This window comes from Serratia sp. GW822-FHT06D09 (assembly GCF_058799515.1).
Window position 1 is genome coordinate 281,059 of sequence record NZ_JBXALO010000002.1, and the last position, 115,343, is coordinate 396,401.

Annotated in this window: 99 protein-coding genes, 1 pseudogene and 1 other annotated feature (2 of these 101 only partly in view); of the genes and pseudogenes, 63 read left to right on the top strand and 37 right to left on the bottom strand. The window is 51.4% G+C overall.

Annotated elements, in window-relative coordinates; genetic code table 11:
- Positions 1–233 carry the final stretch of a choline dehydrogenase gene (betA, locus tag AC1RKG_RS05145; protein ID WP_197820385.1) on the top strand. The gene continues 1,435 nt to the left of window position 1, outside the view, so 233 of the gene's 1,668 nt are visible here — the last part of the coding sequence; its start codon lies beyond the left edge, outside the window; the stop codon is at positions 231–233.
- A 130-nt stretch (positions 234–363) separates the two neighbouring features.
- On the opposite strand, the gene AC1RKG_RS05150 is transcribed toward betA, so the two are convergent.
- The 3 genes from AC1RKG_RS05150 to AC1RKG_RS05160 form a co-directional block, all read right to left on the bottom strand.
- Positions 364–1,986, bottom strand: coding sequence for an FMN-binding glutamate synthase family protein (locus tag AC1RKG_RS05150; protein ID WP_493182279.1), 1,623 nt, complete (start codon positions 1,984–1,986; stop codon positions 364–366).
- Positions 1,987–2,168: 182 nt separating this feature from the next.
- Positions 2,169–2,759: a LuxR family transcriptional regulator gene (locus AC1RKG_RS05155; RefSeq protein WP_020825955.1), complete on the bottom strand. Its 591-nt coding sequence runs from the start codon at positions 2,757–2,759 to the stop codon at positions 2,169–2,171.
- Between the two features lie 22 nt (positions 2,760–2,781).
- Positions 2,782–3,498, bottom strand: coding sequence for an EAL domain-containing protein (locus AC1RKG_RS05160; protein ID WP_122077852.1), 717 nt, complete (start codon positions 3,496–3,498; stop codon positions 2,782–2,784).
- A gap of 516 nt (positions 3,499–4,014) precedes the next feature.
- On the opposite strand from AC1RKG_RS05160, the gene AC1RKG_RS05165 reads away from it, so the two are divergent.
- The 4 genes from AC1RKG_RS05165 (at position 4,015) to AC1RKG_RS05180 (ending at position 8,996) form a co-directional block, all read left to right on the top strand.
- Positions 4,015–4,542 carry a fimbrial protein gene (locus AC1RKG_RS05165; protein WP_012005952.1) on the top strand — a complete coding sequence of 176 codons (528 nt, stop codon included), beginning with the start codon at positions 4,015–4,017 and terminating at the stop codon, positions 4,540–4,542.
- A 71-nt stretch (positions 4,543–4,613) separates the two neighbouring features.
- Positions 4,614–5,297: a fimbrial biogenesis chaperone gene (locus AC1RKG_RS05170; protein WP_020825958.1), complete on the top strand. Its 684-nt coding sequence runs from the start codon at positions 4,614–4,616 to the stop codon at positions 5,295–5,297.
- 28 nt (positions 5,298–5,325) lie between these two features.
- Positions 5,326–7,941, top strand: a complete 2,616-nt coding sequence (locus AC1RKG_RS05175; protein WP_493182281.1) for a fimbria/pilus outer membrane usher protein — start codon at positions 5,326–5,328, stop codon at positions 7,939–7,941.
- An 11-nt stretch (positions 7,942–7,952) separates the two neighbouring features.
- Entirely contained in the window at positions 7,953–8,996 is a 1,044-nt protein-coding gene (locus AC1RKG_RS05180) for a fimbrial protein (RefSeq protein WP_493182282.1), read from the top strand.
- 61 nt (positions 8,997–9,057) lie between these two features.
- Here AC1RKG_RS05180 and AC1RKG_RS05185 read toward each other — a convergent pair whose 3' ends face one another.
- From AC1RKG_RS05185 to AC1RKG_RS05210, 6 genes are all read right to left on the bottom strand, one after another.
- Entirely contained in the window at positions 9,058–9,516 is a 459-nt protein-coding gene (locus AC1RKG_RS05185) for a helix-turn-helix domain-containing protein (protein WP_128864019.1), read from the bottom strand.
- A gap of 205 nt (positions 9,517–9,721) precedes the next feature.
- Positions 9,722–11,299 carry a malate:quinone oxidoreductase gene (locus tag AC1RKG_RS05190; protein WP_020825962.1) on the bottom strand — a complete coding sequence of 526 codons (1,578 nt, stop codon included), beginning with the start codon at positions 11,297–11,299 and terminating at the stop codon, positions 9,722–9,724.
- Positions 11,300–11,746: 447 nt separating this feature from the next.
- A complete protein-coding gene (locus AC1RKG_RS05195; RefSeq protein ID WP_493182284.1) occupies positions 11,747–12,319 on the bottom strand; it encodes a GNAT family N-acetyltransferase in 573 nt (190 codons plus the stop codon).
- A 188-nt stretch (positions 12,320–12,507) separates the two neighbouring features.
- Positions 12,508–13,935, bottom strand: a complete 1,428-nt coding sequence (gene phoA / locus AC1RKG_RS05200) for an alkaline phosphatase (RefSeq protein WP_493182285.1) — start codon at positions 13,933–13,935, stop codon at positions 12,508–12,510.
- A 267-nt stretch (positions 13,936–14,202) separates the two neighbouring features.
- Positions 14,203–14,910, bottom strand: coding sequence for a glutathione S-transferase N-terminal domain-containing protein (locus AC1RKG_RS05205; RefSeq protein ID WP_493182286.1), 708 nt, complete (start codon positions 14,908–14,910; stop codon positions 14,203–14,205).
- 63 nt (positions 14,911–14,973) lie between these two features.
- Positions 14,974–15,657, bottom strand: coding sequence for an ArsR/SmtB family transcription factor (locus tag AC1RKG_RS05210; RefSeq protein WP_020825967.1), 684 nt, complete (start codon positions 15,655–15,657; stop codon positions 14,974–14,976).
- A 97-nt stretch (positions 15,658–15,754) separates the two neighbouring features.
- On the opposite strand from AC1RKG_RS05210, the gene AC1RKG_RS05215 reads away from it, so the two are divergent.
- Positions 15,755–16,102, top strand: coding sequence for an antibiotic biosynthesis monooxygenase family protein (locus AC1RKG_RS05215; RefSeq protein WP_128864023.1), 348 nt, complete (start codon positions 15,755–15,757; stop codon positions 16,100–16,102).
- Between the two features lie 224 nt (positions 16,103–16,326).
- Positions 16,327–16,821, top strand: coding sequence for a P-loop nucleotide/nucleoside kinase family protein (locus AC1RKG_RS05220; protein WP_493182288.1), 495 nt, complete (start codon positions 16,327–16,329; stop codon positions 16,819–16,821).
- 71 nt (positions 16,822–16,892) lie between these two features.
- Here AC1RKG_RS05220 and cynS read toward each other — a convergent pair whose 3' ends face one another.
- The gene (cynS, locus tag AC1RKG_RS05225) at positions 16,893–17,363 is read right to left on the bottom strand and encodes a cyanase (RefSeq protein WP_046374089.1); all 471 of its coding nucleotides are present in this window, start codon (positions 17,361–17,363) and stop codon (positions 16,893–16,895) included.
- 18 nt (positions 17,364–17,381) lie between these two features.
- Complete coding sequence (locus tag AC1RKG_RS05230; protein ID WP_046374088.1) at positions 17,382–18,035, bottom strand: carbonic anhydrase; 654 nt, start codon at positions 18,033–18,035, stop codon at positions 17,382–17,384.
- A gap of 114 nt (positions 18,036–18,149) precedes the next feature.
- Between AC1RKG_RS05230 and cynR the strand changes: the two genes are divergently transcribed.
- The 3 genes from cynR to AC1RKG_RS05245 all read left to right on the top strand — a co-directional run bounded on the left by cynR (position 18,150) and on the right by AC1RKG_RS05245 (position 21,303).
- Positions 18,150–19,052 carry a transcriptional regulator CynR gene (gene cynR / locus AC1RKG_RS05235; protein ID WP_187962550.1) on the top strand — a complete coding sequence of 301 codons (903 nt, stop codon included), beginning with the start codon at positions 18,150–18,152 and terminating at the stop codon, positions 19,050–19,052.
- 82 nt (positions 19,053–19,134) lie between these two features.
- The gene (gene mchS3 / locus AC1RKG_RS05240; protein ID WP_493182289.1) at positions 19,135–19,551 is read left to right on the top strand and encodes an MchS3 family protein; all 417 of its coding nucleotides are present in this window, start codon (positions 19,135–19,137) and stop codon (positions 19,549–19,551) included.
- Between the two features lie 159 nt (positions 19,552–19,710).
- Positions 19,711–21,303, top strand: coding sequence for an ABC-F family ATPase (locus tag AC1RKG_RS05245; RefSeq protein ID WP_071827008.1), 1,593 nt, complete (start codon positions 19,711–19,713; stop codon positions 21,301–21,303).
- A 261-nt stretch (positions 21,304–21,564) separates the two neighbouring features.
- Here the strand turns inward: AC1RKG_RS05245 and moeB are convergent, their stop codons facing one another.
- Both moeB and moeA read right to left on the bottom strand, forming a co-directional pair.
- The gene (gene moeB / locus AC1RKG_RS05250; RefSeq protein WP_493182290.1) at positions 21,565–22,320 is read right to left on the bottom strand and encodes a molybdopterin-synthase adenylyltransferase MoeB; all 756 of its coding nucleotides are present in this window, start codon (positions 22,318–22,320) and stop codon (positions 21,565–21,567) included.
- Between the two features lie 2 nt (positions 22,321–22,322).
- Complete coding sequence (gene moeA, locus AC1RKG_RS05255; protein ID WP_493182291.1) at positions 22,323–23,561, bottom strand: molybdopterin molybdotransferase MoeA; 1,239 nt, start codon at positions 23,559–23,561, stop codon at positions 22,323–22,325.
- A gap of 92 nt (positions 23,562–23,653) precedes the next feature.
- Between moeA and AC1RKG_RS05260 the strand changes: the two genes are divergently transcribed.
- The 8 genes from AC1RKG_RS05260 (at position 23,654) to AC1RKG_RS05295 (ending at position 31,732) form a co-directional block, all read left to right on the top strand.
- Positions 23,654–24,190, top strand: a complete 537-nt coding sequence (locus AC1RKG_RS05260; RefSeq protein WP_020825977.1) for a DUF924 family protein — start codon at positions 23,654–23,656, stop codon at positions 24,188–24,190.
- Between the two features lie 409 nt (positions 24,191–24,599).
- Positions 24,600–25,556: an isoaspartyl peptidase/L-asparaginase family protein gene (locus tag AC1RKG_RS05265; RefSeq protein WP_020825978.1), complete on the top strand. Its 957-nt coding sequence runs from the start codon at positions 24,600–24,602 to the stop codon at positions 25,554–25,556.
- Positions 25,557–25,575: 19 nt separating this feature from the next.
- Positions 25,576–27,453 carry a dipeptide ABC transporter ATP-binding protein gene (locus tag AC1RKG_RS05270; RefSeq protein ID WP_493182292.1) on the top strand — a complete coding sequence of 626 codons (1,878 nt, stop codon included), beginning with the start codon at positions 25,576–25,578 and terminating at the stop codon, positions 27,451–27,453.
- A gap of 23 nt (positions 27,454–27,476) precedes the next feature.
- Complete coding sequence (gsiB, locus tag AC1RKG_RS05275) at positions 27,477–29,015, top strand: glutathione ABC transporter substrate-binding protein GsiB (RefSeq protein ID WP_020825980.1); 1,539 nt, start codon at positions 27,477–27,479, stop codon at positions 29,013–29,015.
- Between the two features lie 50 nt (positions 29,016–29,065).
- A complete protein-coding gene (gene gsiC, locus AC1RKG_RS05280) occupies positions 29,066–29,986 on the top strand; it encodes a glutathione ABC transporter permease GsiC (RefSeq protein ID WP_046374081.1) in 921 nt (306 codons plus the stop codon).
- 9 nt (positions 29,987–29,995) lie between these two features.
- Positions 29,996–30,904, top strand: a complete 909-nt coding sequence (gene gsiD / locus AC1RKG_RS05285; RefSeq protein ID WP_020825982.1) for a glutathione ABC transporter permease GsiD — start codon at positions 29,996–29,998, stop codon at positions 30,902–30,904.
- 27 nt (positions 30,905–30,931) lie between these two features.
- The gene (locus tag AC1RKG_RS05290) at positions 30,932–31,159 is read left to right on the top strand and encodes a hypothetical protein (protein WP_187962557.1); all 228 of its coding nucleotides are present in this window, start codon (positions 30,932–30,934) and stop codon (positions 31,157–31,159) included.
- Positions 31,160–31,540: 381 nt separating this feature from the next.
- A complete protein-coding gene (locus AC1RKG_RS05295) occupies positions 31,541–31,732 on the top strand; it encodes a hypothetical protein (RefSeq protein WP_048761662.1) in 192 nt (63 codons plus the stop codon).
- A 61-nt stretch (positions 31,733–31,793) separates the two neighbouring features.
- Here AC1RKG_RS05295 and fghA read toward each other — a convergent pair whose 3' ends face one another.
- The 3 genes from fghA to ptrR are packed head-to-tail and all read right to left on the bottom strand — an operon-like array spanning position 31,794 to position 34,724.
- The gene (gene fghA / locus AC1RKG_RS05300) at positions 31,794–32,636 is read right to left on the bottom strand and encodes an S-formylglutathione hydrolase (protein ID WP_020825985.1); all 843 of its coding nucleotides are present in this window, start codon (positions 32,634–32,636) and stop codon (positions 31,794–31,796) included.
- 14 nt (positions 32,637–32,650) lie between these two features.
- Complete coding sequence (locus AC1RKG_RS05305; protein ID WP_020825986.1) at positions 32,651–33,778, bottom strand: S-(hydroxymethyl)glutathione dehydrogenase/class III alcohol dehydrogenase; 1,128 nt, start codon at positions 33,776–33,778, stop codon at positions 32,651–32,653.
- Between the two features lie 28 nt (positions 33,779–33,806).
- Entirely contained in the window at positions 33,807–34,724 is a 918-nt protein-coding gene (gene ptrR, locus AC1RKG_RS05310) for a putrescine utilization regulator PtrR (RefSeq protein ID WP_046374078.1), read from the bottom strand.
- A 107-nt stretch (positions 34,725–34,831) separates the two neighbouring features.
- Here ptrR and AC1RKG_RS05315 point away from each other — a divergent pair, with 107 nt between their 5' ends.
- The 7 genes from AC1RKG_RS05315 (at position 34,832) to mglC (ending at position 43,264) form a co-directional block, all read left to right on the top strand.
- The gene (locus tag AC1RKG_RS05315) at positions 34,832–35,989 is read left to right on the top strand and encodes a YbfB/YjiJ family MFS transporter (RefSeq protein ID WP_493182293.1); all 1,158 of its coding nucleotides are present in this window, start codon (positions 34,832–34,834) and stop codon (positions 35,987–35,989) included.
- Positions 35,990–36,236: 247 nt separating this feature from the next.
- Positions 36,237–36,905, top strand: coding sequence for a GTP cyclohydrolase I FolE (gene folE, locus AC1RKG_RS05320; RefSeq protein ID WP_041414357.1), 669 nt, complete (start codon positions 36,237–36,239; stop codon positions 36,903–36,905).
- Between the two features lie 68 nt (positions 36,906–36,973).
- The gene (gene yeiB / locus AC1RKG_RS05325) at positions 36,974–38,155 is read left to right on the top strand and encodes a DUF418 domain-containing protein YeiB (protein ID WP_493182295.1); all 1,182 of its coding nucleotides are present in this window, start codon (positions 36,974–36,976) and stop codon (positions 38,153–38,155) included.
- Between the two features lie 129 nt (positions 38,156–38,284).
- On the top strand, positions 38,285–39,322 hold the full coding sequence (galS, locus tag AC1RKG_RS05330; protein WP_020825991.1) for an HTH-type transcriptional regulator GalS: 1,038 nt from the start codon (positions 38,285–38,287) through the stop codon (positions 39,320–39,322).
- 254 nt (positions 39,323–39,576) lie between these two features.
- Positions 39,577–40,569 carry a galactose/glucose ABC transporter substrate-binding protein MglB gene (gene mglB, locus AC1RKG_RS05335; RefSeq protein WP_020825992.1) on the top strand — a complete coding sequence of 331 codons (993 nt, stop codon included), beginning with the start codon at positions 39,577–39,579 and terminating at the stop codon, positions 40,567–40,569.
- Between the two features lie 164 nt (positions 40,570–40,733).
- On the top strand, positions 40,734–42,242 hold the full coding sequence (mglA, locus tag AC1RKG_RS05340; RefSeq protein WP_020825993.1) for a galactose/methyl galactoside ABC transporter ATP-binding protein MglA: 1,509 nt from the start codon (positions 40,734–40,736) through the stop codon (positions 42,240–42,242).
- A gap of 11 nt (positions 42,243–42,253) precedes the next feature.
- Positions 42,254–43,264, top strand: a complete 1,011-nt coding sequence (gene mglC, locus AC1RKG_RS05345) for a galactose/methyl galactoside ABC transporter permease MglC (protein ID WP_012005998.1) — start codon at positions 42,254–42,256, stop codon at positions 43,262–43,264.
- Between the two features lie 66 nt (positions 43,265–43,330).
- Here mglC and sanA read toward each other — a convergent pair whose 3' ends face one another.
- The 7 genes from sanA to metG form a co-directional block, all read right to left on the bottom strand.
- Positions 43,331–44,068 (bottom strand): outer membrane permeability protein SanA, encoded by a 738-nt coding sequence (sanA, locus tag AC1RKG_RS05350; RefSeq protein WP_020825994.1) that lies wholly within the window; start codon positions 44,066–44,068, stop codon positions 43,331–43,333.
- A 167-nt stretch (positions 44,069–44,235) separates the two neighbouring features.
- Positions 44,236–45,933 (bottom strand): NAD-dependent malic enzyme, encoded by a 1,698-nt coding sequence (locus tag AC1RKG_RS05355; protein ID WP_128864032.1) that lies wholly within the window; start codon positions 45,931–45,933, stop codon positions 44,236–44,238.
- A gap of 222 nt (positions 45,934–46,155) precedes the next feature.
- Positions 46,156–47,040 carry a cytidine deaminase gene (cdd, locus tag AC1RKG_RS05360; RefSeq protein WP_493182298.1) on the bottom strand — a complete coding sequence of 295 codons (885 nt, stop codon included), beginning with the start codon at positions 47,038–47,040 and terminating at the stop codon, positions 46,156–46,158.
- A 135-nt stretch (positions 47,041–47,175) separates the two neighbouring features.
- Positions 47,176–47,871 carry a CidB/LrgB family autolysis modulator gene (locus AC1RKG_RS05365; protein ID WP_020825997.1) on the bottom strand — a complete coding sequence of 232 codons (696 nt, stop codon included), beginning with the start codon at positions 47,869–47,871 and terminating at the stop codon, positions 47,176–47,178.
- Positions 47,868–48,275 (bottom strand): CidA/LrgA family protein, encoded by a 408-nt coding sequence (locus tag AC1RKG_RS05370; RefSeq protein WP_493182300.1) that lies wholly within the window; start codon positions 48,273–48,275, stop codon positions 47,868–47,870. Before AC1RKG_RS05370 ends, AC1RKG_RS05365 begins: the two co-directional genes overlap by 4 nt.
- Positions 48,276–48,411: 136 nt before the next feature.
- Positions 48,412–49,635, bottom strand: a complete 1,224-nt coding sequence (locus AC1RKG_RS05375) for an MFS transporter (RefSeq protein WP_122077894.1) — start codon at positions 49,633–49,635, stop codon at positions 48,412–48,414.
- 219 nt (positions 49,636–49,854) lie between these two features.
- A complete protein-coding gene (gene metG, locus AC1RKG_RS05380) occupies positions 49,855–51,882 on the bottom strand; it encodes a methionine--tRNA ligase (protein WP_020826000.1) in 2,028 nt (675 codons plus the stop codon).
- 160 nt (positions 51,883–52,042) lie between these two features.
- Between metG and apbC the strand changes: the two genes are divergently transcribed.
- Positions 52,043–53,155 (top strand): iron-sulfur cluster carrier protein ApbC, encoded by a 1,113-nt coding sequence (gene apbC / locus AC1RKG_RS05385; protein WP_046374069.1) that lies wholly within the window; start codon positions 52,043–52,045, stop codon positions 53,153–53,155.
- A 48-nt stretch (positions 53,156–53,203) separates the two neighbouring features.
- Here the strand turns inward: apbC and AC1RKG_RS05390 are convergent, their stop codons facing one another.
- A complete protein-coding gene (locus tag AC1RKG_RS05390; protein WP_217330983.1) occupies positions 53,204–53,833 on the bottom strand; it encodes a phosphatase PAP2 family protein in 630 nt (209 codons plus the stop codon).
- A 243-nt stretch (positions 53,834–54,076) separates the two neighbouring features.
- On the opposite strand from AC1RKG_RS05390, the gene udk reads away from it, so the two are divergent.
- From udk to dcuC, 4 genes are all read left to right on the top strand, one after another.
- Positions 54,077–54,718: a uridine kinase gene (gene udk / locus AC1RKG_RS05395; protein ID WP_020826003.1), complete on the top strand. Its 642-nt coding sequence runs from the start codon at positions 54,077–54,079 to the stop codon at positions 54,716–54,718.
- A 125-nt stretch (positions 54,719–54,843) separates the two neighbouring features.
- Complete coding sequence (gene dcd / locus AC1RKG_RS05400; RefSeq protein WP_012006010.1) at positions 54,844–55,425, top strand: dCTP deaminase; 582 nt, start codon at positions 54,844–54,846, stop codon at positions 55,423–55,425.
- Between the two features lie 44 nt (positions 55,426–55,469).
- Positions 55,470–57,305, top strand: a complete 1,836-nt coding sequence (asmA, locus tag AC1RKG_RS05405) for an outer membrane assembly protein AsmA (protein WP_128864035.1) — start codon at positions 55,470–55,472, stop codon at positions 57,303–57,305.
- Between the two features lie 193 nt (positions 57,306–57,498).
- Complete coding sequence (dcuC, locus tag AC1RKG_RS05410; RefSeq protein WP_122077902.1) at positions 57,499–58,857, top strand: anaerobic C4-dicarboxylate transporter DcuC; 1,359 nt, start codon at positions 57,499–57,501, stop codon at positions 58,855–58,857.
- 28 nt (positions 58,858–58,885) lie between these two features.
- On the opposite strand, the gene AC1RKG_RS05415 is transcribed toward dcuC, so the two are convergent.
- The gene (locus AC1RKG_RS05415; protein ID WP_128864037.1) at positions 58,886–60,472 is read right to left on the bottom strand and encodes a TerC family protein; all 1,587 of its coding nucleotides are present in this window, start codon (positions 60,470–60,472) and stop codon (positions 58,886–58,888) included.
- Between the two features lie 681 nt (positions 60,473–61,153).
- On the opposite strand from AC1RKG_RS05415, the gene galU (AC1RKG_RS05420) reads away from it, so the two are divergent.
- The 18 genes from galU (AC1RKG_RS05420) to AC1RKG_RS05505 all read left to right on the top strand — a co-directional run bounded on the left by galU (AC1RKG_RS05420) (position 61,154) and on the right by AC1RKG_RS05505 (position 83,566).
- Positions 61,154–62,053, top strand: a complete 900-nt coding sequence (gene galU / locus AC1RKG_RS05420) for a UTP--glucose-1-phosphate uridylyltransferase GalU (protein ID WP_493182303.1) — start codon at positions 61,154–61,156, stop codon at positions 62,051–62,053.
- Between the two features lie 44 nt (positions 62,054–62,097).
- Positions 62,098–62,985: a sugar phosphate nucleotidyltransferase gene (locus AC1RKG_RS05425; RefSeq protein WP_187962562.1), complete on the top strand. Its 888-nt coding sequence runs from the start codon at positions 62,098–62,100 to the stop codon at positions 62,983–62,985.
- Between the two features lie 450 nt (positions 62,986–63,435).
- The gene (locus tag AC1RKG_RS05430; protein ID WP_187962563.1) at positions 63,436–64,572 is read left to right on the top strand and encodes a polysaccharide export protein; all 1,137 of its coding nucleotides are present in this window, start codon (positions 63,436–63,438) and stop codon (positions 64,570–64,572) included.
- A 14-nt stretch (positions 64,573–64,586) separates the two neighbouring features.
- Positions 64,587–65,021: an arsenate reductase/protein-tyrosine-phosphatase family protein gene (locus AC1RKG_RS05435; protein ID WP_182821038.1), complete on the top strand. Its 435-nt coding sequence runs from the start codon at positions 64,587–64,589 to the stop codon at positions 65,019–65,021.
- A gap of 12 nt (positions 65,022–65,033) precedes the next feature.
- Entirely contained in the window at positions 65,034–67,181 is a 2,148-nt protein-coding gene (gene wzc / locus AC1RKG_RS05440) for a tyrosine-protein kinase Wzc (protein WP_187962564.1), read from the top strand.
- A 91-nt stretch (positions 67,182–67,272) separates the two neighbouring features.
- Positions 67,273–67,962, top strand: a complete 690-nt coding sequence (locus AC1RKG_RS05445; RefSeq protein WP_182821034.1) for an acylneuraminate cytidylyltransferase family protein — start codon at positions 67,273–67,275, stop codon at positions 67,960–67,962.
- Positions 67,963–67,965: 3 nt separating this feature from the next.
- Entirely contained in the window at positions 67,966–70,206 is a 2,241-nt protein-coding gene (locus tag AC1RKG_RS05450; RefSeq protein ID WP_187962565.1) for an N-acetylneuraminate synthase family protein, read from the top strand.
- Positions 70,207–71,445 (top strand): lipopolysaccharide biosynthesis protein, encoded by a 1,239-nt coding sequence (locus AC1RKG_RS05455; RefSeq protein WP_493182307.1) that lies wholly within the window; start codon positions 70,207–70,209, stop codon positions 71,443–71,445.
- Positions 71,442–71,948, top strand: coding sequence for an acyltransferase (locus AC1RKG_RS05460; protein ID WP_187962567.1), 507 nt, complete (start codon positions 71,442–71,444; stop codon positions 71,946–71,948). Before AC1RKG_RS05455 ends, AC1RKG_RS05460 begins: the two co-directional genes overlap by 4 nt.
- A gap of 48 nt (positions 71,949–71,996) precedes the next feature.
- Positions 71,997–73,013, top strand: a complete 1,017-nt coding sequence (locus tag AC1RKG_RS05465; RefSeq protein ID WP_493182309.1) for a hypothetical protein — start codon at positions 71,997–71,999, stop codon at positions 73,011–73,013.
- 30 nt (positions 73,014–73,043) lie between these two features.
- Positions 73,044–74,180, top strand: a complete 1,137-nt coding sequence (locus AC1RKG_RS05470) for a glycosyltransferase (RefSeq protein ID WP_493182310.1) — start codon at positions 73,044–73,046, stop codon at positions 74,178–74,180.
- A 2-nt stretch (positions 74,181–74,182) separates the two neighbouring features.
- The gene (locus AC1RKG_RS05475) at positions 74,183–75,517 is read left to right on the top strand and encodes a hypothetical protein (protein ID WP_187962570.1); all 1,335 of its coding nucleotides are present in this window, start codon (positions 74,183–74,185) and stop codon (positions 75,515–75,517) included.
- Positions 75,518–75,549: 32 nt separating this feature from the next.
- On the top strand, positions 75,550–76,608 hold the full coding sequence (locus tag AC1RKG_RS05480; RefSeq protein WP_493182312.1) for a glycosyltransferase family 4 protein: 1,059 nt from the start codon (positions 75,550–75,552) through the stop codon (positions 76,606–76,608).
- Positions 76,605–77,669, top strand: coding sequence for a glycosyltransferase (locus tag AC1RKG_RS05485; RefSeq protein WP_187962572.1), 1,065 nt, complete (start codon positions 76,605–76,607; stop codon positions 77,667–77,669). Before AC1RKG_RS05480 ends, AC1RKG_RS05485 begins: the two co-directional genes overlap by 4 nt.
- A gap of 89 nt (positions 77,670–77,758) precedes the next feature.
- Entirely contained in the window at positions 77,759–79,174 is a 1,416-nt protein-coding gene (locus AC1RKG_RS05490) for a mannose-1-phosphate guanylyltransferase/mannose-6-phosphate isomerase (protein ID WP_262504770.1), read from the top strand.
- Positions 79,175–79,236: 62 nt separating this feature from the next.
- Positions 79,237–80,610, top strand: a complete 1,374-nt coding sequence (cpsG, locus tag AC1RKG_RS05495) for a phosphomannomutase CpsG (RefSeq protein ID WP_187962574.1) — start codon at positions 79,237–79,239, stop codon at positions 80,608–80,610.
- Positions 80,611–80,736: 126 nt separating this feature from the next.
- Positions 80,737–82,131 (top strand): undecaprenyl-phosphate glucose phosphotransferase, encoded by a 1,395-nt coding sequence (gene wcaJ, locus AC1RKG_RS05500; protein ID WP_187962575.1) that lies wholly within the window; start codon positions 80,737–80,739, stop codon positions 82,129–82,131.
- A gap of 100 nt (positions 82,132–82,231) precedes the next feature.
- Complete coding sequence (locus tag AC1RKG_RS05505) at positions 82,232–83,566, top strand: cellulase family glycosylhydrolase (protein ID WP_493182316.1); 1,335 nt, start codon at positions 82,232–82,234, stop codon at positions 83,564–83,566.
- 265 nt (positions 83,567–83,831) lie between these two features.
- On the opposite strand, the gene AC1RKG_RS05510 is transcribed toward AC1RKG_RS05505, so the two are convergent.
- Positions 83,832–86,819, bottom strand: a complete 2,988-nt coding sequence (locus tag AC1RKG_RS05510; protein WP_493182318.1) for a beta strand repeat-containing protein — start codon at positions 86,817–86,819, stop codon at positions 83,832–83,834.
- 659 nt (positions 86,820–87,478) lie between these two features.
- Here AC1RKG_RS05510 and AC1RKG_RS05515 point away from each other — a divergent pair.
- The 3 genes from AC1RKG_RS05515 to AC1RKG_RS05525 are packed head-to-tail and all read left to right on the top strand — an operon-like array spanning position 87,479 to position 92,013.
- Positions 87,479–89,245: a type I secretion system permease/ATPase gene (locus AC1RKG_RS05515; RefSeq protein WP_115059398.1), complete on the top strand. Its 1,767-nt coding sequence runs from the start codon at positions 87,479–87,481 to the stop codon at positions 89,243–89,245.
- 54 nt (positions 89,246–89,299) lie between these two features.
- Positions 89,300–90,631: an HlyD family type I secretion periplasmic adaptor subunit gene (locus AC1RKG_RS05520; protein ID WP_493182320.1), complete on the top strand. Its 1,332-nt coding sequence runs from the start codon at positions 89,300–89,302 to the stop codon at positions 90,629–90,631.
- 2 nt (positions 90,632–90,633) lie between these two features.
- A complete protein-coding gene (locus AC1RKG_RS05525) occupies positions 90,634–92,013 on the top strand; it encodes a TolC family outer membrane protein (RefSeq protein ID WP_044549370.1) in 1,380 nt (459 codons plus the stop codon).
- A gap of 195 nt (positions 92,014–92,208) precedes the next feature.
- Here AC1RKG_RS05525 and AC1RKG_RS05530 read toward each other — a convergent pair.
- Positions 92,209–92,898, bottom strand: a pseudogene (locus AC1RKG_RS05530) (transposase); the annotation flags it as partial.
- Positions 92,899–93,165: 267 nt separating this feature from the next.
- Between AC1RKG_RS05530 and galE the strand changes: the two are divergent.
- The 10 genes from galE (at position 93,166) to gnd (ending at position 105,304) form a co-directional block, all read left to right on the top strand.
- Entirely contained in the window at positions 93,166–94,188 is a 1,023-nt protein-coding gene (galE, locus tag AC1RKG_RS05535) for a UDP-glucose 4-epimerase GalE (protein WP_122077936.1), read from the top strand.
- Positions 94,189–94,670: 482 nt separating this feature from the next.
- Positions 94,671–95,558 (top strand): UTP--glucose-1-phosphate uridylyltransferase GalU, encoded by an 888-nt coding sequence (galU, locus tag AC1RKG_RS05540; RefSeq protein WP_493182568.1) that lies wholly within the window; start codon positions 94,671–94,673, stop codon positions 95,556–95,558.
- A gap of 345 nt (positions 95,559–95,903) precedes the next feature.
- Positions 95,904–96,671 (top strand): ABC transporter permease, encoded by a 768-nt coding sequence (locus AC1RKG_RS05545; RefSeq protein ID WP_122077938.1) that lies wholly within the window; start codon positions 95,904–95,906, stop codon positions 96,669–96,671.
- On the top strand, positions 96,671–97,411 hold the full coding sequence (locus AC1RKG_RS05550; RefSeq protein ID WP_122077940.1) for an ABC transporter ATP-binding protein: 741 nt from the start codon (positions 96,671–96,673) through the stop codon (positions 97,409–97,411). The genes AC1RKG_RS05545 and AC1RKG_RS05550 overlap by 1 nt, the downstream gene beginning before the upstream one ends.
- Before the next feature lie 31 nt (positions 97,412–97,442).
- Positions 97,443–99,341: a DUF4422 domain-containing protein gene (locus AC1RKG_RS05555; protein ID WP_128864048.1), complete on the top strand. Its 1,899-nt coding sequence runs from the start codon at positions 97,443–97,445 to the stop codon at positions 99,339–99,341.
- Positions 99,342–99,348: 7 nt separating this feature from the next.
- Complete coding sequence (gene glf / locus AC1RKG_RS05560; RefSeq protein ID WP_493182569.1) at positions 99,349–100,503, top strand: UDP-galactopyranose mutase; 1,155 nt, start codon at positions 99,349–99,351, stop codon at positions 100,501–100,503.
- A complete protein-coding gene (locus tag AC1RKG_RS05565) occupies positions 100,500–101,396 on the top strand; it encodes a glycosyltransferase (RefSeq protein WP_400825323.1) in 897 nt (298 codons plus the stop codon). The genes glf and AC1RKG_RS05565 overlap by 4 nt, the downstream gene beginning before the upstream one ends.
- Positions 101,397–101,410: 14 nt before the next feature.
- Positions 101,411–102,553, top strand: a complete 1,143-nt coding sequence (locus AC1RKG_RS05570; protein WP_122077945.1) for a glycosyltransferase family 4 protein — start codon at positions 101,411–101,413, stop codon at positions 102,551–102,553.
- Positions 102,554–102,569: 16 nt separating this feature from the next.
- Positions 102,570–103,760: a polysaccharide pyruvyl transferase family protein gene (locus tag AC1RKG_RS05575; protein WP_259216717.1), complete on the top strand. Its 1,191-nt coding sequence runs from the start codon at positions 102,570–102,572 to the stop codon at positions 103,758–103,760.
- A gap of 137 nt (positions 103,761–103,897) precedes the next feature.
- Complete coding sequence (gene gnd / locus AC1RKG_RS05580) at positions 103,898–105,304, top strand: NADP-dependent phosphogluconate dehydrogenase (protein ID WP_020826040.1); 1,407 nt, start codon at positions 103,898–103,900, stop codon at positions 105,302–105,304.
- Positions 105,305–105,378: 74 nt separating this feature from the next.
- On the opposite strand, the gene hisIE is transcribed toward gnd, so the two are convergent.
- From hisIE to hisL, 9 genes are all read right to left on the bottom strand, one after another.
- Positions 105,379–105,993: a bifunctional phosphoribosyl-AMP cyclohydrolase/phosphoribosyl-ATP diphosphatase HisIE gene (hisIE, locus tag AC1RKG_RS05585; protein ID WP_048761750.1), complete on the bottom strand. Its 615-nt coding sequence runs from the start codon at positions 105,991–105,993 to the stop codon at positions 105,379–105,381.
- A complete protein-coding gene (gene hisF, locus AC1RKG_RS05590) occupies positions 105,987–106,763 on the bottom strand; it encodes an imidazole glycerol phosphate synthase subunit HisF (RefSeq protein ID WP_046374042.1) in 777 nt (258 codons plus the stop codon). Before hisF ends, hisIE begins: the two co-directional genes overlap by 7 nt.
- Positions 106,745–107,482, bottom strand: coding sequence for a 1-(5-phosphoribosyl)-5-[(5-phosphoribosylamino)methylideneamino]imidazole-4-carboxamide isomerase (gene hisA / locus AC1RKG_RS05595; RefSeq protein WP_020826043.1), 738 nt, complete (start codon positions 107,480–107,482; stop codon positions 106,745–106,747). Before hisA ends, hisF begins: the two co-directional genes overlap by 19 nt.
- A 5-nt stretch (positions 107,483–107,487) precedes the next feature.
- Positions 107,488–108,078, bottom strand: coding sequence for an imidazole glycerol phosphate synthase subunit HisH (gene hisH / locus AC1RKG_RS05600; RefSeq protein WP_046374040.1), 591 nt, complete (start codon positions 108,076–108,078; stop codon positions 107,488–107,490).
- Positions 108,078–109,145 (bottom strand): bifunctional histidinol-phosphatase/imidazoleglycerol-phosphate dehydratase HisB, encoded by a 1,068-nt coding sequence (hisB, locus tag AC1RKG_RS05605; RefSeq protein WP_129940200.1) that lies wholly within the window; start codon positions 109,143–109,145, stop codon positions 108,078–108,080. The genes hisH and hisB overlap by 1 nt, the downstream gene beginning before the upstream one ends.
- Entirely contained in the window at positions 109,142–110,230 is a 1,089-nt protein-coding gene (gene hisC, locus AC1RKG_RS05610) for a histidinol-phosphate transaminase (RefSeq protein ID WP_493182324.1), read from the bottom strand. The genes hisB and hisC overlap by 4 nt, the downstream gene beginning before the upstream one ends.
- Positions 110,227–111,534, bottom strand: coding sequence for a histidinol dehydrogenase (gene hisD, locus AC1RKG_RS05615; protein ID WP_493182326.1), 1,308 nt, complete (start codon positions 111,532–111,534; stop codon positions 110,227–110,229). Before hisD ends, hisC begins: the two co-directional genes overlap by 4 nt.
- Before the next feature lie 4 nt (positions 111,535–111,538).
- Positions 111,539–112,438, bottom strand: coding sequence for an ATP phosphoribosyltransferase (hisG, locus tag AC1RKG_RS05620; RefSeq protein WP_041414374.1), 900 nt, complete (start codon positions 112,436–112,438; stop codon positions 111,539–111,541).
- Between the two features lie 195 nt (positions 112,439–112,633).
- Positions 112,634–112,760 (bottom strand) — a sequence feature (His leader region).
- The gene (hisL, locus tag AC1RKG_RS05625; RefSeq protein WP_101495319.1) at positions 112,736–112,783 is read right to left on the bottom strand and encodes a his operon leader peptide; all 48 of its coding nucleotides are present in this window, start codon (positions 112,781–112,783) and stop codon (positions 112,736–112,738) included. It overlaps the preceding feature by 25 nt.
- 229 nt (positions 112,784–113,012) lie before the next feature.
- Here hisL and AC1RKG_RS05630 point away from each other — a divergent pair, with 229 nt between their 5' ends.
- The gene (locus tag AC1RKG_RS05630) at positions 113,013–113,837 is read left to right on the top strand and encodes an SDR family oxidoreductase (RefSeq protein ID WP_020826049.1); all 825 of its coding nucleotides are present in this window, start codon (positions 113,013–113,015) and stop codon (positions 113,835–113,837) included.
- On the opposite strand, the gene AC1RKG_RS05635 is transcribed toward AC1RKG_RS05630, so the two are convergent.
- Entirely contained in the window at positions 113,830–114,771 is a 942-nt protein-coding gene (locus tag AC1RKG_RS05635) for a LysR family transcriptional regulator (protein WP_020826050.1), read from the bottom strand. The genes AC1RKG_RS05630 and AC1RKG_RS05635 overlap by 8 nt on opposite strands.
- Before the next feature lie 246 nt (positions 114,772–115,017).
- On the opposite strand from AC1RKG_RS05635, the gene speB reads away from it, so the two are divergent.
- Positions 115,018–115,343, top strand: partial view of an agmatinase gene (gene speB / locus AC1RKG_RS05640; RefSeq protein WP_493182328.1) — the beginning only. It continues 607 nt past the right edge of the window; the window shows 326 of its 933 coding nt (coding positions 1–326); the start codon lies at positions 115,018–115,020; the stop codon falls past the right edge of the window.

The following is a 115,343-nucleotide window of genomic DNA, read 5'->3' on the forward strand; positions in this document are numbered from 1 at the left end:
AAATGGGCGAAGACGAGATGGCGGTGGTGGATGGGCAAGGGCGAGTGCACGGTATGGAAGGCTTGCGGGTGGTGGATGCGTCCATTATGCCGCTGATCATCACCGGTAACCTGAACGCCACCACCATCATGATCGCCGAGAAGATTGCCGATCGTATCCGCCAGCGCACGCCGTTGCCGCGTAGCAATGCTGACTATTACGTGGCCGGCGACGCCCCGGCGCGTAAGCCATAACCCACATGCCCTCTCGCCGCTGAGGGGGAGGGCCGCTGTAGCAAGCAACCCCCTCTCCAATGTCCTTCCCCGAGGCGAGGGGGCAATTCATTCCCGTTATCTTTTACCTCAGCAGGTACAAACGTACCCCTTAAGCCGGCAGGGCGATCGCCTGATCGAAACTGTTTGGCGTCGCCATGCGCCACATGCGCGCATAAAAATCGCTTTCGATCTCTTTTTGCAGCAGTGCACCAGGCTCCAGGTAGTAATAGATGTCGGCGTAGACCTTGATTTCGGTTGAGGTAATACGGCGCAGCATATGATGCGAAGTCAACTGCTCAGGGCGGCTGACGCCCGCTGCCGCAAGCATTTCTGCCAGCGCTTTCACCGTATTCTGGTGGAAGTGATAAACGCGTTCGGCCTTGTTTGGCACCACCAGGGCTTTCTGTCGCAGTGGATCCTGGGTGGCGACCCCGGTAGGGCAGTGATTGGTATGGCAGCTTTGCGACTGAATGCAGCCGATGGCGAACATAAAACCACGGGCTGAGTTCACCCAGTCGGCGCCCAACACCAGCACGCTGGCGATATCGAAGGCGCTGATGATTTTACCGCTGGCACCAATCTTGATTTTGTCACGCAGTCCGCAGCCCACCAGGGTGTTATGGACGAATAACAACCCTTCGCGCAGCGGCATGCCCATATAGTTGGACAGTTCGAGCGGTGCTGCGCCGGTTCCGCCTTCTTTGCCGTCCACCACGATAAAGTCCGGCAAGATCTGGGTTTGCAACATGGCTTTGGCGATGGCGACAAATTCCCACGGGTGGCCGATACAGAGTTTGAAGCCCACGGGTTTGCCACCGGACAATTCACGTAGCTGCTGGATGAAATGCATCATTTCAATTGGGGTGCTGAAGGCGCTGTGCGAAGCCGGAGAAATACAGTCGACCCCTTCAGGTACGCCGCGCGTTGCGGCGATTTCCGCATCCACTTTTTTCGCCGGTAGTATGCCGCCATGTCCGGGTTTAGCCCCCTGGCTGAGCTTGATTTCAATCATTCTCACCTGCGGTTTTTTAGCCTGCTCGGCGAAGCGTTGCGGATCAAAATGGCCGTCGGCGGTGCGGCAACCGAAGTAACCGCTGCCCAATTCCCAGACCAGGTCGCCGCCATTTTCGCGATGATAACGGCTGATACTGCCTTCGCCGGTGTCGTGGTAGAAATTGCCCTTTGCCGCGCCGAGGTTGAGGGCGCGAATGGCGTTGGCCGACAGGGCGCCGAAGCTCATGGCGGAGATGTTAAAGATCGACGCGGAGTAGGGTTGGCTGCAATCTGGACCGCCGATCGTCACGCGGAAGCTGGTGGGGTCAGATACCTCGACCGGACGCATGGAGTGCCCGATACATTCGTAGCCGGTTTGATAAACGTCCAACTGGGTACCGAACGGCTTGTCGCCCATTTCATTTTTGGCGCGTCGGTAAACCAGCGTGCGTTGGGTACGTGAAAACGGGATCTGCGCGTTATCTTCTTCCAGTAAGTACTGGCGTATTTCCGGGCGAATAAACTCGAAGAAAAAGCGCAGTCGGCCGATGATCGGATAGTTTCGGCAGATGGCGTGGCGTTGTTGGGTCAGATCATAAATGCCCAACGCGCTCAGACCACCAAAAATGATCGTCGGTAGCCAAAACCAGGGGCTATGGGACAACAGCGCCAAAGACGCCAACGTCAGCAAAAGACTCAACACAAGGCAGGTATAACGGCTGAATAATGATGACTTCATAACATCTCCTGATGTTTTTATTAGTCCAGACGACATGGCTCACAGAAAGTTTGCTGAGCGGATCCTAACCAATAGACAGGAGTGTTATGTGGCTGTTACTGCTTTATCGTTGATTGTTACATTAATTTAACATTGAATCCGCCCTTCAGGCCGCCGGTGGCAGCCTGAAGGGGAGGAGGGAGTTACTTGCTGGCAACGAAAATACTGCTCATGCTGCGCAGACGCAGCTTTTTCATCGCACTGTATTTCTGAGAGAAAATCGTTTTGGGGTGGGTGCCGCGCTTTTGGGCAATATGCAGCAGGCTGTCACCGCGCAACAGGTTGAAGATAACGTCGCTTTCCGCCGGGCTAAGCTCGCGGGTTTTCTGCATTTTTATCCCCCCGGGCTCTTTACTTTCCAGCAGGTTCTGTATTTTTTCCTGCAGCGAATAAAGTGGAATGCGTGTAGACACCAATTCAACGGAGATGCCCAGGATCGACAATAGTTTCACCACGCGTTCATCGTCATAAAACACCAACAGACGCGTTTTGGAGTTGTATTGCTGATGCAAAGACACCAGGCTTTCAATGACGTTAACGCTTTGCTCCAGATTTTGTGAGGTGAAGATCAGGGCGATGTCGTGCTTAATTATTTTCTCCGCCTTGGCGCCACCGTGCATAAAATCTGAAAACAGTCTGATATCGTACTTGCCGTAATGTTTTTTCAGTAACACCGAAAGGCCGACATAGCTGTACTTACACTCACTAATAACAAGGACATTGTTTTTAGACATAATGGCAAACACCCATAATGAGTTAAAAGTATTCAGCTGTAAGAAGCGAGTTCAAATCCTTGATGTCGGATTCCTTCCACAGCTTTCCCTGCAGTGCGTAATATGGCATTTCGTCCAGCCATTTTTTATGCTCGGGGGTTTCAACCCCTTCAATAATTACCTTGTAATGATTAAGGTAAAAAAAGCGCAATAAAGCGCGCATTAAACCGTCGCCGCCGGACTTTTTCATAAAGTCCCATAACAAAAAACGGTCGAGTTTAACGAAGCGGAACTGGCTGTTATACAGCGCGGAAAAACCCGCATAGCCAGAACCAAAATCATCGAGCCAAAATGAATAGCTCTTTAGTGAAGGATCGCCATGAACGCGATCTTTAACCAAACGGGTTGAGTTCTCACTGATTTCGAAATGTATACAGCGAGTGGCGCTAATTCTTTCTGCAAAATGGCTATTGGCCAACGAACGCAGTGAATGGTCGTCTACATTCAGCGTGGCTATAACCTGATTCTCATGAAACCAGTGATTATATTTCTCTATCAGACTGACCTGGTCTAACAGAATCTCAATTCGGGTCTCGCTATCGGCAGTACGAAAGAACTGTTCAGGAGAGAAATGCGCATATTCACTATTAAAAGTGAATCGAGATAGGCACTCAACGGCCAGCAATTGTCCGGATTTTGCGAACATTGGCTGGAAAACATAATTAATTCCGTTATTTTTCTCTCTAAAAGAACTGCGCATTCCTCAATCCCTTGATTGATATGTAACTGCCTGTTTTTTAACTAAAATTAATTCAATATCAGGCTGTTTATAGGTAAATGTCTTATTTGGTGCGACGTGATTGTGAAATGTCGCTTGCAGACCATTTAACGCGCATTTAGTCGTGAAGTCCAAAGGGCTCTAAAGGTAACAAAATGTAAATATACGGAATAATATGCTGTTAATCAGGCCTTAAATAAAAATGTCTGACTGCATGACTTTCCAAAACACAGATTATTCCTATTCGATTGAATCGTCAACATCGATCGATAGGTATTTGTTGATAGTTTATTCCTATCAAGAGGGGGGTTATGAATGTTTTAAACGATTTAACAATAAGAATGCGCTTAGTCTATATTTCGTCCGGCAATGGGTTCATCGAGGCAACACTCCTTTTAAGCAAGGAGTGCTATCGCTGAGTGTATGCTCAGTGCCGGGGAACTATATATTCGTCTGTCACTGAATCGATTATTTTATTGTTTTTCTATGGAGCTGGAAATGAAAAAAGTATTATTGCCTTTGGCCGCGCTGGTATTGTCTGCTACTGCTTATAACGCTACTGCTGCAAGCGGCAACGTTAAATTCACCGGTGAAATCGTACAGTCCACCTGTAAAGTTGTTGATAAAGACCAGAATAAAGAAGTTTACCTGGGTAAATACCCTACTACCGCATTCCCAACTTCTGGTTCTACCAGCGGTGCTAAAGCTTTCGATATTAGCCTGGAGAAATGTGAAGCGGGTAACTACACCCTGCGTTTCGACGGTAACACCCCAGCTGGCCACCCAGAGCTGTTGGCTGTAACTGGCGGCGCTAACGGCGTTGGCGTTGAAATCCTGGATAACAACGGCGCAACTCTGCCAATCTCTCAGGAAGTTGCTACCCCTGCGACCGTTTCTGTTGCTGCTGATGGCGACAACCCAGGTTCTGCGACTTTCAACCTGCGCGCTCGTTATAAATCTTACCAGGATCTGGTAACTGCGGGTCAGGCAAACTCTAACGCTACCTTCACCATCGAATACAAGTAATTTAATTCGCTGGCAGGATAGATAGAGCTATTGGCCACGGACGGCTAAATTCTGAGAGTTGAGATATTCCGATGAAAAAAGTGCTTTCTTGTATTTTATTCGCGTTTTCCGTAAATGCTTTTGCCGGAATTCAGGTTGATTCGACGCGCGTAATTTATAACAGCGGAAGTAAATCCGCATCGCTCTCAATCAGCAATGACAGCGACGACACCTATATGGTGCAAACCTGGTTGGATACTGGCGATTCAAGCCAGATGCCGAAGAATTTACCGATCGTGGTCACTCCACCTATTTTAAAACTGGCTGCCAAAAAAGACGCAATTCTGCGCTTTATTTATTCCGGCAGCGGGTTACCGCAGGACAGAGAAAGTCTGCTCTGGGTAAACGTACAGGAAATTCCGCCAACGCCTAAGCAAGACAACGTGCTGCAGGTGGCGATCCGTACCCGTATCAAACTGTTCTACCGCCCAGAAGCCTTGAAGGCCAACCTGCAACAGCAGGCAGAGGCTCTGAAATGGCAGCGTCAGGGCAGCAATCTGGTGGTGACCAACAATGGTCCACTGTTTGTGACGCTGGGTGTACTGACGCTGAAAAGCGGTGGCAAAAGCTGGAAAGTGAATGCCGACATGGTGAAACCGCAAGATAGCCTGCGGATTGCTCTGCCACAGGGCGCGCAGTCGGCCAACAGTATGTCGTTCACCTATATCAACGATTACGGCGGCCACACCGAGATTAAGAACGTTGCATTAAATTGATTTAAGCCCTTCAAGGAATGAACAAAAAATGGCACATAAAAGAATAACAACCCTCACGCCAAAACGTTTGGTCAGGCTGATTAATGGTGTAATTTATTTTTCTGCGGTGCCATTTTCATTCTCTCATATGGCCATGGCGGAGGAGCAGTTCAACACCTCCTTCATCCATGGCGATGACAACATTGCCCAGGTGGCAGCGTTGTCCAGCGGCGATGATATCCTGCCAGGTAAATATCCGTTCGATATTTACCTGAACGGACAGCGTATCGATCACCGCGACATCGAATTCAAAAAAGACGCCAAAGACACGCCGGTAACGCCTTGCCTGACTGCGCAGGATTACCAGGACTACGGTGTAAAACTGCCGGGCGATATGAAAACCGAAGGTGCCGCGCAGTGCTACGCTCTGTCACAGCAAATTTCGGGTGCCAAGCTGAGCTACGACGCAGCCATACAGCGTATGGATTTGGAAGTGCCGCAGATATTCCTGGAGCCGCGTCCACAGGGTGCTATCTCGCCGAAGGTTTACGATCGCGGGATTAACGCCGGTTTCGTTAACTATAACTTCAGCGGCAACCATAATAATTACCGTAATAACGCCAACGATAAAACATCCGACTACTACTTCCTGAGCCTGAACAACGGCATCAATGTCGGTAATTGGCGCCTGCGTAACAACTCGACGCTGAATCAGCAGTCGGGTGCCGGCACGCACTGGAATACCGTTTCAAGCTGGGCGGAAACCGACATCGTTTCCCTGCGCAGCCGTCTGGTGATTGGCCAGACCAACACCAATAACAACGTATTCGACAGCATTCAGTTCCGCGGTGTGCAGATTTCCAGCGCCAACGATATGCTGCCAGAAAGCCAGCGCGGTTACGCGCCGGTGGTCCGTGGCGTGGCGTCGACCAACGCCCGCGTTGAGATCCGCCAAAACGGCTATACCATTTACAGCACCAACGTGCCGCCGGGTCCGTTTGCGCTGACCGACATCTTCCCGAGCACCTTGAGCGGTAACCTGAACGTTACGGTCATTGAGGCCAACGGTTCAAGAACCTCTTTCGTGGTGCCGTTCTCTTCCGTGCCGAACATGCTGCGCGAAGGGATCTGGGACTACCAGATGACCGCCGGTAAATACCATGACGGCACCACCAAATACCAGCCGAAGTTTGTGCAAGGCACCTTGTCCCACGGCATGGCGTATGACATCACGCCTTATGGTGGGGTACTGGTCGCGGAAAATTACCGTTCGGCGGTAGTGGGTATGGGTAAAAACATGGGTGTCTGGGGGGCAGTTTCCTTCGATATGTCCTATTCCGACACCAACCTGGTCAACGGTGACGACAAACAGGGGGAGAGCTTCCGCTTCCTGTACTCCAAATCGCTCAACGACTGGGGCACCGAATTCCAGATCGCCGGTTACCGTTACTCGACCTCTGGTTACTATGATTTCTCTGATGCGGTTGCGGAACGCGATCGCTATGAAAACGGCGTCTACCGTAACGATTACTACGATGAGAATGACCGCAATCTGGGCGTGCCGGATTGGGCAGAATCACGGCGTCGTACCTATTACACCAGCCGTTTCAACAACAAACGCCAGCGTGTAGAGTTGTCGATCAACCAGCGTATTGCCGGTAACTCAACGCTGTACACCAATATCAGCAACCAGTCATATTGGGGCGGCTCCGGCCAGGATCGCACGGTTCAAACCGGCTTTAACAGCAGCTACAAAAATATCAGCTACGGCGTGTTCTATCAGGACAGCCGCAGCAACTACGGTTATAAAGATCGCAGCATCAACATGAGCGTCTCTATTCCGTTCAGCTTCTTCAGCCGCGATTCGTCTGATATGACGGCCAGCTTCAACGCCGGTCACAGCAAGCAGAGCGGTAATACATACAGCGCTGGCCTGAGTGGTACCGCGCTGGACGATAACCGCCTGAACTACGCGGTGCAAAGTGGTCACGATCGTTACTCCGGCCAAACCAGCTCGGCTAACGTCGGCTACCAGGGCAGCATGGGTACCGTCAATGCCGGTTACAGCTACAGCAATGATTACCAGCAGTCTACCCTGGGCGTGTCGGGCGGTATCGTAGCGCACTCCGGCGGCGTGACGCTGACCCAGCCGCTGCAAAATACCTTTGTGCTGGTTGAGGCCAAAGATGCCAAGGGCGTCCGTCTGGAAAACCAGCCGGGTGTGGCTATCGACCGCTTCGGTTACGCGGTAATGACCTCGGCCTCACCTTATCGTCACAACCGCGTGGCGTTGCGCACTGAGGATATCGGCAACGGCCTGGATATCCCGATGGCGGCCCGCGACGTGGTACCGACATATGGCGCCATTACCCGCGTGAAATTTGAAACGCATACCGGCCAAAGCCTGCTGGTACACAGTAAACTGTTGGACGGCAGCGTACCGCCAATCGGTGCCAACGTGTTTAGCGCCGACGGCAAGAACAACGGTACCGTGGGTACCAATGGGGATATTTATATCTCCGGCGCATCCGCAGGGGATCGCCTGTTGGTTAAATGGGGCAGCGATGCCGGCGACAGCTGTTCGTTGATAGTGCCGGAACTGAAATCGGCGACCGAGCAGCTGATGGGCTATCAGGAACTTTCGCTGACCTGCGGAAAACCGTAAAAGGAATGAATATGTCTTCTTTGTTGTTAAAACATAAAAACCTCGGGCTGGCGGCAGGGCTGCTGGTCACGCTGGGGACGTTCTCGCAGAGCAGCTTTGCGCTGTCTTGTAAGCAGAATGGGAATATCCGACAGGATATCGTGCTGGATAAAGCGATCAAAGTCTCTACTGCCAATACCACTGCGGGTGCACTGTTGTGGCGTTCACAGACCTTCACGTCAACTTTCCAGTGTACTGATACCGATGGTTTTCCAAATGGCGAGAACGCATTTCTGTATTGGGATCCCCAGGCTCGAATGAGTCAGATCCATAACTCGATTGAAGTGGGTGTGACCTATAACGGCGTTGACATCAAACCGGTCAAAAATGCGAAGCAGGATGTTGGTCCAGGTACCGAGTGCCGTCGTTCCGGTAGCCGTTGTCTTTCGCCAGCAAAACCGTTGTCGGTGACGGTTTCCTACGCTATTTATATCAAGGCCACCGGTAAGGCACCGCCTGCAGGCGGCAAGATCAACGACAATAATTCTTACTCGGTATTCCAGGTTGACGGTAAAGGTGGTTTGAATAGTCGCCCAAACAGTAACTTTAACGCCTATATTTCCGGGTTGGGCAACATTCAGTTTATCTCTTGTAACCCGAAAATTACCGTGGTGGCTAACAACGGTTCAACCGTAAACTTTGGCACCATTCCGCGTCAAAATGCGGTGGCCGGCAAAATCGAGAAGCAGGTTCCTTTCTCCGTTGCGGCTAACATGTCTGACCCGACAACCGGGCAGGATTGCAAAGGGGAAACCTTGCAGGCCAGTTTCAGCACCACTTATCCCTTGCAGGATAACAGTCTGATTATGCCAACCAGCAACAGCGGCTTCGGTATTTTAATTTCGCAGGCGGCGACACCAAACACGCCGATCATGATGAACTCCCCGGTTGATCTGGGCCTGGTCAACGGTACCATCGTTGAAAAGAACTTTTTGGCCAGTCTGAAGTGGTTGAATACCAATCCACAGGTTGGGCCATTCAGTGCTTCGGCGAATATTGACGTAACCTTTAAGTAATCTCTTTCAGTAAAAAAGGGGTTCAGCCTGCGCTGAACCCCTTTTTTAATGCATTTTTCTCTCAGCTCTGGCCAACCCAGTTGGTGCAGACACTGTCCAGACATTTCCCCGCATACCACAGATGAACGCCCGGTGACTCATGGCGATGCCCGTTCAGCGGTTCTATCGGCTGCGGGTGCATCTCTGCGACGTCCCAGCGAGTTGTGCGACGATAAACCGCCGGCGTTTTGCCGAACTGTTTTTTAAATGCGCGTGAAAAAGACGGCTGGGAATCAAAGTGGAACTGCAGGGCAATGTCGAGAATAGGGCGCGGGGTCGAACGCAGTGCTTGCGCGGCTTGCGACAGTCGACGCTCGCGGATGTAACTGCCTAAAGCATGCCCGGTAGTGCTGCGGAACATCCTTTGCAGGTGCCACTTGGAGTAGCCTGACTTCGCCGCTACGTTGTCTAACAGTAACGGCTGATCCAGATGGGTTTCAATCCAGTCCAGCAAATCGTGAATGATATTAACGCGATCCATTGTTTTAGTTCTCCTGCGGGTACGACATTCAGGTCACAGTAGGTAACAGTAATTATCCAAGTTGATGCTTTGATAATAGGCCGCGGAGACGGGTTACGCAAGTGTTAACCCGGGGGAAAAAGGTGGCTAAACGTGCTCTTTGGGTCGCAGGGAAATGAAAAAGGCCGCACGTGGCGGCCTTGAGCAAAGAGGGGAAAGACGGGGATCAGTTAGTTTCCGGCTTCACTTCGATATAGTCCAACTGCAAGACGCTGCTGGTGTAGCCGCGGATCTTGTTGGTCATTTCAATATCGCCGTTCAGCTTGTGGCCGTAAGACGGAATGATCTCTTTCAGTTTGCTCTGCCATTCCGGCGTAGCCACTTTATCTTTGAACACTTTTTCCATCAGGTGCAGCATGATCGGTGCGGCAGTTGATGCGCCCGGTGATGCACCCAGCAGAGCGGCAATGCTGCCATCTTCGGAGCTGACCACTTCGGTACCGAACTGCAGTACGCCACCTTTATCTGCATCTTTTTTGATGATCTGCACGCGTTGGCCGGCGGTCCACAGTTTCCAGTCTGCCTGTTTGGCTTCAGGGAAGTACTCTTTCAGCGCAGCGAAACGATCGTCGTCGTTCATCATCAACTGACCCACCAGGTATTTCACCAGGTCGAAGTTGTCCAGCCCGACGTGGGTCATTGGCATCAGGTTCGAAGTGCTCAGGGAGTGCAGCAGGTCGAACAGTGAACCATTTTTCAGGAACTTGCCGGAGAAGGTGGCGAACGGTCCGAACAGCAAGACACGCTTGCCGTCCAGCATGCGGGTATCCAGGTGCGGAACCGACATCGGCGGTGAACCTACGCTGGCCAGGCCATAAACCTTGGCCAGGTGTTGGTCAGCGATTTCCGGGTTGGTGGTGACCAGGAACTGGCCGCCGACCGGGAAGGCACCGTAGCCTTCGGCTTCGGGAATGCCGGTTTTCTGCAGCAGCGTCAGAGAAGCACCGCCTGCACCGATAAACACGAATTTGGCATTCACGGTGGTTTCTTTACCGTCACGGTTCAGATCGGCCACGGTGACGCGCCAGGTGTTGTCGGCGTTGCGCTTGATGTCGCGGACTTCATGGCTCAGGTTCAGCTTGAAGTTCGGGTTTTTGGTCAGCGTGTCCACCAGTTGGTGGGTGATCACGCCAAAGTTAACGTCGGTACCCAGCGGCATGCGGGTCGCAGCAATTTTCTGCGCCGGATCGCGGCCGTTCATCACCAGCGGAGCCCACTGTTTAATCTGGTTAGGGTCTTCTGAGTACTCCATACCACGGAACAGGGTGCTGTGTTGCAGTGCGGCATAGCGTTTGCGCAGGAAGTTGACGTTGTCGTCACCCCAGACAAAGCTCATGTGCGGCACGCTGTTAATAAAGGATTTTGGATCTTTCAGGACGTTATTTTTCACCTGATAAGACCAGAATTGACGCGAGATTTCAAAAGACTCGTTAACCACCACGGCTTTGCTGATGTCGATGGTGCCGTCTTTTTTTTCCGGGGTATAGTTCATTTCAGCGAAGGCGGAGTGACCGGTACCGGCGTTGTTCCAGCCGTTGGAGCTTTCTTCAGCCACGCCGTTCATGCGCTCATACATGTCGATGGACCAGTTTGGCTCCAGCTCATGCAGGTAGGTCCCCAGCGTGGCGCTCATGATGCCACCGCCGATCAGTACCACATCAACGGACTTATTCTCTTCCGCCGTCGCCTGTTGCGTAACGCCAAACAGGTTCAGGCAGAAGATCAGGACGAGTAATTTTCTCATTGAATCAAATCTCTTGTGTGTAAATTCTACTCATTGCAGGTGAAAGAATTTATCGGGAGTTACCCTGGAAATAAGTAAAACTAACCCGCCCGGCTAAGCCGAGTGACAGTGATAATGTCTTTTTGTTAATCGTTTTCTTAACGAAAAGTGGATTATTACAGGCTGTCTGGGGACAGGTTGTTCAACTCTGGTTACTGCGGGGATATTATTGTTTGCAATATTGTTAAAAACTACTTTTGTAACTAAAAAAAGCCCATTAAAGGCAGGAATCATTCATTTATTATTTTTATTTAAATATAACCGCTAAATTAATAAGGTCTAATTGCCGCTGATTTAAACGATATGCCAATATCACACAATATTTATGGAATAATGGCAAATAGCAGCAGGTAACAAAATGAAAATGGCCGCCGGGCATTTCAGTGCGGCCAAGATGCTGGTTGACGCTTAGCGGCGGGCCTTCATTGCTGCCGACGGCCACTCTTCTTTCAGCAGTGCATAAATCAGTTCATCACCCCATTGGCCATTGAAACGATCGTTTTGTCGCAGGTGCGCCTCTTTGCGCATCCCCAGACGTTCGACGACCCCGATAGACCCCTGATTGGCTGCATCGAGCCGGGCAAAAATGCGGTGACAGCCCACTTGGTTAAACCCCCGATCCAACACCGCTTGCACGGCTTCGCTGGCATAACCTTTACCGGCATAGGCCGGGCTGAAGATATAACCGATCTCGGCTTGTAATGCGGCGCGGTTAGCCAGTTTCAACAACACTTCACCGATCAACTCTCCGCTGTCCTTCAGGGTGACGGCGCAATAAAAAATATCGCCGTCCTGACTGAAGCGCGAAGCTATCGCCTGAGCAAGCTGATCGGCCAGTTGCGCGTTGTCCGGGGTGGGGGCATACAGATAACGATAGACCTCCGGCAAACGGTGGTAAGTCGAGTAGGCTTCGAGATCGTCGGGCGTGAAGCGGCGCAGTTGCAGGCGTTCGGTGGTGAAGGGCAGGGTAATCAAATGCAAGAGCTCATCCTTATTGTCGGGTGGGATCACATTGGTTTGTTTACGGACAGGGCAGAACATTTTTGCGAGGAATACAGGTCCCACAATATAGCAGTAGCCTGGAGGTTTCAAACGGCGAAAACCCTGTTCATCGCCGGCGTGAGCAACGATGAACAGGGTTTAATTAATCAGTGGACGGGGTCGTTAGCTTACTTGATCGCCATGACGTCACGCATGGTATAGAACAAATCTGTCTGATCGGTCAGCCCGACGACGTTGGCGGCATGCGGGCCGTAGGCGGCAACACGCAGCTGGGTGCCGGTGTGGCCCTGCGAATCCTCTTCCGAGTTGCCGTAGCTGATGGTCATTGGCGCGCCATCTTTGGTGGTCAGCATTTGCGTCAGGCCCGGCGCTTTGGCGTCGGCGGCGATAATCTGGCTGGAGTGAGCATGGTCAGCGGTGACGATCACCAGAGTGTTGCCGTCGGCACGGGCGAATTCCAATGCTTTCTGCACGGCTTCATCCAGATCGACAGTTTCCCCGAACTGGCCGCACGGGTTGGCGGCATGATCCTGTTTGTCGATCGATGCGCCTTCAACCTGCAGGAAGAAACCATTTTTGTTGGTTTTCAGCAGGTCGATGGCTTTCTCGGTCATAACCGCCAGCGTCGGGATATCCGCCGTACGTGCCGGGTTGTTCTGACAGGTCACCGCCGGTTGGTCGAGATTACCGTGATAGCTGGCCTTCGGCCCCTGCCAGCGCACCGGCATATTGCCGGCGGCAAACAGCCCCAACAGCGGCTTTTGCTGATTGGCGACGTTAACGGCGTTCAGGGCATCGAGGTTTTCCACCCACTGATAACCTAATGCAGTTGCCTGCTCTTTCAGTGATTTTCCCTGCCATTCGCCGCTTTTGGCTAACTGATTAAAGGATTTTGCTCCGCCGCCTAAGGTGACGTCGGCGCGGGCTTTGAGTAACTGTTCACTGATCGAACCGCGGCCGCCATTTTCCAGCGCGTTGGTTGCGCATTTTTCACTGGTCTCTTCCGGGCCGTAACATTTACGCGAGGTGACGTGGGAAATCTGCGCCGCAGGTGTGGCGTCTTGCAACTCTGCGGTGGAAACGTTGCCGGTGGCTTTACCCGCCGCTTTGGCAATTTCCAATAAGGTCGGTTGGTCTTTGCCATTAACGTCAACGCCCAGCGCGCCGTTATAGGTTTTGACGCCGCTGGACCAGGCAGTCGCGGAGGCGGCGGAGTCAGTGACGTAATCCGGCTTGTGGGTTTTCTTGTCCAGCGAATAATGGGTGTATTGGCCGGTTAACGGCAGGGCATCGATGCCTTTAAAATAGCCGCCTGCGCCTTCGGCATAGTTGCGTGCCGAAGTGATTTCCGAATCGCCCATGCCGTCGCCAATCAGCAAAATCACATTCTTGACCGTTTTATCAGACAACGAAGCTTTCAATGCCGCGGTTTGATCGCCACTCAGGCGACGTGCTCCGCCGGGTTCAACGATATTGCCGCGAGCCGCACGCTCGGAAAGTCCGGCAGCGTTGGCCTGCGTCTCATCGGCGAAGGCGCTTGAGCATAATAAGGCGGATAACACGGCACTGGCGATCAGGGAAACAGGCTGCAACATCGGGGAAAGCTCCTTGTCGTAATATAAAAACATAAATACCCGGTCGCCTTTCAAGCTACAGCGTGGTTACCAGCACTCGCTAACCCCAGGTTACTTACTGGAGTAAGCGCCTGGGGATGAGCGAACAGGATGCCTGACTGTGGCTTAAAAATCATAGGGGTATAACACGAACTTGTTAGGCAGGGAGGGTAATGCAGGGGTGTGACACTTTTATGACGGTAAAGAAGACGCAAAAGGGATAGCCGGGCGGCTATCCCAGGCAGGCCATTATTCGCTGCGGGCGGGAATGTTGACGCCGCGTTGCACCGCCGGTCGTGCCAGACCGCGCTCCAGCCATTGCCCTACGCGTGGGAAACTGTCGAAATCGACTATCTCGCGGGCTTCGTAGAAGCCGATCAGATTACGCACCCAGCCCAACAGTGAAATGTCGGCAATGGTGTAATCCTGGCCCATGATCCAGTCGCGGCCTTCAAGCCGGCTTTCCAGTACGCCCAGCAGGCGTTTCGACTCATTCTTATAACGCTCAAGCGGGCGCTTATCTTCGTATTCACGACCGGCGAAACGGTGGAAGAAGCCGAGCTGACCGAACATGGGGCCAACGGCCGCCATTTGGAAAAATACCCACTGAATGGTTTCATAACGCAGAGCCGGATCCTGCGGCAGGAACTTGCCACTTTTTTCCGCCAGATACAGCAGAATGGCGCCGGATTCGAACAGGGGTAATGGCCTGCCGCCAGGGCCATCGGGATCGATGATTGCCGGGATCTTGCCGTTCGGGTTCAGCGACAAAAACTCGGGCGTCCAGGTCTCGTTTTTGCCGATGTCGATCAGGTGCGCTTCATACGGCAGGCCGATCTCCTCCAGCATGATAGAAACTTTTACCCCGTTCGGCGTGGGCAGCGAATAGAGCTGCAGCCGCTCCGGATGCTGCGCCGGCCACAGTTTGGTGATTGGGAATTGGGTTTGATCGAGCATGGGGAGTCCTCGGGTTGACGGTTTGCTTATTGAGTATTGCACCAAAACTAACCTGTTGTGAGGTTAAACAGTGAGGTCAAAATGTGCTTTAAGCGCTTTTTTTCCGCTGGCGGTGAGCTGCAGTTCACGACTCTCCAACTGGCGTTTTATCCAGCCACGACGGATAAATGCGGTAAGCATCGCCGCACCTAATGCACCACCCAGATGGGCCTTGCGTTCGCTCCAGTCCAGGCAGCCGCAGGCGAAGCGCCTTCGTGAGGGCGCAGGGGAACAGTCGACGCCCAACCGAGTGAGTGCAGCGTGGCCAGCCTCGCTTAACCGATAGTCTTCCTCACCTTCTAACCAGGTTAGCTGATGCAGGCGTTGGTGCAGTTTTACCGCCACTTCACCGGCGAGATGGTCATAACAGGTACGAGCGAATTGCAATGACGTCGGAGTAGTGCTTTTCACCACGGGCTTTTCGACGCCGGCCAGTGCCATTAGCGTTTCCAGCGCGGCGGCGACTTCCGGCCCTGCCAGACGGAAATAGCGGTAACGCCCTTGCTTGACGCAGGCGATCAGTCGCTGTTCCTGCAGGCGTGCCAGATGGCCGCTGGCCGTAGAGGCGGCAACGTCCACCGCGGCGCTGAGTTCGGTGGCGGTATAAGCGCGACCATCCATCAGCAGGCACAGCATGCGCGCCCGGGTGCGGTCGGCAATGGCACCGCTCAGTGCCGCCAGACGATCTTCAATATCGATGTTATTCATACTTCGAGATTAGGCGAAGTATGGCTGTGCGTCCACCGTTAGGATGGGTTCACAAAATGCATGTATGCCTGAGTTTTACCTCTGACAGGAGCGCCTTATGATTGCCGTTATTTTTGAGCTGCAGGCCGCTGACGGCCAGCGTGAGACCTACCTTGATTTGGCCGCCGATCTGAAGCCGCTACTGGCAGAAATTGACGGTTTTATTTCCATTGAGCGTTTTCAAAGCCTGGCCGATCCACAGCGGCTGCTGTCACTGTCCTTTTGGCGTGATGAGGCGGCGGTACAGCAGTGGCGAAATGTCGAGCAGCACCGAGCCGCACAGAAACGGGGCCGCCATGGCGTGCTGGCACAGTATCGCCTGCGGGTAGCTGAGGTGGTGCGGGATTATGGTCTGGATCAGCGAGAACAGATCCCGCATGACAGCCGCGGCTATCACGCGGGGTAAAGTGCGCGGCCATTATCAGTTATGACTCTGTGAGGCACAGCGTTGTTGACAATATGTGGGGATTTGCCTTATTGATAATGTATGAGCATAAACAAGGTTTCATTCGCGCAGATTATTATCACCATTCTCGGAGTGGTGGGATAGCGCGTCTCTGTCATGCTAAAACCCGCCGGTAAGGCGGGTCATATTTTCCTCCTGCCGGTACTCACCTTCAGGAGAACGCCATGAATAATTCCTCCCACGCCGTTTTACATTTGATGTGCGGCAAAGCCGGCTCCGGCAAATCAACCCTGGCAAATCGACTTGCGCAGCAGCCCCATACGCTGCTGATCGTTGAAGATAGCTGGTTGGCAACGTTATATGACCAGCAGATGAAAACCCTACAGGACTACGTTCGTTATTCCGCCAACCTGCGGCAGGTGCTGAGCGAGCATTTGGTGCAACTGCTGCGGCATGGTCTGTCGGTGGTGCTGGATTTTCCGATGAATACGCCGGATCGGCGCTTATGGGCCAGACAACTGGCGGAGGAGGCCGGTGTAGCGCACTGCCTGCATTTTCTGGACGTCAGCAATGCGCAGTGCAAGAGCAGAATAAAACACAGAAATGAGCAAGGTGAACATCCCTTTGTGCTCAGTGAAGAGACCTTCGATCTGCTCACGCAATATTTTGTCGCCCCTACCGAGGAAGAACGTCTGAGCCTTATCAAATACGGTGAATAGATGGGGTGAAGCGCAGAGACTGCGGAGAAAAGCATCCAATGCCGGCGACGCTATCGCCGGCATCGTCAGGATCAGAAAGGCTTGGTTGGCAGGTATTTACCGTCCAGGGTGATCACCGCGCGTTCGCCACCGTCCGGATCCGGCACTTTCTTGATGTCCAGTTTGAAGTTAATCGCACTGATAATGCCGTCGCCAAACTGCTCATGCACCAGCGCTTTCAGCGTGGAGCCGTAAATTTGCACCATTTCATAAAAGCGATAAATGGTTGGGTCGGTCGGCACACCGCCAGGGATGCTGCCGCGCAGCGGAATGGTTTGCAGCAGACGGATGGCGTCTTCGTCCAGATCGAGCTTGGCGGCCACCACACGTGCCGCCTGTTCTGGCAGCGGATGCTGACCCAGCAGAGCGGCGGTGACGAAGGCCAGACTCAGCCCGGTACCCTGGTTGATCGCTTCGAAGGTCAGGTTTTTACGGATCTTGGCGGCCATAATGGTGTCGGTCAAGGTTTCGCGTGGGGATGAATAATGCAGGGACTGTGTCATGTTATCTCCTTATTGAGATTAAAAACGGGATACGGCAGGGGTAGCCGTGACATTTGGATTGGTGGCCAGTGGAATAAAGCGGCGGGTTTCGCCATCCAGCGCTTCAATACAGCCGCTGGCAATGTCATAGACCCAACCGTGCAGCTTCAACCGGCCCTGCTCAAGCGCCAGCGCCACTGAAGGATGGGTTTTAATATTGGTCAGTTGTGCGATGACGTTCTCACGCACCATCGAACTGACGCGTTCACTTTCAGAGGTATGCGGATGGGCCTGATTCACCGCCTTGGCTGAATCGGCGTAACGCAGCCAATTCGCTACGGTTGGCATATGATCCAGGCACTGACAGGTGGCGATGGCGGTCATTGCGCCGCAGTCGGAGTGTCCGCAGATCACGATATCTTCCACGCCGAGTGCGGCGACGGCATATTCCACAGAAGCTGTTACGCCACCCGGCTCCGGGCCGAACGAAGGCACGATATTGCCGGCATTGCGGATCACGAACAGGTCACCCGGCTCACGCTGGGTGATCAGTTCCGGCACCAGGCGGCTGTCGGAACATGAGATAAACAGGGTGCGTGGGTTCTGGCGCGTGGCCAACTGCCGGAACAGTTCGGAACGTTCGACAAACGCCTCGCGCTGGAACTTCAAAAAACCCTCAATAACCTCTTTCATGCTGTCTCCATCAGGATGCTGTTAAGCGATGGGGGCATGATGCGCCGCTCTGGCTATAGGGTCTAAGACCCATTTATAATGGTCTCCATAGGAATTACTAATAGTTGAGGCGTTATGCTGCTGCGACACATCCGTTATTTTCTTGCCGTTGCCGAACAGGGCAACTTCACCCGCGCCGCCGAAGCGCTACACGTCTCGCAACCGACGCTGTCGCAACAAATCAAGCAGTTGGAAGAAAACCTGGGAACGCCTCTGTTTGATCGTTCCGGCCGAACGGTGCGCCTGACCGACGCCGGTATGGCCTGGATGCGCTATGCCCGGCTGGCGCTGCAGGATCTGGAAGCCGGCACTCGGGCGATCCATGACGTGGCGACGCTGGAACGCGGTAATTTGCGGCTGGCGATGACGCCAACCTTTACCGCCTATCTGGTGGGGCCTGTTATCGATGCTTTTTATCGGCAATATCCGGGCGTTTCGGTGAGTATTCATGAAATGACGCAGGACAGGATCGAGGCGCTTCTGGCGGAAGACCGGCTGGATGTGGGGATCGCGTTCAGTCAGGCGCAATCGGTGGACATCGTGGCCGAGGAGCTGTTTACCGAATCGCTGAATATGATGGTTGGGGCTCAGCACCCGCTGGTTCAACAGCGTGAGCCTTTGAGTGCGCAGGTGTTCGAACAGCAACCGCTGGTGTTATTAAGCGAGGACTTCGCTACCCGTCAGTTTATCGACGATTATTGTCGTCGACAGGGGATCCGCCCCCGGGTAGCAATGGAGGCCAACGCGATTGGTGCCATCATTGAAATTGTGCGCCGTGGCCAACTGGCTACCCTGCTACCGGCAGCGGTTGCGCAGGAAAACCCGCAGTTGCACCCGGTGCGGCTTACCGACGTCATGCCCGCTCGCCGGGCGGTGCTGTTGCAGCGTAAAGACGCCTACCGTAGCGCGGCGTCACGGGCGTTTATCGAGGTCTTGCACCGGCAGAAATTTAGCCAGGGACATTCCGACCCGCTATAAAACCGGCTGAATACCGTGGTAGTGTGGCGCACCGAGCTGGTCCGATCGTCACTTTCATTCTTGGCTGAATAGGGAGGTTTTTGTGAAAAGGATCTTGAGCGTTATTACTTTGGTTTTTGTTTTTTTCTGTTCCCTCAACGGTTACGCCGCTGAGCAACACCGTGAAGCGACAGAAAATAATTTATCCAAGGTGACTCATTTCTCTTTGGGAATGAACGGGTTTGTTGGCATTGGCAGTGCCGGAGAAACCGATGTAATAGAAATCCTAACCTACCAGGACGCGGGGGCCGTTTTCTTGCGTATTGCCAATAACCCGCAGGCAACCCCAGAAGCGAAACTTTATGCTGCCTGTGGCTTAAAAAAGCTCAATAACAAAACCGGCGAACCTAATTTCACCCAAGTGTGGGATCAACCGGTTTCGGTATTGAAAGGGGATGTTTTAAGGAAAGAAAAATTCAGCGATGTTTATTTCAGTATTCTAAAACAGGGGTGTTGGTAAACCTCTGCATTCACCTCCCTCAGGCCGAGACGTTCTTTCCACTTGGCCTGCCGCCGCACCTTTGCTCAAATTGTCACCGAAACTTCCCGCGATCTCTGTTGCCCGTTATGGCATAATGCGCGCCAAATCACATTCCCAATGATATGAAGAGCGAGCGCTGTGTTAAGCACTAACAACATCACTATGCAGTTTGGCAGTAAGCCGCTGTTTGAAAACATCTCCGTTAAGTTTGGCGGGGGTAACCGCTATGGTTTGATCGGCGCCAACGGTTGCGGCAAATCTACCTTTATGAAAATCCTGGGCGGCGATCTGGTGCCGAGCGGCGGCAACGTGTTCCTCGACCCGAACGAGCGCCTGGGTAAACTGCGTCAGGATCAGTTCGCTTTCGAGCAATACAGCGTGCTGGACACCGTCATCATGGGCCACAACGAACTGTGGGCGGTGAAGGAAGAACGCGATCGCATTTATGCGCTGGCTGAAATGAGCGAAGAAGACGGCTATAAAGTGGCCGATCTGGAAGTGGCCTACGGCGAGATGGACGGTTATACCGCCGAAGCGCGCGCCGGCGAACTGCTGCTCGGCGTCGGCATCCCGGTTGAACAACATTATGGCCCGATGAGCGAAATCGCACCGGGCTTCAAACTGCGCGTGTTGCTGGCGCAGGCGCTGTTCTCCGATCCGGAAATTCTGTTGCTCGACGAACCGACGAACAACCTGGACATCGACACCATCCGCTGGCTGGAGCAGGTGCTGAACGAACGTAACAGCACCATGGTTATCATTTCGCACGACCGTCACTTCCTGAACATGGTTTGTACTCACATGGCGGATTTGGACTACGGTGAGCTGCGCGTGTATCCGGGTAACTACGACGAATATATGACGGCGGCCACTCAGGCGCGTGAACGTCTGGTTGCGGATAACGCCAAGAAGAAGGCGCAGATTAACGAACTGCAATCGTTCGTGAGCCGCTTCAGTGCCAACGCCTCCAAATCCAAGCAGGCAACCTCACGTGCCCGCCAGATCGACAAGATCCAGCTGGAAGAAATTAAGGCTTCAAGCCGTCAGAACCCGTTCATCCGTTTCGAACAGGACAAAAAACTGTTCCGTAACGCGCTGGAAGTGGAAGCGCTGGCCAAAGGTTTCGACAACGGTCCTCTGTTCAGCAAGTTCAACCTGATGGTTGAAGTGGGCGAGAAAGTGGCGGTGTTGGGCCCGAACGGTATCGGTAAATCTACCCTGCTGAAAACGCTGGTGGGCGATACGTTGCCGGACAGCGGTACCGTGAAATGGTCTGAAAATGCCAAGATCGGTTACTACGCTCAGGATCACGAATACGAATTCGATGACACCCTGACGGTGTTCGACTGGATGAGCCAGTGGAAGCAGGAAAAAGACGACGAGCAGGCGGTGCGCAGCGTGCTGGGCCGTTTGCTGTTCAGCCAGGACGACATCAAGAAGAAAGTGAAGGTGTTGTCCGGGGGTGAGAAGGGCCGCATGCTGTTTGGCAAGCTGATGATGCAGCGTCCTAATATCCTGGTTATGGATGAACCGACCAACCACCTGGATATGGAATCCATCGAGTCGCTGAACATGGCGCTGGAAATGTACGAAGGCACCTTGATCTTCGTTTCCCACGACCGTGAGTTCGTTAGCTCGTTGGCGACCCGCGTACTGGAAATGACGCCGACCAAAGTGATCGACTTTACCGGCAACTACGAAGATTATCTGCGCAGCCAGGGTATCGTGTAACCCAGCGGCAGAGGCGCAGCATGCTGCGCCCGAAGCTATAACCGGTGACGAATTTGTCATCAAACTCAGGCGGGAGCATTCCCGCCAGAGACTGCTGACAAACATATAATGTTTGGCGGCAGGCGCTAAAGGTTTTGAAAACAAATCAGGAAAATCAATTTATTGATTTTCGGCTGATAACACAAAGGGGGAAAAACCACGCTTTTATCCCCCTTTGTCAAAAAATCTCAGGCGGGAGCATTCCCGCCTTTTTTGTCTCTGCTATTCCCCGCCGCAAACTTCGCACTGCGGATCCTTCGGCAGCTTCATCTCGCGGAACTGCATCGTCATGGCATCAAACATCAGCAGTTTTCCAGTGAGCGGTTGGCCGTACTGCGTCAGCAGTTTGATGGCCTCCATCGCTTGCAGCGTGCCGATGGTACCGACCAGCGGTGCCATGACACCGGCCTCGACGCAGGTGAGGGCGTTGTCGCCGAATAACCGACTCAGGCAGCGGTAGCAGGGTTCTCCGGGCTGATAGGTGAAGACGCTGAGCTGCCCTTCCATGCGGATCGCCGCGCCGGACACCAGGGGTTTGCGCTGAGCATGACAGAGGCGATTTAGCAGATTGCGCGTCGCCACGTTGTCAGTGCAGTCCAGCACCAAATCGCAGGCGGCAATCTGCGTCGCCATCTGGTCGTCGTCCAGCTGTCCATCAACAGTTTCAATCTGAGCATGTGGGTTGATGGCACTGAGTTCGAGACGGGCCGATTCAACTTTCGCCATACCGATGCGCGCATCGCGGTGCAGGATTTGGCGCTGCAGGTTAGAGAGTGAAACGGTGTCGAAATCAACCAGCGTCAGGTGGCCGACGCCCGCCGCGACCAGATAGGGGGCGGCGGCACAGCCTAACCCGCCGAGGCCGACAATCAATACCCGGGCGGCCTTCAGTTTTTCCTGACCGTCGAAGTCAAAGCCACGCAGGATAATCTGGCGGTTATAGCGCAGCGCTTCGGCATCGGTTAATTCCGGCAGCATGCTCAGCTCCTCAGCAAGGCGTTGAAGGGCTCAATGTCCACTTTTTCGCCCACTGCCACGGAGCCGCGTTCGCGCTCCAGCACGATAAAGCAGTTACCCTGGCTGAAAGAACTGAACACGTGTGACCCTTGATGGCCGGTGGTGCTCACTTCCAGCTCGCCCTGAGCGTTGCTGCTAAACACGCCGCGCTGAAAATCAAGGCGTCCCGGCGCTTTCTTCAGGGGGGTCAGGGCGCGAGCCTGCAAACGCGGTGGCAAATGCCAGTCGCTGTGGCCCGCCAGCTTCGCCAACAGCGGCTGCACCAGTTGGTAGAAGGTCAGCGCTGCGGAAACCGGGTTGCCCGGCAGGCCACAGAACCAGGCCTGCTTGAGCTTGCCGAAGGCAAAGGGTTTACCGGGTTTGATCGCCAGCTTCCAGAAGCCGACTTCGCCCAGCTCGTCGAGCATCTGCTTGGTATAGTCGGCTTCACCGACCGAGACGCCACCGCTGCTGATCACCACATCGGCCTGGCGGTCTGCCTGCTCGAAGGCGGCGCGCAGCGCGTTTGGGTCATCACGGATAATGCCCAGATCCAGCGTTTCGCACCCTAACTGTTCCAGCATCAGGCGTACGGCAAAGCGGTTGGTATCATAGATTTGGCCCGCCTGCAGCGGCTGCCCGACCGGCTGTAACTCGTCGCCGGTGGAGAACACCGCCACCTTCAGCTTACGTACCACCTGCACCTCGGCGACACCGAGCGAGGCCAACAGCGGCAACTGCGCAGCGCCCAGTCTGATACCCGCAGGTAAAACCCCGGCACCCTGGCGAATATCTTCCCCCGCCAGGCGAATATTTTGCCCGGCTTGCACTTCGGCCGTGAAGCGCACGCCGGCATCGCTGATCTCGGCCTGCTCCTGCATGATCACCGCCTCGGCCCCTGCGGGGACAGGCGCGCCTGTCATGATGCGTACGCAGGTACCGGCTGGCCAGTCGCCGTCGAACGGAGCACCGGCAAAAGCTTTGCCCGCGACCGGCAGCGGCGCGTTGGCTTGCAGATCGGCGAGGCGCACGGCATAGCCGTCCATGGCCGAATTGGCGAAGGGCGGTACATCAATCGGCGAAATGACCGGCGCGGCGGTAATGCGGCCGGCGGCGGCGGTCAGGGCAATGGATTCGGTCTGCTGAAGGGGGGAGATCTGGCTGAGCATCTTCTCCAGCGCCTGCTCCAGGGAAATAAGATCGGAAGTATGGCAATGATCCATAAGGAACTCCGTAATCAGGGTGCGCGACAAATGGCAGCAAAGTGGGGGTATTATGAAGGATGCTATGCTGAAGTAAACAACGGGAGGCAGTGATGCACAGACAGGTATTAGACTTTTGGTTTGACGAGATCGAACCGGCAATGTGGTTCAAAAAGGACGATGATTTCGATCGCCTGTTGCATACGCGCTTTGGTCAGATCTGGCAGGCCGCCGCCGCCGGCGAGCTGGCGCACTGGCGAGACACCATTGAGGGGCGGTTGGCGGAGGTGATCGTGCTCGATCAGTTCAGTCGCAACCTGTTCCGCGGCACGCCGCGTTCATTTGCCAGCGACTGCATGGCGTTAGTGCTGGCACAGGAAGCGGTCCGTAGTGGGCAATGTGAACGACTTACGCCAGAGCAACGGGGCTTTCTCTATTTGCCCTTTATGCATTCAGAGTCGGCGTTGATTCATCAACAGGCTTTGGCGTTGTATACCGAGCTGGGCAATGCCAATCAGTTGGAGTTTGAAGTGCGGCACAAAGCCATTATTGACCGCTTTGGCCGTTACCCACACCGTAATGCGATATTAGGCCGAGTCTCTACCCCGGAGGAGGAAGCATTTCTTCTGTTGCCGGGGTCAGGATTCTAAATATTGATCATCTGCGTTCAGCCGGCTAAAAAACAGCAGGTTGAACGCACAACGGCCGGATATTTAGAGATATCGATTATTTTTGCCGGTAATTACTGTGTGCCCCTCACGGGTTTCTACCAAAAATCCCAATCGTTATTCAGAACGGTTTTTCCAATTTATAACCCTCTGTTTTTATTCCATTAAGCTATTTCAATGTGCGAAATAATCTAAGCGGGCTACGCTAAAAGCTGGGCGAAGACTTTATGCTTTACTTCGATTGCGCGGCTAAATATAGTCGGGAAAAGGCCGAATAATAATTATACCCGTCGCCTTGCCGGCCGCCGCGTTGTGGGCTGCCGCCGAGGTGAATCTATTTCCCCTTCAATGAGGGGCGGGATTGACAGGATTAACACAGGGTGACAGGCAAATGAGCAAACCAGTGATTGCCATTCATGGCGGCGCGGGCGCAATTACCCGTGCGGCGCTGAGTGCTGAAAAGGAACAGGAGTATATTCAGGCGTTGTCCGACATCGTCGCCGCCGGCCAGCAGATCCTGGCCCAGGGTGGCAGCGCCCTGGATGCGGTCACCGAGGCGGTGAGGCTGCTGGAAGAGTGCCCATTGTTTAATGCCGGTAAAGGCTCGGTATTCACCCATCAGGGCACCCACGAGTTGGATGCCTGTGTGATGGATGGGAGCACCTGCGATGCCGGTGCCGTGGCCTGCGTCAGCCGGATACGCAATCCGGTGCTGGCTGCGCGCGCGGTATTGGAAAACAGCCAGCACGTGCTGTTCGCTGGGGAGGGTGCGGAGAAATTTGCCGCCGCCCACGATCTGGAAATGGTCGCACCCGATTTCTTCTTTACCCAACCACGTTTTGACCAACTGCACCGTGCTCAGGCAGAGCTTGGGCGTGTGTTGCTCGATCACGATGGCGCTGCGCAAAGCGGTGAGCCGATCGACCCCGATCGTAAATTTGGTACCGTTGGCGCGGTGGCGCTGGATGCCCTGGGCAACCTGGCGGCCGCAACGTCGACGGGCGGCATGACCAACAAACAGGCCGGCCGGGTGGGGGATACGCCGATCATCGGTGCCGGTTGTTACGCCAACAATGCCACGGTGGCGGTCTCCAGCACCGGTACCGGGGAAACCTTCATGCGCGGCGTGTCGGCCTATGACGTTTCCGCGTTGATGGAGTACGCCGGGCTCAGTCTGCAGCAGGCCACTGACCGGGTGGTGATGGAAAAACTGCTGGCGATGGGTGGCAGCGGCGGCATGATTGCCATCGACAGTCACGGCAACGTGGCGCTGCCTTTCAACAGTGAAGGCATGTACCGCGGTTTCGGTTATGTCGGCGATGCGCCGTCCGTAGGGATTTACCGCTAACCGATCGCCAGGAGGGTGCATGACCGATGCCTTAATGCCGCTTGCGGCCGACGCCGGGCTATTATTGCCGCCGCAGCGCGTGCTGTCGGTGCGCGATCTGAGCGTCCAATTTCAACAACAGGGCGATACCGTAGAAGCGGTGCGCAACCTGTCATTTGATCTCGATCGCGGCGAGACGCTGGCGATCGTCGGTGAATCCGGTTCGGGTAAATCTGTCACCTCTCTGGCATTGATGCGCCTGGTCGAACAGGGCGGTGGCAACATCGTCAGCGGGACGATGCCCTTTCGTCGGCGTAACGGCGAGGTGCTCGATCTGGCCCACGCACGTCAGGGGACATTACGCACGGTGCGCGGTGCCGATATGGCGATGATCTTTCAGGAACCGATGACCTCGCTGAACCCGGTATTCCCGGTAGGGGAACAGATCGCCGAATCTCTGCGCCTGCATCAGGCGATGGATCACCGCGCCGCCAGACAAGCCGCCTTGCAGATGCTCGATTTGGTGCGCATTCCCGAAGCCAAAGACGTACTTAACCGTTACCCACATCAGCTCTCCGGCGGTATGCGCCAGCGGGTGATGATCGCCATGGCGCTGTCCTGCAAGCCGGCCTTATTGATTGCCGATGAACCTACCACAGCGCTGGACGTCACCATTCAGGCGCAAATCCTGCAGCTTATCCGCGTACTGCAGCAGGAAATGCAGATGGGGGTGATTTTTATTACCCACGATATGGGCGTAGTGGCGGAGATAGCCGATCGGGTACTGGTCATGCGTCAGGGGGAACAGGTGGAGCAGGGGCCGGTGCGCGAACTGTTTGCCGCGCCGCAACAGCCCTATACCCAAGCGCTGCTGGCGGCGGTACCCAGGCTGGGATCAATGGCGGAGTTGGACTTCCCGGCGAAATTCCCGTTGCCAAACGGCGCAGACAATGGCGGGCCACAGGATACCGTACCGCCGGGGGCGACGCCGATCCTGCGGGTAGAAAATCTGGTTACGCGCTTTGACCTACGCAGCGGTATTTTAAATCGCGTCACCCGACAAGTGCATGCGGTGGAAAACGTCAGTTTTGATCTCTACCCCGGCGAAACGCTGGGGCTGGTGGGAGAGTCCGGCTGCGGCAAATCAACTACCGGCCGCTCGTTGTTGAAGCTGGTGGACAGCCAGCGCGGCACCATTACCTTTGACGGTCGTCAAATCAATCAGTTGAAAGGCCCGGCGCTGCAGCACCTGCGGCGGGACATCCAGTTTATCTTCCAGGATCCTTACGCCTCACTCGATCCGCGTCTGACCGTCGGGTTCTCGATCATGGAACCGCTGCTGGTACATAACGTGGCGCGTGGCAAGGCGGCACAAGAGCGCGTGGCCTGGCTACTGGAACGCGTCGGGCTTAAACCAGAGCATGCACGTCGTTATCCGCATGAGTTTTCCGGCGGCCAGCGGCAGCGAATCTGCATTGCGCGCGCGTTGGCGCTTAATCCCAAGGTGGTGATCGCTGACGAATCGGTGTCGGCGCTCGACGTGTCGATTCAGGCGCAGATCGTCAATCTGCTGCTCGATCTGCAGCGTGAGTTCGGCATCGCCTTTTTGTTTATCTCGCACGATATGGCGGTAGTAGAGCGCATCAGCCACCGCGTTGCGGTGATGTATCTCGGGCAGATTGTCGAGATTGGCCCGCGTCGGGCGGTGTTTGAGAACCCGCAGCACGCTTACACCCGCAAGCTGATGGCGGCGGTGCCGGTGGCCGATCCTAACCATGCTTATAAACGCCAGCCGCTGCTGGTCGATGAAATCCCCAGCCCGATCCGCGTGCTGGGCGATGAACCCGTTACCGCACCGCTAGTGCAGGTTGGACCGGGGCATTTTGTCGCCCGCCATCCGATCGCCGGTGCCTTTTAGTGACCTCAGGAGAGACAAGCACCATGAAGCACTCATTCAAACGTAAGGCATTAGCGGGCGCCGTGCTGCTGGCGGCCGCGGTCGCCGGCCCAGCCTGGGCTGCGAAAGATGCGGTGATCGCCGTCGCGTCCAATTTCACCACGCTTGATCCGTATGACGCCAACGATACGCTGTCGCAGGCGGTGGCCAAATCCTTCTATCAGGGCCTGTTCGGTTTCGATAAAGACATGAAACTGGTGAACGTGCTGGCGGACAGCTATGAGGTGAGCAAAGACGGCCTGACTTACACCCTCAAGCTGCATCCGGGGGTGAAATTCCATGACGGCACCGAGTTTAACGCCGAAGCGGTGAAGGTGAACCTGGATCGCGCCAGCAACCCGGACAATCACCTCAAGCGCTACAACCTGTTCAAAATGATCGACAAAACCGAAGTGGTGGACGCCAATACGGTGAAGATCGTGCTGAAAGCGCCATTCTCGGCCTTTATCAACAACCTGGCGCACCCGGCGGCGGTAATCATTTCGCCGGCCGCGTTGAAGCAGTACGGCAAAGAGATTGGTTTCCACCCGGTGGGGACCGGCCCTTATCAGTTCGTGACCTGGAACCAGACCGATTTCGTCAAGGTGAAAAAGTTTGACGGTTACTGGAAACAGGGGCTGCCGAAGCTCGACAGCATCACCTGGCGCCCGGTCGTGGATAATAATACCCGCGCTGCCATGCTGCAGACCGGTGAAGCGACCTTTGCCTTCCCGATCCCGTATGAGCAGGCCAAGGTGCTGGAAGGCAATGCCAAGCTCGATTTGGTGGCCGCGCCGTCGATCCTGCAGCGTTATATCAGCCTGAACGTGACTCAAAAGCCATTCGATAACCTGAAAGTGCGTCAGGCGTTGAACTACGCCATCAATAAAGACGCGCTGATCAAGGTCGCGTTCTCCGGCTACGCCGTTCCGGCGGAAGGCCCGGTGCCGCCGGCGATCGATTTTGCCACCCGTTACCAGCCTTGGCCTTATGATCCGGCCAAGGCGCGCGAACTGCTTAAAGAGGCCGGTTATCCTAACGGTTTCACCACCACCCTGTGGTCGTCTCATAACCACAGCACCGCGCAGAAAGTGCTGCAGTTTGCCCAGCAGCAGTTGGCGCAGGTTGGCGTGAAAGTGACGGTGACGGCGATGGATGCCGGTCAGCGCGCGGCCCAGGTGGAAAGCGTTGGGGTGAAAGACACCGGCGTGCGTATGTTCTATACCGGCTGGTCAGCATCAACCGGTGAAGCGGACTGGGCCTTGTCACCGCTGTTCTCAACCCAGGCTGCGCCGCCAAAGCAGTTCAACACGGCGTTCTACAGTAATCCGCAGGTAGATCAGGATCTGACCGGCGCGCTGGCGACCACCGACCGTGCCGAGAAGCAGAAACTGTACAAGGACGCGCAGGATCGCATCTGGGCAGATGCGCCATGGATTTTCCTGGCCACCGAGCGCTTGCTGTCGGCTAACAATAAACAGCTGAGCGGCTTTTACGTGATGCCGGATACCTCGTTCAACTTTGATAATGCCGATCTTAAATAAGGCACCGATCCCCGCTCTCCTGGAGGGCGGGGTGAAGGGACGCACCCAAGATGCTTAATTATTTTCTTAAACGACTGCTGGGCCTGATCCCGACGCTGCTGATTGTCGCGGTGTTGGTGTTTTTGTTCGTCCATATGCTGCCCGGCGATCCGGCGCGGCTGGCGGCAGGACCGGAAGCCGACGAAGCGGTAGTACAGCTGGTGCGTAAGGATCTGGGGCTGGACAAGCCGCTGCCGCAACAGTTCGTGCACTTTTTTGTCAATGCGCTGCGGGGGGATTTCGGTACCTCGATGGTTTCCAAGCGCCCGGTGAGCGAAGAGATCGGCTCGCGCTTTTTACCGACCCTGTGGCTGACGCTAAGCAGCATGCTGTGGGCGGTGATTTTCGGTATGGGCATCGGCATGGTGTCTGCCGTGTGGCGCAACCGCTGGCCCGATCGTCTCGGCATGACCCTGGCGGTCTCCGGGATTTCGTTCCCCGCCTTTGCGCTGGGTATGCTGCTGATGCAGGTGTTTTCCGTCAATCTCGGTTGGTTGCCGACGGTGGGCGCTGACAGTTGGCGGCACTATATTTTGCCTTCCATCACCCTTGGAGCTGCGGTAGCGGCGGTGATGGCGCGTTTTACCCGCGCTTCGTTTGTTGAGGTGCTGCAGGAAGACTACATGCGTACCGCGCGCGCCAAAGGCGTACGGGAAACCATGGTGGTAGTGAAACACGGGCTGCGCAACGCGATGATCCCGGTCGTCACCATGATGGGATTGCAGTTTGGCTTCCTGCTCGGCGGCTCGATCGTCGTGGAGAAGGTCTTCAACTGGCCGGGGTTGGGCAGGCTGCTGGTCGATTCGGTGGAGATGCGTGATTACCCGGTGATCCAGGCCGAAGTCTTGCTGTTCTCGCTGGAGTTTATTCTGATTAACCTGTTGGTGGACCTGCTGTATGCGGCAATTAACCCGGCAATACGATACAAATGAGGGCGCTGCATGATTAAGCATTGGCGACGCGACGCCGCACTGAAGGCGATGCCGACAATCGATCCTAACGCGGTACGAACGCCGTGGCATGAATTCTGGCGGCGGTTCCGTCAGCAACGCGTGGCGCTGGTCGCTGCGCTATTGGTGTTACTGTTGGTGGTTGCTGCGCTGCTGGCACCCTATCTGGTTCCCTTTGACGCGGAAAATTATTTTGATTACGACCGCCTGAACGAAGGGCCTTCGCTGATGCATTGGCTGGGGGTGGACTCGTTGGGGCGGGACATTTTCAGTCGCATTCTGATGGGGACCCGTATTTCGCTGGCCGCCGGAGTGTTCTCGGTGCTGGTGGGCGGGCTGATCGGTACGCTGCTGGGTCTGCTGGCGGGCTATTACGAAGGCTGGTGGGATCGCATTACCATGCGTATCTGCGATGTGCTGTTCGCCTTTCCCGGCATCTTGCTGGCGATCGGCGTGGTGGCGATTATGGGCAGCGGCATGGCCAACGTGATTATCGCCGTGGCCATTTTCAGCATTCCGGCATTCGCCCGATTGGTACGGGGCAACACCCTGGTGTTGAAGCATCTGACCTACATCGAGTCGGCACGCAGCATTGGCGCGTCAGACTGGACCATTATCATGCGGCATATTCTGCCGGGGACAATTTCGTCGATTGTGGTGTATTTTACCCTGCGTATCGGTACTTCAATCATCACCGCCGCCAGCCTGTCGTTCCTCGGGCTGGGTGCCCAGCCGCCAACGCCGGAATGGGGCGCAATGCTCAACGAGGCGCGGGCGGATATGGTGATTGCGCCGCACGTGGCGATTTTCCCCAGCCTGGCGATATTTATCACCGTGCTGGCGTTTAACCTGTTGGGGGATGGCTTGCGCGATGCGTTGGATCCGAAGTTGAAGGGATAACCGTTTTTTAGTCCAAAGGAGTTGGCTATGAGCAATGTGAGTAAAAAGGGAATTAAAACAGGCATGCTGATTTACATCATCACCTATCTGGGGGGGCTCAGCCTGGTACGCAATTCGTCGCTTCTGGTAGCCTACCCCGATATCAGCTATGTCGATGTGGTTATTGGTCTACTGGTGTATTTTGGTATCTGGAAGGTCTGTAACCTGATGCAAGCTTTTTACCGCTGGTATAACGGCATCGATAATGTTTCATGATCTTTAGCGTGAGAGAAGGCTAACGTACCGGATAAGATAAATTTATCTCAAGATTAATACGCTAAGCTTTTAGTGTTTTAATTAAATGGAGTGTTTTAGTATTGTCGGTTAATAACCGAAGAATACATGATTAACCTATTGCTCTCGTCACGTTTTCACTAAATAAAATTTGTATTTTACTTTCGCAATTATATTATCACTATGGTTGCCCAGTATGTTTGTTTGTGAGGATTTAATAACTTTAATTCATGGAGTGAATAATATGGCTATTCGTGAGTTAACATCACAGGATCTTGATTTAATTTCGGGCGGAAATAATAGCCCTAATAGTGTGAATGGTCAGTGCCGTTGGTAATATTCACCGCATCAATGGAATATCAAATGAAAGATGTTATATATGTCGCTTTATGGATATGGATATCATTTGATTTAATTCAATACTCTTCACTGGCCCTTATGAAACCTCATAATAGCTATGTGGATATTGCCGTGGCGGTTTTCGCCTTTTTTGGCGTGAAGGCGGTACTGACTTCTGTTGAGAATTTTTATTATTGGTTTAATGGCCGGGAATAAGCAGTCGCCGTAATAAGTGCTTGCGATAGCGATTATCGCAAGCACTGTTACGGTTTTATGATCAGCGGAACAGATGTTCGGCGTGGAAGCGCAGATGGTCTTCGATAAAGCTGGCGATGGTAAAGTAGCTGTGATCGTAGCCCGGCTGAATGCGCAGGATCAGCGGCCAGTCACGCTGGCGTGCCAGCTCGGCCAGTTTTGCCGGCTGCAGTTGATCTGCCAGGAACTGATCGTCGTCACCTTGATCCACCAATACCGGCATTTTTTCCGCGCCGTTGGCCAGCAGGTGGCAACTGTCATACTGCAGCCACTGGCTTTCGTCGTCGCCCAAATAGGCGGCAAAGGCTTTACGTCCCCAGGGCACCTGACAAGGGTTAACGATCGGCGCAAACGCCGATACCGACCGGAAGCGCTGGGGATTGCGGAACGCCATCATCAGTGCGCCGTGGCCGCCCATCGAATGGCCGAAAATCGACTGGCGCTCGCTGACGCTGAAATGCTGGTTGATCAACGCCGGTAGCTCATCGCTGATGTAGTCGTACATGCGAAAGTGCTTGTCCCACGGCGCTTGGGTGGCATTCAGATAGAAGCCTGCGCCCTGGCCCAAATCGTAGCCTTCATCATTCGGCACATCGTCGCCGCGCGGGCTGGTGTCGGCCATCACCAATACCAGTCCCAGCTCGGCGGCGATACGCTGCGCACCGGCCTTCAGCGTGAAGTTTTCGTCATTGCAGGTCAGCCCCGACAGCCAGTACAGCACCGGCGGCGGGTTATCATCGCGCGGTGGCGGCAGATAGATGCTGAAAGTCATGTTGCAATTCAGGCTCTGCGCCGCATGGCGGTAACGCTGTTGCCAGCCGCCAAACATGCGGTGCTCTTCGAGAAGTTCTAATGACAAGGTCATCTCTGCCTCCTGGCTTATTTTTTGTCGAAGTGAATAACGGAACGAATGGATTTGCCTTCGTGCATCAAATCGAACGCCTCGTTAATCTGCTCCAGGCCCATGGTGTGGGTAATAAAGTCATTCAGCGCGAATTCGCCGTTCATATAACGCTCAACGATACCTGGCAGTTGCGAACGGCCTTTCACCCCACCAAAGGCAGAGCCGCGCCAGACGCGACCGGTCACCAGTTGGAACGGACGGGTGGAGATTTCCTGACCTGCACCGGCGACGCCGATGATTACGGATTCGCCCCAGCCTTTATGACAGCATTCCAGCGCTGAACGCATTACGTTGACGTTGCCGATACACTCGAAGGAGAAATCTACGCCGCCGTCGGTCAGTTCAACGATCACGTCCTGGATCGGCTTATCGTAGTCTTTCGGGTTGATCAGATCGGTAGCGCCCAGCTTGCGCGCCAGATCGAACTTGCTGGTGTTGATGTCGATGCCGATGATGCGACCTGCACCGGCCATCTGTGCGCCGATAATGGCCGACAGACCGATGCCGCCAAGGCCGAAGATGGCAACGGTATCGCCTTTTTGCACTTTGGCGGTGTTAATAACCGCACCCATGCCGGTGGTGACGCCGCAGCCGAGCAGGCAGACTTCTTCCAGCGGTGCTTCCTTACTGATTTTGGCCAGTGAGATTTCCGGTACCACGGTGTATTCGGAGAAGGTTGAAGTGCCCATGTAGTGGAAAATAGGCTTGCCGTCCTTAAAGAAGCGGGTAGTGCCGTCCGGCATCAGGCCCTTGCCTTGGGTGGCGCGGATCGCCTGGCACAGGTTGGTTTTGCCGGATTTACAGAATTTGCACTCGCCGCATTCCGGGGTGTACAGCGGGATCACGTGATCGCCTACCGCCACGCTGGTCACGCCTTCGCCGATGGCTTCCACCACGCCGCCGCCTTCATGGCCGAGGATTGCCGGGAACACGCCTTCGGGATCGGCACCGGACAGGGTGTAGGCGTCGGTGTGGCAGACACCGGTGGCGACGATCCGCACCAGCACTTCGCCTTTTTGCGGTGGCATCAGATCGACTTCTTCGATCTTCAGCGGCTGGTTCGGTCCCCAGGCAACGGCGGCACGGGTTTTGATCATTTCCATCATAGTCTCCAGTGGTCTATTTTTTAAATCAGGCTATGTCGATAGCATCGGGTAAGTCATGGGCAGTATTTTCAACCGCAACGGTTTCTGCCTGTTCAATAATCAGTTCTTTCAGGGCGCGAACGTTCGGGCCAAAGGCGTCGCGTCGCCACAGCAGCCAGGTGGCAGTTTGGGCAATGTCGTCCGGCAGGGTGTGTACTTTCACCCGTTCATGGCCGGGCAGCAGGCTGAGTACCGAATGCGGGATCATCGCCAGCCCGGCGCCGCTGGCGACGCAGGCCAGCATGGCGTGGTAGGACTGGATTTCCATAATCTGGCCTGGCAGTGCACCTTCGCGCTTGAACCAGGACTCCAACCGCAGACGGTAAGAACAGCTTGCGCGGAAGGCAAATAGGGTTTCGCCCTTGGCATCTTTGGCGTTATGGATCGGCAGGTGGTCGAGACAGGAGATCACCACCATATGTTCGGGGAAGGCAATACAGCCATTGAGTTCGTCATACTGTACCGGCCCGTCGACCAGCGCGGCCGCCAGCGTACCTGCGCGGACTCGCTCGGTGATCTCGCCGGAGGTGCCGGTGGTCAGCGACAGCGACACCTGCGAAAAACGCTGATGATACGCTGCCAACAGGGTGGGCAACCGGGTGGCGGCGGTGCTTTCCATCGAGCCGATGGCGAAGTTACCCGCCGGCTCACCGGCATGGGTGATGCTCATGGCTTCTTCGCTCAGTGCCAGGATACGGTTGGCATAACAGAGAAAGTTATGGCCCATCGGCGAAAGGCGCAGTCGCTGTTTTTCACGGATAAACAGATCGGTGCCCAGTTCCTGTTCGAGCTGACGCAGGCGTGTGGTCAGGTTCGAGGGGACGCGGTGCAATTGCTCTGCGGCACGGGCGACGGAGCCGGTTTCGGCGACGCTGCAAAACATGCGGAGCTGGGTCAGATCCATTATCTTCTCTTTTTGTGATGAACTTGATGAGTATTATTCAGTTTTTGTGAGTGTAATACTGCTGCATGATACTGGCAACTTTCTTTTAACAGTATGGATAACTCTACATGGCCTTAAGAATTGCCCTGAGCGGTTTTATCGCGTTGATCGTAGCCATGGGGATCGGCCGCTTCGCCTTTACCCCGCAGGTGCCGCTGATGATTGCTGAGCATCAGTTTACTCTGACCGGCGCCGGGTTGGTGGCGGCCATCAACTACCTGGGCTACCTGTGCGGCGCTTACGATGCCATGCGTGCCAGCCGACACGTGGAACGTCGGCTGTGGTTGGGCGTGTGGGGGGCGGTGATCTTGACGCTGCTTTCCGCCTGGGTGCAGGGGGAGTGGTGGCACGGTGCGGTGCGTTTCTTCATCGGGTGGGCCAGCGGTTGGTCGATGGTACTGGTGGCGGCCTGGACCAACGAACGGTTGGCGCACTACGGCCGACCGGCGCTCAGCGCGGCGGTATTTGCCGGCCCGGGAGCCGGGATTTTTATCAGCGGCATGCTGGCGGTGGGGATCCACAGCCTGGCGTTGTCCGCGTCACAGGCCTGGCTGGTCTACGGCATACTGGCGCTGGTATTGATTGGCGCGATCAGCATTAATCTGCCGAAGACCGGCGAATTGCATCGTCCTGACGTGGCGCCTGAGCCATTGTTGTTGACCCCGGCGCTGAAACGTCTGGTGTGGAGCTACAGTCTCGCAGGCTTTGGTTATATTCTGCCGGCCACTTTTTTGTCGCAAATGGCCGCGGCGCGCTTTCCCGGCAGCCTGTTCGCGCAATTTGTCTGGCCGATCTTTGGTGGGGCGGCGGTGCTGGGGATTGTCATCGGTATTCTGACCCGTCACCGGCTGACTACTCAAACCCGGCTGGCTATCACCCTGTGGGTACAGGCATTGGGGGTGTTAAGCGCGGAAATCGTACCGGGAGTTGCCGGCTTGGCACTGGGCGCGTTGCTGACCGGTGGCGGCTTCCTCAGCGTGGTGCAGCTGTCGATCCAGCATGGCCGTGAGCTGGCCCCCAACCATGCCCGTTATATGGCGGGACTGCTGACCACCGGTTATGCGATTGGCCAACTGGTTGGTCCGACGCTGTCGGCGTTGTCAACCGCATTGACCCACCGGCTGGAACCGGCACTGTACGTGGCCGTGGCGGCGCTGATTGTGGCCGGTCTGCTGGTGGTCAATACGTCGGCGCGCGAGTTGGCGCGAAAACCGATGGCGCAGTGATTAAATTCCGTACAAAAAACGTGGAATAGCCGCAGCCGGCCTGATTGTGCTAAATGCGAATATTTCACCTGCGGATGAAACACAATCACTGGATAATCCCCTCGCTCTCATCTAGAGTGGGGGCAAAATCTTGACTGGGTTCACGTTATCAACTGCGGAAACGTCTGTCGTCAGGAGAGTATGCAATTCATCCCTCTGCTCGGTAAAACAGCCGGATGGGTGAGTTCAAGTCCGTTGGAGAGAAGAAATGACATCATCATTAAGTAAAGAAGCTGCATTGGTTCACGCGGCGCTCGAAGAGCGCGGTCTGGAAACTCCGTTGCGCGGCGAAGTGCTGGATCGCGAAACGCGTAAACGTCGTATTAAAGAGCACATGACCGAAATCATGCAGCTGCTTAATCTCGATCTGTCCGACGACAGCCTGGCGGAAACCCCGCACCGCATCGCCAAAATGTATGTCGATGAGATTTTCTCCGGCCTGGACTACGCCAACTTCCCAAAAATCACCGTCATTGAAAACAAGATGAAAGTGGATGAAATGGTGACGGTCCGTGATATCACGCTGACCAGCACCTGCGAACACCATTTTGTCACCATCGATGGCAAGGCGACCGTTGCCTACATTCCCAAGGATGCGGTGATTGGGCTGTCGAAAATCAACCGTATCGTGCAGTTCTTCTCCCAGCGCCCACAGGTGCAGGAGCGCTTAACTCAGCAGATCCTGGTGGCATTGCAAACCTTGCTGGGCACCAATAATGTGGCGGTATCAATTGATGCGGTCCATTATTGTGTTAAGGCGCGCGGTATCCGTGACGCGACCAGCGCCACCACCACGACCTCTCTGGGCGGGCTGTTCAAGTCCAGCCAGAACACCCGTCAGGAATTCCTGCGCGCGGTGCGCCATCACCAGTCGTGATGGGTCGCTAGAATGGTAACAGGCGCCTGCGGGCGCCTTTTTAATGAGCGGAATACAGCGATAAAATAATGAACACTAGCCCAACGGCTCCTTTGCCGCGCATCGCCACGCTGGACTGCGTGCGCGGTATCGCCATCCTTGGCATTTTGCTGCTGAATATTAGCGCCTTTGGCCTGCCGAAGGCGGCCTATCTCAATCCGGCCTATCTGGGCTTGCCTACAACGCGCGATGCCTGGACCTGGGCGCTGCTGGACATTTTCGCGCAGGCTAAATTCCTGGCGATGTTCGCCCTGTTATTTGGCGCCGGGCTGCAGATGCTGCTGCGCCGCGGCAAAGGCTGGATACGTGCACGGCTGTCGTGGCTGGTGCTGTTTGGCCTGGGACATGCCATTTTCCTTTGGGACGGCGATATCCTGCTGGCCTATGGGCTGATCGGGCTGGTGTGCTGGCGGATGATCCGCGATGCGAAAGAAACCTATCAACTGTTGAAAACCGGCGTGGTGCTGTACCTGATTGGCGTCGGGGTGCTGTTGCTGTTGGGCTTCATTTCGCACGGTGAGCCTGGCAGTTTCTGGCAACCCGGCGTGGCAGAGCTGCAGTATGAGAAGTTTTGGAAGCTGCAGGGCGGGATGGAAGCCTGGCGCAGCCGCACCGATCTTCTCTCCTCCAGCCTGCTGGCGATTGGCGCGCAATACGGTTGGGAGTTGGCGGGGCTGATGCTGTTCGGCGCCGGTTTAATGCGCAGTGGCTGGCTACGCGGCACTTATTCACCGGGTTACTACCGCCGGCAGGCAGCATGGCTGATACCGCTTTCATTGCTGATCCAACTGCCGGCCGTGGTGCTGCAATGGCATCTTCACTGGGACTACCGTTGGAGCGGTTTTTTATTGCAGGTGCCACGTGAGCTGGGGGCGCCCCTGCAGGCGATGGGCTATCTGGCGCTGTGCTACGGTTTTTGGCCGACGCTGTCGCGTTTGCGCATTGGGCACTGGTTGACGCAGGTCGGGCGCATGGCGCTGAGCAATTACCTGCTGCAAACGCTGATCTGCACCACGCTGTTTTATCGCTTTGGCCTGTATCAACAGTTTGACCGCCTGCAACTTTTGGCTTTCGTTCCGTTGGTCTGGCTGGCTAACCTGTTGTTTTCAAACCTGTGGCTGCGCTATTTCGAGCAGGGACCGGTGGAGTGGCTGTGGCGCAAACTCACCGCCCTGGCTACCGGCAAGGTAGAGCCCATGGCGGTGAATTGAGATCTGGCGCAGGTAGGTTAAAAAAATGTATGTAAACGTTTTCTTTCCTGTGACGTAATTCACGCAGAGGAGGATGACAAACGGGGTAGGATAGCGCCACTGCCAACTACCCCGACCTCAGGATCCTTCATGACCTCTGTTCACCCAACCACCATTCGCGACGTGGCGAAGCGTGCGGGCGTGTCTGTAGCGACAGTCTCCCGCGTGCTGAATCACAGTGCCCTGACCAGCAAAGAGACGCGCGAGCAGGTATTGAAGGCGGTGGCTGAATTGGGCTATCGACCCAATGCCAATGCGCAAGCCCTGGCCACCCAGAGCAGCGATACCCTTGGGGTGGTGGTGATGGACGTCTCCGATCCCTTCTTCGGCGCACTGGTGAAAGCGGTAGACACCGTGGCGCAACAGCACCACAAATATCTGTTGATCGGTAACAGCTATCACCAGGCTGATAAAGAGCGCCACGCCATCGAGGTGCTGATTCGCCAACGCTGCAACGCCTTGATTGTTCATGCTAAAACTTTGTGTGATGCCGAGCTGATCGCCTTTCTCGATCAGGTGCCGGGTATGGTGCTGATCAACAGAATCATACCCGGCTATGAACATCGCTGCGTCGGGCTCGATAACGTCAGTGGCGCAGAGATGGCCATGCGTTTGCTGTTGTCGCAGGGCCACCAGCGTATTGGTTATCTGGGCTCGAACCATCCAATCGAAGACGGGCCGCTGCGCCAGCAAGGCTACACGCAGGCGATGGCGGCGGCCGGGCTGGCAACGCCCGACAGCTGGCGCGCCTATGGTTCGCCAGATTTGCAGGGCGGGGAAGAGGCGATGATCGAACTGCTTGGCCGCAACCTGCATCTTAGTGCAGTATTCGCCTACAACGACGCCATGGCCGCCGGGGCGATGGCGGTGCTGAAAGAAAACGCTATCACAGTACCGCAAAACTTCTCGCTGGTTGGGTTCGACGACATCCCCATCGCTCGCTACACCAGCCCCAAGCTCACCACGGTGCGTTACCCGATTGTCACCATGGCGACGCTGGCCACCGAACTGGCCTTGCTGGGCGCGGCAGGCAAGCTGGAGCCGCAGGCCCGCCATTTGTTTATGCCGACCCTGGTCCGACGCCATTCTGTGGCCCCTTGGCAAAGTGAGGCGGCGGTCACTCTCTGAACATTTAATCTTGTGTAACCGTTTTCAATCTGTGAGAAAATTCACAGATTATTAACATCACGCCGTCTATGCTCTAGGCGTTTTCCAGCGTAAAGGCACTTGCCGCTGCTGTTTTAACTCACGCTGGCGCCACATTTTTCAGGAATAACATGATTCACGGATGACAGGGAAACTGCCAGGCCCGGTCGTGCTGACACCGCCGGTTGCCCTTGGCCTAATACCGAGCAAGACCCTACATAAACCGGAGACACACAATGAATAAGAAGGTTTTCACCCTGGCCGCGACGGCCGCAGCCATGATGTTTGGCGCCGCAGCTCACGCAGATACCCGTATTGGCGTCACGATTTATAAATATGACGACAACTTTATGTCGGTGGTGCGCAAGGCAATCGAGAAAGACGCCAAGGCCTCTCCGGATGTCACCCTGCTGATGAATGACTCGCAGAACGACCAATCCAAACAAAACGACCAGATCGACGTGCTGATCGCCAAGGGCGTAAAAGCGCTGGCGATTAACCTGGTGGATCCAGCGGCTGCCCCGGTGGTGATTGATAAGGCACGCGCAAACGATATCCCTATCGTGTTCTACAACAAAGAGCCTTCCCGCAAAGCGCTGGACAGCTATGACAAAGCCTATTACGTGGGCACCGACTCTAAAGAGTCCGGCGTGATCCAGGGCCAACTGATTGAGAAACACTGGAAGGCCAACCCGAACTGGGATTTGAATAAAGACGGCCAGATCCAGTACGTGTTGCTGAAAGGTGAACCGGGCCATCCGGATGCAGAAGCGCGTACCACTTACGTGGTGAAAACGCTGAATGACGACGGTATCAAAACTCAGCAACTGCAGATGGACACCGCGATGTGGGACACCGCACAGGCAAAAGACAAGATGGATGCCTGGCTGTCCGGCCCTAACGCCAACAAAATCGAAGTGGTTATCGCCAACAACGATGCCATGGCGATGGGGGCGGTAGAAGCGCTGAAAGCGCACAACAAATCCAGCATTCCGGTATTCGGTGTCGATGCCTTGCCAGAGGCTCTGGCGATGGTGAAATCCGGCGCAATGGCGGGGACGGTGCTGAACGATGCCGACAACCAGGCCAAAGCCACCTTCGAGCTGGCGAAAAACCTGGCTGCGGGCAAACCTGCTGCCGACGGCACCCAATATAAAATCGACAATAAAGTGGTGCGCATTCCTTACGTTGGCGTAGATAAGGACAATTTGTCCAAATTTGTTAAGTAAGTTCTGAATGGCCCCGCCTGCGGTGCGCTGCCCAGCGCCAACACCAGGAAAGCCGCCGGCGGGGTAATTTTTCTTAAAATCACAGCCCAGATCCGATGAGTTTCAAGCTGCAGCTAATTAGGCGGTGGTTTGGAAGGTGTCGGATCACATAGCCAGGTGTATTTATGGCCGACAGCCCACGCGAATTTTTGCTGGAAATGACTGATATCAGTAAATCATTTCCCGGCGTCAAGGCATTGGATAATGTGAATCTGCGCGTTCGTCCGCACTCCATTCATGCATTAATGGGAGAGAACGGCGCGGGGAAGTCGACATTATTAAAATGCCTGTTCGGCATTTATAAAAAGGATGCCGGCAGTATTATTTTTCAGGGCCAGGAAATAGATTTCAAAAGCTCTAAAGAGGCGCTGGAACACGGCGTGTCCATGGTGCATCAGGAATTAAACCTGGTCTTGCAGCGCACCGTGATGGACAACATGTGGTTGGGGCGCTACCCGACCAAGGGCATGTTTGTCGATCAGGACAAGATGCTGAAAGATACCCAGGCGATATTCGACGAGCTGGATATTGATATTAACCCGCGGGATAAAGTGGGCACGCTATCGGTATCGCAAATGCAGATGATTGAAATCGCCAAGGCTTTCTCCTATGACGCCAAGATTGTCATTATGGATGAGCCCACTTCATCGCTGACGGAAAAAGAGGTGAACCACCTGTTCACCATTATCCGCAAGCTGAAGGAACGCGGCTGCGGCATCGTCTATATCTCGCATAAGATGGAAGAGATCTTCCAGCTCTGCGACGAAATCACCATTCTGCGTGATGGCCAGTGGATCGCCACCCAGCCGCTGGAAGGGCTGGATATGGACAAGATCATCTCGATGATGGTGGGGCGTTCGCTCAGCCAGCGTTTCCCCGATCGACAGAATACGCCGGGTGAGGTGATCCTGGAGGTGAAGAACCTGACCTCCTTGCGCCAGCCTTCGATTCGCGACGTCTCTTTCGATCTGCATCAGGGCGAGATCCTCGGCATCGCCGGGCTGGTGGGGGCCAAACGTACCGACATCGTCGAAACCCTGTTTGGCATCCGCGAAAAAATTGCGGGTACCATCAAGCTGCACGGCAAAACCATCAACAACCACAGCGCCAATGAGGCGATAAACCACGGTTTCGCACTGGTCACCGAAGAACGTCGTTCCACCGGAATTTATGCCTATTTGGACGTGGGGTTCAACTCGCTGATCTCCAATATTCGCAACTACAAAAATAAAATCGGCCTGTTGGATAACGCCCGCATGAAAAGCGATACCCAGTGGGTGATCGATGCCATGCGGGTCAAAACCCCGGGCCACCATACCCACATAGGTTCGCTGTCGGGCGGTAATCAGCAGAAGGTGATCATCGGCCGTTGGCTGCTGACTCAGCCGGAAATATTAATGCTGGATGAGCCGACGCGCGGCATTGACGTCGGCGCCAAATTCGAAATTTATCAGCTGATGACCGAACTGGCGAAGAAGGGCAAGGGGATCATTATTGTCTCGTCTGAAATGCCGGAGCTTTTAGGAATTACCGACAGAATACTGGTGATGAGTAATGGTCAGGTTGCGGGCATCGTCAACACCAAACAGACCTCGCAAAATGAAATTTTACGTCTCGCATCCCTGCACCTTTAAGGATCAGAATTATGAACGCGCTGAATAAAAAAACTTTGTTCACCTATTTCAAGGAAGGTGGCATTTACGTAGTGTTGCTGGTGCTGCTGGCAATTATTATTATCCAGGACCCGACCTTCCTCAGTCTAATGAACCTGAGCAATATCCTGACCCAGTCTTCGGTGCGCATCATTATTGCACTGGGCGTGGCGGGGCTGATTGTTACCCAGGGGACTGACCTGTCCGCCGGGCGCCAGGTTGGCCTGGCGGCGGTGATCGCGGCGACGTTGTTGCAGTCGATGGATAACGTGAACAAGGTATTCCCGCATATGGAAACCTGGTCGATCCCGCTGGTGATCCTGTTGGTGTGCGCCGTGGGTGCGGTGATCGGTCTGGTGAACGGTTTGATCATCGCTTACCTCAATGTGACGCCGTTTATTACCACGCTGGGCACCATGATCATCGTTTACGGCATCAACTCGCTGTATTACGACTCCGTTGGCGCCTCGCCAGTGGCGGGGTTTGATCCCAAGTTTTCCACCTTTGCCCAGGGGTTCCTGCGTTTTGGCGACTTTAAGCTGTCGTACATCACCTTCTACGCCATCATTGCGATTATTTTTGTCTGGATCCTGTGGAATAAAACCCGCTTCGGCAAAAATATTTTCGCCATCGGCGGCAACCCTGAGGCAGCCAAGGTTTCCGGCGTGAACGTGCCGCTGAACCTGATCATGATTTATGCGCTGTCCGGGGTGTTCTACGCCTTCGGCGGCTTACTGGAAGCGGGCCGTATCGGCAGCGCCACCAATAACCTGGGCTTTATGTATGAACTGGACGCCATTGCGGCGTGCGTGGTGGGCGGGGTGTCCTTTGCCGGCGGCGTCGGGACGGTGCTGGGGGTCGTGACCGGGGTCATCATCTTTACGGTTATCAACTACGGCCTGACCTACATTGGCGTTAACCCTTACTGGCAGTACATCATCAAGGGCGGCATCATTATCTTCGCCGTGGCGTTGGACTCCTTAAAATACGCCAAGAAAAAATAGTTGTGTCTCAGCTATGAAAACGGCCAGCAAATGCTGGCCGTTGCTGTTTCCAGGGCGGCATAAAGCTTATTTGGCCTTTTGTTTTTCCGCAGCCAGCTTGTGTTCCAGCTCAACCAATTGCTCTGGCGAAACTGCCGGGTAGCCTTGGGCATCTTCCGGTACGGTATGCATGGCGGAAATGGGGATCAGTGGCCCGAGGAAGCGCGGCTCGCGTTTTAGTATGTACAAATCGGTCAGCGCGCCAAGGCGGGCGAAGATCTCGCGTGCCCGTACCGTCATCATGTCTTTTGGCGAAGGGACTGCGTAGCACTGAGCCTGGATCCCCATATGCAGCGCGATAAACAGCGCGCGCTCGCAATGGAAGCGCTGGGTGATAATGATGAAGTCGTTGGTGTCGAACACTTTGCGGGTGCGGACGATAGAGTCAAGAGTACGGAAACCGGCATAATCCAGCACGATATCGCTGGGCGCCACGCCGGCGGCGATCAAATCGCGGCGCATGGTCATCGGCTCGTTGTAGCTTTGCTGGGCATTGTCGCCGCTCAGCAGCAGGTATTTCACTTTGCCGCTGTTATAGGCATTAATCGCGCCCTGAATGCGGTAGCGATAATATTGGTTGATCACGCCGGTGCGGTAATATTTGGCCGTGCCCAGTACCACGCCGACCTGGCGATGAGGCAGGCCTTGCAGTTCGTCATAGACGTAAGGCGCGGTTTTCCAGCTGATCCAACGATCGAGCGCGAGAGCCGAAAGCATCAACAGCGCAGTGATGATGAACAGGCTGATTATCAGGCGTTTCCACATGTTATTGCCTTACGCGCACAGGGGCCAAAAAAGATGGCTCAAGGCTACTTTACCTGACAGGCCGACGCAAGCTTGACGCCCTATCAAGCAAGCATTGCACCGCATTTTTAGGCGGTTTGAGCATAAAAAAAGCCCGGCGAGCCGGGCCTGATGTTTAACTGTGCAAATCAGAATGAAGTGCGCTTATAGCTGCGGTATTGCGGGCGCCAGAAGTTGTGTTCGATGCCTTTCGACAGCGCTTCTTCTGAGGTGACCACAGCAACGCCTTGCAGCTGTGCCGCTTTACCCACTTCCATGGCAATGCACTTGGACACGCCCTGAATATCGTCGATATTCGGCAGCAGTGCGCCATGCCCGTCGGTCGCCAGCGGCGAACAGTCGGCCAGCGCACGGCTGGCGGCCATCAGCATCGCGTCGGTGACGCGGGTGGCGCCGGAGGCCAGTACGCCCAATCCAATCCCCGGGAAGATATAGGAGTTGTTGCACTGGGCAATCGGGAATACCTGATCTTTGTAGCTCACCGGCGCAAACGGGCTGCCGGTTGCTACTAATGCAGCGCCTTCGGTCCAGTTAATGATGTCTTCCGGGCGGGCTTCCACGCGGGAGGTTGGGTTGGACAGCGGCATGACGATCGGGCGCGGGCAGTGCTTGTGCATTTCGCGGATCAGTTCTTCGGTAAACAGGCCTGGCTGGCCCGAAACGCCGATCAAAATGGTTGGCTTGGCATTACGCACCACGTCCAGCAGGGAAATGGCATCGCTTTCTGTCTGCCATGCGGTCAGATGCTCGCTCTTTTGCACCAGCTTGCTCTGGAAATCGAGCAGGTTAGGCAGTTTGTCGGTCAGCAGGCCGAAACGGTCGACCATAAAGACGCGCGCGCGGGCTTCGTCTTCGCTCAGGCCTTCGGATTTCATCTGCGCGATAATTTGCTCGGCAATGCCGCAACCTGCAGAGCCGGCGCCCAGGAAGGTGACGGTCTGATCGCGCAGTTGGCTGCCGGCGGCGCGGCTGGCGGCGATCAGGCTGCCCAGCGTGACGGCTGCGGTGCCCTGAATGTCGTCGTTGAAGCAGCAGATTTCGTCACGGTAGCGGTTCAGCAGCGGGGTAGCGTTATTCTGCGCAAAATCTTCGAACTGCAGCAGCACGTTCGGCCAGCGGCGCTTGACCGCCTGGATAAACTCTTCAACAAAGGCGTGGTATTCGTCGCCTGAAATACGCGGGTGACGCCAGCCCATGTACAGCGGATCGTTCAGGCGCTGCGGGTTGTTGGTGCCGACGTCCAGCACCACCGGCAGGGTATAGGCCGGGCTGATGCCGCCGCAGGCGGTGTACAGCGACAGTTTACCGATTGGAATGCCCATGCCGCCGATACCCTGGTCGCCCAGACCGAGTATGCGCTCACCGTCGGTGACGACGATCACCTTAACGTTTTGCTTGGTGGCGTTTTGCAGCATGTCGTCAATGCGGTCGCGGTTAGGGTAGGAGATAAACAGCCCACGCGCCCGGCGGTAAATATCGGAGAAGTGCTCACAGGCCTCGCCCACCGTCGGCGTGTAGATGATCGGCATCATCTCGCTCAGGTGCGCTTCCAGCAGGCGATAGAACAGGGTTTCGTTGGTGTCCTGGATATTACGCAGATAAATGTGTTTATCGCTGTCGTTTTTGAAATCCTGGTACTGGCGGTAGGCACGTTCCGCCTGCTCTTCGATGGTTTCTACCGCTTCTGGCAGCAACCCGTGCAGGTTGAAATGGCTGCGTTCATCCTCAGTGAAAGCGCTGCCTTTATTGAGCAGCGGAAATTCCAGCAGAATAGGGCCGGCATAAGGGATGTAGAGAGGGCGTTTGCTTTCGTATTCAAGTTCCATGGCTTTTGCTCTTCAACGTATCGGATAACTTTATGGGCTAGATCCTAAAAGATCGGGGAAATATGTACAGCAATTGTTATCGGATCATGAGGTAAATTGGCGTAATTATCGACGATCAAGTCCTAATTTAACTAAAGAAAGTGTTTTAGGACGTGAATGCCATTGTAATCGGCTGGCGGGGCTGGTAACAGCGGTGCCGGGCAGCACCGCCAGGGGGCAGATTTAGAAAGTGATACGACTGACATTTTGGCAACCCAGCGCGGCCAACGTGGCGCGGGTGGCATCCCATTGGGTGAGGATGGCACTGTCGGGCTCGGCCAGCACCGCTCGAACCACTTTTTGGCAGTCGCCGCCGGAGACGTTCATCAGAATCAGCGCGGCCTGCAGCGGTGGCAGGCTGGGGTTGAAGGCTGCGTTTTCCGCATAACGACCGCTATAAATCGTCCCGTCTTCGGCTTCCAGTGCGACGCCGCTGTGAGCATTGCTGTAGGGCGCGTGACTCTGATTGGCGGCAGCCAGCGCGGCCATCTCCAGTTCGTCGGTCAGCGTCAGTTGGAAACCATGATCGACGCGGTCCATCAGCAACGTGGCGATATTCAGGTCTTTCGGGCCGAAGGCATCCGGCAGATAGTCGCCCAGGGTGGCCGGTTCGCGACCGGGCAGACGAATTTTCAGCGTGGTACCACTGTTGAGTTCGTTCATAAACTGACGGCAGTGGCCACAAGGCGTGTAGTTAACGGTGATAGAGGCTAACGCTGATTCGCCGCGTAGCCAGGCATGAGTCACGGCACACTGCTCTGCATGAATGGTTTGTTGCATCGGCGCGCCGCTGAACTCCATGTTGGCGCCAAAATACAGGTTGCCGCTCTGCCCGCGAGCAATGGCGCCAACATAAAACTGCGAAATCGGCGCTAACGAGCAGGCCGCCGCCAGCGGCAGCAGAGCGAATGCCAGAGCATCATCACCCAGCCCGCAGCGCTGCTTGATAGCATCCACTTGTTCCGCCTTGAGCATGGCCGGAAAATCAGGCGCATCAAAATAAGGCAGCAGGGCGGATTGCAATGTGGCGGGCAGTTCAGCAAAAGCGGTTTGAAAACGCGGGTGCATAGAAACTCTCTCTACAGGTTAACGGGATAACATTCTAGGCAGTCCGGCGCGAATAAAGTGTGATTTAAATCTCTTTATTGATGAAATCAATGTAATGAAAACCATAAATGCGAGATATATCGCAAGTTTTAGGCCTCAGGCAAACAGGTGCAACAGCACCGGAAACAGAAATGGCGCCAGCAGCGAGGTGATGATGCCGCAGATCACCAGGGCCAGTGAACCAAATGCCCCTTCCTGATAGTCCATTTCTGCACAGCGTGCCGTGCCGAGCGCATGTGACGCGGTCCCCATTGCCAACCCGCGTGCCGAGCGGGTGGTGATTTTCAATACTTTGAACAGCGTATGCCCGAAAACCGCGCCGAGAATACCGACGAAAATCACGCAAACGGCGCTGATTGCCGGAATGCCGCCGAGCGACTCTGCGACCGCCATGGCGATGGGCGTGGTGACCGATTTTGGCATGATGGAAGCGGCAATTTCCGGCGTGGCCCCCATCCATAAAGCGATGGCGCCACCGCTGATCATCGCGGTGAGGCTGCCGATAAAGCAGACGGCGATAATGGACTTCCAGCGCGCGCGGATCTGATGCAGCTGTTCATACAGCGGATAAGCCAATGCCACTACGGCCGGTTGCAGCAAGTCATTGAGGATTTTACTGCCCTGAAAATAACGCTCATAAGGAATGCCGGTCAGCAACAGCAGGGGGATGATCACCGCCATCGACACCAGCAGTGGGTTCAGCAACGGCATGTTCAGCCATTGCGCCAGTTTGCGCGCTGCAAAATAGATGGCCAGCGTCAGCGGTAATGACCACCAGATTTCATGGATCATTTTTCGCCCTCCGCGGCATCAGGCTTGCCGATGATGGTGCGCTCCCGGTGGAAATAATGTGAGGTGTAGCCGACCACCACCAACACCATCAGGGTGCTGACGATGCAGGACACCACCAGCGGCCCCAGATGCTCGATAATTTGGTCATAGTATTTCATCACGCCCACGCCGATAGGCACGAACAACAGCACCATATAGCGGATCAGCAGGTGGCAACCGGGTTTGACCCATTTGGCCGGCAGAATTTGGGTGGAGAGCAGGGCGAACAGCAACAGCATGCCGATAATGCTGCCCGGAATGGCGATCGGCAGCAGAGCCGCGATGGCATTGCCGGCGAACAGACAAAGGTAGATAAGGACGAATGCCCCCAGGTATTTCCAGCACAGAGTGAGTAGCTTGGCCATAACTTAATCCCGTTTAACCGATGCATTCATCATACAATTAAACTGTGATCTTCGCCACAAATCACACCATGAATTCTCTCTATGGCTACCATGCCGATGGGGCTGGTTGACAACCGCGATGAAAAGGGACGCAGGTTTATTCTGCACTGGCGAAGTTGGCATTCTGTTGTTGCCTCTGCGCCAGGCGATGCCCGAGAAAAAAGAATAGCAGGCTGAGCAGCGCAGCAGCAATCAACATCAGAAACATCATTTGCGGCGCGGCGTAGCTGAGAATAAAACCGCACAGAACCGGATTAATGGCGCCGCCCAGAGCGCTCAGGTTTTGTACGCCGTAATAGCTGCCTTTCAGGTGCTGTGGCGCGATGAAGTCGATAAACATATATTCCACCGGGATCACTATGATTTCGCCCAGGGTGAATATCGCCATGGCAAGGATCCAGAGCCAGAGCGATTGCCCGGCCAGCCAAAAACCGATCAGCCCCAGAATGAAAAATAGCGTGCCCAGCGCCAGCCAGCGCAGCATATTTTCCTGACGCATGCCGCGGCTGAGCAGATACTGCAGGGCGATGACGATACAGGCATTGACGATCATCACCGCCCCAATGACCTGATAAGCGAACTCTGCATTAGAAACGGTGATCAGGTATTGCGATAAATAGCCGGAGAACTGGCCAAAAACCACCGCACCCAGCGTACTGCCAAGGGTAAAGTAAATCAGCCGGCGATCGTTACGCAGGATGGTCAGCGTCTGGCGAAAATTAAGGCGCGCGGCGGGCGTTGCATCCAGCGCGACCGGGGCCGTAGCGGACTGCCTGCGCAGGATGACGTTCAGCGTCGCCACCGTGAATAAAGCCAATCCACCGGAAAGGTAAAACGGCAACAGCGGATCCAGACCTGCCACCAGTACCCCCAACGATGATCCAACCGCCCAGCCGACGTTGACCAGCGTATAGTTTATTGAAAAGGCTTTGATGCGCTGCGCGACCGGCAGCCAGTCGGCAAAGCACGCTTTAATGGTGATGCCCAATACGGAATAGGCGGTATGTAAAATAGCCAAAACCACAACGATACCCCCCGGCCGCGGGATCCACGGGATAGCGAAAAAACTCAGGGCGAACAAAAGAATGGAAATCAGGATCAGCGTGTTTTTGTTGAATTTGTCTACCAGGTAGCCGCCATACAGGCTGGCGAAAATGCCGATCGCCAGGCTGATACCCAGAATGATGCCGACGCTTTTGGGCAGCAGATGAAAATGCCCGGTCAGATAGATAGTAATGAACGGCAGCGTTACGCCGCGGCCAATGGTCAGTACCAGCGAACTGACCAGCAAGGCGTTAATCAGCGGTGGGAATCCCTTCATATCAGACCTGTTTATGCATACAGTGATAAAACCAGTATGGATAACATAGCTCATTTTGGCCGTCTGGGAAGAGGCGATGTAAAAAAATAGGTTACCTCGGTAACCTCCTGGAGAGGGATTACTTGCCGGTTTTAGCCTGTAGCCTGGCGAACCACTGCTGGACTAAGCGCATAAAAAGGGCCGAGCAAGCTCGACCCTTTAGAGGTTGGAAAACCGGTGTTATTTCACCTGCATTCCTGGCTGTGCGCCGCTGTCCGGGCTCAGCAGGAAGATCTCTTTCCCTCCTGGGCCGGCAGCCATCACCATGCCTTCAGAAATCCCGAAGCGCATTTTACGCGGTGCCAGGTTGGCGACCATGATGGTCAGACGGCCTTCAAGCGCTTTCGGATCCGGGTAAGCGGAGCGAATGCCAGAGAAGATCTGACGTGATTCGCCGCCCAGATCCAGCTGCAGCTTCAGCAACTTGTCTGAACCTTCAACAAAGTCGGCGCTCTTGATCAGCGCAATGCGCATATCAACCTTGGCGAAATCGTCAAAGGTGATGGTTTCCTGAATAGGATCGTCCGCCAACGGCCCGCTGACCACTTTCGTTGCCGCCATGTCTTCTTTCGAGGCGCTAACCATTTCATTGACCTTATCCAGGTCGATACGGTTGAACAGCGCCTTGAATGCGTTGACCTGATGCCCCAACAGCGGTTGCTGGATGCTGTCCCAGGTAAGCTCGCAGTTGAGGAAGGCTTCGGTACGTTCGGTCAGTGACGGCAGCACCGGTTTCAGATAGGTCATCAGCACGCGGAACAGGTTGATGCCCATGGAACAGATGGCCTGCAGATCGGCATCGCGGCCTTCTTGCTTCGCCACCACCCAAGGAGCCTGTTCGTCCACATAGCGGTTAGCCAAATCGGCCAGCGCCATGATTTCGCGGATTGCACGGCCCGACTCACGGCTGGCGTAGGCGTCGGCGATGCTTTGCGCTGCGTCAACGAAGGTCTGGTACAGCGCCGGATCGGCCAGCTTGTCGGCCAGTTGGCCACCGAAACGCTTGCTGATAAAGCCGGCGTTGCGCGAAGCCAGGTTGACCACTTTATTGACGATGTCGGCGTTCACCCGCTGCACGAAATCTTCCAGATTCAGGTCGATATCGTCAATGCGTGAAGACAGCTTGGCGGCGTAGTAATAACGCAGGCAGTCGGCATCCAGGTGTTGCAGGTAGGTGCCGGCCTTGATGAAAGTGCCGCGAGATTTGGACATCTTGGCGCCGTTCACCGTCACATAGCCGTGCACGAACAGATTGGTCGGTTTGCGGAAGTTACTGCCTTCCAGCATCGCCGGCCAGAACAGGCTGTGGAAATAAACGATGTCTTTACCGATAAAGTGATACAGCTCGGTCGTGGAGTCCTTACGCCAGAACTCGTCGAAATCCAGATCGCCGCGCTTGTCGCACAGGTTTTTGAATGACCCCATGTAACCGATAGGCGCATCTAGCCAGACGTAGAAGTATTTGCCCGGCGCGTCCGGGATTTCAAAGCCAAAATACGGCGCATCGCGGGAGATATCCCACTGTTGCAGGCCGGATTCGAACCACTCCTGCATCTTGTTTGCCACCTGTTCTTGCAGCGCGCCGGAACGGGTCCAGGCCTGCAGCATTTCGCTGAACGACGGCAGATCAAAGAAGAAGTGCTCTGAATCACGCAATACCGGCGTTGCGCCGGAAACCACGGATTTCGGCTCGATCAACTCGGTCGGGCTGTAGGTCGCGCCGCAGACTTCGCAGTTGTCGCCGTATTGATCCGGTGATTTACATTTCGGGCAGGTGCCTTTGACGAAACGGTCGGGCAGGAACATGCCTTTCTCCGGATCGTACAGCTGGGAAATGGTGCGGTTCTTGATAAAGCCGTTTTCTTTCAGGCGGCCGTAAATCAGGCTCGACAGTTCACGGTTTTCATCGCTATGGGTGGAATGATAGTTATCATAGCTGATGCCAAAACCGGCGAAATCCTGTTGGTGCTCCTGGCTCATCTCCGCAATCATTTCTTCCGGCTTGATGCCCAACTGCTGAGCTTTCAGCATGATTGGCGTGCCGTGCGCGTCGTCCGCACAGATGAAATGAACCTCGTTGCCGCGCATTCGTTGGTAACGAACCCAGATATCTGCCTGGATATGCTCGAGCATGTGGCCGAGATGGATGGAACCATTTGCGTACGGTAGCGCGCACGTCACCAATAATTTTTTCGCGACTTGAGCCATAGTGAGAACTTGGTTTCTGTAATGAATAAAAAGGGTCTTCGATGTTACCCGATCGCGCCCGCTACGGCTAGGGCGGTTTCTTTGTGCGGACATGCGCCGACCGGCGCTCACTTCTGATATGCTTAGCGGGAAGCTATCCATTCAAAATCAAGGAGCCGGGATGAACGCAAAATCCCCCGAGCAGACCAACCCCGAAGTTCTGCGTGCCCTGGTGACCGGTGTACTGGCCGCCTTTGAACACCCGACGTTAAAAAACAATCTGACTGCGCTGAAGGCAATTCACCACTGCGCGCTGCTGGATAATGTGCTGCATATTGAATTGACCATGCCCTTTGCCTGGCAAAGTGGTTTTGAGGCGCTCAAAGACAGCGTCAGCGCAGAACTGCTGCGCGTGACCGGCGCCGAGGCGATTGACTGGAAACTGAAGCATGATATCACCACGCTGAAACGCGCCAACGATCAGGCCGGCATCAAGGGCGTGCGCAATATTATCGCCATCAGTTCCGGCAAGGGCGGGGTGGGCAAATCCACCACAGCGGTTAACCTGGCGTTAGCGCTGGCGGCAGAAGGCGCCAAGGTCGGTATTTTGGACGCCGACATCTATGGCCCGTCAATTCCGAACATGCTGGGGACCGAAAACGAGCGACCAACCTCGCCGGATGGTCAGCACATGGCGCCGATCGTGGCCCACGGGTTAGCGACCAACTCGATCGGTTATCTGGTGACTGATGACAACGCCATGGTTTGGCGTGGCCCAATGGCCAGCAAGGCGCTGATGCAACTGCTGCAGGACACGCTGTGGCCGGATCTGGACTATTTGGTGCTGGATATGCCGCCGGGCACCGGCGACATCCAGTTGACGCTGTCGCAAAATATTCCGGTCACTGGCGCTCTGGTTGTTACAACACCGCAGGATATTGCGCTGCTCGATGCCGCCAAGGGCATTGTGATGTTTGAAAAAGTGCATGTGCCGGTCTTGGGTATCGTGGAAAACATGAGCGTGCATATTTGCAGCAACTGCGGACATCACGAGCCGATCTTCGGTACCGGCGGGGCGGAGAAGCTGGTGAAGAAATACCACAGCCGCCTGTTGGGGCAACTGCCGCTGCACATTTCTCTGCGCGAGGATTTGGATCGCGGTGCGCCAACGGTGATAAGCCGACCGGACAGCGAGTTTGCCGAACTGTATCGCCAACTTGCCGGACGGGTTGCTGCGCAAATGTACTGGCAGGGCGAGGCGATCCCGACGGAAATCTCTTTCCGCGCGCTGTAATCGCCGCAGGCAGGAAAATAAAAACCCCGGCTATCTCCGGGGTTTTGCTTATGGTGCTGTGACGTGTTTGTGCAAATCGGCGCGGGTATAAGGGTGTTCGATGTGCGCGAGGGTTACAGCAATATGTTCCAGCAGGCCTTGCGTGGGCGCCGGTTGTCGATTGCCCATCAGCGCCAGAGGTAAGGCCAGAGCGGCGATAATTCTCGGCCATGAAAGCTGTGGCCGCACCTTACCGCGTTGCAGCAACAGAAATAAGGTACTGGCCAGATAACCAAGCACTAGCCCGCTAACCACTTCCGAAGGTGAATGCACCTGAATGGCCAACCGTGATAGCCCTATGGTGAGTGGCAGGACCAAGCCGAACACTAACGCCATGCTGCGTACGGCATGGGAAAAACGTCCGGTCAGCGTCCAGAGGAATACTGGCCAGATGCTGGCGGCCAGGGCTGAATGACCGCTAAAACCGGTAAAGTCATAACTTTCGATGCCAATCCCCCAGCCCATAAAGGCCAGCTTGGACACACATACCACAGCGCCGGCGCTGCCGAAGATCAACGCCCATTGCCAGCCGGCGGTTCTGGTGGCGCGCGGGACGACCAATGCGACAAAGAGAATTAATGCACATGGCAACAGCAACATGCTGTCGCCAAAAAATGTCAGAAAATACCAATCCAGCACGTCAGACTCCGATAAAATACAGCACCCCATGGGTAGGATGATGAGCAAGCAGGGGAGTTTATCTCGTGACGCCCAATTGCCCTAGACGCAATAATCTTAAAACGTTGCAAGCACCGTTGTGGCGAAATAACTGCAGATAGCAACCACCAGCGCCAATATAGTCTGGCGCAATGCCCGCTAACTCCCTATAATTGTCGCGTTTTAGTCCCCCCCTTCACACTACGAAATCAGGTCTTTAATTTTATGACTGACAAGCCGCATCAGTGCGTCATTATTGGTATCGCCGGCGCATCTGCCTCCGGAAAAAGCCTTATCGCCAGTACGTTGTATCGTGAGCTTCGCGATCAGGTTGGCGATGAACATATCGGCGTTATTCCTGAAGACAGTTACTACAAAGACCAGACACACCTGACCATGGAAGAACGGGTCAAAACAAACTATGACCACCCGAGCGCCATGGATCACAATCTGCTGTTCCAGCATCTGCAAATGCTGAAATCGGGCAGGGCGATAGAGTTACCTTTGTATAGCTACACCGAACACACGCGCAAAAAAGAGACTGTTCACCTGGAACCGAAAAAGGTGATTATTTTGGAAGGGATCCTGCTGTTAACGGACATCCGTTTACGTCAGGAAATGAACTTCTCGATCTTTGTCGATACGCCGCTGGATATTTGCTTGATGCGTCGTATGAAGCGCGACGTGAATGAGCGTGGTCGTTCAATGGATTCGGTAATGGCGCAATACCAGAAAACCGTTCGTCCGATGTTCCTGCAGTTTATCGAACCTTCCAAACAATATGCCGACATTATTGTCCCTCGTGGCGGCAAAAACCGCATTGCGATCGATATTCTGAAAGCCAAAATCAGCCAATTCTTTGAATAATGCCGTTCAATGGCCGGAAAACCTGTGTTTCCGGTCAGCGGGCAACTATTTGCGCTGCGGCGTAGACCTTTCGCCCGTTGTGTGGCAATTTTTGTTTTAGTGACACGCCTGATGGAGATAAAGAAATGAGACTGTGCGACCGTGATATAGAAGCCTGGCTGGATTGCGAAAAGCTGGTGATTTCACCGCGTCCGCCGATTGAGCGTATTAACGGGGCCACAGTGGATGTCCGTTTAGGCAATCAGTTCCGCGTGTTTCGCGGCCACACCGCCGCGTTTATCGATCTCAGTGGGCCGAAAGACGAAGTCAGTGCCGCATTGGATCGCGTGATGAGTGATGAAATCGTTCTGCCAGAAGGCGAAGCCTTCTTCCTGCATCCGGGCGAACTGGCGCTGGCGGTGACGCTGGAGTCGGTAACGCTGCCAAACGATCTGGTGGGGTGGCTGGACGGGCGTTCTTCTCTGGCGCGCCTGGGATTAATGGTGCACGTTACCGCACACCGTATCGACCCAGGCTGGCAGGGCCGAATTGTTCTGGAGTTCTATAATTCAGGTAAGCTGCCATTGGCATTACGCCCGGGCATGCTGATTGGCGCGCTGAGTTTTGAACCGCTTTCTGGGCCGGCGGCACGTCCTTACAACAGCCGGCAGGATGCAAAATACCGCGATCAGCAGGGTGCGGTAGCCAGTCGAATCGACAAGGACTAACAGCGCTGGAAGCACTGTCGGTGGGGCGTTGACAAGAGGATGGCATGAGAAGATTACTGACGACTTTGGTGATTTTGCTGGTGGTGCTGGTGGCGGGAATGTCTGCGCTGGTGCTGTTGGTTAATCCGAATGATTTTCGCGCCTATATGGTCACGAAGGTCGAACAAAAGAGCGGTTATCATCTGACGTTGGACGGTGAGCTGCGCTGGCACATCTGGCCACAGCTCAGTATCCTTGCAGGGCGCATGACGCTGACAGCCCCCGGAGCCACTGCGCCGGTGGTGAGCGCCGACAACATGCGGCTGGATGTCAAACTGCTGCCGTTGTTATCGCATCAGCTGTTTGTGAAACAGGTGATGTTGAAAAACGCCGTTATCCGCCTGACGCCCGACAGTGAAGAGCAGACCCAACCTGACGCACCGATCGCCCCCGCGGGCCATTCCGAAGAGTCGGCAGAGGCGCCGTGGAAATTTGATATCGATAATCTTCGCGTGGTGGACAGTCTGCTGATCTGGCAGCGTGCCAACAACGAGCAGATTAACGTTCGCGATATCAACCTCACCCTGCAGCAAAATGCCAAACGCCAGGCGCAAATGGAACTTTCCAGCCGGGTGAACCGCAATCAGCGCGATCTGAGTTTCAGTATGGCGGCGGATATCGATTTGCAGCAATTTCCACGACGCATTGCCGCCAATGTGAGCCAGTTCAGTTATCAACTGGAAGGTGCTGACATTCTGGCCGGCGGTATTAAGGGCGAAGGCAGCGCTCAGGTGGTATATCAGCAAACGCCACAGCAAGTCGCACTAAGCCAGCTTAGCGTTAGCGCAAATGACAGCACGTTCACCGGTGACGCCGACATTAAGTTCGGTGAAATCCCGGCCTACACGCTTAACCTGGCGTCCACTGTGCTTAATTTGGATACATTTACCGGTTGGCAAGCCAGCAGTTCACAAGCTCAGCCATCACAGGTTGTGACCTCAGCGCCGGTCATAGCCAGCCAAATGGACGATCCTCAGCACAATCTTGAGGTGCTGCGAGATTTTAATGCTCAACTCAATTTAAGCGTGGATCAACTGACTTATCGCGGCATGAACATTGCCCATTTGGTGCTGCAAGCGGATAACCGGCAGGGGTTGTTGACATCTCATTCGCTCTCTGGACAGTTGGCTGGCGGTGATTTTGCGTTGCCAGGGACGTTGGACGCACGGGGGAGCCGCCCGGTCATCACGGTGCAGCCGGTTGTGAAACAGGTTGAACTTGGCACCGTTTTGAAAGCGTTCGAGATGCCACAGGTGTTGACCGGCAAATTCAGCATGCAGGGGGATTTAACCGGCGATCGCTTTACCTCACAGTCATTTGAACGACGCTGGCAGGGCACGGCTCAGATGACGATGCAGGACGCGCAGTTGCATGGTCTGAATATTCAACAGTTGATTCAGCAAGCGGTGGCGCGTAACGACAGCAGCGTACGCGGGCAAGACGAATATCAACGTTATACCGAAGTGAAACAACTGTCGGCGAAAGCCAGCCTTAATCGGGGCACGGTAAAAATTACCGAGCTGGGCGCAGATTCCCCATTGTTGAACCTGAGTGGCGGCGGTACCGTGGATATGCCGGGCAAACAGTGCGATATGGCGCTTAATGTCCGGGTAACCGGCGGTTGGCAGGGACGCGACGATCTGATCCAACAACTGCAGAAAACGCCGATCCCACTGCGGGTTTATGGCCCGTGGAACCAGCTTAACTACCAATTGCAGGTCGATCAGATATTGCGTAAAACGCTGCAGGACCGGGCGAAGGACGCGTTGAACAAATGGGCAGAAAAGAACCAGGATTCACGCGAAGGGCAGGATCTGAAAAAGCTGCTCGATAAACTCTAATCTTAACGATGCGGGTCGGTTCTCGGCCCGCATTTTTGATAAACCCCGTAAAGTGTTTCTCCCCCCAATAATTTCCTCCCGTAACATTGACGAACATCATGATGCATTTGACTGAGTTTGTGCAGAGTGTGCGCAGTAAGGCGATTTATACGCTTTGGCATGGTCAATAACGATAATGATAAGTTGAGGGAATATGATAGAGCTTCTGATTGGGGCGGTCGTCGCGGCGGGCGTTGGCCGCTACATCATCAAGGGTTACTCCGCTACCGGAGTGTTGATGGTGGGGGGCTTATTGCTGTTGGCAATCAGCGCCCTGATGGGCAAAAGCCTGTTGCCTGCCAGTGCTGCCACTACCGGGTGGCGTGCGACTGACATCATCGAATACGTCAAAATCTTGCTGATGAGTCGCGGTGGCGATCTTGGCATGATGATTATGATGCTGTGTGGCTTTGCAGCTTATATGACGCACATTGGTGCTAATGATGTGGTCGTAAAGCTGGCCTCACGTCCATTGCAGATGATCAACTCTCCTTATCTTTTAATGGTGGCAGCCTACTTTGTCGCTTGCCTGATGTCACTGGCGGTATCATCTGCTACCGGCCTGGGCGTATTGCTGATGGCAACGCTATTCCCGTTGATGGTTAATGTCGGCATCAGCCGCGGTGCAGCGGCGGCTATCTGCGCTTCGCCTGCGGCGATTATCCTGGCGCCAACCTCCGGTGATGTGGTATTGGCCGCCAAGGCAGCGGAAATGCCGCTGGTCGATTTTGCTTTTAAAACCACTTTGCCCATTTCCATTGCGGCCATTGTCTGCATGGCCATCGCGCATTTCTTCTGGCAACGCTATCTGGACAAAAAGGGCAACGAACAGCATCACATTATGGATGTGAGTGAAATCACTACTCACGCACCGGGGTTCTACGCCGTGCTGCCTTTCACCCCCATCCTCGGGGTGTTGGTATTTGACGGTAAATGGGGGCCGGAACTGCATATCATCACCGTGTTGGTCGGGTGCATGTTACTGGCAGCGGTAATCGAATTCTTGCGCAGTTTTAGCGCCAAACAGGTGTTCACGGGATTGGAGGTTGCTTATCGCGGTATGGCGGATGCTTTTGCCAGCGTCGTGATGCTGTTGGTGGCAGCCGGCGTTTTCGCACAGGGGCTTAGCACCGTCGGATTTATCAGCGGGCTGATCAGTCTGGCGCAGTCGTTCGGTACCGGTGGCATTATCATGATGCTGGTACTGGTGGTGATTACCATGCTGGCAGCCATGACGACCGGTTCGGGGAACGCACCTTTCTATGCTTTCGTTGAGCTCATTCCCAAGTTGGCGGCGCAGATGGGGGTTAATCCGGCTTATCTGGTGATCCCGATGCTGCAGGCTTCAAATCTGGGGCGCACCCTGTCGCCGGTATCTGGCGTGGTGGTTGCGGTGTCCGGTATGGCTAAGATCTCGCCTTTCGAAGTGGTAAAACGCACTTCGGTGCCGGTGATTGTCGGGTTAATCGTGGTGATTGTGGCGACGGAGCTGCTGGTTCCCCAGCATTTATAAAAGGGGCCGGGTCATACCCGGCCAGGCTTTACACCTCGTAGTCCGGCTCGGGCACCGACAGCGGGGTGATTTTCACTTTCAAGATACGGTGGCTGCTGACTTCCAGCGGTTCGAACAGGTAGTCACCGATCCGCAACTGCTCGCCTTCCTGAGGAATACGCTGGCTGTGCTCCATCAACAGGCCGGCCAGCGTGTGATACTCACGCTTGTCTTCCAACGGCAACGGCAGATACAACACCAAATCTTCCAGTGGCATATAGCCGTTGGCGGTCCAACTGCCATCCTCATTTTGCTGGATATCATGCCGGGCATCCACTTCCTCACCGGCTTCCGGCAGGTTACCGGCGATGGTTTCCATCACATCGGTCAGCGTGACGATCCCTTCCACCGAGCCGAACTCATCGACCACAAAGGCAAAATGCGTCTGCGCCTGACGGAATTGTTCCAGCGCGCTCAGCAGGGTTAACTGCTCGGGGAAGATCAGCGGTTGCAGCACCAGCGCGCGTAAATCTAGCGGGGCCTGGGTAAGCTGTTGTTTCAACACGTCAATGGTGTGAATAACGCCGAGCGGTTCATCACTGGCGCTGTTTTCCACCACCACGATGCGCGTATGCTGATTTTTTTCCAGCAGTTGGGTCAGCTTTTCCTGTGGGTCATTCAGCTCAAGGTATTCCACATCATGGCGGGAAGTCATAATGCTGCTTACCGTACGCTGGGCCATGCCCAACACGCGTTCGATCATATGGCGTTCTTGCTGATTGAAAATCTCGCCGCTCTCACTGTCGCTGTCGGCCAGCAGGTTGGCTGAGTGGCTGTCGACTTCCGCTTCTTCATGTTTGCCGCTCAGCATGCGCAGCACGGCCTCTGCCGTCCGTTCGCGCAATGGTCGCACTTTGGAAAGAAAGCGGCGCCGATTGAACTGCGACAGCTGGTTCAACGCTTCGATCATCACCGAGAAGCCAATTGCAGCGTACAAATAGCCTTTTGGAATATGGTAGCCGAAGCCCTCGGCGACCAGGCTAAAGCCGATCATCAGCAAGAAGCTCAGGCACAGGATAACGATTGTCGGGTGGGCGTTGACGAAGCGTGTTAAGGGCTTGCTGGCCAGCAACATCAAGCCGATAGCGATACAAACCGCAATCATCATGACGGCGAGGTGATCAACCATACCGACGGCAGTGATCACCGAGTCGAGCGAGAATACGGCATCCAACACCACGATTTGCGCCACCACCGGCCAGAAACGGGCACCCTTGCGCGAGCCATGTTGCTCTTCATCTTTACCCTCCAGCCGTTCGTTAAGCTCCATCGTGGCTTTGAACAGCAGGAAGATCCCCCCAATCAGCATGATAAGGTCGCGACCGCTAAATGGATGTCCGGCGGCAAAAAACAGCGGTTGGGTCAGCGTAGCCAACCATGAGATGGAGGCCAACAGGGCCAAACGCATCAGCAATGCCAGTAACAGGCCTACGACGCGAGCCTTATCTCTCTGATGTTTAGGTAATTTTTCCGCCAGAATGGCGATAAAGATAAGGTTGTCTATACCCAGAACGATTTCCAGCACGACCAGAGTGGCCAGGCCGGCCCAAATTGTTGGATCCGCGATCCATTCCATACGCCCAATTTCACCTGTAAGTTCGACGGCTTATGCCGCCAGTGAATGATGGGTGTTGCACCGGGAAAATTCAACTTTAAAACCATGGCCTGGAAGGCTAAGGATGCAACATGACGGCAATCACTAAAATAATGCATAAAAAATCACCCCGTTGAAGGGCATTCGGAATGAACTGTGGCGAGAAATAGGTGGTTTTCGGAAAAGAGAGTCCCTGGCCGGAGCATGGCATCAGACGCCTGATGATAAAATCAGCGTTAGTATAAATTTTAAAAATCAATCCGTTATAGGTTTGGCTGGCTGCTACACTTTGTTCAGTCTGCTCCAGTGGGTAGTCTTATTCTGAAAAGGGCATCCAACGGGTATCTTAGGCTTGTATCGATAAGGTAATAGTATAAGAATCTTAGCCACATAAACATTTACAAGTATCATCGTTTGGTTATAAGGGCGTATTTATTTTGTTTTTTCTGTGATCTACCTATCGCTTAACAAACGAATACGGCCCCTAATTTACATCAAAGTGAGATTGGAACCCCCAATCAACCCATAGAGAACGATGACAGTGCACTGGTAGCTGAAAGCCAGGGGCGGTAGCGTGTCCAAATCATACGGCCCCGGTTTCGTAAATATCTGGAAACAGGCTTAAGTCGGCTACGTTATAGTTATTAGATTGTGGATAAAAAAATGCAAAAGAGACTGAAGGCTGTGATCCCTGTAGCTGGCCTGGGAACCCGTATGTTGCCGGCGACAAAAGCTATTCCTAAAGAAATGCTGCCGGTGGTCGATAAACCACTGATTCAGTACATTGTGAATGAGTGTGTGGCGGCCGGGATCAAAGATATTGTGTTGGTCACCCACTCCTCCAAAAATGCGATCGAAAACCACTTCGATACCTCGTTTGAGCTTGAGGCGGTTTTGGAATCGCGCGTTAAGCGCCAGTTACTGGAAGAAGTACAGACTATCTGCCCGGCAGATGTGACGGTGATGCAAGTGCGTCAGGGTCAGGCTAAAGGTTTGGGGCACGCGGTGTTGTGCGCCAAACCTATGGTAGGCGATGAGCCTTTCGTCGTTTTGCTGCCTGACGTATTGCTGGATGATTCCACGGCAGATCTGCGTAAAGAAAACCTGGCCAAGATGATCGAACGTTTTACGGAGACTGGCTTTAGCCAGATCATGGTGGAACCGGTACCGGAGCAAGACGTCTCTAAATACGGGGTTGTCGATTGCGGTGGTGCAACCTTATCTGCAGGTGAGAGTACCCCGATGACGGCGGTCGTTGAAAAGCCAGCGCTTGAAGATGCGCCTTCTAATCTGGCGGTAGTGGGACGTTATGTTCTGTCTGCCGATATCTGGCCACTGCTGGAAAAAACCTTGCCGGGCGCCGGTGATGAAATTCAGCTTACCGATGCCATTGCGGCATTGATGGGGCAGGAAACCGTTGAGGCTTTTCACATGAGCGGCAAATCACACGACTGTGGTGATAAGTTGGGTTATATGAAGGCATTCGTGCAGTATGGTCTGCGTCACAGCTCGGAAGGCGAAGGCTTTACCCAATGGTTGAAGCAGATGTTGAACAGCAAGTAAGAGTTACGGCTAAAATACGATCACAAGATCGATAGAGGATTATCATGACTAAGTTGAAAGCTGTCATTCCTGTTGCAGGTCTGGGTATGCGTATGCTGCCTGCAACCAAGGCTATTCCGAAGGAAATGTTGCCGATCGTTGATAAGCCGTTGATTCAATACATTGTCAATGAGTGCGTCGCTGCCGGGATTAAAGAGATCATCTTGGTGACGCATTCATCAAAAAATGCGATAGAAAACCATTTCGATACCTCGTTCGAATTGGAAGCGATGCTCGAAGCGCGCGTTAAGCGCCAGTTGCTGGATGAGGTGCAGTCTATTTGCCCTAAAGGGGTAACCCTGATGCATATTCGTCAGGGGCAGCCTAAAGGTTTAGGGCATGCTGTACTGTGTGCCAAACCTCTGGTAGGGGATTCACCTTTTGTGGTTCTGTTACCGGATGTCTTGCTTGACGATGCGAAAGCCGATCTGAAGAAAGACAACTTACCGCATATGATTGCTCGCTTTGAACAAACGGGCTTGAGTCAGGTGCTGGTACAGGCTGCTGATGAACATGTCCTGCATGATTACTCCGTTGTGGAATGTGAAACCAACAGTTTGCAACCCGGTGAGAGTTCGAGGATGACCTCTATTATCGAGAAACCGGGCCGTGAGGTTCAGTTGAAATCGAATTATTCTGCAGTAGGGCGCTACGTTTTGTCCGCGGATATCTGGCCACTGTTGGAGAAAACAGAGCCAGGCGCTTGGGGAAGAATTCAGCTCACAGATGCCATTGCTGAACTGTTAAAACACAAGCCGGTCGAGGCGATGGAGTTGGTGGGTGAGTCGTTTAACTGTGGCGAAAAAATGGGCTATCTGAGAGCGTTTGTCACTTACGGCTTACGCCATCCTACCCAAGGCAAAGCGTTTCGCGAATGGGCTGAAAAACTGTAACTTTAGAAAAACTAAACTATTCTAATGCTCAGCAGCGAAATCACCCTCAAACATCACATTTACTGTGTCCATTGAATCCTAAGTAATTTCGCTGTTTCATTTTTTATATTAGTATACATCCTATTACAGACTGCTTTATCGCTTGTCCTTCGGGATTTTTCTTTGTGAATCAGGTTTTAAAATGCATACAACCTTATGTTTTATAAAGATGATTATCGTAAGTGACAGTGATCAGTGTAAGCAAAGCTGAATACTTTACATCGTTAATAATAATATCTTTGTATTCATCAACAACAGATAAACGTTGTAGGTTAATTGCGATAGGTTTTACCTTCGTCTCAAGGCTACACCGTGAACCAAGGCATTTTGGTAAGGTTACAGAGTCGAAGACATGGTCGGCTAGCTTTGTAGCTTTGCGGATACATTTACTTTGAAAGTGATGATAATTTGATGGCAAAACAACAATTGAAAATGATATCACTCCTGATATCTCTCAGCGTAATCAGTGGTTGTACTGTATTTCCTGGAACCCATCTTTCTACAAGTGGAAAAGATGTAGTAAAACAAGAAGATGCAGATTTTGATATTGACAAATTAGTCAATATTTACCCAATGACACCAAAGTTACTGGACAAATTACGACCTGCCAAGATTGTGGCGCAGACTAATGGTCAGTTGGATGCCTCTTTACGGACTTATGAATACCGGATCGGTGTGGGTGATGTACTTAATGTTACAGTTTGGGATCACCCGGAACTAACCACGCCAGCAGGACAATACCGTAGTGCCAGCGATACTGGCAACTGGGTACACTCGGACGGCACCATTTTCTACCCTTACATTGGCAAGGTGAACGTGGTTGGCAAAACGGTGACTCAAATCCGCGACCAAATTGCCTCTCGCTTGGCTCAATATATCGAGAGTCCGCAGGTTGATGTCAATATTGCCGCTTTCCGTTCTCAAAAAGCGTATGTAACAGGTGAAGTGTCCAAATCAGGCCAACAGCCCATTACTAACGTACCTTTGACTGTGATGGACGCGATTAATGCCGCGGGTGGTCTGACGGAAAATGCAGATTGGCGTAATATTGTACTGACTCATAACGGCAAAGAGTCAAGTCTCTCATTGCAACAGCTGATGCAGAATGGCGATTTGACTCAGAACCGTCTGCTTTACCCGGGTGACATTCTTTATGTTCCGCGAAATGACGATTTGAAAGTATTTGTTATGGGTGAGGTCAGAACGCCAGCGACGCTTAAGATGGATCGTAGCGGCATGACTCTGACTGAAGCTCTAGGCAATACCCAAGGGATCAGCCAGGCTGCGGCCGATGCGACAGGTGTATTCGTCATTCGCCCTCTTCACGGCACTCAAGGTGAAAAGCTGGCAAACATTTATCAGCTCAACATGGCGGATGCGACTGCTTTGGTTATGGGGGCGGAATTCCACCTGCAACCTTATGACATTGTCTATGTGACAGCGGCGCCAGTAGCTCGTTGGAACCGTCTGATCGTTCAATTAGCACCAACTATTGACAGCTTCAACAATCTCACGGAAGGCGCATTGCGTGTTCGTAATTGGCCGTAGAAGGGGAGTAGGTAATGTTTGAGTCTATTCTGGTTGTCTGTGTTGGTAATATCTGCCGTTCCCCAACGGCGGAACGCTTGCTGAAACAGCATTTACCAGATAAAGAGATCGCCTCTGCCGGTATTAGTGCTTTAGTCGGTAAACCCGCCGACAAAAGTGCTATTGCCATTGCGGAAAAACACAATTTGTCGTTAGACCAGCATGAAGCGAGGCAACTGACAAAAGAAATGTGCCGGGAGTATTCGTTGATCCTGGTGATGGAAAAGGGCCATATCGATGCGGTTTGTCGACTTGTGCCGGAAGTCAGAGGGAAGACGATGCTTTTTGCTCACTGGCTGGGACAAAAAGAAGTGCCCGATCCTTACAAAAAAAGCGCAGAAGCGTTTGAATTTGTTTACCGCCTTCTTGATGATGCTGCCCAAAAATGGGCACAGGCATTAAATCGTTAACCAGAGATTCCAATGACTGATAATACGAAACCAGGCTTATCAACGGCCAATAATCATGACGAGATCGATCTAAGTCGTTTGTTAGGTACTTTACTTGACCATCGCTGGCTTATCATCGGTATTACAGCGTTATTTTCTGTTGCCGCTATCATTTATTCGCTGTTTGCCACCCCGGTCTACCAGGCCGATGCAATGGTACAGGTTGAGCAAAACGTTGGTAACTCACTGGTCAATGATTTATCCCAGATGTTACCGAACAGTCAGCCGGGTTCTTCTACTGAAATCGAACTAATCAAATCGCGCATGGTAACGGGTAAAACTGTTGACGATTTGAATCTTGACACTGTGATTCAGCAGAAATATTTCCCGCTTTTTGGTCGTGGTTGGGCGCGTTTAACTGGCGTTGAGCCAGGGCGCATTGCGTTGTCTCGTTTGAGTGTACCGCCGAATTCGGATGACATTGAGCTTGAATTGAAAGTCATCGATGATAAAAATTATGTGCTGGACAAAAATGGCACTGAAATTATCAAAGGGAAGGTCGGTGAGTCAGCCAGTGCTCATGGAATAACGTTATTGGTCAGTGAAATTTCTGCTGAGCCAGGCACCGTATTTGAAGTAGCCAAATTGCAGCGTTTGGTTGCCACCAACAATTTGCTGGACGCTTTGACCGTTGAGGATAAAGGTAAGGATACCGGTGTCCTGGCACTGAGTTTGATCGGCGACGATCCGATTCTGGTGCGCAAAATTTTGGACAGCATAAGTAAAAACTACCTATTGCAAAACGTTGAGCGCAAATCAGAGGAAGCGGCCAAAAGTTTGGACTTCCTGAAAGAGCAGTTACCAGAGGTCCGGAGCTCTCTAGATAGCGCTGAAGAAAAACTCAACCGTTTCCGCCAGGCCAATGATTCGGTCGATTTGTCTTTGGAAGCTAAATCGGTATTGGATACCATTGTTGGTGTTGAAGCTCAGTTAAATGAACTGACTTTTAAAGAAGCGGAAATCTCCAAGCTCTATACTAAAGAGCACCCTGCTTATCGTGCACTGATGGAAAAACGCGTTACCTTGCAAAAGGAAAAGGACAAACTGAATAAACGCGTCAGCGGTATGCCGAAAACCCAGCAGGAAATTTTGCGTCTAACCCGTGATGTTCAGGCTGGACAAGAAATTTACATGCAGTTGCTGAACAAACAGCAGGAACTGGGCATTACCAAGGCAAGTACCGTAGGTAATGTACGTATTGTTGACCCGGCAGTAACGCAGCCGCGACCGGTGAAACCGCAAAAAACAATTATCGTCCTGATTGTCACTCTGTTGGGTGGGTTGTTCTCCACCGGGTTCGTCCTGTTAAAAACCATGCTTCATCGCGGCATTGAAAGTCCCGAGCAGTTAGAACAGCAAGGTATTAACGTTTATGCCAGCATCCCTCTGTCCGAATGGCAACAGAAAAGTGACCGCGAAACAATGTTGTCCGGTAAGCGCAGCAGCACCAAAAGTTATACGCTGCTTGCCGTGGGTAACCCGGCAGATCTGGCTATCGAAGCAGTAAGAAGTCTGCGTACAAGTTTGCACTTCGCCTCACTGGAAGCAAAAAACAACGTTCTGATGATCTCGGGCGCCAGCCCAAGCATCGGTAAGACGTTTGTTAGTATTAACTTGGCGGCCGTTATTGCTCAGGCAGGGCAACGTATCTTGGTCGTTGATGCCGATATGCGTAAAGGCTACGCGCATTCATTGTTGAACTGTGAATTAGGTACCGGTCTATCCGATGTCCTTTCCGGGCAGGCAACGGCGCAGCAGGCGATCAAGAAAACTTCGATTGAGAACCTGAGTTTTATATCGCGCGGTAAAATCCCACCCAATCCTTCAGAGCTGCTGATGCACAACCGTCTGGCAGAGTTCTTAGAGTGGGCGGGTAAAGAATATGACATCGTATTGGTAGATACCCCGCCAATTTTGGCGGTGACAGATGCTGCAATCGTGGCACGTAATGTAGGGACCACCCTTTTGGTTGCTCGTTATGCTGTTAACTCATTGAAAGAGATCGAAGTAAGTATCCGTCGCTTTGAGCAAAATGGCATGGAAATCAAAGGTATTATCCTTAATGCCGTTGAGCATAAATCTGGTAGTGCCTACGGGTACTACGCGTACGAATATAAATAATCCCCATCCTATCGTTAAATAGAGGCTCCTTATTCTGAGGAGCCTCTTGTCCTATTCAATAAATTATAGATTCCAATTTCGGAGATATCACATGAGTAATCTTGCAATTATTCCAGCAAGGGGTGGGTCGAAAGGGATCCCTAAGAAAAACATTAAAGAAATAGCAGGGAAACCCTTAATTGCTTGGAGTATTGAACAGGCGATTAATTCATCAAATATTGATCGTGTCATTGTAACAACGGATTGCGAAGATATTGCTTCAATTGCAAGAGAGTATGGCGCTGAGGTTCCCTTTATGCGTCCAGCTCACTTGGCGGTAGATACTGCAGCCACCGAGCCTGCGTTATTACATACGCTAGAGTGGCTGGCGGAGCATGAGAATTATAAGCCTGAATTTACCGTATTATTGCAAGCAACATCGCCAGTTCGAAAAGATGATGCGATTGATGTTGCTATCAAAAAGATTATTGATAAAAAAGCCGACTCTCTACTGAGTGTCTGCGAGTTCTGGCATTTTCTTTGGGAAAATGAAGATAATCCGAAAGCTTATTATGACTATTTAAACCGTCCGCGGCGTCAAGATATAAAGCCGGAAAATATCAAGCTTAAAGAAAATGGTTCAATTTATGTAACTAAAAGCGAGATTCTTTTGAGTACCGGTAACCGTCTTGGCGGAAAAGTTGTTGCACACAAGATGTCAGAAGAAGAAAGCTTTGAAATTGATACCATGCTTGATTGGGCAGTTGTTGAAGTGATTTTGCAGAATTGGAATGGGAGATAATTAATGTTAATTCAGAAAAAAATATCCGATTTTTTGGTGTTTGAAACAGAAACAATCATCAAAGCATTGGAAAAAATCAACTCAAATAAAAAACGCATTATCTTTGTTGTTACTGAAGACGGTAAGTTATGTGGCTCCTTCTCGGATGGTGACTTCCGCCGCTGGATCACCAGTGGTGATTTCGACCTGAGTCGTGAAATGTCTGAAGTCATGAACCAGAACGTTCGCTACAAAAAAGTTGATGCGCCGCGTACTGAAATTGAAGCCTTTTTCACCAATGGCGTTGACGTTCTACCATTGGTGGATGACTATCGCCGCCTGGTAGCTGTAGCGCTGCAAAGTGAGAAGGGGCTGACCATTGGTAAGCACACTATCACAGATACATCGCCGAGCTATATCATTGCAGAAATTGGCAACAACCATAACGGCGACATCAAGCTGGCTAAGCACTTGGTCGATCTGGCCGTTGATGCTGGCGCTGATTGCGTCAAATTCCAGATGCGTGATCTTAGTTCATTGTATAAAGGTGGCAATGAGAAAGATCAATCTGCTGACCTAGGTGCGCAATATACAATTGATTTATTGAGAAAATTCCAGCTGTCCAATGAAGAGCTCATCGAGGTGTTCGATTACTGCAAAACTAAGGGGCTAACTCCATTGTGTACGCCATGGGATCTCAGAAGCCTTGAGATTTTGGAACAGTATGGCATGGAAGGTTATAAAGTCGCTTCTGCAGACTTCACTAACCATGAAATGCTAGGCGCATTGGCGGCTACAGGCAAGCCGTTGATTTGTTCAACCGGCATGTGCAGCGAAGCAGAAATCAAAAGTTCTGTTGAATTCCTGAAGTCTAAAGGTGCCGAATTTGTCATTCTGCATTGCAACTCAACTTATCCGACTCCATTTAAAGATGTGAACCTGGCTTATATTAAGCGTCTGCAGCAAGTGACCGGTTGCTTGGTTGGCTATTCTGGCCACGAGCGCGGGATCTCCGTACCCATCGCTGTAGCCGCGCTTGGCGCTCGAGTAATCGAGAAGCATTTCACTATTGATAAATCAATGGAAGGTAATGACCATAAGGTTTCATTGCTGCCACCAGAATTTAAAGAGATGGTCGTGCGCATTCGTGAAGTTGAAGAATCCATGGGTCAGGCTGGCGAACGTACCATCACTCAGGGGGAAATGATCAACCGCGAAACCTTGGCGAAGAGTTTGATCATCAACCGTGACCTGAAAAAGGGCGAGATCATCACTCGCGATATGATTGAAGTGAAAAGCCCAGGTCAGGGATTGCAGCCTCTTTATATGGAGCAATTGGTGGGTAAGAAAGCCATCCGAGATCTTGAGGCCGGTGGTTATTTTTATGAATCAGATCTGAATGATGAAGCGATTGAAGCTAAAGATTACGATTTTGATCGCCCATTTGGTATTCCTGTTCGTTATCACGACTACAGCAAATTGAAAAACAAATCCAATCTGGATTTTGTTGAGTTCCACCTGAGCTACCAGGATATGGAATTGGATTTAACCGAGTTCTTCTCGGGCGCAGAAGACATTGGTTTTGCCGTACATAGTCCTGAACTGTTCGCCAACGATCATATACTGGATCTGGCATCTGAGGACCCGGCATACCTTGCACATTCCATCAAGCAATTGCAGCGTGTCTGCGATGTTACCCGTGCGCTGAAGCAATATTTCCCGAAAACTGAATGCCCGGTTATCGTAGTTAACGCTGGTGGATTCAATACCACAGGTTTCTTGCCTAAAGAAGCACGCCAGGGAATGTATGAGCGCATTGGCTCCGCATTGAGTCAAATAAACCAGGAAGGCGTGGAAATCATTATCCAAACCATGCCGCCATTCCCATGGCACTTTGGTGGACAGAGCTACCACAACCTGTTTGTTGATCCTGATGAGATTAAGGCATTCTGCGAAAAGTATAACTACCGTATCTGCTATGACACATCTCACTCGATGATGGCATGTAATTACTACCAATGGGATCTTCATGAGTTTACTCAGAAAGTTGGTGCTTACACAGCGCATATGCACGTTGTTGATGCGTTGGGCGTTGACGGCGAGGGTGTACAGATTGGTAAAGGCGATGTGAACTTTGATGAGCTTGCCGATGACCTGCTGCGCTATGCTCCCGGCGCGATGTTTATTCCAGAAGTTTGGCAGGGCCATAAAAATCAGGGAGAGGGATTCTGGCACGCACTTAACTTCCTGGAAAAGTATCTGTAAATGAGCAAAGTCATTATGGGCGCTGCGGCCTTGTCGATAGGGGATATTCTTGGCAAGGTCATAGGCTTCATCATACTGCCTTATTTAACAGCACACCTTGGCGCGTCGGGATACGGCGCGCTAACTCTGTATCTTTCTGTTATTCAGATGTTGATCATTTTTATTTCATTTAGTGGTCAGGGTTTGTTACCGGTCAAATACATGCAGGAGGGGGAAGGGAGTTCCCTGGTGTTCCGCAGAGATAACATCACTCTGGCCATGGCGTCGAGCGTGTTATTAGTGGTGATATTTTATATTGTTACGCTAGTCGCTAATATATCTGTAAGTTTTAGTGATGGTTTTCTGGTGGTTTTGGCATCTTTAGCTCAGGCGCTTAACTTTATCAATTTGTCGCACCTGCGTATTAGCCAGACGTACAAGGTTGCAGCGATTGGGCAGTTTTTGCTGTCCGCATTTAACGTTCTGTTTACGATCGTCCTTTTCGAAATGATTGCGGCGACACCTGGACAGCGGTTGATAGCGATAGCGGCCTCGTTTTTCAGTATTCAACTTGCCTATGAGTTTTTTGTTTACAAGAAAATCAAGGGCGAGCGTATTACATGTGAACCCGTACGAAAACGCTATAAAGAAATTGTCAGTTATGGTTTGTCATTGCTGCCACATCATGGCAGTTACTGGATTAAATCATCAATAGACCGTTTTTTCATTGCTCATTACATGAGCACCGCCGTAGTAGGGGTTTATGGTTTAGCATTTCAGCTTACCTCTATCGTGATGTTGTTTTTTGGTGTAATTAACCAGGCATTTCAGCCTTTTATTTACCGCAAGTTGAAAGAAAATGATTTTAGAGGCGTTGAGCTTATTCAATATGGCTATACAGGTTTAGTGATCGTAGCCTGTGTGATTTATTTCTTTATTATGCCATTTGTTTTTCCTTATCTCTTTAAGGCTGAGTTTAATCGCGCTATATACTATTTCAATATTTTATTGCCTGGGACAGCGTTCCTCTCTATTTATTATATATTTACGCATTCCCTTTTTTATTATCGCAAAAATAAAATCATTTCAATCATTACCATGGGCTCAATGATTACACATTTAGTTGGTATATTTATTATCACGGTGACGACAATAAAGGTTGAATATTTCTGTTTCGTTTATGCTGTTTCAAGTCTTTTTGCATGTACAGCGACATTTATTTATGGTAAGCGGCAAATTAAGATTGAGAGGAAAAGATGATAGCAAGTTTTAAACGATGGTTACGTAATCTACGTAAGCAACGTTATAAGTCTAAAGTTCTCAATGCCGTGGCAAAATGCGGCCGCGATCCAAAGGTTAACTTTTTGACTCTTGTTAATAATAAAACAACTCTGGGTAATAACTTCAACTCCAACGGTTTGACGGTGGTGGGGAAGGGGAGTGTTGTCATCGGCGATAATTTCCACTGTGGTTTCGGTTGTGTAATAATCACCGAAAATCATAACCACAACGGCACTGCAATTCCGTATGACCATACTTATATCATTAAAGATACTCATATTGGAGATAACGTTTGGTTAGGTATTAATGTAATTCTTCTGCCAGGCGTCACTATAGGTGAAGGTGCGATTATCCAGGCTGGTAGCGTTGTGGTTAAGGATATTCAACCTTATGCTATCGCTGGCGGTCATCCGGCTACGCAATTCTCACAGCGCAATGTTGATCATTATTTACAGCTCAAAGCTGCAGGTAAGTTCCACTAAGTGGTACTTGGAAATTAGCATTAGTTGCCCTAACCGGATATCAGAAATATGAGTAAGCACATTGCGTATATCGAATCGCCACTGCAGGCTTTTAACCTGATCGAGTATCTGGATGCGAAGAACATCACACTCGACTTACTGATCGTCAATAAACGTTCAGCAAATTCAGCATTGAATCATGGGCAGATTGTATATCTGCTGCAGATGATCAGACACAAAACTTTGAAAACTATTGATGTCGAAGGATACCTGGGTAAAGTATTCGATATCCGGAGAGAATTAAAGGGCGTGAAATCTGAAGTCTGCGTGAAAGATCATGTCACATTGATCGCCGGCGAATACCGTGCGAGAGTGTTTTGGATGTTGGCACATAAATATCCAAAAAGAGATATTGTCTTGCTTGATGATGGGACGGCTACGCTAAGGATTAAGCGAACCAATACCGTTACGGTGAGAGATATTCTGAAGTCGATCTTTCTTAAGTCACTGGGGATAGTCAATAATGATCGAGAGAAACTGACATTTTTCTCGGTTTACAATATCGATAAAAATATTGCTCAGCGGGACAAGATAGTAAAGCATAACTATCAAAAATTTAAGGTTAAGCTGGCGAGTTTGCCACAGGGGGGTAATAAGATATTTATTATTGGTACCCCACTCTATGAGGCTGGAGTAACCTCAGTTGATGATATCGAACTGACGCTAAAAATGATCGAAGATCTGAAACAGAATCAGAAAGAGGCCGAATTGGTTTATATTCCGCACCGCCGTGAGCGAGAAGAGAAAATCGAGGCGATCAGGCAGCATGTGGAAGTTCGTCGTCTTGATTTCCCGTTTGAAGTTTATCCCATCGTGGTGGGAGAGAATGTAGCGTCAATAGCCGGTTTTTATTCATCATTGTATGACAACCTAATAAAAATTTATGATGAAAAGATCAAGATAACTGCGTATGTACTTGATGAAAAACTTCTTTCTCCTGAGTGGGTTAGCTTTGTTGATGCGATCTATAAAAATTATGAAAGTTATGAGAGTGCTGACATTACTCTGATTAAAAATAAGTTTTAATTTTATAAATTATTCTGTGGTGGCCAATAAATGAAGATTGCTTTAATAAATACACTTTATGCTCCCTACAAGATTGGTGGCGCAGAGGTCTCGGTACAAATGCTCGCTGAAAGTCTGCAGACCGTCGGACACCAGGTGCGTGTATTTTGTCTTCATGATGGTGATAAAATAAAACATGATTCAATTAATGGCGTAAGCATTGTTTATTTCCCCCTAAAGAATCTGTATTGGCCATTTCAAAAGCAGGTGGCCGGCAAACTGCAAAAAGCAGGTTGGCACCTGCTGGACTCTTATAATCCGTTCATGGCGCGTATGGTTAGATATGAGTTGGCGGCTTTTGGCCCCGAAGTGGTGCATACCAATAATTTGAGTGGTTTTTCTGTTGCTGTATGGCGCGTGGCAAAAAAACTGGGTGCCCGTGTTGTACACACCACCCGCGATTATTATTTGTTTCATCCCAACGGAACCCTGTTTAAACATGGACAAAATATGGATGTAAACAGTCTGGCTGTGACTATTACTTCATACTTCAAGAAAAAGGCCAGTCAGCACGTCGATGCTTTTGTGGGCATCAGCAAGTACATTTCAACCCTACATCAGGAAAATGGTTTTGCGCGCCACGCGTTACATACCTATATCTATAATCCAGTAGCTGCTATAGCTTTTGTTCCGTCTATAAGTGACAAAGTAAGAATAGGTTTCGTTGGCCGTTTGACTGTGGACAAAGGCTTCGATGAATTCTGTTTGTTGGCGAAACAGGGACTGCAAAATCCTCAGGTAGAATTTTATGCTGCTGGTCGCTTTAATAATGATGCAAGTGGTCAGCGGATGAAGGCACTGGCAACAGAGGTTGGCGTTAAGCTGCTCGGATTCATCAAGATTGATGAGTTTATGGCGCAGGTTGATGCGGTGGTTTTGCCAACGCGCTGGAACGAACCTTTTGGTCGAGCGGTTGCGGAATCGGCCATCTCTGGAAAGGTTGTGTATACTACTTTCAGCGGTGGAGTGACCGAAATCGCTGCTTTCTATGATAATATCTTAGAATTGAAAGACTTTTCTGTCTCAGGCGCAGTTAAGGCCGTTAGAGATAATAATAATAAGCTGCGGTCCTCTTTTTTTGAGAGTGGAAAAATAGCCAGCAGTTACGAAAGTGTGTACAGAGGATAATAATGAGAGTATCGACGAAATCGCTGGTTGTTTTCCTATTATTAATGTATATGACGCTGCTATCGTTGAATGGGATTGTGACTGTCATCGCGTACATGTCAACCAGGGCACTTTTGCTGTATAAAGATTTTTTTGCCATGGCCGTCCCCGTTTTTGTGCTTATCCTTCTTTTCGCTCGAAATCCACGGGTTTCTGCTCAGTGCCGGAGTATATTGATTTTATTTTTATCGATGGTTATATTTTCATTAGTGTTTATTCTTTTGAGTATGCTATCAGGAAGATTTGACCTTTTCCGCACTATCGTACAATTCCGGTTGGAATTATTAACTTTTGGCTCATTTTTCTTTGCCGCTGTCCTGCTCCTTTTTGAATTTGATGAACGAGTTGAAATTGTCACTAAAGTCATCAAGTACTATATTATTTTTTCCGTACTCAATGCGCTTTTCGCCGTCGCTGAATCAAGTTTAGCTGGTGTATTATACGCGGTTATTGGTTTCGACCCTGGCCCTCAGCTGACACAGTTTGGTAAAGAGTATGGTCTACTGCTACGAACTATTCAGGGGCAACTCAGAGCTTTTGGCTTGCTTACCGGCCCATTCAGCTTAAGTGAGTACTTGTTCTTTTCATTGGTATTGGCACCTTTCGTAAGTGCGAAGCATCGTAAGAAATACATCGTTCTTATTATGGTCGGGATTGCGTTTTCAACCTCTAAAACAGCTATAATTATGGCGCTGCTTTATATTATGTATTTGGTGTGTCGGCGTTTCTTCTCCGAGCGTTTTAGCTTGAATACTGTAACCATGGTGACAATGGTCTTATCATTGTTCTTTTATGTTACCACGACGAATTACAGTATTTATGAAATGATTTTTCCGAAAGAAAATGCCTATGCAGAGAACAGTATTCTGCTTAGAACGGTAAATATCGAGGCAGTACGTGCAGATAGCGGTTATTCACCCTTCACGGGGGCAGGGTATGCTGTTAATGGGAATGCCGTAATTGGTGATGACAATACGAACTCTATACCTTTAGACAGTATGTATATCTATATGCTTTCTAATTATGGTAACGTTGGGATTATCTTCTTAGTTATTGTTGCTTCAGTTATTCTTGGTATTCTTTATCAGCGCACTCGGCGAGGGCTCAATCCCAGTATATATCTGTATTGGATGATATCGTTGTCAATGAACTTTGTTTATAACAACCCATTGACCAACTATCCCGGATATATATTCCCGATAATAATATCAATATTATTGTTGTCAGTTAGAAGACCAGAGAATAGTTTGGTCAAGAGAACGGGGAAATCTCTTAGCCGTGCTCATCTGGCACATTGACACGTTGTTATTTGAATGGCATGAGGTAGATAATGATTTATGTCAATGCGCGATTTTTAACACAAGATTTAACCGGTGTTCAACGTTTTGCTCAAGAGATAAGCTTGGCGTTAAGTAATATTCGAAATGATTTGGTTTTTCTTTCCCCGAAAAATATTATTCACACTGATGTCGCTTCAAAGTTGAATGTGCAAGTTATTGGTGAACGAGGCGGGCATTTATGGGAGCAATTAGAGTTACCTGCTTTTTTACGTAAGCAAGGAAACCCTTTATTGATTAACCTATGCAATACCGCTCCGGTATTTTATAGTAATAAGTTTGTAACTCATCATGATGTTATTTATAAACGCTACCCACAAAGCTATTCTGCAAAGTTTCGTTTTGTTTATAATAATATTTTTCCTTTGATGTTGCGTTCTAGCAAGGCATTGTTGACAGTAAGCGAATTTTCAAAGAAAGAACTTTATGCAGCGTTTAATTACCCTTTAAATAATATTCATGTAATTAATAACGCCGTAGCCAGTAAGTTTAGAGCTGAACCTCAGGTGGCTAGTGACGAGAAACCTTATTTATTGGCGGTTTCATCTCCGAACTATCATAAAAATTTTCACGGACTAATTACCGCCTTTTCGCAAATGGAAGGTAATAAAGATGTAGTGTTGAAAATCATTGGAGCTGCAAATAAAAATTTTACAGGGGTGAATTTTTCTCCAGAGGCAATGCAGGCAGAGAACATACATTTTGTTGGCCGCGTGAGCGATGAGAGCCTGATTAAACTTTACTCTAATGCCAGAGCTTTTGTTTTTCCTTCTTTATACGAAGGGTTTGGAATTCCTCCATTGGAGGCGCAGGCTTGCGGTTGCGCAGTGGTAGCATCCAATAGGGCCTCCCTGCCAGAGGTACTGGCTGACAGCGTGTTGTATTTTGACCCAGAAAATATCCTTGAAATGAGGCAAACCTTGGATCGAATTATGCAAGATGATGTTTTACGTCAAACTCTGGTTGAAAGGGGTTTTGAGAACGTTAAACGTTTCGATTGGGGGCGTTCTGCTGAAGACTTGAATAAAATCATTATGGGATCTGCCCAATGAAAAAAAAAGTGTTGCACGTTGCTGAAACGGTGAAAGGTGGAGTCGCAACGGTTATCAGGCAACTTGTACAACCAAATGGTGAGTTTGATTTTTATTGCTTGCTGCCGGATAGCCAATACAGCGAGATTGGTACGTTTCCTGAGAGTAAGTTGAAAAAATTCACTCGTTCTGGGAGAAACATTTCATCATTTATTTCACTGGCCGTGAATTATATTCGCATAGTCCGTAAAGAAAAACCGGATGTTATCCATATCCACAGCACTTTTGCAGGTGTGATATGTCGGTTACTTACGCCTTTGATTAGAATGAGCTGTAAACCAAAAATAATTTATTGTCCGCATGCATTTTCTTTTTTGATGGATACTTCTGAGAAGAAAAAAAGAGTTTACACGTGGATAGAAAAGATACTGCAAAAAAAAACCGATGTGATTATTTGTACCAGCGAGTATGAGAAGAGAGTGGCTCTCGGCGTAGGGCTGGATTCAAATAATTTAACTGTGGTTTATAACGGGGTCGAACCGCCACTGCCTACGGGTGATCATGTTACGCCCTATCAATCAGATAAAATTAATATACTGTTCGTTGGGCGTTTTGATTATCAAAAAGGTTTCGATCTAGTTAAAGAAATTGCGGATAGATTAGACGATGGATTTTTAATTACCGTCGTTGGTGGCAATGTACATGCGACAGAGTCCCCCCCTCATCATGCAAGAATAAGCTATAAAGGGTGGCTGACGTCTATTGAGATAGCTCCTTACTTTTCTTACGCAGATGTTTTGTTAATGCCAAGTCGTTGGGAGTCATTCGGCCTGGTGGCGGTTGAAGCTGAGAGTTACGGGCTACCAGTGGTAGCCAGCCGTTGCAGCTCTTTGCCTGAAGTCGTCTGTGAAGGTGTTACGGGCTACCTGTTTACGACCAATAAAGCCAGTGAGGCTGTAGAAATACTGAACACACGTGGTAAAGATGATTGGGCATCAATGAAAGCTGCCTGCGTGGATTTTTATAGCGCCAATTTCACTTCTGACAGAATGGTTTCTAGTACTTATCACCTTTACAGGTAATTCTAAGTCTGGAATGTATTTTTGTTGTTAATAACATTTTCTTTGTGTTTCTTCTAATTTTCTTTTGTATTTAATCAGTGAGAGTAAAAATGAGTAACCTTTATCCTGTTATCATGGCTGGGGGGACAGGGAGTCGTCTGTGGCCACTTTCTCGTGAGTTGTTCCCAAAACAGTTTCTAGCTTTGTGCAATGAATTTTCAATGCTGCAAACTACGGTGATGCGTCTTAAAGGGTTAGACATTATTAATCCTCTTGTGATCTGTAATGAGGAACATCGTTTTATCGTTGCAGAGCAACTGCGTCAAATTACCCGTTTGTCGCATAATATCATTTTAGAGCCAGTAGGGCGCAATACAGCCCCGGCGATCGCACTTGCTGCGCTGCAGGCTGTTTCTAGTGGTGATGATCCTCTTATGTTGGTATTAGCTGCGGACCATGTTATTCAGGATGAAGCCACTTTCCGAGAAGCGGTGAATCAGGCGGTACCCTATGCTGAAGCAGGTAAGCTAGCGACATTCGGGATTGTACCGACGGGGCCTGAAACGGGTTATGGTTATATTCAAAAAGGCACTAGCGTTGATGGTTCCAGTATTTGTGGCGTGTCGCGTTTTGTTGAAAAACCTAATCTTGAAACAGCTCAACAGTATCTCGATAGCGGTGAGTATCTGTGGAATAGCGGTATGTTCCTGTTTAAAGCCAGTCGTTATTTAGATGAGTTGGAGCGTTTTCGTCCCGACATTCTTGATGCTTGTAAAAAATCCCTGGCGCACCTGTCTCCGGATATGGACTTTATCCGTGTCGATCGCGAAGCATTCATTGCGTGTCCGGATGAGTCGGTTGATTATGCCGTGATGGAACAAACAGCGGATGCCGTGGTTGTACCATTGGACGCCGGTTGGAACGATGTGGGTTCCTGGTCAGCCTTATGGGAAATCAGTGAGAAAGACGTAAAAGGTAATTCTACCTTTGGCGACGTTCTGGAACATGATTGTTCTAATAACTACATCCGTGCGGAACATAAATTGGTGGCTATGGTTGGGATAGATAACCTCGTAGTGGTAGAAACCAAAGATGCGGTACTGATTGCCAACAAAGATAAAGTTCAAGACGTTAAGGAAATCGTTAATCAACTCAAGCAGCAGAAACGTTCCGAAAGCAAACAGCATCGCGAGGTTTACCGCCCATGGGGTAAACACGATGCGATTGCACAAGGTGAACGTTTCCAGGTACGCCGTATTACTGTCAAACCCGGCGAAAAGCTGTCTCTCCAGATGCATCACCATCGATCAGAACATTGGGTAGTTGTTTCTGGGACGGCGAAAGTCAATGCCAATGGGAAAGTGCAGTTAATTAGCGAGAACGAGTCTATTTATATTCCTTTAGGTACTGAGCATTCCCTCGAAAATCCGGGAAAAATAGAGCTAGATCTGATTGAGATTCAATCAGGTGCCTATCTGGGTGAGGATGATATCGTTCGTATTGGTGATTCAGCTCAACATAACTAATAATTTAGCGCTGTGGGCATTTCACAGCGCTACCAGATTTATATTTTGGTAAGGATCTCAACATGTCACAATCATTGACCTGCTTCAAAGCGTACGACATTCGTGGACAACTGGGCGAAGAACTGAATACCGATATAGCTTATCGTATTGGTCGCGCATATGGAGAGTTTTTGAAGCCTAAGAGCGTCGTTGTTGGCGGCGATATTCGCCTGACCAGTGAGGAGCTCAAGCTTTCTCTGGCTGAAGGGTTACGTGATTCCGGTGTGGATGTATTGGACATTGGTGTGAGTGGGACGGAAGAAATATATTTTGCGACTTTCCATTTAGGAATAGATGGCGGAGTTGAAGTTACCGCTAGCCACAATCCTATGAACTATAACGGTATGAAGTTGGTGCGCAGCCAAGCCAAACCCATCAGTGGCGATACCGGCTTGCGTGATATCCAGCGTCTGGCAGAGCAAAACAACTTTGCGCCGGTGAACAAGGAAAAACGCGGCAGCTATGAAAAGATCTCCATCGAGAAAGATTATGTGGATCACCTGTTAGGTTATGTGAATACGGCTAACCTGAAGCCATTGAAATTGGTCGTCAACTCTGGCAATGGTGCCGCAGGCCATGTGATCGATGCTATTGAAGCACGATTCAAACAGCTTCAGGTACCCGTTGAATTTATTAAAGTTCATCACCAGCCGGATGGCAACTTTCCTAACGGGATCCCTAACCCATTGCTGCCGGAGTGCCGTGAGGATACTGCCCAGGCTGTGCGCCTCCATAAGGCCGATATGGGTATCGCTTTTGACGGGGATTTTGACCGTTGCTTCTTGTTTGATGAGCACGGTGGTTTTATCGAAGGGTATTACATCGTTGGTTTACTGGCTGAAGCGTTCCTCGAAAAGGAACGTGGGGCAAAAATCATCCATGATCCGCGTTTAAGCTGGAATACCATTGACGTGGTGACTCAAGCAGGCGGGGTGCCGGTGATGTCAAAGACCGGCCACGCATTTATTAAAGAACGCATGCGTTTGGAAGATGCGGTCTATGGTGGTGAAATGAGTGCACATCATTATTTCCGTGAGTTTTCATACTGCGACAGCGGCATGATCCCATGGCTACTGGTGGCTGAATTGTTGTGCATTAAGGGTAAGACGCTAGGGCAGTTGGTTGAAGATCGTATGGCGGCCTACCCTGCTTCAGGGGAAATTAACAGCAAATTGCAGGATCCGCAGGCTTCAATTGAGCGGGTTTTAAATCGTTACCAGCCAACTTCGTTGGCATTTGACACAACCGATGGTATTAGTCTGGAGTTTTCTGACTGGCGCTTCAACCTGCGCAGTTCTAATACTGAACCCGTAGTACGTTTAAATGTCGAGTCCCGTGCTAATCCCCTATTAATGCAACAAAAAACAGAAGAAATACTGGCCTTGCTGCGCAGATGATCTCTGAGTTTAACGCTATATTGTATAACTGGGCTATATAGATGGCCCAGTAAAGTTAAGAGATATAGGTACCAGAGAAAACTTACAAAAGGCATCTATACTATGATAGTTAATAGGCAGTTATCTATGAACGGTTTCCGTCGAGGAACATTGCATACCAATGCATCCCTAACCTCAATGATCCAGCGTTTTTCCGATATTTTCATTATTTTTGCCGGATTGTACTTGTCTTGCCTGATTTCTGGTGCTGACTTTATTATGCAGCACTGGGTCATGGTATTGATTTCAATTGTTATTTTCCAAATGATTGGTGGTATTACGGATTTTTATCGCTCATGGCGTGGGGTTCGCGCGGGTCTTGAGGTCCAGCTCATCTTACAAAACTGGTCGTTGAGTCTGCTTTTAACCTCGGGAACAGTAGCGTTAGTTAATTCCTTTAACAATGAATATTCCGTGTATATCCAATGGTATTTGTTGGTGTCTTGCGGGCTGGTTATTTCGCGTAGCGTGATCCGCTTGTTTCTTGGATATATGCGTAATATCGGTTTTAATACCCGAAATGTGGCGATAATGGGGGCGATGCCGGTTGGTATTCGCCTGGCTGAATCACTTCGCGATGCCCATTGGATGGGGTTTAAAGTACTTGGGATTTATGACAATGATAATTCTCAACTAAATACTACAATCGAGCGCCGGGGTGACTTATGCCAACTGGTAGAAGATGCTAAAAGTGGGCGTATCGATCGTGTGTATATAGCTATGTCGATGGAGCAGGAGAAGCTAATCAAAGACACGGTTGCCGACCTTTCCGACACCACTTGTTCAGTGATGTTGATTCCTGATATTTTCACCTTCAATATATTACAGTCACGCTCCGAAGAAATTAACGGTGTGCCGGTTGTTTCGTTGTTCGATACTCCGATGAGCGGTATTAATCAGGTTATTAAACGCATTGAAGACATTATTTTGTCAATTTTAATTTTGCTGTTTATTTCTCCTGTGTTGTTGTTGATTGCTGGCATGGTGAAATTCACATCTTCCGGACCAGTGATCTTTAAACAAAGACGTTATGGTATGGATGGTAAGGCCATCGAAGTTTGGAAGTTCCGTTCCATGAGTGTAATGGAAGATGGTGACAAAGTGGTTCAGGCAACAAAAGGGGATGCGCGGTTAACATCGGTAGGCGCTTTTTTACGTCGCACCTCTTTGGACGAACTACCACAATTTATCAACGTATTGAAAGGTGACATGTCCATCGTTGGACCAAGGCCACATGCGGTGGCGCATAATGAACAGTACAGAAAATTGATTAACGGTTATATGTTACGCCATAAAATGAAACCAGGTATAACTGGCTGGGCGCAGATCAATGGCTGGCGTGGCGAAACTGACACGCTGGAGAAAATGCAAAAACGTGTTGAGTTCGATCTGGATTATATTCGTAACTGGAGCGTCTGGTTGGACATCAAGATTGTGTTCTTAACCATATTTAAAGGCTTTATTAATAAGTCTGCTTATTAAATATAAGAATAGCGTTAATGGTAATTCACATGCCAGAGTGTGGATTGCCTGATCTCTGGGACATGAGACAGTTAATCTTTCATTCAATACTGGAGGTCAGATGCCAATTATTTCAAGCTGTTATAAATCGAAGCAAAGGGAGCGAAAAATGAATTTTTTGCGCCTTGGCGCTTTATCAATACTGGCTTTTAGCACGAGTTCGATGGCGTTTGAAGTGGGTGTTCATACGCATTTTCGCTGGTATCCTAACGATCCAGACAAGTATCTGGAGTTGGTTAAACGTTATGGTTTTACGTCATATCGTGCTGACTTCCCATGGAGTGGGCTTGAGCAACAAAAAGGTCAGTATGTAGTAACCGGGAATATGCAAAAGGCTGACCAGGCCTTCAATGATGGCCAGACAAAGTTTGGGCTTAACGGTTTGTTGGTGTTGGCATATGGCAATAAGTTGTATGATCCTTCAGGTTATCCAACCACACCTGAAGCTATCAATGCTTTTGCTAACTATGCGTATTGGACTGCCTCAAAATACAAGGGCAAGATTAAGTACTACGAAATTTGGAACGAATGGACAAACTCTACGGCGATTAAGCCTAAGCCACCTAAGCCGCCAGCACCAGAGGTTTTTGTTGCGTTGGTGAAAGCAACTGCTGCCGCTGTCAAAAAGGCTGATCCTGATGCGATTATTATGACTGGCTCAGCCAATCCGACGGGAACACGAGATCCTTCCTGGGTAGATAAAATTGTCAAACTAGGTGTTCTCAATTATGTCGATGGTTTATCTATTCATCCATACTCCTATGGTAATGACAGTTATGCTGTACGTGCCCCTGAGGGAAATCTTAGTGTAGTGGATCAATTTGAGGCTAAGCTTGCAAAGACTGCAGGTCGTTCTGTGCCCATTTACATTACCGAAATAGGAGTACCAACTTACGAAGGTAAAGGAGGGCTTTCGAAAGATTTGGCGGCGCAGTACATAGTAAAATATACGTTTCTGGCGAAGTCACGCCCATACATAAAAGGGGTGTGGTGGTATGACCTACTTGATGATGGCGATAACCCGAAGATTAATGAACACCGTTTTGGCTTGTTGACACGTGATGGTCAGCCGAAGCCATCGATGTTGGCCTTCAGTAAGGTGGCTGATATTGCTCGTTCGTATACGGTGGAGAAATATCAAACTTTGCCAGGAGGAAAAATCTCGATTGCGTTGAAGGGAAATAATCAACACGCGATGTTATTTTGGCAAGAGAAACCGATAGCTCAGCCCTCAAACGGAATTTCTTCAACTTTGCGGAGCTTTATCAGTAGCAATGCGGCTCCGCAACAGCAAAAGGCTATGCCATTGAAAGAAGTTCAGGGTAACTCAGCAACGCCTGATGGCGATGTTCCTGTGATGATGCGTTCTACGTCCCCGATTAACTCCCCTTGGTAATAATGGATATAGTAGCTAACCGAAGGAGTAGGGTTCTCTGAATGCGATTTTTAATGAAATCCGAAAACGTTTCCGTTTTCGGATTTTTTTTTGCTGCTAAAGTCAGATAAAGCTTTCTTCGTTAATTGGTTAATTCTTTTTGGCATTATTAGTACGATCTAAAAAATTAATTAAAAATGCCAGCCATAATTAACTGGCTGGCATTTGGTTTATTTAATCTTAATTGGCGATTTTAATGAACGCCATCAATCCACAAATTAATATCTTATGCGTAATGCAGAGTATCCAGCAGTTGCTGATGGTTCTGCCCAGTCAGGTAAACGACGCTGTCGTTAGCATCCAGCGTGTGGTTATTGTTGTTATCAATAATCACATAAGAGCTGGCATTATCGCCGGTACCGCCAAACACCACTGACGCCACACCCACTTTAGCCGTCAGTGTGTTGCTGCTACCAAGGCCGAGGATACCGCCCAACAGGCCAATAACGCCGTTGGTCAGACCGCCAACCAGAGTACCCAGCAGCGCATCCAGAGTATCAGAAGCACGGGTGCCGTAATCCGCCACTGCGGTGCCGCTGGTATTACCGGAGATGGTCAAAGCAGAAGCCGCATCGACAATCTTGTCTTTGGTACTGTCAAAGTCGGTAATGGTAACACCGGCCTGAGTGGTACTGGACTTCAGTTCATAGGTATTCACACCATTGCCACCGGCCAGGGTGGTGTTACCCAGAACGTTGAAGCTGTCAGCCGCACCGGTCCCTTCTACAGTCAGTTGATAACCGTTCAGGCCCAGCGTGTTCAGCAGTGGTGTCAGCAGCGCTGTAGTTACCGCACTCAACGGCAGGATGTTCAGCAGTTGAACGATAATACCGTCACCGGTACCGGCATGGTTTGAATCAAGATTCAGACCGGCGGTATTGGTGGATGCGTTAACATCACGCACATTACTGAAGCCGCTGCCCAGCGTTAAATTCAGAACATGATCGCCGGTAACGTTTATGTTTTGAACCTGCGCGTTGGTACCAGCCAATGAGACGATATTGCTAAACGCCCCCGTACCGCCAGACGCAATATTCACCGTACCTAATGCCGTCCCCAACAACGCACTGCTGCTACTGGTCAGACTGATAGCGCCAGCATTGACGTTTGAAGAACTTACCGCATCGAAATTGATATTGAAGTGGTCGGTCGCATTCTGAACAAAAGTGAAGCCCAAGGTGCTGGCAGATGTTGCATCGCCCTTCACTTCCAGTTGTGCAGCGTTACCGCCCGCAGCGTTAATGACACTGGCATTGGTTAAGCCAGAGATCACAAAACCTTGAGAGCCCAGGTTAGTTGCTGCTGCGCCTTGAGTTACCGTGCCACCTGTAGTTCCTTCAACTGTCGCCGTCCCGTTGGTTAAACCAAAATCAAAGACGTGCGTCGGTGTGGTTACGCTGGTCGTGGTCGGTGAACCGATCAATGGCGTGGTAATCAGGGTGCCAACAGATTTGCCGATAAATCCAGTCAGATCAATCTTCTCGAAATTCGAGAAGTTATTAGCATTACTGGTGACAACGCTGCTACGAATGCCCAGGGCGTTTTGGTTAGTCACAACAGACTTGGTGATAAAGTTGGCGGAGATCGAGTCAATACCTGACCCACCATCGGCTTTAATGGTGGTCGCTACCGTGTTAGCGCCGTTTGAGACCCCATTACCCGCCCACGCCAGGCTGTCGTTACCTGCACCAAGGTTAAACTGACCGGTGCCGGTGGCAATATTAGCCGTTGAAGTAACAACCACTGCGTCCGCACCTGAGCTGGCGTTCAAAATGACATTGCCGTTGTTGACGGTAATGCCTACGCCCGGGTTAACGCCATTGTCTGACAGGTTAACCGTTGCTGCACTGGTGCCGTTAATGGTCAGGTTCGCCAGGTGATCGGCGAACTTCAGGTTAACGACACTGGCCGCGTTGGCGTTTAACAACACATTTTGCAGTACGGCGGTTTCAGCATTACTGATCTGGTGTGAAGCACCGGTGTTAACCGTGCCGGTGGCATTGCCGCCAGCGGCGGTTGCAGTGAGTGAAGCTGCTGTTTTGTACAACAAGCTGGTGCCGATATCGAATTCAAACCCGTGCTGTTGAGTTACAGTGGCGGCATCGGTGGCCACAGATGTTCGCAGGTCATTAATAATGGCTTGGGTAATTAATGATTTGTCAGCCAATGCGCCGTAGGTTGCTAATTGCTGAGCCGTGGCCGCTACACCGTGCACTAGTGTAAAGACGTGCTGAACAAAGGCATCACCCGTTAACTGGCCGCCTTTTTGCTGTGATTCCGCTGAGTTTATTAGAGTGGTGATAACCTGAGCGTAGGTTTTTCCAGCGAAAAGAGTTTTACTCCAGGTGTCTAGACCACTGGAGTCAATCCCTCGGCCCGGTACTGCAAGGAATACTGCTGCTGCTTGTTCTTGGAAGCTCAAGGCAGGAAGTTCACCTGGTTGATAGACGTGGGTTGCTGCTTGGAAATGTTGCTGCGCGGTAGTGTCACCGGCGGCTACAGTGCCTTTTAATGAGTTAATAACCTGCGCGACAATATCACCACGGGTAGAGCCACCGCTTAACAGTGCAAGATAGCTGTTACTTTCGGCAGTAGTTGGTGCACGCTCATAGCTATTTTGGAAAATAGCATTCACGAAGGCACTGTCACTCAATGTTTTTAATGGACTGGAGTTTACAAACGATTGTGCGATAGCTGCCAGAGTTTTTGACCCCTGAGCCAACACGGTACCCCAATAGTTGATCCCATCCTGAGTTTGAGTCAGTCCCACTACGTGGAAAATCCCCTGAACATCACCAGCCCCTGCTGTAGCTGATGCGCTGGCTACAGGGAACAGAGATTTTTCAACTTTAGTTTCGAAAGTTGTTTGTTGTGTTAGTAAAGTGGAATCAAAGCCATTGTAGTCCAGTAAATCAGAAATAACTTTCGCAACAACTGATGCGGTCGTCGGGTTACCTGCTAGCAGATCGGTTAGAACCTGATTGGAAGGGGCACTGCCATAAACGGATGTGTAGATGGTCGTGACGATTTCAGAGGCCGTGCGACCGTTCAGGCTGGCAGTACCTGCAATGAACTTTTGGGCAACTTGTTCTAGTGAAAGGGCAGAAGTTTCGATTTTTTGCGAATAGTAATCTAAGCCCGCGGTATCAATGTTCTTTCCAGAAATGGCTAGAAATAAAGCCGCTGCTTTTTGCTGTGATACTAATGTGGCCATACGTTACCCCTTTGGATGTACCCATTTATGTAGTCAAAAGTATGTCGTGACCTTGATCTCACTACCGTTAACAGGAAGAGATTCGGTCGGAATTTTAGTGTTAACACATGCAAAAACAGCGACATGTAAAGATGACGCATAAATAGCCATTTTCTGTTTTCGCAATTTAAGCAAAGGAGTTAACAGGTATTTTGTCAAGGCGGTAGGATTTTTTTTATTTCCTTTCCATTGGATCATTCTTAAATGTTCATGAAAGTAAAGGCTTACATTCTTTGCATGCTGGTTATATATGTTTTAATTAATTATAATAATTAGTGATTGCTAGATTAAAGAGTGAAATCATTAGATATCTAATAATTGACTGGTTGAAATTTTATAGAGGTAAGTGGGTATTGGAGATGATAAACCATATAATAACTAATGGTTTTTATTTTTGTGATATCTGACGTTTTAACTCGCTGTTTTTCATTGTAAAAAAATGAGACTTTGGCCGCTTTTTTTTTTAACTCCCTGCCTTGCCGTTACGGGGATTATGTAACTATAGTTAATAAAAAATGCGACTGCAGTCTTGAGCATATTTGGGGTGATTTTTCGTGTGGTTTTATCTATGCGAATCAATGCGGATTTGGCTGACAGTGCACATGATGTAAGGGCAGAATGTGAATCAATTTATACCGCGCAATGAAATTGCGGATGTTATACGGACACGCAGTAAAGTTTTTTGGACCGTTGGCATATTCACCGCATTTATTAACTTGTTAATGCTTGTTCCTTCAATCTATATGCTCCAGGTTTATGACCGGGTGCTTCCTTCGCGCAATGAAATCACCTTACTGATGCTGACGCTGATTATGCTGGGAATGTTCGGCATGATGGCGCTGCTGGAGTATGTGCGCAGCATGGTGGTGATCCGTATCGGTAGCCAATTGGATATGCGTTTGAATACGCGGATTTATACGGCAGCGTACGAATCTAACCTTAAGAATGGTTCTTCCGATGCAGGGCAGATGCTGGGTGATTTGACTACCGTACGGCAGTTCCTGACCGGCAGCGCACTGTTTGCTTTTTTCGATGCGCCCTGGTTCCCGATTTACCTGCTGGTGATTTTCCTGTTCAACCCGTGGTTGGGTTTGTTTGCTCTGGTTGGCTCATTGCTGCTGGTTGCGTTGGCGGTGGTCAACGAAATGGTTTCCAAGCAACCCTTGGGCGAAGCGAGCAAGTTATCGATCATGTCCAGCAGCCTGGCAAGTACCAATTTGCGCAATGCTGAAGTGATCGAAGCATTGGGCATGCTGCCTAATTTAAAACGACGTTGGTTTGGATTGCATCAGAGATTTCTCAATAGCCAGCGTGTTGCCAGCGAGCGCGCGACTACCGTCAGTTCCATCACCAAATTTGTTCGTCTCTCTCTGCAGTCATTGGTCCTGGGGCTAGGGGGATGGTTGGCGATTGATGGGCATATCACCCCCGGCATGATGATCGCGGGCTCTATTTTGATGGGGCGCACTCTGGCGCCCATTGAGCAGGTGATTAACGTCTGGAAAAGCTGGAGCTCAGCCAAACTGTCCTATCAGCGGTTGGTCAAACTGCTTGATAAGCATCCTCCGCGCGGAATGGGGATGTCGCTTCCCCGTCCTGAAGGGATCATCTCGGTCGAAGGCGTCACCGCCACCCCACCGGGATCAAAAGCCGATGCGGTGTTGCACAATGTCAGCTTTGCTATTCAACCGGGCGACGTGCTGGGGATTATCGGGCCAAGCGCTTCCGGTAAGTCTACGCTGGCGCGTTTACTGGTCGGTATCTGGCCAGTCAGTGAAGGCATTGTGCGTCTTGATAATGCTGATATCTACCAGTGGAATAAAGATGAGCTGGGGCCCTACATTGGCTACCTGCCGCAGGATATCGAACTCTTTGCCGGCACCATCGCTGAAAACATCGCTCGCTTTAACGATATCGACTCCGAGAAAGTTATTGAAGCCGCCAAGTTGGCCGGGGTACATGAACTGATCCTGCGCTTCCCTAATGGTTACGACTCGATCATCGGTAACGGCGGGGCAGGGTTATCCGGCGGACAGAAGCAGCGAATTGGCCTGGCGCGTGCGCTGTATGGCGATCCATCTCTGATCGTGTTGGACGAGCCTAACTCCAATTTGGATGACGCCGGTGAGAAAGCGCTGAATCAGGCCATCTTGTTCCTCAAGCAGCGTAATAAAACGGTGATTCTGATTACTCATCGCACCAACCTGCTGTCGATGACCACCAAGCTGCTGCTGTTGGTCAACGGTAGCGTCAATGCGTTTGGCCCAACGCAGCAGGTTCTGCAAGCCCTGGCCAATGCGCAAAAAGCGCAGACTCCACAGCAAGCCGTGCGTGCGGTCAATTCCGAGCCGGACGAAGGCAATATCCCAAAAACTCAAATTAATTAAGTCGTGAACTTGCCGGGCGGGGCCACAGCGCCGCCTGCAGTCGAAGGAGTTGGTATGTCTACGCACATTGGCGAGCCGCAAGACTCGTATTCAGAAGAGATCCCACAGGACGAGCGGCGTTTTACCCGCATGGGATGGTTGGTGGTGGGGCTTGGCCTGTTTGGTTTTTTCGCCTGGGCTGCATTTGCACCTTTGGATAAAGGGGTTGCTTCGCCAGGCTCGGTGATTGTTTCCGGCAACCGCAAGACCGTGCAGGCGCCAGCCAGCGGCATCATTAAAAGCATCACCGTAAAAGAAGGCGACAGGGTTAAAGCCGGTGAAGTATTGGTGCAACTGAGTCAGGTACAGGCGCAGGCGCAGGTTGATTCTCTGCGCGATCAATACTACACCACCCTGGCCACCGAAGGCCGCCTGCTGGCTGAACGTGATGGTTTAAGCAAAGTGACTTTCTCGCCGGTCTTCGAACAACTTCAGGCTCAGCCGAGGGTTGCCGAGATCATCGCGCTGCAAACCCAGCTCTTCACCTCGCGCCGTCAGGGGCTGCAAAGCGAAGTCGACGGTTATAAACAGTCGATGGACGGTATGCGTTTCCAGTTGAAAGGCCTGCAGGATTCCAGGGTCAATAAACAGATCCAGCTTTCCAGCCTGCGTGAGCAGATGAACAGCATGAAACAACTGGCTGCCGACGGCTATTTACCGCGTAACCGTTATCTTGAAGTACAGCGCCAGTTTGCGGAAGTTAACAGCAGCATCGATGAAACCGTCGGGCGGATCGGCCAAGTACAAAAACAGCTGCAGGAATCTCAGCAGCGGATCGATCAGCGTTTTGCCGACTATCAGCGCGAGGTCAGAACCCAACTGGCGCAAACGCAGATGGACGCCAGTGAATTCCGAAACAAGCTGGAAATGGCGAATTTTGATCTCGGCAACACCGCTATCACCTCGCCGGTGGATGGCACCGTAGTCGGATTAAATATCTTTACTCAGGGGGGCGTCGTGGGAGCGGGTGACCACCTGATGGACGTTGTACCTAGCCAGGCTACGCTGGTGGTGGATTCCCGCCTGAAGGTAGAGCTGATTGACAAGGTGTACAACGGGTTGCCGGTGGATTTGATGTTTACCGCTTTCAACCAGAATAAAACCCCGAAAATTCCGGGGACGGTGACATTGGTTTCTGCCGACCGCTTGGTTGACAAGGCTAATGGCGAACCCTACTACCAAATGCAGGTTACGGTATCTCCAGAAGGCATGAAAATGCTGGGTGGGGAGGATGTTAAACCGGGTATGCCTGTTGAGGTGTTCGTGAAGACAGGGTCGCGCTCACTGCTGAGCTATTTGTTTAAACCTATTTTGGATCGCGCTCATACTTCATTAACCGAGGAATAATTTTGATTCAATTTAAACGACAGGTTGCTGGCCTTGCTATCAGTACCCTCTTGTTTGCGATATCTGCGCCGGTTCATTCGATAGGGATTCTAGACGCATATTCGCTGGCACTTGAAAAAGATCCGACCTTTCGGGCGGCTATAAAAGAAAAAGAAGCGGGGGATGAAAACGAAAATATCGGCAGGGCGGGGCTGCTGCCGAAGGTGTCGGCCAATTACCAGAATTCACCGCGTAACTGGCAGACGCAAAAGTATCCGGCGAGTGACATTTTTGGCAACAGCCTTGGTGAGGCGACCAAACGACAGCAGTATCGCAGCCATTCCAGTTCGATAACGCTGACGCAACCGTTGTTTGATTACGAAGCCTATGCGCGTTACAAGGCCGGCGTGGCGCAAACGCTGATGTCAGATGAGCGTTACCGCAGTAAGTATCTCGATCTGGCTGTGCGGGTGATCTCCGCCTATGTTGAAGTGGCTTACTCCAAAGACCAGATTGCGCTGGCCTCAGCGCAAAAGGCGGCTTACAAAGAGCAATTGGCGCTGAACGATCGCTTAATGAGCGCGGGTGAAGGCACCATTACCGACGTTTCAGAGACCCAGGCGCGCTACAGTCTGGCAGAGGCGCAGGAAATTGAGGCACGTGATGCCCTGGATGCGGCACAACGCGAGCTGGAGGTGATTATTGGCGTACCGCTCGATCAACTGGATGAGCTACAGGTACTGCGCCCCGGTAAATTCCAGGTGGCACCGTTAATCCCTTCCAAATTTGAAGAGTGGCAAAAAATTGCCCTGGAGAATAACCCGATGTTGGCTGCCTCTCGCCATGGCGTTGATGCTGCCAAGTATGAGGTAGAGAGAAACCGCGCGGGCTTCATGCCGCAGGTTCAGCTCTATGCTTCCCATTCGGAAAATGACTCCAGCAGTGATAACACGGTTAACCAAAAATACCGCACCGACAGTATCGGCGTGCAGGTGAGCGTGCCGATCTATGCCGGCGGTGGGGTATCAGCATCGACTCGCCAGGCGGCTTCACGCTATGGGCAGGCGATGTATGAAATGGATGCACAAGTCGGTACCACGCTGAACGATCTGCGTAAGCAGTTCAATCTTTGCATCAGTAGTCGTGCAAAATTAGCGGCGTATGAACTGGCGGTAAAATCGGCGACAACGCAGGTAACGGCCACCCGCCAGAGCGTGTTGGCAGGGCAGCGCGTCAACGTCGATGTGCTGAATGCCGAGCAACAACTTTACAGCGCGCAGCGAGACCTGGCTTCGGCTAAGTACACCTACATAAAGTCCTGGATCACCCTGTTGAGCGACTCTGGAACGCTTGACGAAAAGGACGTGAAACGAGTGGCGCAGTATTTCTCTATGAATCGTTGAGCCGAGTGCGGATAAATAGGTTAGATACTCGTCATGAGTATTTATCTGAAAGGGCAGCCTTGTGCTGCTCTTTTTTGTCTCAATACGTTATGTTAGCAACCGATGGTGCTCCTGCCTCGCCTTTAAAACAGTACTTTTCGCTATAAATCATTGCTGAATCAGTGCTCATTCAGAAATTCATCGCGAAAGCGTCCGCATGCTGTCCAGAATACGCGTGATCTGCCCGCCTGAAATCCCAAAGGCAACAGTGACCGTCAGGCATTCCTTCGTGAAGTCATCCACGCAGGGAAGACACTTGATCCTGCGATCGGTGGCCAATGCGTCCATGACGAAATCCCTAGACCAGGTCAGATTGGGCGCCGTCGGGCGTAACAGCGGCAGACGTTCTGTTGCCAGCCCTTTACGACGTCGTCTGCATTTTACCCCCAGCCCGCTCAGATGATAAAGGTGGTACACGCGCTTGTGATTAACATGAAGCGCCTTCACGGCGCAGTAACTGCCAGGTGCGGCGGTAGCCAAAACGCCTGTGATCCAATGCCAGCTCAGTAATGCGTCCTGATAAATGCGCATCAACAACTGAATGCTGAGCGTCATAGCGGCAGGTCGACAGGGAGAAACCTGTGAGTCTGCAGGCACAACGTTGCGACAGACCGATCGCATCACACATCAACACGACAGCTTCCCGCTTCTGATCTGTCGTTCTCTTCCTCAAACGACTTCAGGCGCTTAACCTCAGGCAACGCCATACCGCCATGCTTCTTACGCCATGTGTAAAACCTGGCATTGGAAATGGTGTGCTTACGGCAGAGTTCACGGGCGGATACCCCCGGCTTCAGCCTCGCGGAGAATACTGATGATCTGTTGGTCGGAAAAACGCTTCTTCATGGGGATGTCCTCATGTGGCTTATGAAGACATTACTAACATCGGGGTGTACTAATCAACGGGAAACAGGTCAAATAGAAACGGACTCAATCATGGGCGTTGCCATCGAGCACATATGATTTATCCTAAAGACAATGACGTCGATGGAGGTTACTGTCAGCGCTTTGCTGTCTTGTCCATTTTTAGGCTGTAACTCCCAAAGGCTATCGGATTGAGAAAGTAATAGAATTTGTGTCGTTAGCGCTTCAGGCGCGCATAAGGAGTGGTGAATGGCAATTTTAGTTACCGGTGGTGCCGGTTATATCGGTTCTCATACGGTATTAGCCTTGCTGGAACGCGGTGAAGAAGTGATTGTGCTGGATAATCTGTCGAACTCGTCAGAAGAATCACTGCATCGTGTCGAACAGTTAACGGGCAGAGCGGCTACCTTTTATCAGGGGGATATCCAAAATGGCGACTCCCTGCGTAGCATATTCGATGCGCATGATATCTCTGCCGTCATCCATTTTGCTGGATTGAAGGCGGTGGGGGAATCGACCCGTAAGCCACTGGAATACTATCAAAACAACGTTGCCGGTACGTTGGTGCTGCTAGAGGAAATGCGTCGTGCCGGTGTGGCTCAATTTATCTTCAGCTCTTCAGCTACGGTATATGGTGCGAACTCCCCGGTTCCTTATGTAGAAACCACGCCGATTGGTGGTACCACCAGTCCTTACGGCACGTCAAAGTTGATGGTTGAGCAAATTCTGCAGGATTTCGCTAAAGCGGAACCGCAATTTTCCATTATCGCATTGCGTTACTTCAATCCGGTAGGTGCGCACGAATCTGGTTTGATTGGTGAAGATCCAAATGGCATTCCAAACAACCTGTTGCCTTATATCTCTCAGGTGGCCATTGGAAAGCTGGAAAAGCTGGGTATATTCGGCGGAGATTATCCGACTAAAGATGGCACTGGCGAGCGTGATTACATCCATGTGATGGATCTGGCTGAGGGGCACCTGATGGCTATGGACCATCTTAAGAACGTTGATGGTTTTAAAGCTTACAATCTCGGGGCAGGCGTGGGTCACTCGGTATTGAGTATGGTGCAGAGCTTTGAGAGGGCGTCAGGCGTGAAGATACCTTATCAAATCTTACCGCGGCGCGACGGAGATCTGCCCGCTTTCTGGGCTGATGCCAATTTAGCGCGCAAGGAACTGGGGTGGGAAGTGCGTCGCGGTATTGACGATATGATGCGCGATACCTGGAACTGGCAGAAAAATAACCCACAGGGTTACCGCAGCAAGAGTTAGCGAAAATCTAAGTACAATTCTCAAAAGCCCATATGATATGGGCTTTTTTGTTGGTTTGGTTAGAGGCTTTCATTGATAATCAAAATAAAGAATTAATAAGCATTCTCAATAAGGATTATTATGATTACGTTAGGTATTATAATTATGCTATCTAATAAGTCTTGATGCATTGGTAGCGGTATATTATACACAATTGCTCATTTCGTTAATGTGTCAAGTGGACGTGAATTGATTTTTTATGGTTGTTTTTCAGTGTATTATCTGTTTTTCTGCCGGTTAGCGACTAACCGTTAGACAGATAACGTTTTGTCTATGTCGTGTTAATGTATTAACGCCTAACATCGGTGTATACTTCAGGCCGAAGAAAACTGATATCGTTTTGGCAGCGCGCTTAAGAACAGTTAATGACCATGAAACGCCATTATGATGATTTTTGACGTGTTGCATTAATGAACCTGAAGTTGTTGGGAGTCCCCACAGAAATGCTAAAAGCTGTAATTCCAGTTGCTGGGCTCGGTACCCGCATGTTACCGGCGACAAAGGCTATCCCGAAGGAAATGTTGCCGGTCGTTGACAAACCTCTCATCCAATACATCGTGAATGAATGTGTCGCTGCCGGTATTAAAGAGATTATTCTTGTTACACACTCATCAAAAAATGCCATTGAGAATCACTTTGATACGTCGTTTGAACTGGAAAGTATGCTGGAATCACGCGTTAAGCGCCAACTGCTGGAAGAGGTACAATCGATCTGTCCCAAAGGGGTCACGTTGATGCATGTGCGGCAGGGCCAATCCAAAGGATTAGGCCATGCGATTCTCTGTGCTCGTCCACTGATCGGCGATGAGCCTTTTGCCGTGCTGCTGCCTGATGTTTTAATGGATGATGTCGCATGCGATCTGGCAAAAGATAATTTAGCAAACATGATCACCAGATTTGGTGAGAGTGGCCGCAGCCAGGTTATGGTTGAGCCCGTGCCTGAAAAAGACGTTTCTAAATATGGCGTAGTTGATTGCTGTGGTGCTCCAGTAGCTCCGGGGCAGAGTGTGCCGATGCACGCCATTGTCGAGAAACCTTCAGTTGATGAAGCACCTTCGAACCTGGCAGTGGTTGGTCGCTATGTGCTGGCTGCGGATATTTGGCCATTGCTTGAGAAAACACCCTATGGCGCAGGGGGTGAGATTCAGTTAACAGATGCTATCGCAATGTTAATGGAACAACATCCCGTAGATGCTTTTGCCATGGTAGGGCGTTCCCATGACTGTGGCGATAAATTGGGATACATGAAGGCTTTCGTTGAATATGGACTTCGTCATTCTACGCAAGGTAAGGACTTTACTGCATGGCTGAGAGACCAACTCTTAGCTTGAATTAGAGCGATCTGATGAATCCAGCCGATTCCTAAAGTAAAATGAAACGGCTGGATGTAACGTGGATCCTCATCACTCGCCATGACAAAGACACTGTTGCTATGGTGAGTGTTAAGGTATATGCATTGCTGAATGTTATATTAAAATCAATCGGTTATGATGAGAGTGCTCTGGTTGCCGCAATGCCAGGGGCGGTAGCGTGGTTACAAATGCTCTTGAAAAATATCCTGAAGTTCACTCGGTCGATTCTGCGACTTGGAAGTGTTACTAATTATTATCGATGCCAGTTGAAATAACATTAGGTTTCAATTGCTAGGGAATTTTAATCTTAAATCGAGTTTTCATATGAAGTATAGCTTAGGTTACCTCTGGGATTTGGCTGCAGTCATCACAGAGAAAGAATTGAAAGTAAGATATAAAAGTAGTTTTTTCGGTTATTTATGGTCAATTGCCAATCCATTGCTCTTTGCCATGATCTATTACTTTATCTTTAAGTTGGTCATGCGTGTTCAGATTCCAAACTATACAATATTCATTATTACTGGTCTTTTCCCATGGCAATGGTTTGCTAGTTCAACGACAAATTCTCTATATTCTTTTATAGCAAATGCGCAAATAATAAAGAAAACAGTATTCCCACGCTCGGTTATCCCTTTCAGTAATGTGCTCATGGAGTGTTTGCATTTTTTATGCACCATTCCTGTGATCATTGTTTTCCTCTATGTGTACGACATGCGCCCTTCGGTTGACTGGATTTGGGGTGTTCCATTAATTGGTATAGCCCAAATGTTGATGACTTTTGGTATTGCTATGATGTTGTCGACATTAAATCTTTTTTTCCGTGATTTAGAAAGGTTCGTGACGCTAGGCATTATGCTTATGTTTTATTGCACGCCGATTCTTTATTCTGGTGACATGATTCCAAAAGAGTACAAATTCTTGATTGATTATAACCCGCTGGCAAATATGATACTGAGTTGGCGGGATCTCTTCATGAATGGGGTTATTGATTACCATCAAGTTGGTATGCTTTATGGATATGCTCTTTTATTCGTCATCATTGGCACTAGCATATTTAATAAATTAAAGTACAGATTTGCAGAGATACTATAATGAGCTTGGCTATAGAATTTAAAAATGTCACTAAGCGCTATCCATTATATCATCATATTGGATCTGGCATTAAAGAATTGATTTTTAATCCACGCCGTGCGTTGAGCTTGCTAAGTGGCCGAAGTTATTTAGCGATAGAAGACATCAGCTTTCAGGTACAGAAAGGAGAGTCCGTCGCACTTATTGGTCGTAACGGTGCAGGAAAAAGTACTTCACTTGGTTTGGTCGCTGGAGTAATGAAACCATCGTCGGGTACGGTTAGCGTCGTTGGGCGTGTTGCATCGATGCTGGAGTTGGGCGGGGGATTCCACCCTGAACTCACTGGGCGTGAAAATATACGGCTTAATGCCACCTTATTGGGGCTACGTCGTAAAGAATTAAAACAACGTCTGGATAAAATTATAGAGTTCTCTGAATTGGGTGAGTTTATCGATGAACCCATCCGTGTCTATTCAAGTGGTATGTTGGCGAAGTTAGGATTCTCCGTGATAACACAGGTAGATCCGGACATATTAATCATCGATGAGGTTCTAGCTGTAGGTGATATTGCTTTTCAGCGAAAATGTCTGAATACTATTAATGAATTTAAGAAAAAGGGCGTTACCATTCTTTTTGTTAGTCATAATCTTGAAGATGTTGAAAAAATTTGTGATAAAGTCATTTGGATTGAAAACCATAAAATGAGAGACATGGGGGAAGCCCATTCTGTTATCTCTCAATATAAAATAGCAATGGCCTGAAATTTATGATTATGACTATTAGGTAATTAAAATGAATTCTATTAAAATTTACACTTGCCATCATAAACCCAGTGCATTTCTTGATTCCACACTGATTCAGCCGATACATGTTGGTAAGGCAAATAATTTAAATGAGATCGGTTGTCCTGGTGACGATTCTGGCGATAATATCTCTTTCAAAAACCCATTTTACTGTGAATTGACCGCTCATTATTGGGTATGGAAGAATGCGCAACCAGCAGACTATGTTGGGTTTATGCATTATCGACGTCATTTTAACTTCTCTGAAGATCAACAAGTCCCGGAAGATAACTGGGGCGTAATTAATTATGAGAAGATTGATGCGTTATATCATGAGAAATTTGGTTTAAACGATAAGAATATATCTGATTGTCTGGCAGGTGTTGATATTATCTTGCCGAAAAAATGGGATGTTAGTGCTGCAGGTAGTAAGAACAACTATCAACATTATAAAGTTTCTAACTACCTGCATATTGAAGATTACGATGCCGCATTAGAAATTCTTTCAGATATTTATCCGGAGTATAAGTCTGCTGCAGATATGTTTAATAACTCATCAGATGGTTATTATACTAATATGTTTGTTATGCGGAAGGATATCTTCAATGATTATTCTGAGTGGCTATTCGCGATTTTGGAAAGGCTTGAGGATAAACTTCGCTTTAAAAATTATAATGCGCAAGAGAAACGCGTTGTTGGTCATATATCTGAACGCTTGTTAAATATTTATCTGGCGTACCAAATCGAGCAGCGCTCTTTTAAAGTTAAGGAGTTACAACGAACCTTTATCGAAAAAGAAACTTTCAATGCTACTCTAAAACCTGCATTTTCGACAAGAAATGTTCCTGTAGTGATTTGTTTTGATGATAATTATGCTATTAGTGGTGCAGCGTTAATTAATTCTATTCTTGCTCATGCAAATCCAGAGCTAAATTATGATCTGGTTGTTCTGGAGAATGGGGTTTATTTAAAAAACAAGCACCGCTTCTTATCGCTTGTTGCCGATTTTAAGAATGTTAGCCTTCGTTTTTTTGATGTGAATGCTTTCACTGAGATAAAAGACGTCTTTACTCGTGCTCATTTTAGTGCTGCAACCTATGCGCGTTTGTTTATCCCAAATCTATTTTCCGAGTTTGATAAAGTAATATTTATTGATGCGGACACGGTAGTTGAAAGTGACTTGGCTGAGTTAATGAGTATCCCTCTTGGGAATAATTTGATCGCTGCGGTAAAAGACATTGTTATGGAGGGCTTCGTTTTGTTCGGCGCGATGTCCCAGTCCAGTGATGGTGTAATGCCAGCCAAAGAGTATTTGGAAAGTTCATTGGGAATGGATAACCCAGATGGCTATTTCCAAGCTGGGATTTTAGTATTTAATATCGCGCAGATGAACCAAGAAAATACATTTTCCAGCCTGATGGATGCGATGAAAAGCAAAACCTATTGGTTCTTGGATCAGGATATTATGAATAAGGTATTCCATGGCCGCGTGCACTATTTGCCAATGGAGTGGAATGTTTATCATGGTAACGGTAATACGGAAGATTTCTTTCCCAATCTACCCTTCAAAACTTATATGAATTTTCTTGAGGCGCGTAGAGATCCGAAGATGATTCATTTTGCGGGTGAGAATAAACCGTGGAACACGCGTCGCGTTGACTTTTTTGATAACTATCATAAAAATATCGTGAATACGCCATGGGCGTATGAAGCTTATGAACGTCTGATTGGCACCGCAGTATCACATGTTCCTACAGTGCAACTTGTGAGTAATACGCCGGTTTTGCTGCAGACTAAATTAAAACGCGCTCTGATGCCCATGCTTAACAAATGGGCACCAATAGGCACGTCGCGACGCAATTTTATGACGAAATACTACTACAAAGTTAGACGCGCAATTCTTGGGTAACTTAATGATGAACAGTAAAAAAATACTAATTGTGGGTGCCGGATTTTCTGGTGCAGTAATCGGCCGTCAATTGGCAGAGCAGGGGCACTTGATCCAAATCATCGACAGCCGGGAGCATATTGCAGGAAACTGCTACGATGCCCGCGATGCGAAGACGGATGTTATGGTGCATACCTATGGTCCCCATATCTTCCATACTGACAACGAGCAGGTATGGAACTTTGTTAACCGTTACTCCACCATGATGCCCTACGTGAATCGGGTTAAAGCGACGGTTGGCGGTCAGGTTTTCTCGTTGCCGATAAATCTTCATACTATTAACCAATTCTTTAGACAAACCTGTTCACCAGCGGAAGCCAAAGCGCTAATTGCTGAAAAAGGTGACCGTAGCATTACTGAGCCACAATCGTTTGAAGAGCAGGCTCTGCGTTTTGTCGGTAAAGAGCTTTATGAAGCCTTCTTTAAAGGCTATACCATTAAGCAGTGGGGGATGTCTCCGGCGCAACTGCCAGCATCGATCCTTAAACGTTTGCCTATCCGCTTTAATTATGATGATAACTATTTTAATCATAAGTTTCAGGGGATGCCGAAAGATGGCTATACCAAAATGGTTGAAGGTATTTTAAACCATGCAAACATTACCGTATCGCTAGGCGTACAGTTCCAGCCGCAAGATCGCGAGCAGTATGATCATGTTTTCTACAGCGGGCCACTGGATGCTTTTTATGACTTCCAGTTTGGGCGTTTAGGTTACCGTACGTTAGACTTTGAAAAATTCTCGGTGGAGGGTGATTATCAGGGGTGTGCGGTTATGAACTATTGTGAACAATCAGTGCCTTACACTCGTATCACTGAACACAAATATTTTTCGCCTTGGGAGCAGCATGAAGGCTCGGTTTGTTACAAAGAATACAGCCGTGCATGCGAGGAAAACGACATTCCTTACTACCCAATTCGACAAGTTGGTGAAATGAGCCTTCTGGAAAAATATGTCGATTTGGCGGAAAAAGAAAACGGTATGACTTTCATCGGCCGTTTAGGGACTTACCGCTATCTGGATATGGACGTGACTATTGCCGAAGCGTTGAAAACCGCTGAGATTTATCTGAGCAGTCTGGAGCAAAAAACGACTATGCCAGTCTTTACGGTCAGCATCAGATGAAAGCCACGGCGTTAATTGTTACTTTTAATCGCCTGGAAAAATTGAAACAGTGCTGGATGGCAACTGCTGCGTTGTCATTTGAGCACATTGTTATTGTTGATAATGCTTCAACCGATGATACTCAGGCCTGGTTGGAAGGTATTGAGGATACGCGCCTGCACGTGCTCCGCGCCGGTCAAAATGATGGCGGTGCCGGTGGGTTTAAACTCGGAGCGGAATTCATTGCTGAAAAAATAGATACCGATTGGGTATTTATGTTTGATGATGATGCTTACCCGCAAGCTGAGTTGTTGGCGCGTTTTGCTAAGTTGGAACAAACCAATCATGCTGCATACTGTTGCCGTGTGATAGATAAGCAAGGCATGCTTTGTAAAATGAACGTGCCCTTCAGTAAGATGCCAACATCACTGATGCGCACGCTCGATTATATTGCAAGACCTGATCGCTACACTCCGACAGGGCTGGAGGCGTCAGAGGTGATTACGCTTTCATTCGTTGGTGCAATAATTCGCAAAGACGTTTTAGCTGCCAACACAGAGTCTATCCGCTCGGAGCTTTTTATTTATTATGATGATCTTTACTTCTCTTACAGGTTGAGTCAACAGGGGTATCGCTTTCGATACTCACCAGAGTTGCTGTTCTTGCATGATGTGGCACCAGCCAGTGGGGGAATAAATCCACCATGGAAGGTGTATTACCTGGTCAGGAATTTGCTTCTTTCTAGAATGTTGTTTAAAAAAAATGAGAGGCCTTACTCATTTGGAGCCATCGTGTTACGTATTGCTAAATATTTACTTTCTTTTACCTCTCAAGGTAATAAAATCGAATATATTAGATATGTAATACGCGGTATTGTTGACGGTATATCACTTAAAAATGGTAAACGACATTAGCCGGTAAGAGTTTAATGAAAAAGATTTGTTATTTTATCAACTCGGATTGGTACTTTGAACTTCACTGGGTTGAAAGAGCCTTGGCAGCTAAGGCTGCAGGCTATGAAATTCATGTTGTCAGCCATTTTGTGGGGGGCGACATTCAGCAAACGCTGACAGAAAAAGGTTTCATTTGCCATGACTCTTCTATCTCGGAACAGTCTGTTAATCCGATAAATTTTTTCAGTTCGTTGGTCAAGGTATGGCAACTGCTCAGAAGAATTAATCCGGATGTTCTACACTGCATCACCATCAAGCCTTGCTTGATGGGGGGATTTTTTGCCCGCTTTTATAACAAGCCTATCATTCTTGGCTTCGTTGGGCTGGGGCGCGTGTTTATGGAAGATAAGCTGTCAATGAACGTTATTCGCTTTCTGACGCTACACTCCTATAATCATATAGTTAAGAATAAAAAGTGTCTGTTGGCTTTTGAACATGAGCACGATCGCGATCGACTCATTGCCATTACTGAAGCCAAAAAAAGCCAAACAGTGGTGATCGATGGTGCCGGTATCAATCCGGATATTTATCATTATTCACTGGAAATCAACCGCGAAAAACCGATTGTGTTGTTTGCGAGTCGCCTATTGTGGAGCAAGGGGCTGGGTGACTTGGTTGAGGTGAAAAAGCGACTGGCGCTTAAAGGCGTGGACTTTGTTCTCAATGTAGCAGGGATTTCGATTGTTGATGATCCTGACGCTATACCCTTGTCACAAATCGAAGAGTGGCATCAGCAGGGGCTGATAAACTGGCTTGGCCGCTGTACGGATGTCTACAGTCTTATCGAGGCTTCTAACGTTGTGGCACTGCCTACCACATATTCTGAAGGTGTTCCCCGTATCTTGCTTGAAGCCTCGTCCGTAGGGCGTGCTTGTATCGCTTACGATGTTGGTGGTTGCCAAAGTCTTATCATCGATGAATACACGGGCAGTTTAGTGGAGAAACGTAACATCAAGCTTTTGGCAGAAAAGTTAGAAAAGTTGCTTACCAGTCCAAACAAGCGTGTAGAGATGGGGGTTCGTAGTCGTGAGCGAATTGAAAGCAAATTTGCATCATCATTGATTATTGATGACACTCTGAAACTTTATCAGCGCGCAATTGCCACCGGGAACTATTAATTTGAGGGGCACTATTTTGGCTTTTTTCGCGAAATTATGGACGAAAAGGCAGGATAGGGATGTTCAAGCTCCATCAGTACAGAAGAAAACATTGTATTTAGTTTCAGCCGCAGGTATGCCAAATTTTGGTGATGACATGCTAACGCGATACTGGATAAATGAATTGCAACGGCAGTTTCCTGATAGCGTTATCTATCTTGATGCGGTTGATGCTGTGGTGGCGTCGGAGCTGTTTCCGGGGGTTAAATGTGTAGATTATCTATGGCGTTTGGCCCAAGCGCTGGGTGACAAGGGGTCCGTTCAGGACAAATTTGCCGATCCTCATGCGCTACCGATTCGTGAGCGCTTAATGTCCGAGGTCTTTATCTCTGCGGAAAGTATCCATCTGTTGGGGGGGGGATACATCAATGAACTCTGGGGGGCCAATGCGCGATTGATAGAACTTGCGGCTTATTTTGCTGAAAAGCATCAGTTGGCCTGTTACGCCACCGGGCTTGGATTGCAGCCGCTCTCGCCTGAAAATGCTGCTAAATTAGCACCGTTCATCCGTCAGTTTAATCACTTTGATGTACGAGACGAAGCCAGCTATAAAGTATTGGAATCTTTTGGAATTCCTGTACTGGGTTTCTCCGGGGACGATTATTTTGCTTTCCCCGATTCTCCAACCGGACGTCTTGTGGAGCGTGAACAACCCACTCTTCATCTGTGTATCCATACCGAACTGTCTGAAGATGGTATTCTAGCCGAGAATCTGTTGACGCTGTTGCAGACGGTCGTAGCCAGGTTTTGTCAGATTTATCCTGCGGCCGCGATCAATTTTTATGAGTTTCGTCCAGGAACAGATGGTACATTTTTTCACCAGGTGCAGGAGCGTTTTCCTCACGCAAGTTTCGTGCCGTTCGAACAGATTTGGCAAGATGGTTTAGCATTTGCCACTAACGATTTTTGCATCAGTTCACGCTTCCACTTTCAGGTCATTGCTGCAAGTCTGGGTATCGATGGTATTGCGTTATCGTGGTCAGATTATTACGACAACAAATTCGCCAGCTTACAACCCATGTCTGACTGGCCTATGGTCAGGCCGGATATCAGTGCGGACGCATTGGTACCCCTGCTGTCACCTGTAGTACGCATTGACCGCCAGCCGGGAAGGGTTCTGATTCAGCAAGCCAAACAACGTTTATTGGCACAACTGTATAATTTCTGATGGTTTATTATCTGTTATAAAGCCTATCGCACCAATCACTACCCACGCGGCTCAATCCTGAGTTAACATGTGTGCCACATCACAAAACCTGTTGGCCACAGTTGTTAACAGGGTCATCCTCAGACAGGAGTTCTTCAATGTCCAAGCAACAAATCGGCGTTGTCGGCATGGCGGTAATGGGCCGCAATCTGGCACTGAACATCGAAAGCCGTGGTTACACCGTTTCGATCTTTAACCGTTCAGGCGATAAAACTGATGAAGTTATTGCCGAGAATCCAGGTAAAAATCTGGTGCCGCACTACACCGTCGAAGAGTTCGTTGAATCGCTGGAAAAACCACGCCGCATCTTGCTGATGGTGAAAGCGGGTGAAGCGACTGACAAGACCATTGCTTCCCTGACTCCGCACCTGGATAAAGGTGACATTCTGATCGACGGTGGCAACACCTACTATCAGGACACCATCCGTCGTAACCGCGAACTGTCTGATCAAGGCTTCAACTTCATCGGTACCGGTGTTTCCGGTGGTGAAGAGGGCGCACTGAAAGGGCCTTCAATCATGCCTGGCGGCCAGAAAGAAGCTTACGAGCTGGTGGCGCCAATCCTGGAGAAAATCGCTGCGGTAGCGGAAGGCGAACCTTGCGTGACCTACATCGGTGCTGATGGCGCCGGTCACTATGTGAAGATGGTGCACAACGGCATCGAATACGGCGACATGCAGCTGATTGCAGAAGCCTATTCCCTGTTGAAGCAGGCGCTGAACCTGAGCAATGAAGAACTGGCTGACACCTTTGCCGAGTGGAACAAAGGCGAACTGAACAGCTACCTGATCGACATCACCAAAGATATCTTCACCAAGAAAGATGAAGAAGGTAAATACCTGGTTGATGTGATCCTGGACGAAGCTGCCAACAAAGGTACCGGCAAATGGACCAGCCAGAGCTCTCTGGATCTGGGCGAGCCGCTGTCGCTGATCACCGAGTCGGTATTCGCACGTTACCTGTCCTCACTGAAAGACCAGCGCGTTGCCGCATCTAAAGTGTTGACCGGTCCTAAAGTGACGCCAGTCAGCGGTGACAAAGCCGAATTCGTCGAGAAAGTGCGCCGCGCGCTGTACCTGGGCAAAATCGTTTCCTATGCGCAGGGCTTCTCTCAGCTGAAAGCGGCTTCCAAAGAAAACAACTGGGATCTGCACTACGGCGACATTGCCAAGATCTTCCGCGCCGGCTGCATCATCCGTGCACAGTTCCTGCAGAAAATCACCGACGCTTATGCACAGGACGCGGATATCGCTAACCTGTTGCTGGCACCTTACTTCAAGCAGATTGCTGACGAATATCAGCAGGCGCTGCGTGACGTGGTGTCCTACGCGGTGCAAAACGGCATCCCTACGCCGACCTTCTCTGCGGCAATCTCCTACTACGACAGCTACCGTTCAGCGGTTCTGCCTGCCAACCTGATCCAGGCGCAGCGTGACTACTTCGGTGCTCACACCTACAAACGTATCGACAAAGAAGGCGTGTTCCATACCGAATGGATGGAATAAACCCAACGTTTGAAGCATAAAAAAAGCCGCCGAGGTTAACGCCCGGCGGCTTTTTTATTGCCTGCAAAGCAAGACTATTTCTGATGCCGCTCACGCAGTCGACCAATTACCTTGCTCAAATCCAGATCCTGATCCTGCAACAGCACCAGCAGGTGATAAATCAGATCGGAGGCCTCGTTGGTCAGCTCTTCGCGATCGTTCACCGTCGCGGCCAATGCGGTTTCCACGCCTTCTTCACCGACTTTCTGTGCGATACGCTTGGTGCCGCTGGCGTACAGGCTGGCGGTGTAAGAGCTGTCGGGGCTGGCGTTTTTACGCTCCGCCAGCAGTTGCTCCAACTGATACAGAAAACCCCAATCGCTGGCGGCCGGGTGGAAGCAGCTGGTATTGCCCAGATGGCAGGTCGGGCCGATCGGATTGACCAAAATCAACAGCGTGTCGTTATCACAGTCTGGGGTGATGCTCACTACGTTGAGGAAGTTGCCAGAGCTTTCGCCCTTGGTCCACAGGCGCTGCTTGGTACGAGAGAAGAAGGTGACCTTGCCGCTTTGCTCGGTAGCGGTTAGCGCTTCCTGGTTCATGTAGCCGAGCATCAGCACTTCGCCGGAGACGGCATGCTGCACAATCGCCGGCAGCAGGTGGTCAGTTTTTTCCCAGTCGAGCTGGCTTCTTTGTTGTTCTGTTAACACAGGCGGATCTCCACACCTTGGGCGGCCAGGAACTTTTTCAGTTCGCCGATATTAATGATTTGCTTATGGAACACCGACGCGGCCAGGGCGCCGTCAACGTCCGCATCACGGAACGCTTCCAGAAAGTGTTCCATGGTGCCCGCGCCGCCGGAGGCAATCAGGGGCACCTTGCATACCTCACGGACCTTCCGCAGCTGTTCCAGATCGTAACCGTTGCGTACGCCATCCTGGTTCATCATGTTCAACACAATCTCGCCGGCACCGCGTTTTTGCACTTCTTTAACCCAATCCAAGGTTTCCCATTGAGTGACGCGGGTGCGGCTTTCGTCGCCGGTGTATTGGTTAACGTGATACTTGCCGGTTGAGGCTTCGAACCAGGTATCAATACCCACCACGATGCACTGTACGCCAAAGCGATCTGCCAGACGGCTAATTAGATCGGGGTCGGCCAGCGCCGGAGAGTTGATGGAAATCTTGTCGGCGCCGAAAGAGAGGATCTGGCTGGCATCTTCCGGGCTTTTGATCCCACCGGCGACGCAGAAGGGGATATCAATCACTTCCGCCACCCGTGACACCCAGCTTTTGTCCACTACACGGCCATCGCTTGAGGCGGTGATATCGTAGAACACCAGTTCGTCCGCACCTTCCTGCGCATAACGTTGCGCCAGCGGCACGATGTCACCGATGATCTCATGGTTGCGGAACTGCACGCCTTTCACTACTTGCCCGTCTTTGACATCCAGGCACGGGATTATCCGTTTTGCCAGCATGCGATTGCCTCCTCAACGCTAAACTTACCTTCCAACAGGGCACGCCCCACAATCACACCTTTAACGCCACTGCCACGCAGTTGGGCGATATCGTCCAGGTTGCCGATGCCGCCGGACGCCTGGAAGTCAATCTGCGGATAGCGTTGGCTGATTTCCTGGTACAGCGCCACGTTGGAGCCAGCCAGCGTGCCATCGCGGGAAATATCGGTGCACAGCACGTGCTTGAGGCCGTAGGGCAGGAACTGTTCCACCACCTGTTCCAAAGTGGCGTCTGAATTTTCTTGCCAGCCGCTGATCGCCACGCGCTTGGTGCCGTCGGCGTCGATACGCACGTCCAGCGCCAGCACCATGGCCTCTGCGCCATAGCGCTCAAACCAGCCCTGCACCAACTGCGGTTGTTTCACTGCTGTGGAGCCGATGACCACGCGGGTCGCACCGGCTTCCAGCAGTGCCGAAACGTCCTGCTCATTGCGAATGCCGCCGCCAACCTGTACCGGCACGTTAACCCCGGCGAGCAGTTGGCGCAGCAGCGGGATCTGGCGTGCAGCAGGATCTTTGGCCCCGGTCAAATCGACCAGATGCAATACCTGTGCACCCTGTTGTTGATAGTCCTGCAGGCGTGAGCGCGGATCGTTACCGTAGTCGCGCTGTTGGCCGTAATCACCCTGATGCAAACGCACCACGTTGCCGTCGATCAAATCCAAAGCTGGAATAATCATGCTGCCTACATCTCCAGAAAGTTTTTCAACAGTTGCGCACCGGCTGCTCCAGAACGTTCTGGATGAAACTGCACGCCGAAGAAGTTGTCTTTTTGCACGGCGGCGGTGAAGGGCTCGCCGTAGTTCGCCTGGGCGATGGTGCTTGGGCATATCGGCATCGCATAGCTGTGAACGAAGTAGAAGTAGGCACCGTCTTCAATGCCGCGGAACAGATGGTGGCCGGCCTGTGCCGACACCTGGTTCCAGCCCATGTGCGGCAGCGGCAGACCGAAGTCGGTCATCTGGGTGACCGGCGTCTCGATAATGCCCAGCGTGTCGATACCGCCGTTCTCTTCACTGCTTTTTGCCAGCAACTGCATACCGAGGCAAATACCCAGCACCGGCTGAGTGCAGGCTTTGATCAAATCGATCAACTCGCGTTGCTTCAACTGATCCATGGCCGCCTGTGCTGTGCCGACGCCCGGCAGGAAAAGCTTATCGGCGCGCAACACGATCTCCGGGTCACGGCTTACCTGCGGCTGATAACCCAGTCGCTGCACCGCGTAGGTGACAGAAGACAGGTTGGCGCAGCCGGTGTCTAAAATCACCACGTTCATCACAGCACTCCTTTCGAGCTCGGGAGGGTATTGCCCTCAACGCGGATCGCCTGGCGTAGCGTACGGCCAAACACTTTGAACAGGCTTTCGACGCGGTGATGGTCGTTTTTGCCTTTGGTTTTCAGGTGAAGCGTGCAACCCATGGTGTAAGACAGCGAGCGGAAGAAGTGCTCGACCATTTCGGTGCTCAGATCGCCGACGCGCTGATAGTTAAACTCAGCCTTGTATTCCAGGTGCGGGCGGCCGGAGATATCCAGCGCGCAGCGCGCCAGGCACTCGTCCATTGGCAGCACAAAGCCGAAACGTGCGATGCCGCGTTTGTCGCCCAACGCCTTGTTCAGGGCTTCGCCCAGCGCCAGACCGGTGTCTTCTACCGTGTGGTGATCGTCGATATACAGATCGCCTTTAACATTGATGTCCATGCGGAAGCCGCCGTGGGTGGCGATCTGATCCAGCATATGATCGAAGAAACCCACGCCGGTTTTGATCTTGCTGCCGCCTTCGCGATCCAGCCAGACGTTGACGTCGATCTGGGTTTCTTTAGTAGCGCGGTTAACCTGCGCATGACGATCGCGCTGGGTCAGTTGACGGGTGATCTCTTTCCAGCCCAGGGTATCGCGCTGATAGCGCAAGCCCTGAATGCCCATGTTTTCCGCCAGTTGAACGTCGGTGGGACGATCGCCGATCACGTAGCTGTGAGCGGTATCCATCACGCCGGGCTCCAGATAGCCTTTGACCAGCGCGGTTTTGGGTTTGCGGCAATCGCAGTTGTCCGCCGGCAGGTGTGGGCAGATCAGGATATCTTCGAAGTGAATGCCCTGGGAGCTGAGGATCTGCATCATCAGGCCGTGCGGCGGATCGAAGGTTTCCTGCGGAAAACTGGCGGTACCCAGGCCATCCTGATTGGTGATCATCACCAGTTGGTAACCTGCCTGCTGCAATTCAAGCAGGCAAGGAATGACGTCCGGCTCCAGAGCCAGCTTGTCCAGGCGATCAACCTGGAAGTCTTCTGGGGGTTCAGCAATCAGCGTGCCGTCACGGTCAATAAAGAGGAATTTCTGGCTCACATTGGCTCCTGGCGAGTCTCGGTTGCACCGGGCAGGGCAGACAGCGCGTCAACCACGCGCTGGCATTCGTCACGGGTGCCGATGGTGATGCGCAGGCAGCCGGACAACCCAGGTTGTTTATTTTGGTCTCTTAAGATAATGCCCTGATCCCATAAGGTTTTAAACACATTACTGGATGCAGTGAAACGAGCCAGCAGGTAATTGCTGTCGCTGGCGAAAACCTGCTCAACGCAAGCGCAGTTTTGCAGCGCCTGCTGCAGCCAACTGCGGTTGGCGGCAATCTCGTTAACGCGCTGACGCATCACGCGGATCCCCTCGGTGCTGAGCGCCTGTGCAGCGATATCGGCGACCGGAGTAGACAGCGGATAAGGTGCGATCACCTTCAGCAGCAGGGCGATCAAGTCCTCGTTGGCCAGAGTAAAACCACAGCGCAAGCCAGCCAGCGCGAAGGCTTTTGACAGAGTACGCAGGACAGCCAGGTGCGGATAGTCGCTCAGCCAGGCGGCCACGCTGGCCTGCGGGCAGAATTCGATATAGGCCTCATCAACCGCGACGATCGCCTTGTCTTTAGCCATTTCCAGCAGGGTGCGCAGATCGTTGGGATCGATCAGATTACCGGTTGGGTTGTTTGGGCTGCAGACGTAAATCAGTTTCACGTTATCCAGGCTGTCGGCAATGGCAGCTAAATCCAATTGCCAGTCCTTTTTGGCCGCCACGGTGCGACGCTCCACGCCAAAGGTTTCAGCGCTGACGGCGTACATGCCGTAAGTCGGCGGGCAGAACAGGATGGCGTCTTTGCCCGGCTCGCAGAAGGCGCGGATCAGCAGTTCAATGCCTTCGTCCGCCCCACGACTGACCAGCACCTGTTCCTTTTTAACCCCGGCGTAATCGGCGTAGCGCTCGATCACCCGTGCCGGCTGGCACTCCGGATAGCGGTTAAAGGTTTGAGCGGTCAGTTGGAATTCCGGGGCGATCGGGTATTCGTTGGCGTTCAGCCACACATCGCCATTGCCCCCCAGGCGGCGAGCCGATTGATACGGGGTCAGCTCGCGAACGTTGGCGCGCGCCAGGTTTTCAATGCTCATGCTTGCTCCTTCAGTGCGGCAACGCGCAGGGTGACGGCGTTTTTGTGGGCAATCAACTGCTCGGCGGCAGCCAGGGTTTCAATGGTGGCGGCCAGGTTCATAAAGCCTTGCGGCGTCAGTTCCTGCACCGTCATGCGTTTTTGGAAATCCGCCAGGCCCAGGCTGGAACAGGTCGCGGTATACCCGTAGGTCGGCAATACGTGGTTGGTGCCGGACGCATAGTCACCGGCGGACTCTGGCGACCAGTCACCGAGAAATACCGAACCGGCGCTGGTGATGCTGTCGACCAGGGCGCGGGCATCGCGGGTCTGAATGATCAGGTGTTCCGGGCCATACTGATTGCTGATCGCCACGCACTCGGCCAGATCTTTGGCGACGATCAGTCGGCTACTGGCCAGCGCCTGACGAGCGGTTTCGGCGCGAGGCAGTTGCGCCAGTTGCTGTTCGACCGCTTCGGCTACCGCCTGTGCCATAACGGCGTCCGGCGTCAGCAGAATCACCTGCGAGTCTGGGCCGTGCTCCGCCTGCGACAACAAATCAGAGGCGACAAACGCCGGCGTCGCACCGGCATCGGCAATCACCAACACCTCGGAAGGACCGGCCGGCATATCGATCGCTGCGCCGTCCAACCGTTGGTTGATTTGGCGCTTGGCTTCGGTGACAAAGGCATTGCCCGGCCCGAAGATCTTCGCCACGCGCGGTACGGAGTCGGTGCCGAATGCCATAGCGGCAATCGCCTGCGCGCCACCAACCTGAAACACTTCCTTTACCCCGCACAGCTGCGCGGCATAGAGAATTTCATCGGCAATCGGCGGCGGTGAGCACAACACCACGCGACGGCAACCGGCGATACGTGCCGGCGTCGCCAGCATCAGTACGGTAGAAAACAGCGGCGCGGAGCCACCGGGAATATACAGCCCGACCGAGTCGATCGGGCGGGTGACCTGTTGGCAACGCACGCCCGGCTGGGTTTCCACATCCACCGGCGGCAGCTTTTGTGCATTGTGGAAGGTTTCGACGTTAGCGACCGCGACTGCCATCGCCTGTTTTATATCATCACCCAGACGAGCGCTGGCGGCGGCGATCTGGTCGGCGGTGACGCGCAGCGCGCCAACCTCGGTTTTATCAAATTTGGCGCTGTAATCGCGCAGCGCCTGGTCACCGTTGGCCTTCACGTTGTCGAGGATCTCGTTCACCGTGCGGGTGATGCTGTCTTCGGCTGCGAGCGCCGGGCGCATCAACAGTGCCGCGCGCTGTTCGGCGCTGCAACCTGCCCAATTGACCGGAGTATTGAAAGTCGACATGGCGTTACTCCATCATCTTCTCAATTGGCAACACCAGAATCGAACTGGCACCGAGCGCTTTCAGCTTTTCCATGGTTTCCCAGAACAGGGTTTCACTGCTGACCATATGCATTGCCACGCGATTTTGTGCACCGGCCAGTGGCAGAATGGTTGGGCGTTCCGCGCCAGGCAGCAGCGCAACGATTTCGTCGAGGCGCTCGCTCGGCGCGTGCAGCATGATGTACTTGGATTCGCGTGCCTGGATCACGCCCTGAATACGGGTCATCAGGCGGTCGATCAATTGCTGTTTGGCTTCCGGCATTTCGCCGTCACGTTGGATCAGGCAGGCTTTCGAGCGGTAAATCACCTCCACTTCGCGCAGGCCGTTGGCTTCCAGCGTGGCACCGGTGGAGACCAGATCACAGATGGCGTCGGCCAGACCGGCACGCGGTGCCACTTCCACCGAACCGTTCAACAGGCAGGATTTGAAGCGCACGCCTTGTTTATCGAGGTATTGTTTCAGCAGGTGCGGATAAGAGGTGGCGATGCGGGCGTCTTGCAGGCTTTGCGGGCCGGTGTATTCCGTGTCGAGCGAGGTAGCCAGCGACAGACGGCAACCGCCGAAGTCCAGGCGACGCAGGGTGAAGTAACGGGGATCTTCGCCCTGAGCGCGGCGGGTGAGCAGCTCTTCTTCCAGCACGTTCTCACCGATAATCCCCAGATCGACCACGCCGTCCATCACCAGCCCTGGGATATCGTCATCACGGACGCGCAGGATATCAATCGGCATATTCTCCGCGAAGGCAATCAGGCGCTGTTGCTGCAGGTTGATTTTAATGCCGCAGCGCGCCAGTAATTCCTGGGATTCATCACTCAGGCGGCCTGACTTCTGCATTGCTATCCGTAAACGTGTTTTGTCCAGCATGGTAACCTCTGTTTAATCTGTAATTTTATACCCGTCATACTTCAAGTGGCTTGGGTGTTGGCTGCCTTCATTCACTCCAGTCACTTACTTGAGTAAGCTCCTGGGGATTCACTCAGTTGCCGCCTACAAGCAACTCGAATTATTTGGGATATTTGAATTTATTTTAAAAATTATTTTTTCTGTCTGTCCGGAGCCAAAAAAAAACCCTCGGAAGAAATCTTCCGAGGGCTCTCTCTTGCATTCTGCGCGCCACTGGAAGATTAAAAAACCGTCTTCCAGCACACATCGCCTGAAAGACTAGTCAGGATGATGGTGATGATGGTGGCTGAACTGAATGCGTGTCATGGTGTTTTCTCTGTATAAAGTCGCTACAAACTCAATTGCTAATTAACCTAAACTATCCGCCGTCTGTCACGCAACCCTTTTTTACGGTCATAAATTTAATTTATTGAAACAGGTTGAGTTATTAGCTGGACGCGACTTTACCTAAGCTTAAACTGGGTGGATTGTATCACTTCACGCAGTGGCGTAGCCTTAATGGGTAAAGCGCTGCGATCTTCAGGAGAGGAAGGTGATGAAAAAGGTAGCCATTATTGGTCTGGGCTGGCTGGGCATGCCGTTGGCCCTGTCGCTGATGAGCCGTGGGTTTGACGTCGTTGGCAGTAAAACGACGCCGGATGGCGTTGAGGCCGCGCGGATGAGCGGCATTGAATGTTATCAGTTGGAAATGACGCCGGAGCTGATTTGCGAACCCGAGGATCTGGAGTCTTTGCTGCGCGTTGATGCGCTGGTGGTGACATTGCCTGCGCGCCGCACTGTCGAGGGCAGCGAGAACTACTTCAATGCGGTACGCATGCTGGTGGACAGCGCGATGGCTTTTGGCGTACCGCGTATTCTGTTTACCAGTTCGACTTCGGTATACGGTGAAACTACCGGCACGGTACGCGAGGATTCGCCGCTGCAGCCGGTTTCGCCTTCGGGGCGAGTGCTGGTGGAACTGGAGCGTTGGCTGCATGAACTGCCGAACACGTCGGTGGATATCTTGCGGTTGGCGGGACTGGTGGGTGTGGATCGTCACCCCGGTCGTTTCCTGGCCGGCAAAGTCGACGTCAAAGGCGGTTCGCAAGGGGTGAATCTGGTGCATCAGGACGATGTGATCGCCGCGATTCAACTGTTGCTGAAACTGCCGAAAGGCGGTCACGTTTATAACCTTTGCGCCCCGGCCCATCCCACCAAGCGTGAATTTTACCCGGCGCTGGCCGAACAGCTGCATCTGGCCCCGCCGCAATTCGCCATTGAGGCAGAGCAGGGTGGGCGCCTGGTGGACGGTAGCCGCATCTGCAATGAGCTGGGGTTCGAATATCAGTATCCGGATCCGGCGCGCATGCCGGTCAATTAATATCAGTATCTGACCCCGCGCCTGCGGGGTTTTTTGTCTGTGGCGCTCGCGCCAATCCGCTCAAATCCTCTATCAGCGCCAACAAGGCCTCCTTTGGCGCTCCGGGTCGGGTCACCAGGCTCAGGGTTGCCTGGTAGGAGAGCGCCTGCCCGCCTAACTGCCGCAGTGCCCCCTGTTCAACCCAGCGCGCGGCGTAATGGGTCGGCAGGTACCCGAGATATTCGCCGCTGAGCACCAGATGGGCGACCCCCTCCATATGGTGGGCGACGGCACCGAGGTTTAACGGCGCCAACGGGCAGAGCTGCTGCGCCAACAGATAACCTCGCTTGACCCAACGTGCATTTTCAATTTGTTCGCGACCCGGTTGCTCTGCGGTAAACAGCGGATGATCGCTGCTGCAGTAGACCGCCTGCGTTTCGCTTATCCAGGGTTGATACTGCAATGCTTCCAACTGCTGGCCGAAATAACCGATGCCCAAATCGAGCTGCTGATTCAGCAGCCCCTGTTCAATTTCGCCGGGGGCGCAAATTCGGCACTGCAACTGCACGTCCTGATGGCGGCGTTGAAACTGTTTGATAGCACGGCTGAAGGGGTTGCCCGGCAGCGACACCAGATTATCCACCAGCCCGATTTGCAGATCGCCGGTCAGCAGACCGTTCAGCGACTGGCTGACCCGGGTGAAGTCGCGTGCGGCGTTAAACAGCGTGCGGCAGGCGATCAATATGCGCTCCCCTTTGGGCGTCAGCATAAAGCCGGAGCGCCCTCGCTGGCACAGACGAAACCCCAGCCGGGTCTCCAGCGTCGCAAGATGGGTGCTGATGGTCGACTGATTCATCAACAGCGGCTCCTGGGCGGCGCTGACGCCATGGGCCTCCGCGACGGCGACGAACACCCGCAGCAGCCGCAGATCGATGTCGCTTAGATTAGTGAGCATCTTTTCCTCCGCAAAACTTCCCTTGTTAACCGATTGGTAACATCCATGGAGTCACCCTGACGGGCCAAAATCACTCTTTTTATGTCACAGATTACAAATAAAACCAACAGTTCAACGCGTTACAAAACATCGGTGTTTTCAATGCTTACATCACAAAGATGGAATGGTAGACCTGTCGGCCATCGGGGTAGCCTGTATTTGTTATCTAAATGTTGAAATTAAATCATGCCAGAACGAGGAAAACACATGCTTAATCAACCCCAAAGTGGCAACGACATGCCGCGGTTTGCCGGTATCCCTACCATGATGCGCCTGCCCGTTGCCGAAAATGCGCGCGGTCTGGATGCGGCCTTCGTTGGCATTCCTCTTGATATTGGCACTTCAAACCGCAGCGGCACGCGCTATGGGCCTCGGCAGATCCGTCAGGAGTCGGTGATGATCCGCCCGTACAACATGGGTAGCGGCGCTGCCCCTTTCGAACGGTTGCAGGTTGCCGATCTGGGGGATGTCGCCATCAATCCCTACAGTCTGGCGGACAGCGTTCGGCGTATCGAACTGGCCTATAGCGACAT

Bases quoted from the DNA above. Each gene is read 5' to 3' on its own strand.
- AC1RKG_RS05150 (WP_493182279.1), bottom strand. From the start codon at position 1,986: ATGAAGTCATCATTATTCAGCCGTTATACCTGCCTTGTGTTGAGTCTT.
- AC1RKG_RS05155 (WP_020825955.1), bottom strand. From the start codon at position 2,759: ATGTCTAAAAACAATGTCCTTGTTATTAGTGAGTGTAAGTACAGCTAT.
- AC1RKG_RS05160 (WP_122077852.1), bottom strand. From the start codon at position 3,498: ATGCGCAGTTCTTTTAGAGAGAAAAATAACGGAATTAATTATGTTTTC.
- AC1RKG_RS05165 (WP_012005952.1), top strand. From the start codon at position 4,015: ATGAAAAAAGTATTATTGCCTTTGGCCGCGCTGGTATTGTCTGCTACT.
- AC1RKG_RS05170 (WP_020825958.1), top strand. From the start codon at position 4,614: ATGAAAAAAGTGCTTTCTTGTATTTTATTCGCGTTTTCCGTAAATGCT.
- AC1RKG_RS05175 (WP_493182281.1), top strand. From the start codon at position 5,326: ATGGCACATAAAAGAATAACAACCCTCACGCCAAAACGTTTGGTCAGG.
- AC1RKG_RS05180 (WP_493182282.1), top strand. From the start codon at position 7,953: ATGTCTTCTTTGTTGTTAAAACATAAAAACCTCGGGCTGGCGGCAGGG.
- AC1RKG_RS05185 (WP_128864019.1), bottom strand. From the start codon at position 9,516: ATGGATCGCGTTAATATCATTCACGATTTGCTGGACTGGATTGAAACC.
- AC1RKG_RS05190 (WP_020825962.1), bottom strand. From the start codon at position 11,299: ATGAGAAAATTACTCGTCCTGATCTTCTGCCTGAACCTGTTTGGCGTT.
- phoA (WP_493182285.1), bottom strand. From the start codon at position 13,935: ATGTTGCAGCCTGTTTCCCTGATCGCCAGTGCCGTGTTATCCGCCTTA.
- AC1RKG_RS05205 (WP_493182286.1), bottom strand. From the start codon at position 14,910: ATGCTCGATCAAACCCAATTCCCAATCACCAAACTGTGGCCGGCGCAG.
- AC1RKG_RS05210 (WP_020825967.1), bottom strand. From the start codon at position 15,657: ATGAATAACATCGATATTGAAGATCGTCTGGCGGCACTGAGCGGTGCC.
- AC1RKG_RS05215 (WP_128864023.1), top strand. From the start codon at position 15,755: ATGATTGCCGTTATTTTTGAGCTGCAGGCCGCTGACGGCCAGCGTGAG.
- AC1RKG_RS05220 (WP_493182288.1), top strand. From the start codon at position 16,327: ATGAATAATTCCTCCCACGCCGTTTTACATTTGATGTGCGGCAAAGCC.
- cynS (WP_046374089.1), bottom strand. From the start codon at position 17,363: ATGACACAGTCCCTGCATTATTCATCCCCACGCGAAACCTTGACCGAC.
- AC1RKG_RS05230 (WP_046374088.1), bottom strand. From the start codon at position 18,035: ATGAAAGAGGTTATTGAGGGTTTTTTGAAGTTCCAGCGCGAGGCGTTT.
- cynR (WP_187962550.1), top strand. From the start codon at position 18,150: ATGCTGCTGCGACACATCCGTTATTTTCTTGCCGTTGCCGAACAGGGC.
- moeB (WP_493182290.1), bottom strand. From the start codon at position 22,320: ATGCTGCCGGAATTAACCGATGCCGAAGCGCTGCGCTATAACCGCCAG.
- moeA (WP_493182291.1), bottom strand. From the start codon at position 23,561: ATGGATCATTGCCATACTTCCGATCTTATTTCCCTGGAGCAGGCGCTG.
- AC1RKG_RS05260 (WP_020825977.1), top strand. From the start codon at position 23,654: ATGCACAGACAGGTATTAGACTTTTGGTTTGACGAGATCGAACCGGCA.
- AC1RKG_RS05265 (WP_020825978.1), top strand. From the start codon at position 24,600: ATGAGCAAACCAGTGATTGCCATTCATGGCGGCGCGGGCGCAATTACC.
- AC1RKG_RS05270 (WP_493182292.1), top strand. From the start codon at position 25,576: ATGACCGATGCCTTAATGCCGCTTGCGGCCGACGCCGGGCTATTATTG.
- gsiB (WP_020825980.1), top strand. From the start codon at position 27,477: ATGAAGCACTCATTCAAACGTAAGGCATTAGCGGGCGCCGTGCTGCTG.
- gsiC (WP_046374081.1), top strand. From the start codon at position 29,066: ATGCTTAATTATTTTCTTAAACGACTGCTGGGCCTGATCCCGACGCTG.
- gsiD (WP_020825982.1), top strand. From the start codon at position 29,996: ATGATTAAGCATTGGCGACGCGACGCCGCACTGAAGGCGATGCCGACA.
- AC1RKG_RS05290 (WP_187962557.1), top strand. From the start codon at position 30,932: ATGAGCAATGTGAGTAAAAAGGGAATTAAAACAGGCATGCTGATTTAC.
- AC1RKG_RS05295 (WP_048761662.1), top strand. From the start codon at position 31,541: ATGAAAGATGTTATATATGTCGCTTTATGGATATGGATATCATTTGAT.
- fghA (WP_020825985.1), bottom strand. From the start codon at position 32,636: ATGACCTTGTCATTAGAACTTCTCGAAGAGCACCGCATGTTTGGCGGC.
- AC1RKG_RS05305 (WP_020825986.1), bottom strand. From the start codon at position 33,778: ATGGAAATGATCAAAACCCGTGCCGCCGTTGCCTGGGGACCGAACCAG.
- ptrR (WP_046374078.1), bottom strand. From the start codon at position 34,724: ATGGATCTGACCCAGCTCCGCATGTTTTGCAGCGTCGCCGAAACCGGC.
- AC1RKG_RS05315 (WP_493182293.1), top strand. From the start codon at position 34,832: ATGGCCTTAAGAATTGCCCTGAGCGGTTTTATCGCGTTGATCGTAGCC.
- folE (WP_041414357.1), top strand. From the start codon at position 36,237: ATGACATCATCATTAAGTAAAGAAGCTGCATTGGTTCACGCGGCGCTC.
- yeiB (WP_493182295.1), top strand. From the start codon at position 36,974: ATGAACACTAGCCCAACGGCTCCTTTGCCGCGCATCGCCACGCTGGAC.
- galS (WP_020825991.1), top strand. From the start codon at position 38,285: ATGACCTCTGTTCACCCAACCACCATTCGCGACGTGGCGAAGCGTGCG.
- mglB (WP_020825992.1), top strand. From the start codon at position 39,577: ATGAATAAGAAGGTTTTCACCCTGGCCGCGACGGCCGCAGCCATGATG.
- mglA (WP_020825993.1), top strand. From the start codon at position 40,734: ATGGCCGACAGCCCACGCGAATTTTTGCTGGAAATGACTGATATCAGT.
- mglC (WP_012005998.1), top strand. From the start codon at position 42,254: ATGAACGCGCTGAATAAAAAAACTTTGTTCACCTATTTCAAGGAAGGT.
- sanA (WP_020825994.1), bottom strand. From the start codon at position 44,068: ATGTGGAAACGCCTGATAATCAGCCTGTTCATCATCACTGCGCTGTTG.
- AC1RKG_RS05355 (WP_128864032.1), bottom strand. From the start codon at position 45,933: ATGGAACTTGAATACGAAAGCAAACGCCCTCTCTACATCCCTTATGCC.
- cdd (WP_493182298.1), bottom strand. From the start codon at position 47,040: ATGCACCCGCGTTTTCAAACCGCTTTTGCTGAACTGCCCGCCACATTG.
- AC1RKG_RS05365 (WP_020825997.1), bottom strand. From the start codon at position 47,871: ATGATCCATGAAATCTGGTGGTCATTACCGCTGACGCTGGCCATCTAT.
- AC1RKG_RS05370 (WP_493182300.1), bottom strand. From the start codon at position 48,275: ATGGCCAAGCTACTCACTCTGTGCTGGAAATACCTGGGGGCATTCGTC.
- AC1RKG_RS05375 (WP_122077894.1), bottom strand. From the start codon at position 49,635: ATGAAGGGATTCCCACCGCTGATTAACGCCTTGCTGGTCAGTTCGCTG.
- metG (WP_020826000.1), bottom strand. From the start codon at position 51,882: ATGGCTCAAGTCGCGAAAAAATTATTGGTGACGTGCGCGCTACCGTAC.
- apbC (WP_046374069.1), top strand. From the start codon at position 52,043: ATGAACGCAAAATCCCCCGAGCAGACCAACCCCGAAGTTCTGCGTGCC.
- udk (WP_020826003.1), top strand. From the start codon at position 54,077: ATGACTGACAAGCCGCATCAGTGCGTCATTATTGGTATCGCCGGCGCA.
- dcd (WP_012006010.1), top strand. From the start codon at position 54,844: ATGAGACTGTGCGACCGTGATATAGAAGCCTGGCTGGATTGCGAAAAG.
- asmA (WP_128864035.1), top strand. From the start codon at position 55,470: ATGAGAAGATTACTGACGACTTTGGTGATTTTGCTGGTGGTGCTGGTG.
- dcuC (WP_122077902.1), top strand. From the start codon at position 57,499: ATGATAGAGCTTCTGATTGGGGCGGTCGTCGCGGCGGGCGTTGGCCGC.
- AC1RKG_RS05415 (WP_128864037.1), bottom strand. From the start codon at position 60,472: ATGGAATGGATCGCGGATCCAACAATTTGGGCCGGCCTGGCCACTCTG.
- galU (WP_493182303.1), top strand. From the start codon at position 61,154: ATGCAAAAGAGACTGAAGGCTGTGATCCCTGTAGCTGGCCTGGGAACC.
- AC1RKG_RS05425 (WP_187962562.1), top strand. From the start codon at position 62,098: ATGACTAAGTTGAAAGCTGTCATTCCTGTTGCAGGTCTGGGTATGCGT.
- AC1RKG_RS05430 (WP_187962563.1), top strand. From the start codon at position 63,436: ATGGCAAAACAACAATTGAAAATGATATCACTCCTGATATCTCTCAGC.
- AC1RKG_RS05435 (WP_182821038.1), top strand. From the start codon at position 64,587: ATGTTTGAGTCTATTCTGGTTGTCTGTGTTGGTAATATCTGCCGTTCC.
- wzc (WP_187962564.1), top strand. From the start codon at position 65,034: ATGACTGATAATACGAAACCAGGCTTATCAACGGCCAATAATCATGAC.
- AC1RKG_RS05445 (WP_182821034.1), top strand. From the start codon at position 67,273: ATGAGTAATCTTGCAATTATTCCAGCAAGGGGTGGGTCGAAAGGGATC.
- AC1RKG_RS05450 (WP_187962565.1), top strand. From the start codon at position 67,966: ATGTTAATTCAGAAAAAAATATCCGATTTTTTGGTGTTTGAAACAGAA.
- AC1RKG_RS05455 (WP_493182307.1), top strand. From the start codon at position 70,207: ATGAGCAAAGTCATTATGGGCGCTGCGGCCTTGTCGATAGGGGATATT.
- AC1RKG_RS05460 (WP_187962567.1), top strand. From the start codon at position 71,442: ATGATAGCAAGTTTTAAACGATGGTTACGTAATCTACGTAAGCAACGT.
- AC1RKG_RS05465 (WP_493182309.1), top strand. From the start codon at position 71,997: ATGAGTAAGCACATTGCGTATATCGAATCGCCACTGCAGGCTTTTAAC.
- AC1RKG_RS05470 (WP_493182310.1), top strand. From the start codon at position 73,044: ATGAAGATTGCTTTAATAAATACACTTTATGCTCCCTACAAGATTGGT.
- AC1RKG_RS05475 (WP_187962570.1), top strand. From the start codon at position 74,183: ATGAGAGTATCGACGAAATCGCTGGTTGTTTTCCTATTATTAATGTAT.
- AC1RKG_RS05480 (WP_493182312.1), top strand. From the start codon at position 75,550: ATGATTTATGTCAATGCGCGATTTTTAACACAAGATTTAACCGGTGTT.
- AC1RKG_RS05485 (WP_187962572.1), top strand. From the start codon at position 76,605: ATGAAAAAAAAAGTGTTGCACGTTGCTGAAACGGTGAAAGGTGGAGTC.
- AC1RKG_RS05490 (WP_262504770.1), top strand. From the start codon at position 77,759: ATGAGTAACCTTTATCCTGTTATCATGGCTGGGGGGACAGGGAGTCGT.
- cpsG (WP_187962574.1), top strand. From the start codon at position 79,237: ATGTCACAATCATTGACCTGCTTCAAAGCGTACGACATTCGTGGACAA.
- wcaJ (WP_187962575.1), top strand. From the start codon at position 80,737: ATGAACGGTTTCCGTCGAGGAACATTGCATACCAATGCATCCCTAACC.
- AC1RKG_RS05505 (WP_493182316.1), top strand. From the start codon at position 82,232: ATGCCAATTATTTCAAGCTGTTATAAATCGAAGCAAAGGGAGCGAAAA.
- AC1RKG_RS05510 (WP_493182318.1), bottom strand. From the start codon at position 86,819: ATGGCCACATTAGTATCACAGCAAAAAGCAGCGGCTTTATTTCTAGCC.
- AC1RKG_RS05520 (WP_493182320.1), top strand. From the start codon at position 89,300: ATGTCTACGCACATTGGCGAGCCGCAAGACTCGTATTCAGAAGAGATC.
- galE (WP_122077936.1), top strand. From the start codon at position 93,166: ATGGCAATTTTAGTTACCGGTGGTGCCGGTTATATCGGTTCTCATACG.
- galU (WP_493182568.1), top strand. From the start codon at position 94,671: ATGCTAAAAGCTGTAATTCCAGTTGCTGGGCTCGGTACCCGCATGTTA.
- AC1RKG_RS05545 (WP_122077938.1), top strand. From the start codon at position 95,904: ATGAAGTATAGCTTAGGTTACCTCTGGGATTTGGCTGCAGTCATCACA.
- AC1RKG_RS05550 (WP_122077940.1), top strand. From the start codon at position 96,671: ATGAGCTTGGCTATAGAATTTAAAAATGTCACTAAGCGCTATCCATTA.
- AC1RKG_RS05555 (WP_128864048.1), top strand. From the start codon at position 97,443: ATGAATTCTATTAAAATTTACACTTGCCATCATAAACCCAGTGCATTT.
- glf (WP_493182569.1), top strand. From the start codon at position 99,349: ATGAACAGTAAAAAAATACTAATTGTGGGTGCCGGATTTTCTGGTGCA.
- AC1RKG_RS05565 (WP_400825323.1), top strand. From the start codon at position 100,500: ATGAAAGCCACGGCGTTAATTGTTACTTTTAATCGCCTGGAAAAATTG.
- AC1RKG_RS05570 (WP_122077945.1), top strand. From the start codon at position 101,411: ATGAAAAAGATTTGTTATTTTATCAACTCGGATTGGTACTTTGAACTT.
- gnd (WP_020826040.1), top strand. From the start codon at position 103,898: ATGTCCAAGCAACAAATCGGCGTTGTCGGCATGGCGGTAATGGGCCGC.
- hisF (WP_046374042.1), bottom strand. From the start codon at position 106,763: ATGCTGGCAAAACGGATAATCCCGTGCCTGGATGTCAAAGACGGGCAA.
- hisA (WP_020826043.1), bottom strand. From the start codon at position 107,482: ATGATTATTCCAGCTTTGGATTTGATCGACGGCAACGTGGTGCGTTTG.
- hisH (WP_046374040.1), bottom strand. From the start codon at position 108,078: ATGAACGTGGTGATTTTAGACACCGGCTGCGCCAACCTGTCTTCTGTC.
- hisC (WP_493182324.1), bottom strand. From the start codon at position 110,230: ATGAGCATTGAAAACCTGGCGCGCGCCAACGTTCGCGAGCTGACCCCG.
- hisD (WP_493182326.1), bottom strand. From the start codon at position 111,534: ATGTCGACTTTCAATACTCCGGTCAATTGGGCAGGTTGCAGCGCCGAA.
- hisG (WP_041414374.1), bottom strand. From the start codon at position 112,438: ATGCTGGACAAAACACGTTTACGGATAGCAATGCAGAAGTCAGGCCGC.
- AC1RKG_RS05630 (WP_020826049.1), top strand. From the start codon at position 113,013: ATGAAAAAGGTAGCCATTATTGGTCTGGGCTGGCTGGGCATGCCGTTG.
- AC1RKG_RS05635 (WP_020826050.1), bottom strand. From the start codon at position 114,771: ATGCTCACTAATCTAAGCGACATCGATCTGCGGCTGCTGCGGGTGTTC.